Raw genomic sequence first — 111,110 nt, forward strand, 5'->3', positions numbered from 1 at the left:
ACTCGATAAAGTCGGATTACGTGAAAAAGCGGATAATTATCCAGGTGAATTATCTGGGGGGCAAAAACAGCGGGTCGCGATTGCCCGCGCGCTTGCAATGAATCCGAAAATCATGTTATTTGATGAGCCAACGTCAGCGCTTGACCCGGAAATGGTCGGTGACGTGCTTGCCGTCATGAAACAGCTTGCCCTTGAAGGCATGACGATGGTCGTCGTGACCCATGAGATGGGATTTGCTCGAGAGGTCGGAGATCGCGTCTTATTCATGGATGGTGGCTATATCGTCGAAGAGAACGTGCCACAAGCATTGTTTGATTCTCCACAACACGAACGGACGCAATCGTTCCTTAGTAAAGTCTTATGATGGAACCGGCGTATCTAAATGCGGATACGCCGGTTTTTTGACGAATCATAAATAACTGTCTAAGCGCTCATAAGAAAAACTTATACATTTAAGCGTGAGAATTTGGGAATTCGAAATGCACACACAGGAAAAGAGTAGTAATATAGTAACGAAGGCACTTTCATGGAAGAATGACACGATCATTCCTTCTCATGACGTTCAGCGTTTTATTCATGCAATTCCTTTTGAAAGCGCTAACAGGTAGAGGGCTGGAAACACATCGAGTATCCACTGGATGTGTGGGGAGAAATATAGAAACGGGGGGAACCGTACATGGCAGGCCACGAGCAAGATCAACAAGCATTCTATGGACCAAACCTTGGCTACATCATTGAATTGTACGAGCGTTTTTTAGAAGACAAGACATCCGTTGATGAGGAGACACGTGCTTATTTCGAAGAGCATGGTGCACCCGTGACGGAACCAGTCGTACCGATGCAAGTCGAGACAGGAGATTTCGAAAAATATCTTGCGGCGAATCGTTTAGCGGAACAAATTCGTGCAAAAGGACATCTTGCGGCGGATATCTATCCGCTGAAGGACCATCCGCGAGAAACAGGATTATTCGAATTGAGTCAGTACGGATTGACAGAGGCAGATCTTCGAAAAATGCCAGTCTCACTCGTCTGTCCTGAACCACCAACTGGTGTACAGGACGCGTTTGAAGGCATCGAACATTTAAAAGCGCAGTACACGGGAGCAGCCGCAGTTGAGTTCCAGCATGTCGACGATCTCGATGAAAAGAAATGGCTCCGACAGAAAATCGAGCAAGGTGCTTTGACGGCGACGCTAGACGCTGAACAAAAGAAACAGTTGTTCAAACGCTTAGCTGAAACGGACCTCTTCGAAAAATACTTGCACAAAACATATGTCGGTCAAAAACGCTTCTCGATTGAAGGACTTGACGCGATGGTGCCATTGCTCGACACGATCGTCGGACACCTCATCTCGAACGGGTCGGAGACGATTAATATCGGAATGGCACACCGTGGACGGTTGAACGTTTTGGCGCACGTACTTGGGAAGCCATATGAAATGATCTTTGCTGAGTTCCAGCATGCACCGAACCACGACCTCGTACCATCTGAAGGATCGATCGGGATCACGTACGGTTGGACGGGCGACGTGAAGTATCACCTCGGTTTAAACCGAAAACTCGAGCAAGAGACACGTAACGTGCGGATGACGCTTGCGAACAATCCGTCGCACCTTGAGTTCGTCGACCCAGTCGTCGAAGGCTTCACACGTGCGGCTCAAGATGATCGCTCACAAAAAGGGGCACCACGTCAAGAGCAAGCAGCAGCAGCTGCGATCCTCATTCATGGGGATGCAGCGTTCCCAGGTCAAGGAATTGTGGCTGAAACATTGAATTTAGCGAATCTCAAAGGATATAACACCGGCGGAACGATTCATATCATCGCGAACAACACGATCGGCTTCACGACGGAGCCGACGGACTCCCGTTCGACGCGTTACTCGAGTGATCTTGCCAAAGGATACGAGATCCCAGTCTTCCACGTCAACGCGGATGAGCCGGAAAGCTGTCTCGCAGTCGCTTTGCTTGCGAGCGAGTACCGGGCAACGTTTAAGAAGGATGTCATGATTGATTTAATAGGATATCGTCGTTTTGGTCATAACGAAATGGATGAACCGATGAATACGAACCCGGTCTTATACGATTTGATTCATAAACATGATCCAATTCGTGTCTTGTACGGGAAAACGCTTGTCGCGAACGGGGATGCGACAGCTGACGAAATTCAATCGATTGAAACGTCGATCAATGATCAAATGAAAGCGGCTCGTGAAAAAGTACCGAACGCGGAGAAAGAGTATGGTGGGGTCATGCCGGACGTCGTCTTTAAAGGCGTTCCGACGATTGAGACAGGGGTCTCGATTGAAACATTGACGGCGTACAACGAAGAATTGTTACAGTGGCCGGATGGCTTCCAAGTATTCCATAAACTTGAGAAGGTCCTGAAGCGCCGGACGGATGCGTTCTCGACAAAGAACGGAATTGACTGGGGACATGCCGAAACATTGGCGTTTGCTTCGATTCTCTCAGATGGAACACCAATCCGCTTGAGCGGTCAAGATTCTGAACGAGGAACGTTCGCACAACGGAACATTAATCTTCATGATGTGAAAACAGGAGAAGGCTTCTCGCCACTCCATGCCTTATCAACGGCAACTGCATCATTCTCGGTCTACAACAGTCCGTTGTCTGAAGCAGGTGTACTTGGTTTTGAATACGGTTATAACGTCTTCGCTCCGGAAACGCTCGTATTATGGGAAGCGCAATATGGGGACTTTGCGAACTCAGGTCAAGTCATCTTCGACCAGTTCATCTCAGCTAGCCGAGCGAAATGGGGACAAACATCAGGTCTCGTCATGTTGCTTCCGCATGGTTATGAAGGGCAAGGACCAGAACACTCGAGTGGTCGTTTAGAACGCTTCTTGACGTTATCGGGTGAGAAAAACTGGACGGTCGCGAACGTATCGAGTGCTGCCCAGTACTTCCACTTATTGCGCCGACAAGCAGCGATTCTCGGAAAAGAGGAAGTCCGACCGCTCGTCGTCATGACGCCGAAGAGTCTCTTGCGTCATCCGCTTGCAACATCGGATGTCTCTGAGTTGACGGAAGGTAGTTTCCAGCGTGTCATCGAACAATCAGGGCTCGGAGAAGCACCAGATCGAGTTAAACGTCTTGTGTTCTGTTCTGGTAAGATGGCAATCGATCTAGCGGAAGCCGTTTCAAAATCAGATGAGAATCTCGATTGGCTACAAATCGTCCGGGTCGAGGAGTTGTATCCATTCCCGGCAAAAGCCTTAAAAGAAGTCATCGCGCGCTATGAATCCGTCGAAGAGATGGTCTGGGTGCAAGAAGAACCGAAAAACATGGGGGCGTGGTCCTTCATGGAACCTCGACTTGAGACAGTCGCACCGAATGGTATCCAAACCGTCCGTTACATCGGTCGTCGTCGTCGTTCCAGTACAGCAGAAGGTGACCCATCAGGTCATAAAGTAGAGCAGGCACGTATCATTAATGATGCACTCACAGCGACTGCTTCTACTCCAACAGCACCATCACACGTATCAAATCACACATCATAACTTAAGATAGAATCGAGTCATAGGGGGAGAATACGATGGAAATCAAAGTACCAGAACTTGCCGAATCAATTACAGAAGGAACGGTGGCGTCTTGGTTAAAACAACCAGGTGATCACGTGGAAAAAGGGGAAGCCATCGTTGAGCTCGAGACAGATAAGGTCAACATCGAAGTACCGTCAGATGAAGCTGGTACGTTGACGGAGGTGATGGCTGCTGAAGGAGATACAGTCCGCGTCGGGGAAACGATTGCTGTCATCTCTGCTGGTGGCGAGGCTCCAAAACCGGCTGCGGCAGAAACAGTACAAGAAACGCCAAAAGAGACACCAAAAGCAGAAGAAAAAACGGAACAACCGGTGGCTGCAGCAGCGACTGAAAGTACATCTGTTGCGGATCGTCCGATTGCTTCACCTGCTGCCCGTAAACTGGCTCGTGAAAAAGGAATTGATTTAGCACAAGTGGCAACGCAAGATCCGCTCGGTCGGATTCGTGTGCAAGACGTCGCGACGTTTGAAGTAGCACCACGTGAGCAAGCAAAACCGGCTCCTACGAAACCTGCTACACCGGCACCAGCACCTGCAGCCACTCCTGGGAAACCGGAAGAGCGAATCAAGATGTCACGCCGTCGTAAGACAATCGCGAACCGACTCGTTGAAGTTCAACAAACGGCAGCGATGTTGACGACATTCAATGAGATCGATATGTCAGCGGTCATGGCACTGCGTAAACGTCGCCAAGAGAAATTCGTGAAGGAAAACGAAGTCAAGCTTGGCTTCATGTCATTCTTTACGAAAGCAGCAGTCGCAGCACTTAAAAAGATGCCATACTTGAATGCTGAGATTCAAGGCGATGAAATCGTCCTCAAAAAATTCTATGATATCGGTATTGCCGTTTCAGCACCAGACGGTCTCGTCGTTCCGGTCGTTCGTGATGCGGATAAGAAGAACTTCGCTGAGATTGAAAAAGACATCATTCAACTAGCGGTCAAGGCGCGTGATAATAAACTCGGTCTATCTGATTTGACGGGTGGTACGTTCACGATCACGAATGGTGGTACGTTCGGTTCACTCATGTCGACACCGATTTTAAACGGTCCACAAGTCGCGATTCTCGGAATGCACGCAATCAACTTACGTCCTGTAGCGATTGATGCTGAACGCATGGAAAACCGTCCGATGATGTATGTCGCACTCTCTTATGATCACCGAATCGTTGATGGAAAAGAAGCCGTTACGTTCTTGAAGCACATTAAAGATCTCCTTGAAGATCCAGAGTCATTGATTTTCGAAGCGTAATCATAAAAAGACCCGTTTTAGATGCGGGTCTTTTTTTTGTTGATATCACTTTGTCATCAAATCACGAAACGACATTTACGTCTTCTCTATATCAGCTTCATACATACGATTTAGGATAAGTGTTGTAAGAATATTTCAAGGGGGAATTGATTATGTTGAAACAATTTGGAATGACGATGGTAGCAGGAGCCGTATTAAGCACAGGGCTTCCGACAGAAGATGTCAGCGCACAATCAAAAGGCAAATCGTTACTCGATCCAAATCGAATCATCAATGTTGCTCACCGTGGAGCTTCTGGGTACGCGCCAGAGCATACGATGCCAGCTTATGCAATGGGACATAAGACATTCAAAGCAGATTACATCGAAATTGATTTACAGATGACGAAAGACGGTCAATTGATTGCGATGCACGATGAAACGGTTGATCGGACGACGAACGGAACAGGTGCCGTCAAAGATAAAACGCTTGCTGAAATCAAGAAACTTGATGCTGGTAGCTGGTTTAATGAAGCGAACCCGACGCTTGCGAAAAAGTCATATGTCGGTCTGAAAGTACCGACGCTTCAAGAAGTCTTGAGTAAGTATGGGAAGCATGCGAATTACTATATCGAGACGAAATCACCGGAAGTGTATCCCGGAATGGAACAGAAATTGCTCGACGTACTAAAGCAGAACGGATTGTCGAGTAACAAGGTCAAACCAGGACAAGTCTTGATTCAGTCGTTTAGTGAAGCGAGTCTTCAAAAAGTCAGAGCCATCGACCCGAACGTCCCACTGGTTCAGTTGATGGAAGCAAATGAAGTCAAGGCTTTGACGGATGATCGATTAACCACAATCCGTCAGTATGCAGTCGGTGTTGGTCCTTCCTACAAAGCATTGACACGTGAAAACGTCTCAGCGATTCGGACTCATGATTTGTTACTTCACCCGTATACTGTGAATGAAAAAGCGGATATGGTTCGTATGCTCGACTATGGTGTCACAGGAGTCTTCACGAACTATGCCGACCGTTTTAATGATGTCGTGAAAGGACTATACAAAAAATAAGGTAAAAAGGAAATAGCACTATTTCTTCTTTCGAACAGGAAAGAAGAAATAGTTTTTTTGTTTTTAAAACTCGTATCTTAAATCCAATATTTCATTCCATACGTAAACCAAATAGAGGTTTATCAGAATTTCGAATCATGAGACAAAACAATGTAGTCAGTTTCGTATTTCATGGTACGATAACAGTGCAGTTTTGGGAAGAAATGGAGTGAGGATCGTGAGAATTACACAGTATACGGATTATGGACTACGTGTGTTGATGTATCTCGGGGTGCACCGGGATGTCATCACACCAATGCCGCAGATTGCAAATCATTATGGCATCTCATCCAACCATTTAATGAAGGTGACACAACAATTAGCGAAACTTGGCTATGTCGAATCAACAAGAGGTCGGTCAGGCGGACTCCGTTTGATTCGTGATCCAAAAGACATCAACATCGGGAAAGTCGTTCGGGAAATGGAACCGATGGATATCGTCGAGTGTTTTGGAAGCAACGGTCATTGTGTCATCGAACCAGGATGCCGTCTAAAAGGTGTGCTCGGACGAGCGCTTCGAGCTTTTATCCGGGAATTGGAACAGCATACATTAGAAGAATTGTTAGATAATCGTGATGAGTTGGCACTCTTGTTTGCTGCCTCACCTTTACAGCGTTCTTAATCAAAAAACCCTCGCTTCCATTCACGGAAACGAGGGTTTTGTCATAGCGATACTTATAGATCATCTTGGCGTTTCTTTGGTTCCACATGTTCTTTGTTCTGAGACAAGTCGTCACGAACAGACGATTTCCATAACGGCACATTGCTGTAATATGCAGCACGAGCGATCAGATGTCCTCCAATCGGCGCTGTGATGAGCACGAACAGGATGCCGAGAACGACACGAGAGGAGAAGAATCCATCTTCAGTGACGAAATAGATGATGACGCCGATTAAAATCGACATGACACCTAATGTCGCGCTTTTAGATGCAGCGTGAGCACGCGTATAGACATCCGGTAAGCGGATCAGACCAAGCGCGGTGACGAGACTAAATCCCATACCGAGCAAGGCGAAGACCGCGACGATCAATTCATTGATTGCGATCACGTTCGATGATCTCTCCTTTCTCGATATATTTTGAAAAGGCAACCGTACCGATAAAGGCGAGTATACCAATCAACAGGATGACTTCGAGGTAGTCGCTCGTCCGTAAGATGATCGAGACAAGACCAACGATTGAAATCAAGCTGATACCAATCGAATCAAGAGCAATGACACGATCCGCCACACTTGGTCCTTTGATGACCCGGTAAAATAGACCGAGCATCGAGAGAAAGACACCCCCGAGTGCGATATAGATTAAAATATCGAACATTACCGACTCACCTCCAGAATGGCTTTCTCAAAACTATCACGAATCGAAGCGACTGCTTCATCGACCTCTGGCATGTGGAGTGCATGAATGTAGAGTGTCTTATTATCATCCGAGATATCAACGACAAGCGTTCCAGGTGTCAATGTGATCAGCATCGACAGCAACGTGATTTGCCACGGTTGATCGAGTTCGGTCTCATAAGCGAAGATACCAGGCTGAATATCTAACTTCGGCTTTAAGATGATTTTCAAGACATCGATGTTTGCGACGACTAGCTCGTAGAGAAAGCGGAAAAACAATAGGACGAGTGCAACGACAGGTCCGAGGTAAAAGCGACCTTTGAAGCCGCGACGGAAAGCGAACATCGCAATCAGCCCTAGCGCGTAACCAATGACGAAACCGGAGGCCGAGAAATTGTTTGAGAGAAACATCCACAAGAATGCAAGGAATAAGTTGAGCAAGACTTGAAATGCCATGAATTAACGACCTCCTTTTAATACGGCATCGATATAGAGCGTTGGATTCGTCAACGGTTCGACGGCCTGTTGAATCAGTGGACGCATCGCCTCAGCACCTACTCCATAGAGAACGCTGAGCGCAACTAAGGCAATCGTAGGAACTAGCAGCTTGGGAACAAGCGCTTGTTTATCACCAGAGTAGGTCTTCGGTGTTCCCCAAAAGGCACGCATGAACAATTGAACGACCGAATACAAGACGAGTAGACTGGATAGTAGAACGATGATTGGTCCAATCAACTCACCGGCTTCAATACCACCACGAACAATCAGGAATTTCCCAATGAATCCGCTGAGCGGTGGAATCCCGGCAAGTGATAACGCCGCGATGAAGAACGTCCAACCTAATACAGGATAGGCTTTGATCATCCCGCCCATATCTTTCAGCTTACTCGAGCCGGCAATTCCGACCATGATTCCTACGAGTAGGAATAAAGCGGCTTTAATCAACATATCATGAAGAAGGTAGAAAATCGCACCTTCTAGCGCTTGCGGTGTCATGAGGGAAACCCCGTACAAGATGACTCCGACTGCGACGATGATGTTGTAGATGATGATTTGCTTCGCATCTCGTGTCGCGAGCGCACCGATCACCCCGATGACGATCGTACTGAGCGCAAGGATACTCAAGATTTGATGGATCGTTCCAATCTCATTTGAGAAGAACAAACTATACGTCCGTAAAATCCCGTAGACCCCGACCTTCGTCAACAAGGCACCGAACAAAGCAAGAACAGGTGTCGGTGGTACTTGATAAGAACCAGGCAACCAGAAGTAGAGCGGGAAGATCGCACCTTTTAATCCGAAGACGATCAGGAATAATAAGGCGATGACGTTGAGGATTGCCGGCTGTCCGACCTCTGAAATTTTTTGACTGATATCCGCCATGCTGAGCGATCCGATGATTCCGTACAAGAAGGCGACGGTCATGACGAATAATGCAGACGAGATGACATTAATCAAAAGATACTTCAGCGATTCTCGTAATTGTGCCGGTTTCCCGCCGAGAACGATCAAAACATAAGACGAAATCAAGAAGACTTCGAAGAAGACGAACATGTTAAAGATATCACCTGTCGTAAAGGCACCATTGACACCAACGAGCAGGAATTGGACGGCGATGAAATAGTAGTACCGTTGATAGGAAACGCTCAAGTAGACAATGGCATACCAGATGATACAAAGAACAAGAATGCTTGTCGTCGTGACGAGTAAAGCGGATAGCATGTCAGAGACAAGCGTGATACCAAAAGGTGCTGGCCAGCTACCGAGTGTGACTGTTAAGATGCCGTTCGACCGGACAGTCAGCACGAGATAGATGGAGGCACAGACAGTCAAAATCGTCGAAAAGAGGGAAACGATTCGTTGTCCTTTGAGGTGTCGCGGGAAAAACATCAAGAGGACACCCGTCAACAAAGGGATGATGATTGGTAGTAGCGGTAAGTTAATCATTCGAATCGGTTCCTTTCATCTCTTCGATATTATCGGTTCCGAGTTCTTGATAGGCACGATAAGCAAGTACCAAGAAAAAGGCAGTGACACCAAAGCTGATGACGATGGCGGTCAAGACGAGTGCTTGCGGTAGCGGATCCGTATAGGAAGTCACGCCGTCCTTTAAGACCGGAGCCGCGCCTCGTTTTAATCCCCCCATCGTCATGACGAGCAGATGGGCAGCGTGGCTGAGCAACCCTGTTCCGATGATAATGCGAAGAATACTTTTCGAAAGAATGAGATAAATGGCACACATCGTCAGGATGCCTGCGGCGATCGCCATGATGATTTCCATATTAATCACTCTCCCCAATCGTTTGAATAATCGTCATCGTCACACCGACGACGACAAGATAAACACCAAGATCAAACAACATCGCTGTATGAAGTGATGTCTTACCGAATAACGGTAGGTTGAAATAGTCATGTGCATGTGTGAAGAACGGTACGTTAAAGACAAGTGCTCCTGAAGCCGTCAGTACGGCAATCAACATGCCAAGAGCCGTGATCCATTTGTAGTCGAATGGCAAAATCCGGCGTAACGTCTTGATGTCATAAGCAAGTAAGATCAAGACAAGAGCAGACGCCGTCACAAGACCACCAATGAAACCACCACCCGGTGTATAGTGTCCAGCAAAGAACAAGTAGACAGCAAACAGGAAGATGACGAACGTGATAAAGGAAGTCGCGGACTCTAAGATGACGTCATTCGTATGCTTTTTCGCCTGCTTTTTCATTTATCGATCCCTCCTGTTCGTCTGAATTTAATCATCGTGTAAATACCGATTCCGGCAAGTGCGAGAACGGCAATCTCAAACAACGTATCGAAGCCACGGAAGTCGACGAGAATAACGTTGACCATATTACCGCCAGCGGCAAGATCAGCGACATTATCGATGTAATACTTGGCGATTGAAGTAAACGATCGTTGGCTGAGAGAAGCAAGGGCGACGAGTGTCACCGTCAATCCGACGAGTGCTGAAATCAAGGCGTTGCCGAGCTTGAACGGAATGCGTTCTTCTTTCCGACTGATTTCCGGTAAACGATAGAAAACGAGCAGGAATAGAGCGACCGATACTGTCTCGATGACGAGTTGTGTCAAGGCGAGATCTGGCGCTCGGAACAAGACGAAGAACAGAGCGACCGTATAACCGGTCACACCGAGCAAGATGATCGATGTCAGTCGTGAACGCGCAAAGGTGATCGAAAGGGCACTCGAAACGAGAACGAGTGCAAGGATGATCTCATACGCGTCAATCGAGCTGATTGGATCAACTGCGAAGCGGAAGGCATCAAACCCGTATAATGCCGTCAAGATCAAGATGACGATGAATCCGAAGATGTAGACGAGATATGACCGCATGTATCCGGTCATGACCGTATCGTGAATCTTTGTCGAGGTCTGTTCACCACGACGTAATAAAGCGTCATATTGATGATTCAAGGAGACGGCACGAGGCATCCGGTTATAGAGCGATTGCCAGCGTGGCAGTGTTTTATACAAGATGACGCCAGCACTGATGATCACGAGTGTCAGGAATAATTCAGTATTGAATCCATGCCACATTGAAATATGCACATCAATCTTCCCACCCGCATCAACGACTTGCGGTAAGATCGCTTCGACTGCCGGTCGAATCAACGTATCCGATAATAGATTCGGGAAGAGTCCGATGATGACGACGAGCGAGACGAGGACGAGAGGTGGAATCAACATTCCAATCGGTGCCTCGTGTGGTGTTTTCGGTAACTTATCGTCTTGACGCTTACCGAAGAATGTTTTGCGGACGATCAAGATGCTATAGACGAATGTAAAGATACTTCCGACGACGGCGAGTACAGGAATGATCCAACCGTAAGATGGTAAGTGGAACAAGTCAGATCCTGAAACTTGAAGTACACCTGTCAAGAACATCTCTTTACTCAAGAACCCGTTGAATGGTGGAATCCCCGCCATTGAAAGCGTCCCAATCATCGCAATCGTCATCGAAATCGGCATGAGTTGCGCAAGACCACCGAGCTTCCGAATATCGCGAGTACCAGTCTCGTGATCGACGATTCCCGCCATCATGAAGAGACTGCCTTTAAACGTCGCGTGGTTGATCAGATGGAAGATCGCAGCAACTGTCGCGATTGTATATAATCCGTCATCTAAGGCATCGACGTGTAAGGCGGCAGCTCCAAGTCCAAGTAAGGACATGATCAATCCAAGCTGAGAAATCGTCGAGTAAGCAAGTATTCCTTTCAAATCATGTTGTTTCACCGCATTGAGTGAACCCCAGAATAAGGTGAATATTCCGACAGATGAGACGAGATAGAACCAAAGCGACTCATCCGCAAAAATCGGACTAAAACGAGCGACAAGATACAACCCTGCCTTGACCATCGTTGCCGAGTGCAAGTAGGCACTGACAGGAGTCGGTGCTTCCATCGCATCTGGTAACCAGATGTGGAACGGAAACTGAGCCGATTTCGTGAAGGCAGCTAGCAAGAATAAAACAAGGGCGACCGTAAAGAAGGGTTCACCTTGAATCGATTCAAGTGACGCATACGTCTCACGAATACTTAACGATCCACTAAGTGTAGAGAGAATCGCAATTCCCCCAAGCATCGCTAGTCCACCGAAGACGGTGATCAACATCGATTTTTGAGCGCCGTAACGAGAACGTTCCCGCTCGTACCAGTAGGCAATCAATAAGAATGACGAAATCGACGTTAATTCCCAGAACAGATAGAGGACGACCATGTTATCTGACAACACGACCCCAAGCATGGCGGTCATGAACATCAACAGATAGACATAAAATGTTCCGAGTGATTCTTTTTTCGCATCTAGATAAAAAATCGAATAAAGAACGACGAGTGAGCCGATTCCTGTGATCAATAGTGCGAACAATAAGCCGAGTCCGTCAAGATACGTGACGAAATCGATACCGAGCGATGGTATCCACGGCATGCGTGCCGTAAAGGTCTCACCTGACATCGTACCAGGGAGAAAGCGGCTGAAATACGATACGAGCAGTACAGGTACGACAAGTACAAACCAACCGGTATGAATGTTCGGAAGGCGTTTCGCTAGAAGCGGAATGAAAAGACTGATCAATATGGGCAGTAAAATAGCCCCGTGCATCACGGACACGAAATTCCCTCCTTTGTGACATCGACGACCAAAAATGAAAAAGGGACGCGAACGCAAGCTGTTGAAGCTCGGAACTGTCCAGTAGAAGACACGATTCATTTTGTTCGTCGAAGATGTTTCTGAATCAAGTATAGCGTACTTTTTTCCTTCTTGCATGACGTGAAGCGTTGAAGCATAAGGGATAGAGCCATTTTTTCTCTTGATTATTAAATATGTAGGAACACGGCAGAAATAGGCTGAAAATTTTTTTGATTTTTTTCAAAAAACACGTGGATCCATGAGAAGAATGATTCAAACTCAAGGAACGCGGGTACATCTATCTAGAGCACAACTAATGACCATAGAGGGGGAACTTTCATGCGAGCAACATTCAAGACAGGTGTTATTTTAGGTGGTCTAGCAGCGATTGCGACAATCGCCTATCAACAATACCAACAACGAAAATCGACTTCAGAAGATATTGACCATCGTCCAAGTGTCGACGCGAAACGCGATCCGGCTGAAGTCGGACTGACACAACTGGATTCCATTCATCGGGCAGATTGGCAAGCGAATGGATTCCCACAAACACACGCAGAACTCGAACGCCTCGAGCGAGAAGAAAATTAAAAAAACACGTCTCTCGAATGAGAGGCGTGTTTTATGGTCATTAAGCACTTGTTGTGACTAGGGCACGTGTCCGTTCACTGTGTGCAGTATAAGAAGAGAGATGTTCGAATTGATAAAGCGTTAAGGTCGCTGTGCGACGTTGACCGGTACTCGATTCGAGCATTAAATAAGCTTCATTGAAGTCTGTTCCACCACCATCATAGCGGATGTGTGCCGTAATCGTTCGTCCATCTGTTGTCTGCATATAAATATCGTAACCTCCGAAATCAACGCGCTTAAAGCTAGTTGCCTCGCTTACGATGTGTTTGAATGTTTCAATTAAAGAATATGTCATCGTTCGTTCCTCCTTTTATTTCTTCAAAGCAAAATAAGTTATAATCAACTCCGAATATTACTATTCCCATTAAATACAAGAAATAAACATCAAAAATGAATCTTTTTTTTGTTCTTGTTATGAAACGCGTTTCATACTTTATGATACATACAGACGGTGCGTGACCGATTACGGGCGTTAACCGATACAGAAACTGTAATTAAAAAGACAAGGGGATGGTCACGACCATCCCCTTGTCTTTTTAATTATAGTTCTACGTTATGGTAGACCTGTTGCACATCCTCAAGGTCTTCTAGTGCATCGATCATTTTCTCGAATTGGGCGACGTCGTCTTCAGACAACGCGACTTCGTTTTGGGCGAGCATGACCAGTTCGGCAAGTGAGAACTCAGTAATGCCTGCAGCTTTCAACGCTTCTTGTACAGCATGGAATTGTTCCGGCTCAGCGTAGATGATGACAGATTCGTCTTCTTCGAGGATATCGCGCACATCAATATCCGCTTCCATCATCAATTCAAGAACGTCATCCGCAGTTTTACCTTCAAACGCAAAGATTGCCGTCGCATCGAACATATAAGCGACGGATCCGCTCACGCCCATGTTTCCGCCATTTTTTCCGAATGCAGCACGAACGTCAGAAGCCGTCCGGTTAACGTTGTTCGTCAACGTTTCGACGATGACCATTGAACCGCTTGGACCGAATCCTTCATAACGCAAGACGTCGTAGTTTTCTTCCGCTCCACCTTTTGCTTTTTCAATCGCCCGATCGACGATGGCACGTGGCACGTTGTATGTTTTCGCTCGTTCGAGAACGACCTTTAATGCTTGGTTTGATTCTGGATCGGGTTCACCTTGTTTAGCCGCTACATAAATCTCACGACCGAACTTTGCGTAAATCCGACTCGTATTTTTGTCTTTTGATGCTTTTTTTTCCTTAATGTTATTCCATTTACGACCCATTTCGTATCCACTCTCTTTCCGTAATGTCAGAAATCCGTGATTTCCTATGCGTTATCAGTATACCTTAAACTACCTGACAGACTGAACTAAAATGTCGGTGGAACCGTTGAATTTCTATTAAATACGTTTAAGCGATGTGGAAGAAAGGAACTTTACCGATAGAGAAATATCAATTTAAGGGAGAGTGGCAGAATTTGAACCAGGCTGGGGTAGTTCATCGCGCATTATCACCGTTCGTTTATGCTTACGATCAAGAGACGGTCCATGTCCGACTCATGACGGCTAAAGACGATATTGAAAAAGTTGAATTGATATATGGTGATCCGTACGAATGGGAAGCGGAAAAAGAAGAAGACCGAGATTGGAATTTTGATCCGGAGAAAGAAAAATCATGGAAAGTAGAGCGGACGCCGATGCAACACAATGGAAGTGATGCGACGTATGACTATTGGTTCGTTGCAATCCGTCCAGAACGGAAGCGGGTACGATATGGGTTTGAGGTTCATGGCGATACGACAGCCGTTTTAACCGAGCGTGGCTGGTATGACGAAGCGCCACTCGATCATCCGGGCTATTATTTTTCTGTGCCATATGTTCATGCGACGGATGTCTTTGATACACCGGAGTGGGTGAAGGATACGGTCTGGTATCAAATTTTCCCGGAACGATTCGCGAATGGTGACCGGACGAATGACCCAGCGGGAACGAAGGAGTGGGGAAGTGAAGCACCAGCTTTTCAGAATTTCTTCGGTGGAGATTTTCAAGGGGTCATCGATCACGTCGATCATTTACAACGTCTCGGCGTCACGGGTGTCTACTTCTGTCCAGTCTTTGAGGCACCATCCAATCATAAATACGATACGCTTGATTACTTGAAGCTTGATCCTGCATTTGGTGACGAGAAAACGTTCCGCAAGATGATCGATGTGCTACATGAGAATGGTATCCGTGTATTACTCGATGCCGTCTTCAACCATATTAGTGAAGAGCACCCCGCCTTTCAGGATGTCTTAGAAAAGGGGAAAGATTCAAAATACGCCAACTGGTTTACGATTGGTTCCTTCCCAGTCGATCCATCGATTCCGAACTATGAAGTGTTTGCCTTTGAACGGAACATGCCGAAATTGAATACTGCCCATCCGGACGTCAAAGACTATTTGCTTCACGTCGGACGTTACTGGGTCGAGGAATTCGGAATCGACGGCTGGCGTCTGGATGTCGCAAGTGAAGTCGATCATGCATTTTGGCGTGAGTTTCGCAAGGAAGTCCGGGCTGCGAACGGAACATGTTATATCGTCGGTGAGTGCTGGACGGATTCGCAACCATGGCTCCTCGGCGATCAATTTGATGCCGTCATGAATTATGGTTTGACCGAGAGCTTTTTGACTTGTTTTGCGACGGGCGAGACGCGCGTTCGTGATTTCTCACATGCAGTCAGCCGGAATTTGAACTGGCATTCTCAAAATGTCAACGAGGTCATGTTCAATTTGATTGACTCGCATGATACGCCGCGTGCTCTAACGCGTGCGAAAGGGAATATCGATCGAATGAAGTTACTCTTCACTACACTGTTGACGTTTCCGGGTTCACCCGTCATCTATTATGGCGATGAGATTGGAATGACTGGGGGGCAAGACCCGGCAAACCGTGCGTGTATGGAATGGGATGAGACGAAGCAGAACCGTGAGTTGTTCGATCACGTTGCACAGTTGATTGCTCTTCGAAAACAGCATCCGGTTTTAGCAAATGCCGGAACGTATCATTTCCAAAGGATCGATGATACAAAACAGACATTTGTCGTTGAGCGACGTCAAGGCGAACAGGTTTACTTGCTCGTGGTCAACGTAAGTGAAGAGGCACAATCTCTTTCGCTTGAGGGAACGTATGAAAGTCTGTTAGACGCAACGACGTTTTCGGGAACTATTCAAGTAGAAGCTGTGTCAGCTCTTCTTTTGCGACACGTATAAGAAAAAGCAAGTCGTGGATATCGAATCCGCGACTTGCTTTTTTAGTGCGTGTGCATTATGAATCAAACGGATGGATCAGTAAACCGCTCCGAAGCTTCGGTTCGAACCAAGTCGACTTCGGCGGCATCACTTCTCCCGCATCAGCCACAGCCATTAAATCTTCGATCGAAGTCGGATGCAAGTGAAAAGCGACAGCGGCATGTCCAGAGTCCACGATTTGCTCAAGGCCGGCATACCCCTTATGACCACCGACGAACTGGATCCGTGCGTCCGTCCGTGGATCTTCGATACCGAGTAACGGTGTCAACAACTCTTCTTGTAAAATCGAGACGTCGAGATTCGCTTTCGTTCCTGTTCGTTCAGAATCGTACGAAAGGGTATACCATTGCCGGTTGAGATACATCTCGATTTGGTGAGGCTTCGTTTGTTCGGCACGTCCTTTTGTGATCGTAAAGCGATGGGCTAATCGCTCAAGGAAATCAACGACGGATTGACCGTACAAATCTTCAACGACCCGATGGTAACCGAGAATCCGTAATTGATCCTGCGGGAAGGAGACGCCAAGAAAACGTTGGGCTTCCTCCTGGTCCGTCCGAATGGCAGCGATGGCTGCTGCTGCAGCGCGATGGTGACCATCAGCGATATAGAGAGCATCGTGACGGGCGAACTGGCTCCCGATCGTCAACAGATGATTGCGATCGGTGATTTTAAAAATTCGATGCGTCACTCCATCGACGGTGAAATCATATAGGGGATCGCCAGCAGTAATCGTCGTGACGATTGCTTCGAGTTGTGCATCCGTCTGATGCGCAAGTAAAATCGGACCCGTATGTGCTTGTAACTGTTCGACGTGTCGGACACGGTCGCGCTCTTTATCAGGACGTGTGAACTCATGTTTACGAATTTGATTCGTCTCATAATCACTGACGGCAACACATCCGACGAAACCGGATTGTGTATGTGTTCCATCTGACAACTGATAAATGTAATACGTTTCGTCCGTATCGAGCTGTAAGATGCCGTTTGTTTGACTCTCTTCGAAGGCAAGCGCCGCTTGCTGATAAACGCGTGGGTCATCTTCAGCGATCAATGACGGAAGGGTAGCTTCTGCTTTATCGATCCGTAAAAAAGACAGCGGATGACGTCGGATTTCGGAACGTGCTTCTTCGCGCGAATAAACATCATACGGTAAGGCGGCAAATTCTGCCGCATATTTTGAGTCCGGTCGTAACGCCGCAAAAGGTTCGAAAGTTGGCATGGGGTTCACTCCTTTAGAGTAGGCGTGTTTTCAAGACGCCAGGAATCTGATTCAGTCGGTCTAGCGAAATCATCTCGTCCGCATGGTTATCGATATCGATGATCGTATAGGCAATCGCATCTTTACTACCATTGATCATATTCGCGATATTGATCGACTCTTGCGCTAACACCGAGGCGATTTGACCGACCATGTTCGGAATGTTGTGGTGAGCAATCGTAATTCGTCGTTTTCCAGTGAACGGTAGCTCGACGGCTGGGAAATTGACAGCATTGCGGATATTTCCTGTCTCAAGGAACAGACGCAGTTGATCGACCGCCATGATAGCACAGTTTTCCTCCGCTTCACTTGTTGATGCCCCGATATGTGGTAAAGCAATGACCCGGGGGAGGGACAAGATGAAGGCGTTCGGGAAATCCGTCACATAATTCGCCAGGCGACCGGACCTGAGCACTTCTGCTAACGCTTGTTCATCGACGAGTTCACCACGCGAGAAGTTGAGTAGGGTCGCGCCGTGTTTCATCTTCGAGAAGAGTGACCCATCGAGTAAACCCGTCGTCGCTTCAACGAGCGGCAGATGCAACGTGATGTAGTCGCTTGTCGCGAGGAGATCCTCGAGCTGTGTTGCCCGCTGAATCTGATTCGAGACGCGCCAGGCAGACTCAACGGACATATGTGGATCATAGCCTGTGACGGTCATGCCAAGCTCGTGAAGGGTGTTGGCTAAGTTTGCCCCGATTGCCCCAAGTCCGACGATCCCGATTCGTTTCCCGAGCAACTCCGTTCCGACGAATTGTTTTTTGTTCGCTTCGATCCTCTCCGGAATATCTGGTCCGCGTAAGTTGTTCGTCCAAAGCAGACTCGGGACGAGTTTTCGCGCCGTCAGGAATAAACTACCGATGACAAGTTCCTTGACGGCATTCGCATTGGCACCTGGTGTCGAAAAGACGGGAATCCCGCGGTTCGCGAGTTGATCGAGTGGAATCGTATTGACACCGACGCCAGCTCGGGCGACGGCTTTGAGACTATCTGGAAAGCGCATGTCATGTAAATCCTTGCTGCGGACGAGAAAGGCGTCTGGTTGCTCCGTTTCCCGCTGGACGTGATAGTCGTCTGTAAATCGTTTTAATCCTTTGTCTGATAGATCATTCCATAGTTGGACTTGATACATTTAACGTTCCCCCTGTTCAAAACGGTGCATGATATGAATCAGTGCCGTAACCCCTTCGGTCGGCATCGCATTGTAAAGACTCGCGCGCATTCCACCAATCGAGCGATGACCGGCAAGATTGATTAAATCGTTACGCGCAGCGAAGTTCAAGAAAGCAGCGTCTTCCGATTCGCTTCCGGTCGAGAATGGAATGTTCATCCGGCTTCGATCCTTGACGGCTACATGGTTATGAAATAGATCGGATTGATCAATTGCTTCATATAACATGCGCGCTTGTGAGACGTTTCGTGCCGCGATCGTCTCGAGTCCCGTCTCTTCAATCCAATCGAGCACTAATTTCGTCATATAAAGACTAAACGTCGGTGGCGTGTTATAAAGAGACCGCTGTTTTGCATGGATGTCATACCGTAAGTAGGCACCGATCGTGTCAGGAACACGATCAAGCAACTCGTTCTTCACGATGACGACCGTTAAACCAGCGACACCAAGGTTTTTTTGAGCACCAGCATACAACACATCGAATGACTCGATTGGCAATGGTTCAGACAAAATCGATGACGAGACATCAGCGACGAGTGGCACATCGACGAGAGGCGGTGTCTGATACGTCGTCCCTTCGAGGGTATTGTTCCAAGTGATGTGCAAATAGTCGGCTGTTGACGTGAACGGACCTTTTGGAATGAAGCGATACCCGTGATCAGCGGAAGAGGCGAGCACGTTGACCGTGGCGTACCGTTTTGCATCTGCAATCGCCTTCGTCGACCAGCCGCCGGTATCGATGAAATCAATTCGTCCGGTCTTCGTCGCCAGATTTTGCGGTAACATCGCGAACTGAAGTGTAGCTCCTCCTTGAAGAAACAATACGGAGTACGTATCGGGAATCGACATCAGTCGCCGTAAGGATTGTTCAGCCGCATCTCGAATCGATTCAAAGATTGGCGAACGATGACTCATTTCAAGAACGGATTGTCCTGAATTTTCATAATCGAGTAGCTCGGATTGAGCCTTCAATAGGACCGGGGCAGGAAGGACTGCTGGACCGGCAGAGAAGTTATAAACCGTCATGAGGAACACTCCTTCTTGAATTTTCAGAAAATATGTACCCCTCAAGTGTAACGGAATGAAAAATGAGAAGCAATTCCAACTGACGATGAATGGAAAATGAAAACAAAAACATCCCTTGAATCCGTTACGACGGATCAAGAGATGTTAATTGACCAAAGTGCCATTTCCAACCATCTGACGTAGCACGATAGATGGACACGATCCGGAAACGACCAACGTATTGAGTTGTCCCGTATTCAAATCGGTCTTCTGTCAAACTATACTGGATTGCCGTATCTTCGAAATGATCAATGTATGAAAAATCATCGGTCCGGGATAACCAGCGGATGTTTGCAGGATCCACGTAATGATCGAGGTAGGTCTCGGCATCAAATGACCGCCCTAATGCATCGATGAACGTAAATTCGGGAGATAATAGATGCGAGACTTGTGTTAGGTCGCCTTTTAGCATAGCATCTTGAAGGTGTTGCATCGTTTGTTCAAGTGTCATAATACATCTCCTTTCTTCCTGAATCGCTAGTGTAGCATATATAAACACAAAAAAAGACCCTGCGTGAGCAGGGTCTAAAAGAAATTAAAGTTTTACAACGTTAGTTGCTTGTGGTCCACGTTGACCTTCTTCAACTTCGAAAGAAACCTCTTGACCTTCGTCAAGTGATTTGAAACCTTCAGATTGGATTGCTGAGAAGTGTACGAATACGTCGTCTCCGCTTTCGCGCTCGATGAAGCCGAATCCTTTTTCTGCGTTAAACCATTTTACTTTACCTTGTTCCATGTGTATTGCCTCCTGCGTGTGACTGGCACACTGATTATTACTACCGTGATCAATTTCATCGAATATAAAGTGAAACACTTCGTATCTCCACCGAACAACAATAATTACTTAATAATATAGCATGCCTGAATTGAAAAAGAAAGGACAAAACAAAAAAAGAACAAACGAAGCTGTTCTTCTTTGAATAAATCATGCAATTAAAGGGTTCATTCTACCCGTGTCGAAAGAGTATAACTGATTCTTTCAACGAGTCGGAATATGTTCTCTTTTACTACTGAGCTGTCGTAATGTATGCAAAATGAATCCTTGGAAGTTCGGATAACGTGTCGGTTGTTCCCAAACAGTTCGGAATAGTTGTGTCATCGCGGAATGAATGAGTGCATCCTCGACTTGTGTGCGACGGAATAGAAGAAAGAGTGTTTTTTCGTAACGATCGTATAATCGTTCTAACGCGACAGAATCGCGTTGTTTGATTTGATTAAGCAAATCAGTGTCTGAATACATAGGTCACTCCTTCTTCGACAGTTTTCTCTATAGTATGCTGTCACTGTAATGTAATGAAACTATAATGTAGATTCCCGCTATATGAATTATGAAACACCCAAACTTCTTGAACTGAAGATAATAATGGAAATGGAGGAACGTTATATGCTTCCTGTATACATTCGCCCGTACATCTTGGAGGATGCAGCGGAGATCCTTGAGGTGAATTTGCGAAACCGTGATCACTTTGAATACTGGATGCCAATCAAGCCGTCACCAGAACAATACACGATAAAAGGGCAACGTGAACGGATTCATCGTCATCAAGAGTTAATGCGTCAAGATGCTTATTATGCGTATGGTGTTTTTTTATCCGAGACGGACCAGTTGATTGGGGATGTTTCAGCGATGTTCGTTCAACGTGGACCAGCGGAGACATGTATGATTGGCTACCAGTTGGATGCCGCCTTTTCAGGACGAGGATATATGGCACAAGCGGTCGGATTGTTCGTGGATCATTTATTTGATGTCCACCAGTTCCACCGGATCCGTGCTGAAGTCATGCCGGAGAATATCGGCTCGATCCGTGTCCTTGAAAAAGTCGGATTTCGTAAAGAGGGAATCGCGAAACAAAATCTCTTCATCAACGATGCCTGGGAAGACTTTGTTTTGTTTGCCCTATTAAAAGAAGACCGAAAGGAGTCACGTCATGCCAATCTCTAATTATTATGCCAATCTGCGCCAACTTGTCGGAACGCAGCGTCTTTTTACACCATGCGTCGCAGCGATCATTCGAAACGAAGCAGGTCACATCCTCTTTCAGGATCCAGGAGGTCCGTTTTGGAGTTTGCCTGCTGGAGCGATCGAACTGGGGGAATCGCCGGCACAGGCAGTCATTCGCGAAGTCTATGAAGAGACGGGTCTATTCGTCCGACCGGTCCGTCTGATTGCGACCTTCGGTGGAGAGTCGTTTCGTTTGACGTACCCAGACGGAAACGAAGTTGAATACGTAGCGACAGTATTCGAGTGTAAAGTAGTCGGGGGAACGCTCGAAGCGATTGATGGGGAATCGAAGCAACTAGCATATTTCCCAAAACAGGATCGTCCACCTCTAGCACTGCCTTATCCTGATCATGTGTTCGAAGTATCCGAAGCAACAAGCTATTTTGACTGGGAAGAACACTGGTTGACAGATTTACAACGTCAAAATCGGTAAAAATCCGAACGTTTAACTGGTGATATCTGAATAAAGTTCTTGAAAAACCTTAAAAACGCGAAAATTTCTTTGACACTATGAGGACAGTTCGTTATAGTAGTCAAGGGGCGAATGATTATCGCCAATATATTAAAAAATATTCGTAATTAGAGGTGTTATTCATGGATGTAGTATTCGATTATGAAGATATTCAATTAATTCCAGCAAAATCAATCGTTGGTAGTCGTTCGGAATGTGATACGTCAGTCGAGTTCGGTGGTCGTCGTTTCAAGCTTCCGGTCGTACCGGCGAACATGCAAACGATCATTGATGAATCGATCGCTTTGTTCTTAGCGGAAGGCGATTATTTCTATATCATGCATCGATTCGAACCGGCTCGTCGTTTGGCTTTCGTTCGCATGATGCAAGAACGCCAACTGTTCGCTTCAATTAGCGTCGGTGTCAAGGAAGAGGAATATCAGCTGATCGAACAGCTCGCAGCAGAAGGGCTGACTCCGGAATACATCACGATCGATATCGCGCACGGTCATTCGGAAGCCGTCATTCAAATGATTCGCCACATCAAGTCGCTTCTACCTGCAAGTTTCGTCATCGCTGGTAACGTCGGGACACCGGAAGCGGTGCGTGAACTTGAGAATGCGGGAGCCGATGCAACAAAAGTCGGAATTGGACCAGGTAAAGTGTGTATCACGAAGATTAAAACAGGATTCGGTACAGGCGGTTGGCAACTCGCGGCACTTCGTTGGTGTGCAAAAGCAGCAAGTAAACCGATCATCGCGGATGGTGGGATTCGGACGCATGGCGATATCGCGAAGTCGGTCCGGTTCGGTGCGTCGATGGTCATGATCGGTTCACTCTTCGCGGGGCATGAAGAATCGCCTGGTGAGACGCATGAAGTGGACGGAGTGCTCGTCAAGGAATACTTCGGTTCTGCTTCTGAGTTCCAAAAAGGGGAACGCAAGAACGTCGAAGGAAAGAAGATGTTCGTCGAGCATAAAGGAAGTCTAGCGGATACGTTGATCGAGATGGAGCAAGATTTGCAATCGGCAATTTCGTACGCTGGCGGGAACAAATTGCAAGCGATTCGGACGGTCGACTACGTCGTCGTCAAGAACTCGATCTTCAACGGCGATAAAGTATATTAAAGTGATCAGTTCGCTCTTAACGGAGCGGACTTTTTTTTGTTTCTTTAGCATAACTCTTCCATAGGAGGGGTATACATCAAATGGACCAAAAGATTCGGAATATTTTGGATAGGGAGTGATTGACATGCTATTTGAAACGACATCGTACTTAATCGAAAAATTTGCCACTGTTCGTAACCAAACAATTGCCTTGATTGAACCGCTCGAAGCAGAAGACTTCATCATTCAAGCGAGTTCGGACGTGAGTCCGCCGAAATGGCACATCGCCCATACGACCTGGTTTTTTGAACGGATGATTTTACAAGAATATAGTAAAGGCTATCGAGTCTTCCATCCGAAGTACAATTATCTATTCAATTCTTACTATAATTCAATCGGTCCTTACCAGCCTCGTCAACAACGGGGGATGTTGTCACGTCCGACCGTCGAAGACATCATTGCTTACCGGTCATATGTCGATGGACAAATGGTCGAGTTCTTGAAAGAAGAACGGACTCCAGAAGACCAATGGAAAATCGAATCGTTAGTCGAGATGGGACTGCAACACGAGCAACAACACCAGGAATTGATCTTGATGGACGTGAAGTATAACTTTTTCACGAATCCACTGTTACCTGCTTATCAGTCAAAGTCGCTGGCAACAGATGTGCCTGAAAATGCAGTCAAGGAAACATCGTTTATCCAATTCGAGGAAGGACTCGTCGAGATCGGTCATACAGGAGACGGTTTTGCGTTTGACAACGAGAGTCCACGTCATAAAACGTGGTTACATCCGTTTAAACTCGCAACGCGTCCTGTCACGAACGGTGAGTATTTGGCGTTCATTGAAGCAGGGGGCTATGAAAAATCAGAGTATTGGCTATCCGATGGGTACGCGACGGTTCAAAAAGAAGGCTGGAAAGCACCGTTATATTGGATGAAGGATGACGCGGGAGAATGGACGATCTTTACGATGAATGGCGTCGAACCACTCCGTCTCGATGAACCGGTCTGTCATGTCAGCTTTTACGAGGCGGATGCCTATAGCCGTTATCAAGGGAAACGCTTACCGACGGAAGCGGAGTGGGAGTGGGCTTCTCGTCAAGTCGATTCCGTTACGAAGCGTAATATGATGGGAAGCGGAACATTCCATCCGGTAGCCGTCGAAGAGTCAGAGACAACGCTTGCGAGCATGTTCGGAAACGTTTGGGAGTGGACGTCGAGTGCTTATAGTTCATATCCAGGCAGTAAACCACTCGAGGGAGCGCTCGGGGAATACAACGCGAAGTTCATGTGTAATCAAATGGTACTGCGTGGAGGAGCGTGCGTGACGCCTGACGATCATATTCGCGAGACATACCGCAACTTCTTCCCGCCTGATAAACGTTGGTTATTTGGCGGCTTCCGATTGGCAGGTGACATGTGATGCGAGAGACAGTCATTGGGTACGATTTATATACGCCGCAACAAAACATGCGTTTAGAAGTCATTGAAGGTCTGATGCGAGAACAAAAGGTCTTACCGGCAAAATATTTTTATGATCATATCGGATCCCAGTTGTTCGAACAGATTACGCAACAACCGGAATATTATCCGACACGGACAGAACTCGCCATCTTGGAGCAGCATCGAGCAGAGATCGCACGAAGTATCGGCGATGTGCATACACTGATTGAATATGGAAGTGGCAGCAGTCGTAAAATCCAGATGTTACTGGAGACATTTACACATCTAGACACGTACATGCCCATTGATATCTCAAAAGACTTCCTGATGGAATCTGCACGCCAATTGTCGGAACGGTATCCTGCGCTGCATATTAAAGCGGTCTGTGGGGATTACTCACAATCGATTTCTTTACCGGTCGAGGAGTCTCAAAAACGAGTCATCTTTTTCCCGGGATCGACGATCGGAAACTTTGAACCGGAGGAAGCGATGCGCTTCTTACGTCATTCCTCACGAATTCTTGAAACTGGTGATGGATTTTTGATCGGCGTCGACCTGAAAAAGTCTGTTGATGTGCTTGAACGGGCTTATAACGATGTAGCCGGCGTCACAGCGGCATTCAATTTGAACATGTTGACGCATTTGAATCAGATGCTCGAGGGAACGTTTGATGTGACGCGATTCGAACATCATGCTTTTTATAATGAGGAAAAAGGACGAATCGAAATGCATCTTCGGAGTCAACTCGATCAACTCGTACAAGTCGGAGATGTGACGGTTCCGTTTAAACAAGGAGAAACGATTCATACGGAAAACTCCTATAAATACAGTAAAGAAGAGTTTGAGGCACTTGCCCGTCAAAGTGGTTTTCATTCAGTCAATTGTTGGATCGATGACGATGAACGATTCAGTGTGCATTATTTAGAAAAAATGTAACGGCACATCTAAAAACACTCCCACATGTAAGCTTCCGTTACGAAGCGACACAGGGGAGTGTTTTTCTAAATGATATGCCTTATTCGACACGTGCTCCTTCCGGAATCGGATGTTCCGGTACGACGAGAATCGGCATCCATTGTTCCGAGCGACCGATCTCAAGCACCCGACCGGACTCTTCAGGCGTACGACCAGGTATATTGAGTACGGCAATCGCTTGTTTTCCAAGCAATTCATGAACATCGGGTCGCAGTGATTCCCAGTCGAGTGAGAATAAACGCGTAAATCCGTCGAATTGTAGTTCAAGCTGAATTGAGCCATCGGTAAGATCCGAAAGCGACTGGATTGTACCAACACGTATATCTAAAGCATCGAATAATTCAAGAGGAACGATTGGTTTCATGGACAATGGTGTACTTCCTTTCAAAGTGAAGCATAGAGTTGGTCAGGAGTCGAGAGAGACATAGGTCGGCTCATAAGTCGTCCATTCGATATCAGGCGCTTGATGACGTGCAAGCTTCGCTAATTGGCTACCGAGATAGGGTCCGATCGTCAAACCGGATGCACCAAGTCCGTTCGCTAGGAACACGTTCGGATGATTTTGAAGCGGTCCGATCACCGGCAGGGAGTTTTTCGTATACGGGCGTAAGCCGATACGCAGTTCATCAATCGTCGTTTCTTCGAGACGCGGTAAGACAGGTAAAGCCCGATTCAATAAGGCATACATCCCCTTAACGGTTGGTTTCAAGTCGTAGTCGGTCTGTTTTTCGTGTGTTGAACCGACGATCAGTTTCCCTTCGTGGATGGAGACGAGATATAATCCGCGTTGTCCCATGACGACGGGCCAAGTCGTTGATGTAGAATCCGTCAAATCGAGTTGCAGAATCTGTCCCTTCTCCGGATGCAAATCGATTTTAAGCTCAAGTGGACGGAGCAGTTCATTTAACCAAACACCCGCCGTTAAAATGAACTGTTCTGCCGAGTACTGTTCATTTTCCATGGTTATACCAGTGACGACTCCCTTGTCTACGATAAGAGAAGCATCTCCTTCTAGGACGGTCGCACCGTGTTCGACAGCGCCACGAATCAGTGCAGCACACAAGGCACGTCCGTCAACGCGGGCACCACCGGAAACGAATAAGGCATCTTCGATCTGTTCGACGAGTGGAAAGAGCGTTTTGACACGATCTTGGTCCAGTCGTTCGATACGTTCGATGGCAGGTGCTTCCGGAAAACGGTTTTGCGCAATCGTCTCCATCTTTTCGATTTTTGATGTTTCGTGTAAGGCGATCGTTCCAACTTGCTGATAACCCGTACTCGTCTCACCGAGTGCTTCCAGTTCAGGAATCAATGTCTTGTAAAAATGAGCCCCGTTATTCGCTAATTTGTACCATGCCTTATTTCGCCGTTGTGTCATCCATGGACAGATGATGCCGGCTGCCGCATGAGAAGCGCGACCTGGTTCCTTCCGATCGACGAGTAAGACGCGTTCACCAGCCTTCGATAAATGATAGGCAGTCGAGGCACCGAGAATTCCGGCGCCAATGATGATATGGGTGTACATGAAAGATTCAACTCGATTCTGTTCAATTGGAATATCTTTTATTGTAGCAGTAGAAGATCCGGACGACTAGCAAGAGCGGGTTTCCAATCTGTAGCACATCGAATGATGGGAAATGATGGGGAAAGTGAACCATTTGGTGAATGATGACGTATACTAAATATACAGTTTCTAAAAACTGTGAATTAGACGATTAGAAACAGCTGAATTCGGAAACATACCCTTATAGGCATCATGTCCTGTCATCATCGACTTTGAAACGGTCCATCATGAAGGAGGGGAAGGCAATGAATATGAGTCAAGCCATCGTACGCAGACGCTACACGGATCATACTTTATTTTATTCCGCCATCCTAATCTGGAAATTGCTATTCTTCCTGCCACTGCTCATGTTCGTCAACAGCGGCACGGACCATGTGTTTCAAATGTACTTTGTACCGTACCTCACGGTCATCTTCCTATTTCGTGTGATGACCTACTTTGCGACCTATAAAGCATCTTTCATGGAGATGACGGAAATGGGTCTCTCGTTATCCTTGCTGATCGCAGATGTATATTTGATTGCGTTGTTCGATATTCCACTTCCGTTTGCTTTAATTATCCTTGCACTTGCCTTACTCCACTTCAGTGCGGCATTCAGTCGTTTTCGTTGGTTCCGCCGTCGTCTTTGGTTGAATCGGCATCTTGAGATCCTCAATTATTTGACGGATCACGGTGAAGTACCCATTAAAATTGCCGTCATGGCAGAAGATGAGATGCTTGTGACGACGAAGAGTGGAAAAGAGTTTACGTATCGTCAGGTTTATTGGAGCGGATTTTATATTGAACATGGTTGATTGCTATTTGAAACGGATTTCTCTTTGGGGAAATCTTTTGAGACTGAAGACAAGTGCAATTGTTCTCTAACGAGAAGGATTGCGCTTTTTTTGTTCGACTCGCATCGTTTTCCTGGGACAAGCTTCGCTTCGCTGCAGGGTCGCTCTGGCTTGTGTCTCGCCTGAGGAAAGGGTGTGAAAAGGTGTGTCATTTTTTGAGTCAGTTCATTTGTCTACAATCTGAAAGGATTTCTCTTCGAGGAAATCCTTTTTTTGTTGCATACGAAAAAATATAGTACGCTTACATAGGAAAAGGGGGAGAAAAAGTTGATTCGTTGTATACTGATCGATGCGAATGACACAATCATTTTGACCGATGATGTAAGTCGGACACAGGAGTCGGGCATGAAACGTTATTTCGTTGATTTCGATCAACCGACAGACGTAGAGAAGCAAAAATTGATTGAGGTTTTTGATTTTCATCCACTGGCGATTGAAGATTGTTTTCATTACTTGCAACGCCCAAAGCTTGAATATTATACAGAACATAGCTTTTTTGTCCTTCATGCGCTCGATGAAGGAACATTGACGAGTCGTGAAATCAATTTGTTCGCAAGTGATCGGCATCTCGTTAGCTACCATGAGCAATCTTCACCAGAAATTGATATCGTGTTTGAACAGTGTAGCCAACGCCTCGACAAACAAGAAACAGTCGACCTCGTACATAAAATCATGGATAAGATCGTCGACGGGTATTTTCCGATCGTTCATGCAACGGAAGATGAATTGTTTGCGCTTGAGGAACGCTACCGAACGCGTGGCAATGATCGTCGGTTGATGGAGGAGATTTTCGAACTACGCGCGCGGTTACTTCGAATCTCGCGGACGGTCATGCCGATGCGGGACTTACTGTATCGTGTCGTCGAATCAAAGCGGTTATCGATTCATCCAAAGAAACAGGCATTCTTTCGCGATTTGTATGATCACTTACTGAAGTTATCGGAAATGATCGAATACAATCGATTGATGACATCTGAGTTTCGGGATAATTTCATTTCCCTCAACTCGTACCGGATGAATAGCATCATGAAGACGTTGACAATCTTCACGACGATTTTCATGCCGTTGACGTTCATCGCCGGTATATACGGCATGAACTTCGAACATATGCCAGAACTGACCACTCGGTACGGTTATTTCGTGACATTAGGGGCAATGGGACTCCTCGCTTTAGGAATGATTCTGTTTTTCAAAAAAAATCGCTGGTTTGATGAATAAGGGGAGATGTAAGTGGATATTCGACAATTGCTCTTTTTTACGACAATCGTTGAGCAAGGCTATAACTTAACGCGTGCTTCGAAGCACTTGTCAATCTCGCAACCGGCGCTTAGTCAGATGATCCGCGACTTCGAGCAGCTGGAGCAAGTGGAGCTGTTCATTCGAAAGCACGGACGGTTGACAGGGTTATCGGAAACAGGACGTCAATTGTATGAGGATGCGAAGATCGTTCTGACACGTCATCAAGCATTGATGGGGCATCTGCGTGAACGCTCGAACGTCGTCCGAGGAAAAGTCCGTCTCGGCATCCCACCCGTCATCCTCCCTGTCTTATTTTCGCAGTTGATTCCAAAGTTCATGGCGGAACACCCTGGCATCGAACTCGAAATCATCGAGGAGGGGGCGTTCGAACTCAAACGTCGACTGTTACTTGAAGAACTCGACTTGGCCATCTTGATCGAACCGGGTGAATCCTATGGTATCGAACGTTTTCGATTGATCGAAGATGAGGTCGTCGTCGCCGTGCGTCCGAATCACCCGTTTCAAGCTAAAGAAGCGCTATCCTATCGTGATATCGGAAATGAACCACTCGTCATCTTGAACGACCGATTCATGTTGCATCATCAAATACTATCGGAGTTTCGTAAAGTGCAGCAAGAGCCGAATATCTTCTTCATGTCAGGGGCATGGGACTTGTTGATTGGGATGGTCCAAGAACTTGACGTCATCTCGATCCTACCGGAGCCGATACTACGGTTTCATCATGCGGATGACATTAAAATCATCCCGTTCGACCCACCGATGTTATGGGATGTCTCATTGAACCGACTCGTTGGGACGGAATTACGTCCTGTCGTCCGGCACGTCCACCAATACATCGTCCACTATTTTCAGTCGTACTGGCCAACGCCATCGCGTTGACGAGAAGGCAATCAAAAAGGGGACTGACTCAAAAAAAGAATGACTCGTCTATTCACGCCCTTTCCTCAGGCGAGACACAAGCCTGTTTTCCTGCTTCATTCCAGCATGAAAACGGGTCTTGTTTGTCTCTGACAGCGCAAAAATGCGCTTTTCCTGTAGGAGTGGCGTATGACGGGTCATTCTATTTTTACGGGATAAGGGTGGCAGAATTATGATCTGCCACCCTTATCTTTGTAGAGACTGACTGTTGGGTCAGCCTCTTTTACGTTGGAGCGATCGTGTTTCAAGAAGTGACGTGTGGCGTCAGACTACGAATCTGCTTTGCTGCTTGTTTATAAGGAGTCAGCGTCTCTTGTGCCTGTAACGTCGCGCGTTCACTCTCAAGTTGCTCGAGTGTTTGGCGTAACAGGTGCTCTGAAACGGCTGTCAAAGAAACGTCCAGATGTGCCGCAGCGACTGCCAGCAAGCGTTCTTCTTGAGTGGCAGTATACGCGAGTGCTTCTTGCTTAGTTAATGTCGCAAGTTCCTCCTTCAACTGCTCCTTCTCATTTTTTTCAAAGAAGGCTTTCGCATTCCGGAAGTGGCGTTTGACGCCGACATAAGGCGTTGCATCTTCGAATGGACCATCGAACGTCATTTCATTTAATCGAGAGACCGTGACAGGCGCGAGCTGGAAGGATTCGTTCCATTGCTCTAGCAACTGTTGCTCCTCTTGTTGACGCCGGATCAAGGCCGCTTCGAGCCATTGGTCGACACGGAAATGCGTGACCCGGAGCTCTTGCTCAAAATCGAACCGAAGGAACGTCAACAGTTCCGTTAACGCATCCTGTAATGCCACTCCTTTGCCAGTTTGAGCAAAACGAACAGGATTATAGGCTTCCTTGAAAAAGTCAGGGAAACGGTAATAAATGCGTTGTACGACATGATGCAACAGCTCATGGATCTCTGCTTTGAGTGCAGGTTCGATCAAAGCGGCGCGATTGTCTTCGAAACGATCCGTGACCTGCTGTTCTAGAGTAGATAACTCAGCCAACCGTTCTTCTTTTCGCAACAGATTCGCTTCAGTCGCAGCGATAAATCGTTCGAGTCGCTGGACGGTCTTTTCCGTCTGCTCAGACAACGATACTTTGGCGAGACCGGTCAGATCCTCCGCTAGGAAGTGATGGAATGCCTCCTCGAATTCAGGTAAACCGGAAGTTGAATCTGATCGCTCTTGTTGCTTTTCCGTGAGTCCTTGTAAGCTCGAGACTCCATACAGTCGAGGCGATCGAATCCCGAAGCGTTGCAATTCCGTCGCGACATAGTTCAAGACATCTTGACGTTCGCTATCTGACGCAGCGAGATCAATCGCGTTGACGAGGAAGAACATCTTATCGAGTTCGAATGCGTCTTTGACACGACCGAGTTGAATCAAGAATTCACGGTCAGCGCGGGCGAAGGCATGATTGAAGTACGTGACGAATAAGATCGCATCCGCGTTCTTGATGTAATCAAAAGCGACATCAGTATGACGGGCATTGATTGAATCTGCTCCCGGTGTATCGACGAGCGTCACGCCGAGACGTGTTAACGGACTATCGTAATAGAAATCGATGACATCTACGAAACAGCTTCGTTCTTCCTGCGCGACATACTGTTTAAAAGCGTCTTGATCGACCGTCTGAATGGTACCGATGAAGGGTTTTACGGCAGGGAATCCTTTCAAGAAAGCACGCAAGAACGGGTCTGTCAGTGACGCGTTACGTGGTAAGAGCGTATCGTATGCCTGTTTCGTTGACTCGAACGTCATTGTTTCGACCATTGCTTCATTTAAGTCCTCAAGCATCGCTGCTTCCGACTTGAACGTGACTTCTGCCACGCCGTGCGGGTGTGCAGCGTCAACAGGGTGAATCCGGTTGATTGATGCTGTCGTCGGATTCGGAGAGACCGGGAGGACCTTATCTCCGAGTAAGGCATTGCAAAACGATGATTTTCCGGCACTGAAGGCACCGAATAAGGCAATCGTGAAGGATTGGTGTGTCAGTCGGTCCAATTTGTCATTCAAATAAGCGACGGCATCTTCAAAACCTTGAAGACCATTCAGATGCTGACGGATTCGAGCGACGTCTTCAGGTGCATAACGGACGGCTTGTTGCTCACTGATCGTCGTCGCAACTTCAAACGCAGTAGTTTCTATCACCGATTCGTACCCGGTAAAGGAGACGATCGCCGCTTCTTGCTGAATCAATTGCTCCTCCCAGATTGAAACTTGCGTCCGAGCCTGTTCGAGTTGTTGGTCGGATGGACTAGCAACGCCATGCTCATATCGTTCGAGTGCTACGGTAGCCTGTTGCCATGCTTGAACGCTAGTCCATTTATGCTGTAGTAACGTCTGTTGCTGCAATAGCTCAGCTTGTTCTTTCGGGAAAGTTGCCGTCAACTCTTGACGAATAAGCTCACGCCATGCGTTCGTTTCCTTGACGAACCACGCTTGTGTCTGTTCGGCGACACGATTCGTGAACTGGAGCACTGATTCACCTGTGATCGTAATACCGGTTGGCAAGGCACTCTCGAGTACGGAAAGTGGTGGGTCAAGTGAGAGCTGATCGATTGCGACGATATGCGTATCCTGCAGGAGACCAAGGTCACGTAACGATTGTTTCATCAAGTTACGTAAATGAAGCGAAATTTCGGAAGCAGTCACTGTCTGATAGGCACGGAGCACGTCTTGTGCGATCTCTGCTTGAGCCGCTTCCGTTTTTTTCGCGCTACGGAATAATCCAACCTTGAAATCACGCTGACGTGACTCGAGGAAACGGCGCATCTTCTCGCGTAATTCGAACGGCATCAATGTCGCATTTTTCAAAAGTTGATCCCGATGAAGCGAAAACGTCTGTACCCAGCGGTCCGGTTGACGTGCTTCTAACTGTTGCGAGACACGTGCTAATTCGGTTTCGATTTTCGCCGGATTCCGTCGTTCAGCGTCATTCAATTGCTCAGCCATCGTCTCGTTTGTTTCTGAGACGAGACGTGTGAGATAACGTGTATGTTCCTGGTGAAGACTTTCGAGTGTCAAAGCGGCAGAAGTCAACAACTTCGGTTGAGCGTCGCGAATGCTTTGTTTGACGAGCTGTTCGACTTCCGTGAAATCGTTATGCGGATGGGCTGGGTCCCGTAGGCTCGTAAAGAAGATTCCTTTCGGTACGACACCGTGTTCAGCGAAGGACGCATGAACCGAGCGGCGGAAGGCGTCGAATGATAGTTCATCGTTACGATGTTTATCGATTTGATTGACGATTAAATATAATTCCGGTACGGCAGCTTGTAATTCATCCGTCACCATGAAGTTCAATTCGGATTGAACATGATTGTAGTCCATGACGTAAAACAAGATGTCAGCCAAGTGAAGGGCAGACTCCGTTGATACACGGTGGGCATCATCGACCGAGTCGACGCCTGGCGTATCCATTAAGACGAGACCAGGAGGCAGCGCGGACGCGGCATGCGTCAAATCGATTTGTTGGACATCACCACTTTTCCCAAGCGATTGAAGATGCTTCTCTTGCTCTTTTGCAGTCAGACGAACAGACGGCTGTTCATGAAAGTGAACGATTGCTGAATCCATCTCACCTTGCTGAAGTGTCACGATGTTTGCACTCGTCGGAATCGGACTCGTCGGTAAGACCGATTCACCCGTCAAGGCGTTGATCATGCTCGACTTTCCAGCTGAAAAGTGACCAGCAAACGCAATCGTGAACTCTCGTTTTAATAGTTTGCTAGCAAATTTATCTAGTTTATCTAAACGGAGTTGATCCGTTGAAGGTTGAATCAATGTGGCGAGTGAAGCCGTCGCCTCGAGTTGGTTCGATAATCGTTCCTCAAATGAGCGCATGCAATGAAACCCCTTTCTTTCAGTCATCGTCCAGTGTATCACGATTTTTTCCGTTTCGTCATCCTTCCGCAAACGACAAAAACAATCCGCCCAGTAAGAGGCAGATTGTTTTAATTAGGTTCAAGACGACGGAACGATTTCGTCCGCACGTGTCGATTCTTGTTCCGTCGAATGAATCCGGCGCAACAAGTGTAATTTGAAGAGATACATGACGAGCAGGTGAACATTCGCCTGTGTTGCCTTGTAGAGTATCCACGGTAGCGCAGGGACGAATTCATGGATGGCGATGATACATTCTTGCGTACCGGGAATTTGCCGGAATTCAATCCGACCACGGCTATCTTGCTCGACTTTTGCGAACAATCCGCCGGTAATCCGGTATGTCGCCATTTGTCGATCGTGAACCGGTTCCTTCGTCAATTCAAGCAGCGGTTGTTCGTAAAACGGAATGTGGATTCCAACGACTTGATCTTTCACAGTTGACGATAGGAAAGGGCGGGCAAATGATGACAACCAGTTCATATAATCGTCAGCTGCCCAGTCGGCATCGCGATCCTTTGGCAAAAGAACACGTTGTACCGATCGGACGTCAAGGACGTCTGGTGTCGAAGACGACGAGGAAGAAGATCCTTTTTGTTCCTCCTCCTCTTTTAATGCATCTCGGACTGATTGTTCGAATGTGATTTTGCCGTCACTGATGCCGGGAACCATTTTTTCTGGATCCGCAACCATCTCATGGACCATGCTTTCAACGAGTGGATAGACGGTTTCTTTTGGTTCTCCGGACACGAGCGTCACCCAAAGGCGCGATAATTTAACGGTCAATAAAGGAATATCGATCGTCGGTTGTCGTTTACCCATGATGTCGGCTGTTTTAAGGATCATCTCCTTATAGGTCATCGCTTCCGGTCCACCGATATCGATGGCCCGGTCTTTGACGTCATCGCGATCGACACTTTCACCAAGGGCATGAATGACGTCGGGTAAGGCGACAGGATGGGTCTTGTTACGTGTCCATCGTGGGAGTGCCATGACGGGTAAGCGTTTGACGAGTTTCGATAAGATTGGGAACGATGAACCTTTAGGACCAACGATTAACGCAGCACGGATCGTCGTCACCGGTGTTCCGTACGCACCGAGAACGCGTTCGACTTCAAGTCGACTCTTTAAGTGACGCGATAGATTTTCTGTTTCCTCGGGGATGATACCACTTAAGTAGATGATTTGCCGGATGCCGTTTTCTTTTGCGGCACGGGCGAAGTTATCGGCTAACAATAAGTCCATATTCTCAAACGATCCTTGTGTCAATTTAGCAGATGGCATCATCGAATGGACGAGATAGACAGCGATGTCTGCTCCTTTCATACCAGCGATCGTATCGTCTAGAGAAAAGAGGTCGCACGATCGCCATTCGACGCGTTCCTCATTGTCCTTGTCGTCACCATTTCGTGAAAGGGCGATGACGTCATATTTTTTCTTTAGTTCGTTCAGTAAATTGTGACCAATGTATCCGGTGGCTCCGGCTAAAGCTAGGCGCGTTGGCATGGATGTAAACTCCTCTCTTATATCTGTTGTAATGTACCCCCAATCGAGTCGGTTCAATCGCAAGAGGATATGCTGAGACGATTCAGTTGAATGGAATAGGGAATAGTAACATATGGAAAAGAACCAACAGGAAGTATGAAAACAAAGGGGGCTTCAACCATGCAGACGATACAATTCATGCAAGAGGGACATGAACGACGATTCGATCTGTTGTGGAGACGATTAAAGCCGAAACAACGAGAAGATGCAGCGATGGTCTCGATGCTGTACCTTGCGACAGGACAGCCAGAAGTGCTCGAACGGTTCTCGGATTACTTCTTTCCGGATAGTGGTGAGTTTTTTGATCGTGAATTTCTGGCTGAACCCTATCCGAGTCCAGCGTTAGAAGCAATCATCCACTTGATCGTCCAATTGTATAATGGACGAACGACGATCACGATCATCGAGCTGATTGAACGATTGGATGAGCAACAGATGTCGCTCGTACTCGAAGCGATTAAATTGCGGGCATACGGATGTCAGATGCTACAAAAAGGTGCGAAATCGTAATGCCACTCGTATGAATCCGATTGATGAAGAAACTCCTCTTCATCAATCGGATTTTTTGTGAGGGAAGAAAAGTTGTAAGTTCAAGAATCGGTAAGAAGATGTTCGTGAATCAGAGTTCATTAAAATAAATCGCCATGAAAATAAAAGCTAAGTTTATTCACGAAGAACTAATTGAGATGGGCGGCGACTGGAAATAAGATGAAAGTATCAGTAAAAGGTGGTCTAACTATGGAAGGAGTGACATCATGCAGCTCAAAGAATCGATCTACTTTCACTCACCGATTTTCATCCAAAACTTGTTGACGACTTTACAAGGACGTCGCCTGTTCCATGAACGATACGGTCCCGCCTATCAGCAACGTTTACAAAAACTGAAACAGAAGTTAGGACGACCGCATGACGTTCGAGCAGAACAATTGCATCGATTAAACGACTTCCTTTCTTTTTGCCAAACACATAGTCCATACTATCAGGAATTGTTTTCTACCATTGCACTAGAGCTCCCGCTAAAATCGATTGACGAACTAAAACAGATTCCCCCTTTGACGAAAGAAATCTTACGCCAACAAAATGAGGACGTCCATGCGCACGTCCATGCCCCGATTCTCGGAAAAACGGGCGGTACGACCGGTAAATCGATTCAAGTGCATTATACAAAGGAAGACATGCAAATCCGGATGGCACATCTTGACTTCTTCAAGTGGACCCATGGAGTCGATCAAGGGATGCGCCGTGCAAGTTTTACCGGTCAAACGCTTGCTTCCCCGCAACAAAAGGCACCGGTTTATTGGCGGACGAATAAAGTCATCAATCAGATGTTGTTCTCGATCAAAAACATCAATCCGAAAACCGCCGCTGCATACATCGAACAACTGAATCGGTTTCAGCCGGAATCGATTGATGGTTTGCCTTCAGGAATGATCGAAGTCGCACGATATGCTAAAAAATATGGGATGACCTGTACGTTTCGTCCCAAAGCAATCTTCCCGACGGCTGAGATGATGACGGCAGAAGAACGAACGCTCGTCGAAGAAGTCTTCCATGCGCCAATCTATGATCAGTATGCGTCGTCAGAAGGGGCGCCGATCGTCGCCGAATGTCCGTATGGGAAAAAACATTTACATTATGAGATGGGAATCATTGAACGTGATGAGGACGGTGAAATCCTTGTGACGAGCTTCGATACGCATGGTACACCACTTGTCCGTTACCGCGTTGGCGATCGGATGACGCTTAGTCAGGAAACGTGTCCCTGTGGTCATCAAGGTCCGATCATCGCTTCGATCGACGGACGGGGGAGAAGCTTCATTCAACTCAGAAACGGGCACCGTGTCTTTGAAGGCGAACTTGCGGGAATCGTTCGAGCGTTCCCGAACTGTATCGAACGCGTGCAATACATTCAAGAGACGCGGGATGAGATTGTTTTATTATATGTTCCGGATGAACGATGCTTCGAGAAAGAACATGAGAAGAAACTCTTTTTCGTTCTTGACCGACTGTTTGACGGACAATTGAATGTCGTCATGCGCGCGGTACCCGAAATTCCGAAAGAAATCAGTGGAAAAACGTTACTGATTAAACAACAGTATGCATGACACATGAAAAGGCGAGGTCACCGATGATCTCGCTTTTTCGTATGTCCTGAAACTGTCAGTCGCGTGGCCGCACCGGAATCCAGATGGCAGATTGATAATCGGCGGCAGACGGGTCGCCTGCCGAATAAACTTCGAGTTCAGCGTGAGGTAGAGGATCATATCCATGCGATGGGATCCACTCTTGATAGATACGCTGCCACATCTCTTGAATGGCATGCGGCATCGGACCAACGACCGGAAACGTCGCCCAAAGACTCGCCGGAATCGTCATCGTTTCCTGACCGGGCAGAACTTCCGTTGTCGTCGTCGCGATCCAATAATCCATCGATGCTTCGGAGAAATTGGAGCAGACACCAATCACACCTTCAATCTGACCGTCATTTTGTTTAAACAAGGTAGCATCTTGACCAGAATGATTCACATCATTCCAAAACAACGGAATCAGTTGTTGTTGGGCACCATCTTGCGTCGGGAAATGTTTTCGCCATCCTGAAATTTGTAAAGCCGGTCGTTCGATGAGTTGGTAATCCATTTGCTCCAGTCCCTTCAAGGTCACCTGAATGCTCAGGCGGTTATAGGCGTGAATCGGACGTCGCTCGCTTCGCATCAACGTTGGCGAACAACCATGCTGACGTTTGAAAGCTTTTGTGAAAGCTTCCGGCGTCTCATAACCAAAACGTAAGGCGAGATCGATGATTTTTTCGTCCGTCTGTGTCAATTGTTGGGCAGCGAGCGTCAGACGTCGCCCCCGAATGTATTCCGGTAAGGTCATCATCGCAAGTAACGAAAACGTCCGTTGTAAAGGATACGTTTGCATCTGCGCCACCCTTGTCAAAACGTTGAGATCGAGCGAATCTTCTAAATGATCTTCGATATAGTCAATGACGCGTTGAATTGATTCGAGCCACATCTTGTCACCTCCTTGTTTTTAGTATAATAGAGCGATGATCGTCGGACCTGTCCAAGGCGATAGTAATTTGTCAGGATGCATGTTCCCTTATTTTTGTCATATTCTTGTCAGGTACATCGGCTATCGTAGAGACATCGAAACCGTTACTTCCCTTGCGAAAGGACGTGATGACATGGGTATCAAAGAGCAGATCTACAATCGCTCTCCTCTATTTCTCCAGCACCTCTTCACAACCCTCTATGGGTATCAATTGCATCGCGAACGTTATGGACCGGTCTATCAAGAACGGTTCCGGATGCTCCTCGAACGAGAACATACGACGATCGACGTCAAAGCGGAACAACTTGATCGTTTAAATGACTTCCTTCGCTTCTGTACTGAACACAGTCCCTATTACCGTCAGCTCTTCACTTCACATGACATTTGCCTACCGTTAACGGACTTATCCGAACTAAAACATATTCCTGTACTATCAAAAGAAATATTACGAACGCACATGGAGGACATTCAAACAGATGTCGCTGCGCCAATCATAGGGAAAACGGGTGGAACGACAGGCACGTCACTGCAAGTACGATATACGATACCGGATATGCAAATTCGCATGGCCCATCTGGATTATTTCAAGGCGACCCACGGTGTCTACCGTGGCATGCGACGAATCAGCTTTACGGCACAGGATCTCGTACCCGAGCGTCAACAGGTGGACGTCTACTGGCGGATAAATCGAGCGGCGAATCAACTCTTGTTCACGGTGAAACGGTTATCCCCACGGACGATGGCAGCGTATCTTGAAGCCATCGAACGTTTTCAACCAGAAACGATTGATGGTCTTCCGTCAGCGATGATTGAGCTCGCGCGGTTCGCGAAGCGAGAAGGGATCCGCTTGACGTGTCAACCGGTTGCGATTTTCCCGACGGCAGAACGGATCGACGCGGAAGAGCGCCAAGTCATCGAAGAAGTGTTTCACGGACCAGTCTTTGATCAATATGCATCGTCTGAAGGGGCACCTATCGTTTCTGAATGCCGGTTTGGTCAAAAACATCTGCACCATGAGATGGGGATCATCGAACTCGATACAGACGGGGAGATTCTTGTGACGAGTTTTGATACACACGGAACCCCCCTCATTCGCTACCGGGTCGGAGATCGGATGACGCTCAGTCAGCGCACCTGTTCCTGTGGTCACCCGGGACCAATCATCGAATCGATTGACGGCAGGGGGCGGGCATTCATTCAAAAACCGGATGGACAAAAGATTTTTGAAGCGCAACTGGCGAGTCTCGTCAAACATTTGCCAAACAGTATCGAGCGTATTCAATATGTTCAAATGACGACAGATAGCGTATCGATCTACTACGTTCCGGACGCAGAGCGGTTCAGTCAATCAGACGAACGACTTCTGATGGAACGGTTGTACCGTTTATTCGGTCGTGATATCCATCTCGATGTACAAGCCGTATCTTATATCGATGCAGAGGAAAGTGGGAAAATTTTACTCGTTAAATCAAGCTTAACAGGATAAAAAAAGTGGACAGATGGCGCCATCTGTCCACTTTTTATTACTTTTCACCATACCTCGTGTAAAAGTACAAAACATCTCTGCTGTTGGTACTTCTAAAGAGGTACCACGTTAAAAGTGTTAAAGTGCCTCATTGATTCAAATTGTTTTTGATATCTCTTACCTTTTTTAAAAGCCATTTTTTATTTTCTTTGTCTTTTACGATGATAAAATCTTCTGTTCCTTTAACAGAATAGATGGTGGAGCCGACTGAAAAAAGATTCGATTGACTGTTCGCTTGGGGCATTTCATAGGCTTTTGTTTTCTTTAGTATCGTGCTCATTTTTTCTCCTTGTTGCATAGATGCATCCAATTCAACTTCTGTTCCGTTATACTCTTTGTTATTCACAATGACGATCATGGCATGACTAACTTCGTCCTCTGTACCGGTTTGACTGCATCCGAATAAAAATCCAATGAACACAATGACGAATATCTTTTTCATCGGAACCTCCTTATATGAGTATTCGTTGAATAGTAACGTAAATTCATGATAGGTAATAGTCGATTCTTTTACCAAGTATAAGGTAAAATCAGGAAAAGGAGGGAGATAGATGAAACCTCAGATTTTACTGTTAGGCATGTTCCATCTCGATCGCCCGGCAAATGGTGACATGATTCGTCCAGCAATTTTTGATATCGCGTCAGAGAGAAGGCAACGAGAAATCCAAGAAGTCGTCGCTCGATTGAACGCATTTCGACCGACATGCGTTGCCCTTGAGACGGCACCTGAACGCATGAGTGACCTGCAACATACATATGAAACCTATCAACACGAAAGTGATTTAACCGAAAATGAACGGCAACAAATCGGCTTTCGCTTAGCCCGGATGGCAGGAGTAGCAGATCTCCATGGGGGCGATTGGAACGAAATCGTACCCGGCGTACCGGATTTAGGAATCGTCCGTTCACATCATCCGGAAGCCTTTGAGACGATCGTCGCGGCTGAGATGAAACGGACCCAACAGTTAGAGCACGCGATGGAGCAGTTATCCTTCTCCGAATGGCTCGATCGATTGCACGCTGAAGAAACGATTGCAGCGTCGGCTAGAATCTATGATCAAATCGAACGACTGGAGAGCGGGCGGATTTGGGTTGAACGCTACTGGCGAGTCCGTAATCAAAAGATCGCAAATCGTTTACTGCACCTCGCACAGACGAACGAACGAATCGTCTGTTTATACGGTGCTGCGCACCTCCCGTTATTACGACAATATTTGAATGAATCGAACCAAGTCGAAGTGATGACGTGGAACGATTGGAACAACGAAAAGGAGTGTATGTAAATGCTATTTCACTACCATATCTGGACACCACATTTGGAAGAAACAGAAGCTTGGTACACGGCACGCGGATTTCACGTTTCCCAGCGGATCGGGAAGAAAGACGGAGAATTTTCGTCGTTCAATCCACCTCTATCATGGGATGATTTTCGAGCAGATCAAATTTTATTCCGAATCATTGAAATGAAACGGGGAGCGGTCAATGTGACGATCGGATTCGGAAAAACGGTTCGCTTCGATCACATCGGATTTTTGATTCAGCCTGGTGACGTGCAAACGATTCTTGATCGCGCAGAAACGTTATCGTTCACGGTCCAAGCGAACGAGCGGCGGACGTTCTTGCAGACACCATACGGATTACGGATTGAATTGCAAGTCCATGAAGATGCAATTGCGGATACTGATGGAACGACACTTGAGCGTTTAATTCTAACGACACCGCGCGAAGGATTAGAGGCGGATTTAACGAAACTGTTCGATCGACCGATTTCACAAATCCAAACCGTCCGCGGAGAGAAGACCGTCTTACAAGAAGCAGTCTTTTCCGACGTATCGCTCGTAGGTACGGATCCGAACGGTGTTCAGCTCGTCTGCTCATAATCAACGAATACTTTGATTGGGAGATCTGATGTTTCCATTAAGCTAGCGAAGCAACTGGCAAGCTTCGAAAACGAAGTCTCGTGTTCGAACAAAGCGGGCAATGTCGCGTGACGCTCGTCTGAAAAGAGCCAGTCTGCATGCTTGCGGTAGTCCCAGCCGTCACTCGATGCAACGATCTGAAGTTCTTTTGCGTGAAACGCGGGCGTCAACGTCAAGGCTTCCCGGTTGCCGTCCGATAAGACGCAGATTGCACCATGAGGACGGACAGCGGACTGAAGCTCGGCAAAGGCCGCTTGGCGTCCGGAACATTCGATGGCGGCGTCATACATACTTGAACCCGGTGTGACAACACGTGCACCTAATTGACGCGCTAACTCCGCTCGGGACGTAAGCGGCTCGAGGATATCAATCTGACGAACGTTGACGTAATGCCGTAAGTAATGTACCGTCAGCAAACCGATCGTACCCATTCCAGAAACTAAGACGCTTGTGTCGGGTGTCAATGTTAGCTTTCGGACGCCTTTTGCCGCGTCACAGGACAGAATCAACAGTAGGGCTTCGCGCGGTGAGATATGAGCAGGAACCGGGATGACCTTCGATACAGGAACGATCGCCTGATCTTGATGACCATAGAAGCTGACGACCCGATCTCCGGGCTTGACGATTTGGACGGCGTCACCAACTGCAAGCACTTCGCCATAACTTTCATATCCTGTCTCGAGCGGATAGTCATAGCTGGTTTCGGTCATGTCTTGTTCCAGCCATTGGGGAAGTTCGGCACCGATACTGATGGCACCGGCTAGAGTGCGGACGTGGACGTCATAGATGCCAAGCGGCGGCAGTTCCCGAACAAAATAACCAGGCGTCTTCGACTCCACAAGACAGCAAATTGTTGTAGTGTTCAACATGTAAACCTCATTTCATTGTTGGATTGATTATATATGGATCAAGCATATACCACTTTATTTGTAAAATATAACAATTCGAAACCAGAAATGATGTAGAATAAAAAAGAAGAGGGGGGAATCAAATGGCACCATTATTAATTTTGGCATTGCTCGTGTTCGCATTTTTGACGTTTCGGTATAGTAAGATCCTCGCCCGAAAGGATATTTCTGCCGCAAACAAACGACTCGCAATCGTCTTTTATTTGATTGCCGTCAGTGGACTTGGCGCTGTCGTTTATTTCAACGTATAAGGAGGACCATCCATGCATTCAACGACAAAACGACGAATCGGTGCGTATATCATCAACCAAGCTGTTTATTTCGGACTTTCTGTCGTCATCGAAAAAACGGTGTTACGACGTGTGAAGTCAGAAGTCGTTCACGCTGTCGTGACACAACCGACGATCAGTTTTCTAGGAGAAGTCGCGCAATTAAAACTGTTGAACGGAAAAACAATCGGTGGTCAGATTTGCGGCATCCAGGTTGAAAGCGAGAACGGATTGCCGTTGACGACAAAACAAATCGTCCGCCGAACAGTCTATCGTGATACGGTCTCGTTATTTAAGATTCGACCGTACTGGAAACCGTTTCTTGAGAACGGACAACGATTACCGGAAGATGACTTCGCGAGAACGATCGTCCGCTTGAACCAGGAAAAGCTAAAAAATGAAGCTTGATTTTCATGTCCATAGTGTCCGTGCCTCTCAACCTATAGGAGCCATTCTGCTCTATCATGGTTGGGGCGGAACAGCTGTCTCTTATCTAGAGTTTGCGCGACAATTATCTGAAGAAGGGTATGATGTCTTCATCCCGGAACTTCTTCGGCATGATCAACGTGATCCGCTTGATCATCCATTTGATTCAGAAGTAACGACGACCTATTTTTGGACGGTCGTCGAACAATCGATTACGGAAGCGACAGCTATCATCGAACAATCAGGCTGGCATGTTTCAGACGTGATAGCGATCGGCGTCTCGATGGGTGGGTTCATTGCCCACGGGATCATGTCGCGTCAGCCGATTAAAGCACTCGTTGCGATCAATGGGAGCGGTGCCTATCTTGAAGCAGAACGTCAATTCTGCGTTCGTGACGGGCGACCTGCTATCAAAAAGGAGGATGTACCATGGAAGCTCGATCCAATCAGTGTGATGGATGAGCGTCCGCGGTTGCTCCTGCACGGCGATGCCGATGACATCATTCCACTATCGATCCAGCAGTTCTATCATGCAACCGCTGTTCAAGCAGGTATGGCGAAAACGACCGTATTAGACGTTTTTCCGGGTGTCAATCATATCGTGACCGATGCCATGATCAAGCAACTGATTGCATGGCTGAAGCACGTCAAACTTCAAGGGGCGACAGATGGACTACATACGTTTTCTTCGCACTAAGGTCGGTCAAGAAAAAGTGATGTTGAACTTTGCCGGTGGGATTGTCTTTGACAAGAAGGGGCGCATTCTTCTTCAAAAACGGCGGGAGCAACAAGCATGGGGCTTTCCCGGCGGCGCACTGGAACTGGGAGAGTCGCTCGTTGAAGCCGCACAGCGTGAGATTTTTGAAGAGACCGGTTTTCATGTCAGGATCGAACGTTTGAGTGGTGTCTATTCGAAGTACGAAGAGATGTATCCGAACGGGGATGTCGCTCAGCCGATCGTCCATTTTTTCGTTTGCCGAATCAATGGGGGGCAATTGACGATTGATTCCGATGAATCACTCGACGTTGCTTTTTTTGAAAGAGACCAAATGCCAGAACTCTATAGCGAACTGCATCAAACAGCCTGGAACGATTTTTTGACGGAAACGGGTCCGGTCTTTCGATAATGCAAAACATCCTTCTGATTTTCACGTCAGAGGGATGTTTTTACATGCGACATATTCAGCGTTCAAAGCCACCTTCGGAATGGATGACTTGCCCGGTCACCCAGCCACCGTCAGGACTGACGAGGAATTGGATCAATCGTGCGACGTCTTCCGGCGCACCGATTCGCCCGAACGGAAAACTAGGTTTAAGCGCCGTCCGGGTTGCTTCATCCATCCAAGTCGAGTCTGTCGGACCCGGATTGACCGCATTGACGGTGATGCCAAGCGGTGCCACGGCTGCCGCGTAAGTCTTCGTAAACGTCGACAAGGCACCTTTTGTCGTAGCGTAAGCAATCTCGTCAGGCATCGGACCGAGATCTTGTCCGGACGTCAGTTGAATGATACGACCGGACGTTAGATGTGCTTCAGCGAATCGTTTCGTGAAACGTGTCGCGAGCAACAACGGTGCCCGGAGATTGACGGCATAGTGTTGATCAAGACTGGCTGCATCAAGTGTTTTCCAATCCGTCATCGTCGAATGGGCAGCGTTGTTGATCAGGATGCTTGGTGTTCCAAAGTCTTCTACCTGATTGAATAAATCGTCAGCAGCATCTGCTTGACCTAAATCTAGCTCGATCGCAAGGACGCGGGCACCTTGATTTTCGAGTTCGGTCGTAAAACTAGCCGCCCAATCCGCTGTTGCTTTAAAATAAGTAAAGACCAGGTCATGTCCGGACGAGGCAAGCTGGCGGCAAATCGCAGCTCCGATGTCGCGTGTCTGACTGGCACCGGTCACGATGGCAATCGGTCGTTTCGTCATATGTACGCTCCTTTACATAGATACATTCAAATAAATGAATGGTTCCAAATGTTTACAAAAACAGTATAGCGTAAGAAAGACAATGAACGGAAGCGTTATCATGATTTAACATACTGATTAAATGCATGTTTTGACTTGAAATGTGGTAAAGAAAAAGTGTACGAAATTATTCGTTAAACAGGTGGGGAAGGATGAATCGATCATGAAAGCAATCGTCTTATTCGACGGAGAATGTAATCTCTGTGACGCGAGTGTCCAGTTCATTTTGAAACGAGACAAAGGATATCATGATTTTGCTTCGTTGCAAGGGGAAACAGGACAAGAAATCGTCCGTCGTCATCATCTTCCGGAAACGATCGACAGTGTCGTTGTGATTGACCGGGGTGTACCCTATATCAAATCAGATGCAGCGTTACGGATTGCCCGTCATTTAAAAGGTGGATGGCGTCTGTTGAGTGTGTTTCAGATTGTTCCACGTTCACTTCGAGATCGCGTCTATGATTTCGTTGCAAACAACCGTCATCGCTGGTTTGGACAAAAGCAGCAGTGCGCGTTACCGTCTCCGGAGACGCGAGCTCGATTTCACGACTAAAGATGAAAAACCGCGACGAATCGGTCGCGGTTTTCTTTCTGTTCATTGGTTGGTCACATGCAACCAGTGACAACTTGGCAATGGATCGCCGAGGAAACTTAATCCTAAATCATGGGCTTGGTGGATTGTTTCAAAACAATCGTCTCCCTCATCCAGATACACTTCATGATGCGGTGATTGGAGGTGTGTTCCTGCGATACGCCAAAGATTTGAACGGTGTGTCACCGTTATTTCGTAGTCGATGTTTGGTGAGACGACGAGCGGATTACCAACAGAATGATGAAGCGTATATCGAGTTGGTGATTGATGTGATAAATAGACTTGCTGTGTCGAAGCGACATCTTCTCGATATAACTGATGACGAGCATCAAAAGAGCGAGTAGGATTTGCTTGTTTTGATAGTTGATGAGTGGTTTCACCATTACATGTCAGGACCTCTGTAAAGGTACGATACTCTTTAGAAAAAGGCGAATATTGTCGCGCATCGCCTTCGAAATAACGATGCGGAGAAAACGGATTCGGGTTCATGAGAATCGGAGGAGCAATGAACGTTAGTACACGCAATCGGTATGAAGAAACCTTCGTATGTGAAGCGGATAGCGGGTACAAAGAAAAATAGAGCACGAATTGTTCAAATTCCCGTTCTCGGTCTTGTTCTTGTTTTATCTGATTCGTAACGCGGGCGAACGTCTCGATAATACGTGCGAACGGCATCGATTTTCTAGAAATGGGACGTAACATCCGGATTTCGAAACGTGTAAACTGTTCAGGGTCAATCGTTCCTTTCCATTCGGGTGTTGTAGTTTGACCTAATCGATGCTTATCTTGAAATATCGAATAATGCGATACCTCTGGAATTTCACCCCATAATAGTCGGACAGCATGATTTTGTTGAATCAGGACAGTCACTTTTCGGTTCCAGAACAAATCATCCGTACTTGAAACAAGAGCCGTGACGATACGTGTCTTCGAATCTGAATCAATCAGTTCGAACGACAAAGGCTCATATAAAGGGAGTACATCCGTTTGATAGGTATTCGAGTTCTGAATGAAACAAGGTATACCGTTTAAGAAGAGTCGGACGTTACTTGTTCCTTTCCAGGTGAGACAAACGGTTTCTCCGCTTTGTTTGATTTGAATGTGATTGATGTCAATCATGGGACTGATCGCTCCTTACACGAATTATGAAAGAAAACCCCTTCCGCTTCAGGATCAGAAGGGAAGGGGAAACGTCATAGTAATCCTTTTGCGACCTCTAGCTTTTCTTGATCGTGTTTTAATTGTTTTTTCAAGTCATGCGCGTGATACATATCGTGATCAATCATGTATCCGGCGATCGCAGCGTGAGTCTGAATGGCTTTATTCAGTTGTTCGGTCAAGACTTTCCGCACATCAGGAGAAGCCGTTTCCGTAATTGCGACAGCATAAGCACGGACAAGTGATTTGCTGCTGATCAAGAAGTCTGTCGCAATCAACTCGTCGCGTTTTTTACTAGGACGGTTGATGGATTGGAGAGCTTCATTCATGAGAACCGCCTCCTTCATGATCTGCCAATAGCTTTTGTAAATCGTTTAATGCTTGTTCGCTATCTTTGATGTCTTGAGCAATCAATTTTTCAAGCGTCTCATCTTTAACAAAAGAACGAACAGCAACAGCTTTAACGAGACAGGCTTGTTTCATCGTCATGATTTCATGGATTTCGAGTGTTTCATGGATTGCAAGTGGTGATTTAGCCATCGGTCTCACTCCTTATCATGTAACATCCGTTTGACAGTATCTTTAACGTTTTGCATTCCTGTTTTTTCTGCTAGGTCGTGGTGAAGTTTGTGTGCTGGTACCTTCATATTCGGAATATTTCCTTGTGGTGCAGGGTTTTCTAGATGAACGAATTCACCGGTGCCATCTTGTGCTTCCCCTTGAGCCCAGCGACCTTCTTTTGAAGCTGTTCCTTCCGATAGGTCCCAGAACTCATAAGCATGCGGTTGCGCTTCCATCTCATCTTCCGGTGCGAAAGTAGCAGGCACGACGACGCCGTTTTTCGTTTCCAGCTCTTCGATCGCAGCCATCCATTGATACTGGTGATAACGATCGCGAGCAAGCATCTTACGGAATGTAGCACGCACGCCTTCATCCGTCGTCATATGATAGAGACGGGCGACTTGAAGTCGACCTTGTGATTCAGCATGTAGGTTCGAGCGCATATCTGCCAATAAGTTACCGCTCGCGACGATATAGGATCCGTTCCACGGAATGCCGTTTGCGTTTGATGGCAGTCCACCGAGACCGCTAACTAAAAGATGCTGTGGATTCATACCCCCGAGAATTGCTGCCGTCGCTGGATCTTTGGCAGCTTCTGCCTGATCATCCGGTGACGCCCCGTCGAGCAATTGAGAAATGAGGGAACATAGCATTTCAACGTGCCCGATTTCTTCCGTCCCGATATCCATCAGCATATCCTTGTACTTTTCTTCACCTCGACAATTGAAGCCTTGGAAAAGATATTGCATCATGACCGTCATCTCACCGAATTGTCCACCGAGTACCTCTTGCACGGCCCGAGCGAGTTTTGGATCGGGTCGATCAACCTTGACTTCGAATTGTAATTCTTTTTGATGGCGAAACATGAAAAGAACCCCCTTTTAAGTTTTAAACATATATGACTTACACATGTTATATACCTTAATCGGTTCCTTTCAAACCTGTTTACCTTATTTTTCGATATGCTGAGGTGAACGTTCAATCAAAGAATGATTTATGAACAAGTTTGGGATAGTGCCAAGGCAGTATTTCGTATGCAGTTTTAAACGTTTCAAAAAAATAATGCAATATCGTCATTCCCCCTCCATCAAGCTTAAACTTGAGGAGCAATCAAGAGCTAATGTCGAACTGAGAATTTCTAAAGCATGATCTTTTGCAACGGCGGTTTCTGCTGCCGTACAGTCTGCAGGAACATGAATGGCATATTCTCGCATGTAGGCATCGTTTGCAGTAAATAAGATACACATATCCGTCGTTAGACCGGTGATGATAAGACGTGAGACATCCAAATGCTTTAATAAAATATCAAGTTGGGTCCCGAAAAAACCTGAATGTTTTGGCTTGATGATGAAGTAATCGTTCTCTTCTGGGTGCATTGTCTCGATGAGTACATCTCCAAGACCACCGCGGCACTCATCTATGATTTGATTGACATTTTCCTGCCAAAGACCAAAATTGTCATTGACGTAAATCACCGGGATGTTTTGACGTTTACAATGTTGTTTTAATTTTGAGAGTGGTTCAAGGACAGGGAGCGTTTGTTGCAATAACTGCTCAGCTCCTTCAAAATCCATCTTATTGATGACATCGATGATCAACAATGCTGTATTTTCTTGAACAGTCATGGCGGACTCCTCTCATAAAAAAGTGATTAAATAATGATAAGGTGAATAGAGCTGGGCTTTAGAGATAAAAATCTCAGAAGGGGAGGCTGATTCACGGGCTCCCCGGACATCAATTAAACAACGATAGATGAGGGATTCCAACTCTGCGATGAAATCTGGGTATTGATATAAAGCGTCATTCAGCAGTCTTTTGCGGTGATCTTCCATCAAGACGATGCAGGGGTTGGTCTCTTTCAATGCCATTGCACTGAAGACAGTTTTTTGCTGTTTAAAATCTTGATTCAAACAGCGAACGATTTGATTTAAATCAGCTTCCACGTTCTTCACTTCCTAGTTGTAGATTATTCATACTGTTCTTATACATGTTATTGGTTGTGTTCCACTCTTCATCACGAGGTAAACGGATAAAAAAGTCGGATCCCTTTCCGATTTCTGAATGAACGGTGATACGTCCGCCATGTGCCTCAATGATTTCCTTACAAATCGGTAAACCGAGACCTGTTCCTTGAACTTGAAGGTGGTCTGCCTGTTCGACGCGGTAATAGGGATCAAACAGATAGGGAAGATCTTGAGTTGGGATACCATATCCCTCATCGCTAATGGTGATGACGATTTCAGATTCACAGCACGCTAGCGAGACTTGGATATTTGAATCAACGGGAGAATATTTTATCGCATTATTCAAGATGTTTAATAAGACTCTCCGGATTTTTTCTTGGTCAGCCGTGATCAGACAAGGTCCGTCGGTTTGGATTTGTAAATGATGCGTCGATGTCGAAACGTTCAACCACTCGGTTAACTCAATGAGCATACGTTCAATACAAAATGATACCAAATGATAGGATTCTTTTTGATGACTAAGTCGCTGATAATCTAGGAATTCGGTTAATAATTGGCTGAGTCGCTGCGTCTCACTTCGCACGGTCTCTAAGTATTTGCGCTGCTTTGAAGGAGACAATGTCCGGTGTAACATCAGTTCGCTAAACCCTTCAATGGAGGCAAGCGGCGTTCGTAGCTCATGAGATAAAACCGAAATGAAGTTTTGCTCTTTTTTAGCATGGTTGACTTCAATTGTGCGTTCACGAAAAACAAATAAAATACCTTGACGATCGGGCAAAAATTCTGTGTAAAGTCGTACATGACGATCATCTGGCATTGAGAAATCCTGAGCCGGAACGATTGATGCATGCTCGAAGCCTGCTTTGATTTGTTCGACATATACATGCAACGCATCTGTTTCGAGAATCAACGGTTCGAAGGCTTCGATAACGAATGCTAAGTTTTCAGATTGTTTTTCAGATGGTGACCAGTTCGGGAACAATTGATGGAACATGTGATTCGTAAAGATATTTGTGTTCGTCACATCGACGAACAATATAGCTTCTCGAAGACCATTTAAAATGCGTTGAATTAATTGATGGTGATCTTTTATACGGATGTCATCAAGCAACCGCATCAACCCGATATTCAATAAATGTGTCGTTTTCTGAAGTGCGATAGTCTCGGTGAAACGATGATGAAATTGTAACGTCAATGTACCGATGAATTTTGACGGACTGTGTAATGGGAGAGCACACAACGTCAATTGTTCTTCCTCAATTAGATGGATCGATGTATCTAGCTCGGTCTTGGCTTCTAACTCTAGCCGTTCTTGGTCATAAGTCGGTTCGTCTGATAGTGCGATATGGACAGCTTCAAAACTTTCCGACTGTGGTGAAAAAAAGATATGCGTCGCCCGAAAATGACTACCGATTGCTTGTAGCCACGTGTGAAGACCTGTCATTGATTGATGACGTAAAATTTGAGTAGCTAACTGGTTTTGAAATTGAAGTTGTCGCTCAATTATTTTTTGTTGATAGAAAGACTCTTGGAGTTGTGAATTGACAGCTTGCGTTTGCTGGTGTTCAAAGGCGAGCAACGTTGTCATTTGTTGCATCGATCGCCCAAGTGTACCAATCTCATCGTGACGGTTCTGAAAATCGTTCTGCTCCAATCGGTCAGGGTGTTTCGTTTGATCGACGAGGTCAAGTAAGTCCGTTCGAAAAGACCGCACAAGTCTTAAAATCAAGTAACTGAGAAGGCAAAAAGCAATGATCATCACACCAAAGGCGTAGCGTAAAACTTCAACGGTTCTTTGTTGTAGTGATTGTTGTGCTTTTCGCTCTTCATTATGAATCAATCGAAAGTAGTCATTGATAGCGGAGTCAGATTGTTGAACCAGCTTTTGATTATCCGTGAGTACTTGTAAGGTGAGTTCCAGTTCTAAAAATCTTGAAAATTGAACAAGTTGACGCGTAAAGCGTTCGTCTGATGGATCTGAATAACGTTGATTAAATGATTGAACGTGTTGTTGTAAGCGTTCCAACCGCTGATTGACCTGCTTAAGATCGGTTTGATCATTAAAGTCGATTTGTTGGACTTGAAGATTGACTTGTTGTGCTTCATTCCATAGTGTGCGAGCTTGCGTTTTTTGTGATGTGATCTTCTGTGATGAAGTTCGGTGTTGCTCCAGCTCTTTTTGAGCAAAGTAGAATGTTAAGACGCCGATGCTTGCAAAAATCAAGAAATTCGAAAACAATAGGATATAAAATCGATGGAACAGACTTGATGAAAGCCACTTCATGACTAGACCTCTTTCTAAAAAGATATATAAACAAACAATAAAAATACATGTTTAAAGAAATCTTATCATAGACATTAAACATTCTGCATGAATTGCTTCATCGATTAAAATATCATTTTGCCTTTTTCCGAAAAAATCCCTAGATTTTGACACTTCATATCCTTTAAGATAAACGATATACATATGTGCAAAATCACTCGACATGACACTTCAAGCCATACTATTGATTGTGAAAATGAGTAAGCTTCTGTACTATGTTTATATAAAGGAAAGAAAAAGAAGGTGAAATGGATGAAGATGACTCGCTCTACGGACTATGCCATTCGTGTGCTTATTTTCGCAGCGTCGCATCCGAATCGGCTCGTACAAATTCAAGAAGTGGCAACCCATTATGATATTTCTAAAAATCATTTGATGAAGATTGTCCATTCATTGAGCAAGTTTGGTCTCATCATTTCCGTACAAGGTCGTAATGGTGGATTCAAATTAGCGAAATCGCCAGAGACGATTACGTTAGGAGAAATCGTTCATTTATTTGAAGAAGTATCCTATCTTGAAAATGTGACCGTTCCCAATAAAAATGGTAGTTTGCAAAACACACGTCAAGCGTTCGATCAAGCATTCATGTCCTTTACGGACGCGTTGCAGGCATACACGTTACAAGATTTAATCGCGCCGACGATGAACGACTGAAGAAAGAGTCAGAGAGGGATAGATGATCTCTGACTCTTTATCCGTGTACATATTCAAGTCATGCAGATTTTTTATCAGATCATCATGTTAATTATGATTAAAACTAGTATCTTTTATGTTACTATAAACAAGATTCGGACGCTATTCGAATCTTAATTTTGAAACAAAAACATGTACACTTTGTACTTGTTTTTGTGGTATAACTTTACAGGAAGGAGGGGATATTTCCAATTCACCTGCTTGATTTTTATACAGGACTCTTACTGTCCATTCAGATAAAGGATTAAAGGCATTCGTCCATTGATCCACGTAAAAGGGAGGGTTTCGGTATGTCCGAAATGACCATCGAAATGTTCGTTCACTTCATTCAACACTTAGTGCATTCTCCACGATTCATCGTCCAGCGTCATCATGAATATGAGGACGCCTACATTTTTGAAATTCGTGAGTTGAATTTATCGCGTGTCTCAAAAGCCGTATTGCTTCATAAAACAGTTGATCTTCTTCATGAAAAAACGTCAGAAGATACACGCGAAACGTTGACAAATGAACTGGTCACTCTATCACAAAAGACATTATTGAAGTCAGATACGATTGCTACACTTAATGTGGAGTCTACAATAGAAGGGTCATTGCATCTTATATTTTCGGAAGACAAAAAGATCTGGTTTTCTGGCATTCTTGATACTGAAGAGGCGATCAATCGGTTCACAGAACGTTTTCAAAGCGTCATAAATGATGATCGAACGTCTTATTAAACAAAGCAGGTCGAGCCACATCAGTGGTTCGGCCTGCTTTTGTCTTACCCTGTACAGAGCATCAAGACGTTGCCGTCGGGATCTGCAAACGTAAAGTAAGCAAAATTATCGAAACGTTCGATGTCACGAATGATGGGTGCTTGTAGTGATAAGACGAACTGATAGGAGGCATCGATGTCCGTCGTATAAAAATTAAATAAGGCATGAGGGGAGGGATGATGTTGGTACGTTGCGTCATTCGAATGATCATCAAGCGTCAAACTCGTTGGACCTTCGAGTGGGAGATTATAAACAGGTGACGAGACGCGCGATGCATCAAACGGGAGCTGTAGTAACTGATGATACCAAGCGGCGGCACATTTCACATCCTGAACATGCAAAAAGACAGCGTTCAAGCGGGGCGCAATAAGGTGGGTCGAAATTGACATGAGCATCTCCTCCTTTGTTTTCATACATGTTCCTTTCGATAACCACCTCTTAATTCCTTCAATCCCTATAAATGGAATATGGTATGATATATCAGGAAAATCATTTACGAATGGGAAAGGAATGATAATATGGAAACCATCATCTGTACGACGTGTGGTGTCGAACAAATTAATCCGCAACGTGAAACGTGTCCGATTTGCTTAGAGGAACGACAGTATGTCAATCCAACTGGTCAAACGTGGACGACGCTCGCTGCCATGCAAACGTCAGGAACATATCAAAACGTCATTAGTGACGACGGAGCAGGCGTCTATGCGATTCAGACGACACCGGCGTTCGGTATCGGTCAGACGGCGTATCTTGTCCAAGGAAAATCGTTCAACCTGTTATGGGACTGCATTACATATCTTGATTCAACAACGAAAGAGCAACTTGAGAAATTAGGCGGAATTCAGGCGATTGCTTTATCACATCCGCATTATTACGCGACACAAGTCGAATGGGCGGAGACTTTTGACGTGCCGATCTATATTCATGAAGATGATGCATCGTTCGTGACGCGACCAAGCGAACGCATCGTCTTCTGGAGTGGTGAACGCTTGGAATTGGCGGAAGATGTGATGTTACATCGCGTCGGTGGTCACTTCAAAGGAGCAGTCATCTGTGAACGAAAAGACGCATCGGCGGGGCTATTGTTGACAGGGGACATCATTCGGATCGTTGCCGATCGGGCATGGGTCAGTTTTATGTACAGCTATCCGAATGTGATTCCGCTTCCGGCAAAGACGGTCGCGCGAATAGCAGAAACGTTACGTCCGCTTCACTTTGAAAAATTATATGACGCCTTTCATCGGAAAATCGAAACCGGCGCGTCTGAGGCAGTAGCACTCTCTGCAGAGCGGTACATTGCTGCCTTGAACGGGGACTGGTTCACGACATGAAGTCGCGCTTGATCGTCATTCGCGGGAATTCTGGTAGTGGAAAAACGACGCTTGCCAAAGCGTTACGATCGGTTTTACCGGATAGCATCCTGTTGTCACAAGATGTCATCCGCAGGGAGATGTTGAACGTAAAAGATGGACCAGGAAATCCGGCGATTCGCTGGATCGAGGAGTTGGTCGGACTTGCTGACGGACGCCACGCGACGATTCTGCTGGAAGGCATTCTTGCACAGGACTGGTACGGTGAGATGATTGACCGGTTGGAACGTCGCTTTACGTCACGTTACGCGGCGTATTATTTTGACGTCTCATTCGAAGAAACTATTCGTCGCCATGCGATGCGCCAGCCGACGGAGTTTTCTGAGACGGATATGAAACGCTGGTGGATTGATCGGGATCACCGCCCAACGGATCGTCTGATTGCTGAGGATACATCGATAGAAGCCATGATTCAGAAAATAAAACAAGAGCAAAAAGGGGAGAGCGAATGACACACTACATTTTTGACATGGATGGAACGTTGTTTCAAACGAATGCCGTGCTGGCGCATGCGCTAGAAGATGTCTTTCATGAGTTGCGTCAGACGGGGAGCTGGGAGGGAGAGACGCCAGTCGCCCTCTATCAGCAGATCATGGGCGTCTCGTTACCGGAAGTCTGGCAGACGTTACTACCGGACTTTTCAGCCACAGACCAACAGGCTGCGGATCAAAAGTTTCGACGTAGCATAGAGCAGGCAGTCAAGGCGGGGCATGGTTGCCTATATCCGGGAACGGTCGAGTTGCTAAGTCGTTTGAAACAAGCGCGTCACTCCGTTTATATCGCCAGTAATGGGTGGCCGTCCTACTTGTCAGCGATCGTGACGACATATGGACTCGAATCCTATATCGATCATGTCTATAGTATCGAAGACATCCGTTCCGGTGATAAATCAGCACTCGTACGGGAGATTTGTAAGACGCACGACATCTCGTCAGGCTACGTTGTCGGTGACCGCTTATCTGATTTCAAAGCGGCGCATGCGAACGGACTGGTAGCAATCGGTTGTCAGTTCGATTTTGCGCAAGAGCAGGAACTCGCAGTCGCGGACCGCGTCGTAAAAGAGTTGAGTGCTGTTTATTAAAAAGAGCCGTCTTCTGTGGAAGACGGCTCTTACTTATAGCGATTATTCTGCCCACCAGAGAGCATCGTCTGGTTTCTTCGCGATCGACGCGACTTCTTTTTCACTCGATACAGTCGGATGCGACCCTTTCAGTGCCTTACCAGCTGTATTCTTAAAGAAGAAGAAGAACGTGACGAAGCCGATGACGCTGACTGCTGTTAAATAGAAAGCAGGAGCGAGCGGGTTTTGTGTCGTATGGACGAGCCACGTCGAAACGAGTGGCGTCGTTCCACCGAAGATCGAGACAGAGACGTTAAACGTCACGGATAGCGTCCGGTAACGGACATCCGTATAGAAGATACTCGGTAGAAGACTTGGCATCGTTCCTTCAAAGATCGCCAAGAAGAAGCCAAGGATGAAGATTCCGATCCCGACGAACAAGAGTGGTTTAAGACCAATCAAGAAGAACGACAGGATTGAAAGCAACGATAGTCCGGCTAACGCGAAAAGAACGATATTGCGATTGCCTTTTTTGTCACTAAGCTTCCCGAAGAAGTAAGCGAGCGGAATCATGATCACCATGACACCGGTGATGAGAATCGTGCTTGTCGAACTTGACATGCCGATGACTTCATCGAGGTACGATGGCATGTAGGACAAGAGCATGTAGTTCGTAATGTTGAAGAAGGCGACAGCGATGAAACAAACGATGATATCACGTTTGTGGTCACGCAGGATTTCGCGGAATGTCGCGGGTTCTTCTGTATTTTCATTGATCTCATTTTCGAAGATCGGTGATTCATCCAAGTGACGACGTAAATAGAGACCAAATAAACCGAGTGGTGCCCCTAGAATGAAGGGAATTCGCCATCCCCAAGATGCCATTTGATCATCCGATAAGGTGACAAAAAGTGTTGTAGCAAGTAATGAAGCGAGAATATATCCACCGAGTGTACCGATTTCAAGTCCACTTCCGAGAGCACTTCGTTTGTTATCTGGTGATGACTCAGCGATGTAGACCATTGCACCGGCGTATTCACCGCCAGTCGAGAATCCTTGTAAAATACGTGCTAACAATAACAGAATCGGTGCCCAAATTCCGATTTGATCATAGGTCGGTAATAGTCCAATGATGAGCGTCGAACCAGCCATCATAACGATTGTCGTCGTTAAGACGACCTTCCGCCCGAGTCGATCTCCAATTCGCCCAAAGACGATTCCGCCGATTGGTCGCATTAAAAAAGCGATCGCAAAGGTCGCAAACGTAAAGACGAGCTTCAGTTCATCATTTTCGACAGCGCTAAAGAAGTTTTGACTGATGATGATTGCGAGATAGGAATAAAGACCAAAATCGAACCATTCCATCGCATTCCCAATTCCGGTCGCGTAGACACTTTTTTTGGTTTGCTTCATGTCAACGACATTGACTTTTTCTTTTCTGAATTTCATAAGTTCTGTTCACTCCCTTTAATAAGTTCGTATCGTACCATAGCAGGAAATGAAGTCAAGTTGCTAATGTGCTTAACCACTTGAAAATGATTGAAAATGGCTCTGTGCCTGGAGTTGTCAAACCGTTGCGACTCTAAGGACAAACAAAGGTGTGCATTTTTTATGAAAAAAATTGAAAATTTTTTGGGTGTTTTCATAAATTCGAAATAATTTTCATGTGTTTTCACAACGAAAAAATCAGTAATCCGTCTTTAGGATGAGGGTAAGAAAACTATATTTTGGTAATTTTAAAATGAGGGTGGAAAGTAAAGGAGAATGCTTATGAAAAATAAATGGATCGCCATTATATGTCTTGGGCTCATTGTAGTCGTCGGTGGTTGGTATGCTGGATTTCAAGAATCGAAGGTATCCAGTTTTCCAGTGCCACGATTTGCTACGGCAGTTGAAAAACAAGGTGAGTGGAAAATCAAAACGCGTCTTGTCTCGGAAACCGATGGACCGGGTCTACTCTATGGAACTCGGATTCGCCAAGCCGGTTGGAAAGAACTCGATCGTGAAGGAGCGACAGCATGGTATGAAAAAGACAGGAAAGTGATTGCCTTGACGACGTTTGATGGGGAACTGTATCTCGAGAAATCGAGTAAAGAAGAGATCGTTATTTAAAGCATGCGATTATTTGTAAAATGGAACGGATGGAGTCTGTTTTTCGCCTTGATGCTCTTTCTTCCTGTTGAGATGACATTAAACATTGAACGTATTATCCGCATAACGGGAACATCATATCAGTTTTTTTACCTAATGGATTTTCTATTGATCACGGTGTGTATGATCCTATTCTTTACACCTATTCGTCTGATGCAGGGGATAATAGTTCGAAGTCGACTTACTTGGTCGTTTTCCTTTAGTTGGATACCGTATTTTGTCTTCATGTCGTATGCATTGAGTCAGTGGTTCCCAGTCATGTATCCTACTGATTTTCCGAGCCCAGTTCTTGGCTTATTATTGATTGTCGTTTTAGCGATTTATCCGTTTTGTATATTAATTTTAGTTAGTTTCTTAAAAGAAAAAGCGAAATCCGATGCAACGTCTTCAGTAAAATGAAGACGATCATCAGACTTCGCTTTTTTACTTTTTTCGTTTGTTAAAGATATAGTCCGTTTGCCTGAACGACGAATTGTGAATGTTCATAGTGGTATGTGATGACGGAATAGTCGAACGGACGACCGTTCGTCAAATGAAACACCGTCTCGATCGTCATGGCAGGATCGCTCTCGGTGAGATCCAGATGACGAGCCGACTCAGCGCTTAACTTCCCGACGTGCATGTACATATCCGAGAACCCGATATTCAATTGGAGTGCCGTCTCTAAGTATTCGAAGATTGACTGCTCGACGATTTCACGATTTAAGTAAGGAACGATTGATTGGCGATAGTAAGACTCTTCGAGACAGAGGATCTTGCCGTCGATGTAGCGGATTCGCTTAACGTAATAAACCGTCTCACCTGCCTCGATCCCGAGATTCTTCGCGATGTTATTCGTTGCAGACATTGATTCGAGTGCAAGAACGGTCGACTCAATCGTATGACCGACGAGATTCTGCTTGAATCCTTGGGTCGAGAACAGACGAATGTAGCCGGTGCGATTCGTCTTCCGGACAAAAATCCCGCTTCCGCGGACTTGAAAGATGATTCCTTTTCGTTCGAGTAACTCAAGTGATTTTGTCATCGTCGTCTTACTGACGGCGAACTGCCGGATCAACTCTTCAAGAATCGGTAGTTTGTCCCCTTGTTTCAACTCATGTTGTTCTATGTACCGTTCGATTTCATCAGCCGTCTGTTGGTATTTCAGCATAGGACACCTTCTTTTCTTGCGAACTTTTTCTTTCTTTAGTATAGCATAAGCCTTCTGTTGATTAATAACATGTTAAATTTAATTATTTATGTATTGATTAATTGTGCATGTACAATTAAAATGAAAGGGTATTCAAGCGTCATATTCAGGGGAGGGACACGATATGGGCAAGGTTCGCGATTATCAACAATTGGCGCATTCGATATTAGAAGCTGTCGGTGGCGAAGACAACGTCATCAGCGCCGTCCGATGTGCAACTCGACTTCGTCTTGTCTTGAAACGATCGGATTCGTCAGCTAAGGAAACAGTCAGTGCACTACCTGGCGTCATTACGGTCGTTGAGTCTGGCGGGCAGTTTCAGGTCGTCATTGGTCAACACGTCGGAGAAGTCCATCAAGAATTTTTGAAGCTCGTCGATTTGGAGCAACCAGAAACGGAAGAGGCGCCGAAAGGGACGGTCCTCAACCGAATCATTGCGACGATGTCAGCCGTCTTTGCACCGTTCGTCTACATCTTAGCTGCAGCGGGGATTCTGCAGGGAACTTTGATTTTGACGACGCTCGCTTTTCCGGCATTTGCGAAGACAGGTACTTATGAAGTCTTCAGCTTCATCTCATGGGCACCATTTACGTTCTTGCCGATTTTCATTGCCATCACGGCAGCGAATCATTTTAAGGTCAACGCCTTCATCGCGGTCGCCTGTAGTGCGGCACTGGTCAGTCCAACATGGGCAGATATCGCAGCACGCATCACTGCCGGTGAATCCATCACGTTCCTAGGAATCGCTTTATCCGGTACGACGTATACGTCATCGGTCTTACCGCCATTATTCCTCGTCTGGATTTTGTCCTATGTTGAGCGATTCCTGAACAAGACGATTCATGAAGTCATTCGTCCGTTGTTCGTTCCATTCTTCAGCATGGTGTTGATGGTGCCGCTTACGATTCTCTTGATCGGACCGATCACGACACTTGGTGCAGAAGGGATCGCAAACGGGTATAACTACTTAGCGGAGAATGCTCCTGCGGTAGCTGGTCTCATCATCGGTGGCTTCTGGCAAGTCATCGTTATCTTCGGTGTCCACTGGGGTGTCACGCCGATGGTGCTCGCAAACTTTGAGCAATATGGTCGCGACTCGTTCCAAGCCTACCAAACGATTGCTGTCATCGCCCAAATCGGTGCTGTCATCGGGGTCATCTTGAAAGCACGTAACAAAGAAACGAAAAAAGTCGGGGTTTCAGCCGGACTGACAGGTATCTTCGGTATCACGGAACCGGCTATCTATGGGGTGACGCTCCGTTTTAAAAAACCGTTCATCTATGGCTGTATCTCGGGAGCAATCGGCGCTGTCACGGCAAGTTTCTTTAAACCGTATTACTTTGCCTACGCCGGATTACCGGGACCATTGACGCTCGTCAACGGCATCGATTCCGACTATCCATCGTCGATCATCGGCTTATTGATCGGAACGGCGATTGCCTTGATTCTACCGATCGTCTTGATTCAAGTGTTCGGTTTCGGGGAGCAGGCTGCTCCAGTCGTAGCACCTGAAAGTACAGCGACACCAGTTGCAAAACAGGAAGTCAGCGCAACTCTGACAAACGAAGAGACGCTTCGCGCACCACTTGAAGGAAAAATCGTTGCTTTATCAGATGTACCGGATCCTGTCTTTGCTTCCGGTGCGATGGGACAAGGGGTAGCGATTCGTCCGACGAACAACCGGGTCACGGCTCCGTTTGACGGTACCGTCGTCATGGTCGCCCCGTCAGGTCACGCGATCGGATTACGCTCGACGAGTGGTGTCGAAGTCTTGATCCATGTCGGTCTTGAGACCGTGACGCTCGACGGTAAACCGTTTACGCTTCACGTCAAAGAAGGCGAATCCGTGACGACAGGCGATCTACTCGTAACGTTTGATGCGACAGCGATTGAAGCGCATGGACTTGAGACAATCACGCCAATCATTATCACGAACACGCAGAGTTATGCGCAAATCCTACCGACGGACGAGACGGTCACGACGGCAAACACAGAAATCTTGACGATCATCAAGTAAGAGAAATAGAAGGAGGACATGAAGATGAAGACATTACCAAACGATTTCTTATGGGGCGGTGCGTTAGCAGCGCATCAATTCGAAGGCGGCTGGAACGCTGGTGGAAAAAGACCGAGCGTCGTCGATGTATTGACGGCAGGGGCGCACGGTGTCGCTCGTCGCATCACGGATCAAGTAGAAGAGGATGAATTTTATCCGAACCATGAAGCGATTGATTTCTATCATCGTTATAAAGAGGACATCGCGCTGTTCGCTGAGATGGGACTGAAGTGTCTCCGGACATCGATCGGTTGGAGTCGGATTTTCCCGAACGGGGACGAGACAGAACCGAACGAAGAAGGACTGAAGTTCTATGATGACGTCTTCGACGAATTACTGAAATACGGCATCGAACCGATCATCACATTGTCGCACTTTGAGATGCCACTCCACCTCGCACGTGAATACGGTGGATTCCGAAACCGAAAAGTAGCGCTGTTCTTCGAAAAATTCGCGGAAGTCTGTTTCACACGTTACAAAGACAAGGTTAAGTACTGGATGACGTTCAATGAGATCAACAACAAGATGGACGTCAGCAATCCATTATTCCTCTGGACGAATTCCGGTGTCCTCCTCGACCCGGAAGAGAACGCGATGGAAGTCATGTATCAAACGGGACACCACGAGTTACTCGCAAGTGCACTTGCCGTCGCGAAAGGGAAAGCGATCAACCCGGACTTCGAAATCGGAGCAATGGTCTCACACGTACCGATCTATCCGTACTCATCGCACCCGGAAGACATCCTGCTCGCTGAGACATCGATGCGTCAGCGCTATTTCTTCCCAGACGTCCAAGTCCGCGGCTACTATCCGTCTTATGCGTTGAATGAGTTCAAACGGGAAGGGTATGATATTCCGATCCTAGACGGTGACGCAGAAATCTTACGAAACGGAACGGTCGATTATCTTGGATTCAGTTACTACATGTCGACGACCGTCAAACATGATGCTGTCGTCAATAACACGGGCAACATCGTCAACGGTGGTCTCGCGAATGGTGTCGAGAACCCATATATCCAGTCGAGCGACTGGGGCTGGGCGATTGATCCGGTTGGTCTGCGCTATGCGATGAATCGTCTGTACGACCGCTATCAGATTCCGTTGTTCATCGTCGAGAACGGTTTCGGTGCGATTGATACGATCGAGGATGGTCAGATTCATGATACAGCGCGGATCGATTACTTGCGTGCGCACATCGAAGCGTTCAAAGCAGCCGTGCTCGAAGATGGCGTCGAATTGATTGGCTACACGCCGTGGGGCGTCATCGACATCGTCTCCTTTACGACAGGTGAGATGAAAAAACGCTACGGCATGATCTATGTCGATCGGGATAACGAAGGCAACGGATCAATGGAACGGATGAAAAAAGACTCGTTCGATTGGTACCGTCACGTCATCGAGACGAATGGTGCTGCGTTATACGGTTCAGAGACGGCAAAATGATGAAGTAAGGGGCAACGGAAAAAATCCGTTGCCCCTTTTTTTAAAGAATTAGAATAAGAAAGAAGTGGGGTATGGCACACTAAGGAAAAAACGGGGGACCGGTAAATGATCAAAAAACGCTATGCCGATCGACGTGACTGGCGTCGCATCACACAACGACACTATGTTCATGAACAGGTAGAAAACGAGGTGTTCAACGGACATGTGACACTCCTTCAACTGATTGAAGTCACTTCACCGTTAGATGTCCGTTATGGTGACGAAATAGTTCGAATCGCTGACGCTGGTTACGTCTGGGTACGTCTGGGTACAACAATTCCCAATCGATGCCCATCATGCCGTGACCTCGATGTATGACGCCACGGGTCAGTTAGTACAAACCTATATCGATATCTGTCTACGTACCGGATTAGAGGACGGACGAGTCTACTGGGAGGATCTGTTTCTCGATCTCATCGCCTTGCCATCGGGACAAGTCTTGTTAGTCGATGTGGATGAACTGGAAGCAGCACGGGAGCAAGGGATTGTCTCAGAAGCGGAATATGCGCTCGCTTGGGTGGAAGCCAAACAACTGCAGAAACAATTACAAGATGGATCTTTTCCGCTCGTCGCACACGCAGAAGTGATGAAACAGCAACTCAAACAGGGAACACCGCGTTGACGGGGTTCCCTGTTTTTTAGGCATGTTGTTCTTCGTTGATCTCGTTCGTTGCGAAATACTGTTGCTTGCGCGGGAGGAGAACCCATCCAAGGAAACAGATCGTCACGATCACGAGGAGACCGGCAAATAGAATCGTACTGAAACGAATCGACCAGATGTCACCGAGCAGACCGATTGCGACGATCGCTAGAATCTGTAGCAGACTGACACCGACACCGTATAGACTCGTAAAGCGTCCCATTAAGTGGAGTGGAATATTCGTCTGTTGGAACGTCAGGAAACCGGTTCCCGCAAATGCGTGGAAACAACCGAGCAACAAGAAACCAGTACAGACGATTGAAAACGAATTCGCACTCGCATACAGCATGTAACCGACGGCGACGAACACATAGCCAATCGTCAGCATCATCCGAACGGAGAGTGTTTTGGCGTAGCGGGCGACGACCCAGCTGCCGGCGACGGAACCGATCCCAGTCAGACTCATCAGTAAACCATAATCGGTTTCCGATAAGCCGATGCTTCGCTGTAAAAAGACGACTTCTTGCGTATCAAGTGCAAGTGTCGCAATCATCATCAGCATCGCGAGGATGTATAATCCGATCACGTAGCGTGCGCTTTTGCTGAACTGATAGACAAGCCGCCAATCGGATATAATGTCTTGCAGCCGCATCCCTCGTTCGACCGAAGCGGTAAAACGCGGCAAGCGCATCAGCAGGACAGCTGATCCGAGAAACGAGACAGCGTTGAGCCAAATGGCAACATCAGCAGAAGTAACATAGAGCAGTCCTCCAGCGAGAGCCGGACCAATCAAAAAGGCACCTGACGTGATCAGACTACGATAGGCATTAAACGACGTCCGATCGTTTTGTGGAACAAGCGTCGTGATGTAGGTCAACGTTGCCGGTTCAACGACCGCTTTGATGATGGCTAAGGCGATCAAGTCGATGTAAAGCAACGATAATGGTAGAAATGGCATGATACCGATTAAGAAAGCACGCAACACATCAGTCTGAATCAACAGTCGACGTAAGTCGGATCGGTCGACCCAACCTCCTGCGAACGACTTGATGACGAGAGATACGACTGGACTGATGATCCACAGGGCAGCAACGGCTGACGCTGAGCCGGTCAATCGATAGATATATACGTTGATCGCAACGAGATAAATGAAGTCACCAAACTGTGAAATACCGAGCGCACTTAAGAGCGTTCGTTCCCTAGAAGACATGACAACACCCTTTCTTACATCATTTTCCAATAGTATACCAGAAAATTCTGATAACGTTTTCGTATATCTCTATACTTTTTATAGAAGAGTGGGTATACTTGGAAAAAATCAAAGGAAGAAGGGTTCAATCATGTTAACGACCATCGATTTATATCAAGCTTTGCCTGTACTTGAAACGGAGCGACTCCGTTTGCGACCGGTTCGCACAGAAGATGCAGCAGATATCTATGCCTACACGAAAGATGAAGAGACGGCGCGATATGTCAGCTGGCATGCGCATAAAAGCCTCACGGATTCTGAGCAATTCGTCGATCACATCCTTCGCCAATACGAACTAGGGAATCCGGCACCTTGGGCGATTGAAGACAAAACGAACGGACGAGTCATCGGAACGATTGATTTCATCAAAGTCTCGTTTGAGCAACAGCAAGCAGAACTCGGTTATGCGCTGTCGCGCGATTACTGGGGGAAGGGTTTGATGCCGGAAGCAGCAGCGCGTCTCGTACAGTACGGTTTTGAGACACTCGGACTCGAGCGCATTCAAGCCCGTTGTTTTGTTGCAAATGATGGATCTGCTCGTGTCATGGAAAAGATCGGTATGACGTTCGAAGGAGTCTCGCGGAGTGCTTTATTCGTTAAAGAGCGTTTCTGGGACTTAAAGATTTATGCGATCACGCGCAGTGATTATGAAGGAAGGTAAGCGATGGGTTCACGACTGATGCATGCCTACATCGGACAACGATTGATTACGTTACTTCCGGAACTAGACCCTGCTCGATTCCTTATAGGTACGATCGCTCCTGATGCACGCCATGACGAGAAGGAGCAAGCCCACTATTATACGGGTGAATTAGCGAACGGGACACGAACAATTGACTACGAAGCATTTTGGAGAGACTCGACGTCTTGGGATCCATCTTTTCGAATTGGCTATTACGTCCATCTGATAGCAGACGATATTTGGTTACGCGGATTTTATATGACCTGGTTGCGGCAAGCGATCATAGCCGACGCCTCGATCGGTTCAAGATATCATGATGATTTTAGGCGGTACAATACACGCATCGCTCCGTTCGTGAACTGGAATGAACAAGCGATCAACGGAGCGCTTCACGAAGTGAGTGTACAGTCGAGGTGGAAAGCACTTCCACAATTTGTTAGCGAGGTAGAAGAGGACCGACGAACCGTTCTGCCACAAGAATATGATATCTTGTTGCCGCATCAATTGGACGGATACATCGAAACAGCGATTGAACGTTCCTTCCATCACTTAGGTGAAAAAGGGCTAAAGATAGTTCTGGTCAAAGAATCATCTCCGAATCATTGAAATGACCCATTTGACGATCCCGAATAATATGTAGCAGCATCCGTTCAACAGACCAATCCACATCAGGTTAATCAGACTTTCTAAACCTTCAAACCAATCCATGACTGGTGTGACGAATAAAGCGAATACAAAAAGTACCATGACGGTCCAACTGACGGTTGGAATCAGGAAGAGAATTGTTAAGCCAGCGACTATAGCTGGTACGATTCGTTTATGGACAAGATAGATCGCTGCCATGATCAACGATAAAATATAGATTACAAACGCAATTGAAAATAATTGCGACATAAAATCACCTCCGAATAACAATAAGACGAAGAACGCATCCATTTAGATTAGGATGCGTTTTTCTATGTTTATTGTAAGATGTCTTGAAAATAATCGTATGAATACGGTTGAACAAAAAGAAAATCGATTTTTAAATTTTAATTCAAAGCAAAACACTCGGAATAAGTTTAGAACTATGTTATATTGGAAATAAGAAAAGTAAGGAAGTAAGGAATACAAGAAAAAACACAGAAAGAAGGAAGTTCGTGATGGAGCTATCAAAGTTAACGTCAAAAGGACAGATCACCATCCCCAAAAAAATTCGGCAGGCCTTGCAAGTGGAGGAAGGAGATCGCGTGGCATTCATTGAGGAGGACGGGTTTGTCATCATGGCGAAAGCGGATTTGAAACAGCTGCATGACCTTCAAGATATATTGAGCGATGAGACGTTCAAGACGCTCATCCACAAAGCGAATCATCATTTGTAAAAAATAAAAAGGAGGAAATAACAGATGGATATGCGAGAAGTAGATTTACCAGGAATCGGACGGAAGTTCGAAGGCATCACGACACGAGGAGATAAGGTGGTCGTCATCGTCCATGACGACGGACGACGCGAAATGCATCATTATGATGACGATGATTTTGATGAGAGCATCTCGAGCGTGACGTTCAATGATGCAGAAGCTCGTCAGATGGCAGGGATTCTCGGAGGATTATCTTATAAGCCAAAGGATCTTGAAAAAATTGAACTCGCGTTTGATGATCTCGTCATCGAGTGGTTCAAAGTCGGTCAGGATTCAAAGGTCAACAATCGAACGATTGGGGAACTCGATGTCCGTAACCAATATGACATCTCGATCATTGCAGTGCTTAAACATGACCGTTCGAAATCGTTAAATCCTGGACCAGAAACGCGCCTTGAAGCGGGAGATACGATTGTCCTGTCAGGAGAACGTCAAAACGTCCGTCACATCACGAAAGCATTATTCTCAATCGAAGGAGGCGGATAATATATGGATCATCTCATATTTGAAGTCGGTACCGCGCTTATCTTAGTGGCGATCGCGGCAGTGCTCGCGAACAGACTCAATTTCTCAATCATCCCGTTTCTGATTATTCTCGGGATGATTGTTGGACCGCACGCTCCGACAATCGGGATACTAGACTTCAAGTTCATTGAAAGTGCTGAGTTCATCAGTTTCCTCGGACGAATCGGCGTCCTATTCCTCTTGTTCTATCTCGGACTCGAGTTCTCGATCGGTAAGTTGATCCGGTCTGGAAAATCGATCGTCACGAGCGGAACGATCTATTTATCGATTAACTTTACAGGTGGTTTACTCTATGGATTCATCGCCGGATTCCCACTCTATGAAGTACTCGTCATCGCCGGAATCATTACGATCTCCTCGAGTGCGATCGTGGCGAAAGTCCTCGTTGATCTCCGCCGGACTGGTAACACGGAGACGGAATTGATTCTTGGAATCATCATGTTCGAGGACATTTTCCTCGCTGTCTACTTGTCGGTCTTATCGGGACTGCTTCTCGGTGGTGGGACGACATTACTCGCATCCCTCACATCGATCTTGATCGCCCTCGGCTATATGTTGTTGTTCTTCATCGTCGCTCGGAAGGCAACACCGCTTTTGAATAAGATGCTGAAGATCGCCTCGGATGAAGTCTTCATCATCGTCGTCTTTGCTGCCTTGTTCTTCATCGCCGGATTCTCGGAAACGATTCATGTTGCAGAAGCAATCGGGGCGTTGTTACTCGGCCTCGTCTTCTCAGAAACCGACCAAGGTGAGCGGATCGAACATCTCGTCGTACCATTCCGTGATTTCTTCGGTGCGATCTTCTTCTTCAGTTTCGGATTGAGCATCGATCCGACGATGTTACTTGACGCCGTCTGGCTCGCACTCGGTGCCGTCGTCATCACGATCATCGGGAACTACGTGGCGGGTATGATTGCGGGACGTAAAGCAGGCTTGTCACACAAAGCATCCTCAAACATCGGCTTGACGATCGTCTCGCGCGGGGAGTTCTCGATCATCGTCGCGAATCTCGGAATCGCCGGTGGATTGATGGATATCTTGTCACCATTCTCTGCTTTATATGTCTTGATTCTCGCCATTCTCGGACCGTTGATGACGAAGGAATCAAAACGGATTTACAACGTCATGAATAAAATCTTCAAGTGGACGGAACCAAAAGCGAAAAAGACGAAGAAAAATGCCTGACTGATATAAACGAACAACCGGTTCGCTTTCCCGAACCGGTTGTTGTTGTTTAAGTCAAGACTTTATACGTCGCCATCAGGAATTGTCCCGAATGGCGACTCGCTGTCAAACGAAGATTGGTTTCATTCGTTCCTTCCGGAAACAGCGGGATACCTGTTCCAAGGATGACAGGGGCGATCGCCAGTTCAATCGAGCGGATGCGCTTTAAGCGCAACGCTTCTTGAATCAACTCGCCACCACCGATCAGCCAAACGTTACCTTCGATCGTTGGCGAAATCCGGTCGAGCAGTTGATCGAGCGGTTCATCCGTATAGGTGACCGTCTCAGACGTTCGTTGCGTCCGGCTATAGATATAACTCGGAATATCTGCGTAAGGGTATGTCTCGCTGAGTTGTAGGACTTCATCATATGTTTTTCGTCCCATGATGACGGCACCGACTTGATCATAGAACGCTTGATAACCATTATCCCCGTCTCCGGCAACGGCAAATAACCAATCAAGTGAACCATCGAGTCTGGCAATTTTCCCGTCAAGACTACAAGCGATATAAAGAACGGTCGTAGGTTGTGACATCCATAATTCCTCCTTTTGCATCGTGTGACTTCATCTTAGCGTATAATGACGACAAAAGATGTCGTTATTTGAGGAGGAAATGTATGAATACGAGACAATGGCGTTTAGTCCGCTTGTTAAACCGGGGGGAACACTTCTCTGCACGGATGCTTGCGGAAGAATGTCAGGTGTCGATCCGGACGATTCAACGGGACATGACGGTACTTGAAGCAAATGGTTATCCGATCTACAGCGAACCAGGCGTAGCGGGGGGTTACCGGATGCTGCCGCACCGGAACATGCCGCCACTCGTCTTGACGGATGAAGAGACGATTGTCTTATTCATCCTTCTGGAATGGGTCGGACAGATTCCCGATTTTCCATTCGGTACGATTCGACAGGAAGTCGCTGAACGCTATGCGAACGAGTTACCGAAAATGACGGAGCAACAGATTGTAAAATGGAAAGACCGCTTTCGCTTTCAAACGGTCGACACACCACCGTCGCCGCAAAATCCAGCGTTACTCGACTTGTTAGAGAGCGGACGGATGGGGAATATTCTGTATGAGACGACAAAAGGACAACGCATGATCGTCGTAGATCCGATTGGTTTATCGTTCGAACAGAATCGCTGGTACTTCTATGGACAGACGAATCGAGGGTATCGCCAGTTCCGTGTTGATCGGATCAAAGACGTGACGCTTCATGAGTTGCCAGCAACCGAGTTAACCTTTTCAGATTTGGAACAAGACATGACACGTGTACCGATGACGACGGTGAAACTGGAAGTATCACCATTAGGCGAACGGTTGCTAGAGGGGATTTTACCGATTCAGTCGGAACGAACATGGTTGGTTCCGGAAACCGAACTGCCGTATCTCGGACGCCAATTGATGCGGCTCGGTCCGGAAGTGCGAGTCCTTGAACCACTCGAACTCCGGGAGCAGTTGATTCGTCAAGCAGAAGAAATGATTGCTGTGCAACGGTCCGATAAGGCGTTCGGACAGGATTGATTAAAAAACTATGTTAGGATATAGGTAGAAAGAAACAATAGAGGAAGGGGTCTTCCATGGAAACACTATCATTGATTTTATTGATGCTTGCGCTTATTTTATTGACGCAAGTCATCGGACATTACATCCGTTTCATCCCAACGGCGTTGATTCAAATCATTGCCGGAACCGTCGCCGCTCTCCTGATGAGTGGCTTGACAATCGAGGTCGAATCCGAGTGGTTCCTCCTCTTATTCATCGCACCGTTACTTTACAACGATAGTTCTCACTTCCCACGAGAAGATTTATGGCGGATGCGGACAGCGATCTTCGGGAACGCGATCATTCTCGTCTTGTTGACGACGATCGTCGGAGGGTACTTCATCAACTGGTTGATTCCAGTTATTCCAGTCGCTGCTGCCTTTGCTTTAGCTGCGATTTTATCGCCGACCGATCCGATTGCCGTCAACGGGATTGCGAAACGTGTCCAGATTCCAGAACAGATTCTGACGCTCGTCCGTGGAGAATCGCTGATCAATGACGCATCGGGACTCGTTGCGTTCAGTTATGCGGTCGCTGCTGTCGTCACGGGGTATTTCTCGCTTCAAAGCGCAACGACTGAGTTCTTCTACATGTTCATCGTCGGAGCATTGATCGGATTGACGATTTCACTCGCGATGAACTTTCTCAAGGTTCGCTTGCGTCGCGCCGGCATTGAAGATGTCGTCTTTTATGCCTTATTGCAAATTTTAACGCCATTCATCATCTTCTTCATCGCCGAAGAAGGGTTTCACGCGTCAGGCGTCATCGCCGTCGTGACAGGTGGTATCTTGCATGCCTTGATCAAAGAACGGACGGAAACGTTCTTTGCACAAGAGCAGACGTTGACGGATAACATCTGGACGATGATTGCGTATACGTTAAACGGGATTATCTTCTTATTGCTCGGTTTGACGTTGCCGGAAGCGACACGCGAGATTTTTGCAGATGATGCGATCAACAACTGGCGTCTCATGCTATATGTCATCGAAATCGGTTCATTCATTCTCGCGATCCGTCTCGTCTGGACGATGTTCTTCAATTGGTTCGATCATCGGTTCTTTAAAAAAGAGGACCGCGATCATCGTCGACCGTCCTTCAAACAAGATTTAATCACGACACTGGTCGGGGTTCGCGGAACGATCACGATGGTAGGGGTCTTGTCATTACCGTTCTTGACGGAGTCCGGCGAAGCCTTCCCGGAACGCTCATTGATCATCTTCCTTGCAGCGGGTGTCATCATCTATACACTCGTTCTCGCAACGATTCTCTTACCGGTCTTGAACCGGGGAGAAGCGTCAACACCGATTGCACTCGACTTGAACGCTCAAAAACAACGAATGATTCGCCGTGCAATCTCAGAAATCAAACAAGTGACGGACGAAGATAATGCGGTCGTTGCGTTTGATCTCCTTAATGAGTATCATGTCATGCTTCGGTTACTTCGGGCACAGGAAAAAAGTCAGGAAGAGCTCGATCAATTCAATGATCAATTGAAAGCATTGCGACTGGAAGCCGTCCAGTGGGAAAAGGAAGAATCAAAACGTTTCGTCGCTGAGCACAAGGTGCCGGATCTGTTGAAGAAGGATGTCTTCCGCTCGATCGAAAACCGTCGTAAGGCGATCGGCAAGGATTCGCGTTTCCAAATCGTCCAACCGATTCGTAAATTGTGGTGGAAACGGAAACGATCGAACATGTCGTCTGATGCGTTGATTCAAATGACACAAGTCGAGCATGAACTGTATGAAAAGGTAATGGGCACAGTGATCGAACGTCTCGAGAATTGCCGCTCATCGTACCCACCAGACGTCGTTCAAAGTGTGCTGGAATTCTATAAACGACTTCGCTTCAAACATACGCGTTGGTCGTCACCAATCGGTGGCAAGGACGTCGATCAGCAAAAAGAAGAACTTTGCTTGAAAGCGATCGAAGTTCAGCGTCTTGAAATCGCGAATATGTCGAAAGAAGGGGATCTCTCGAACGAAGAGGAGAAGGAATTACGTCGCTTCATTCACTACATCGAGAGTGTCGTTCTCTACGAATACGTCGAATAACAACGAGACTGTTCGTTTGTCACATATTTAAAAGGAGCACGTTTTCTCTGAAAAAGAGAATCGTGCTCCTTTTGTGCGTCTTGATTTAAATCATGTATAGCGTCTTTTGGACTGCGTAGCGTTGATGGTCGTGAAATAGATGTTCGATTGCTTCAACCGGGTCGATCCATCGTAAGGCATGATCATCCTCGATTGGACTTTGAATTTTCTGCCCAGCATCGCAACGATAGAACTGCCCTTCATTCAAATAATATGTCGTTTCATTTTTTGAATAGAAATATTGATTGGCTCGTCCGATGAAATCACCGATTTCGACGTCCATCCCCGTTTCTTCTAGTACCTCTCTTGTAAGACAGTCTTTATACGTCTCATAGGTCTCGATACCGCCACCTGGAAGAAACAACATACCGTCCTTTTTTTGAATGACGGCGATTTTACCTGTTTGAGGGTCGCGCATGACCGCATAAACAGCAGGTCTCGTGATGTAGTGTTGGTTCTGTTGTCTCTGCCCGAATGTGATGACATCCATTGTTTAATCACTCCTTTTCGTATAATCATTTGAATTCAATCATACCTTACAAAATAGTATGTAAGCATCAGCCGTACAAAAACCCCTCATTTCGATTTAGAAATGAGGGGTTACCTATGAATAAAGATGGTTCGTTTCAAACGAAATGTCTGATGGATTAACCGAGCGACAAGTATTTGACTTCGAGATAATCTTCGATGCCGTAGACGCCACCTTCACGGCCAAGACCACTCTCTTTATAGCCACCAAATGGGGCTTGTGCAGCTGATGGCGCACCATCGTTCAGACCGACGATCCCGTATTCGAGTCGTTTTCCGAGCATCAATGCTTCATCGATGCGTTCAGAGAACGCGTAAGCCGCAAGTCCGTATGGTGTGTTGTTCGCCCGTTCGATGACTTCATCAAGCGTCTCAAAGACAGAGATCGGTGCGAGCGGACCAAACGTTTCTTCCTGCATGCAAAGCATATCTTCAGTGACATTGGCAAGCACGGTCGGTGTGACGAAGTAGCCGACAGATTCGTCAATCGTACCACCAGTCAGGATCGTTGCTCCTTTTGCGACAGCGTCATCGATGTGTGCTTTGACTTTTGCGACGGCTTTCGCATTGATTAATGGACCAACTGTCGAGTCAGCGTCCATCCCATTACCGACTTGCAGTTGTTTGACGGCTGCTGTGAATTTTTCCGTGAATGCATCAAGTACAGATGCTTGCACATAGAAGCGGTTCGTCGCGACACACGCTTGTCCACCATTTCGGAATTTCGAGCGCATCGCGCCTTCGACGGCTTTATCGAGATCCGCATTTTCCGTGACGATGAAGGGTGCGTGACCACCGAGTTCAAGTGATAGTTTTTTCATCGTATCGGCTGCTTGACGCATGATCAATTTCCCGACGGCTGTTGAACCTGTGAACGTGATCTTCCGGACACGGGAATCGGCTTGCCAGACACCACTGATTGTTGCCGCGTCACCTGTTAGGACATTGATGACACCTTTAGGGATACCTGCTTCTTCTGCTAATTCAAAGAGGCGAAGTGCTGTAAACGGTGTTTCTTCCGATGGTTTAAGGACAATCGTACAACCCGCTGCAAGAGCCGGTGCAAGTTTACGTGTGATCATCGCTGCCGGGAAGTTCCATGGTGTGATCGCTGCGACGACACCGACTGGTTCTTTTTCGACGAAGAGTCGTTTTCCTGGAACAGAAGCCGGAATCGTTTCACCGTAAATCCGGCGTGCTTCTTCAGCGTACCAACGGACGTATTGATTGCCGTAATCGACTTCACCGAGTGCTTCGACGTACGGTTTCCCTTGTTCTGTCGTCATGATCCGGGCGAGTTCCTCACGGTGTTCGTTGATCAAGCGATACCAGGCATCGACTAAATTCGCACGTGTGTCTGCAGTTTCGTTTGACCACTTGACGAATGCTTCGCTCGCTGCATCAACGGAACGTTGTGCGTCTTCCGCTGAACTTGCCGGAACATGTCCGAGCAGTTCTTTCGTTGCTGGGTCGTAGACCGGAATCGTTTCTGTTGTGTCGTACCATTCACCATTAATTAAGTTCTTTTCTATCATCTTGTTGCACCTCCGTGAATTTCATTACGTCCTCCATTAAACACCTCAAGATGAAGGAGCGGAAGTTCCGCTTTGGATGGACAGTCATAACGAAACGGAATGACTCAAAAAAGTAGTTAATCGACTGAACAATCGGGAACAGTTAGAATAGAGGGGAATGAAAACGTCAAAATTGATGAAGGGGTCGAAAAACATGAGACGAAACTGGATCATTGGCGGTGTGGCGCTGAGTCTGCTACTAAGTGGATGTGGGGAAAGCGAAGTCAGCGAGAAAAAGTCGGAAAAACCACGAGAGACACAGCAAAAAAGACAAGCTTCGCAACAGGCATACATAGAAAAGACGATACAGCGTGCTGATCGTTACGCTGCCCAGTACGATTATGACCGGGCGATCAAAGTGTTGAAACCCGTCCGCACAAAAGAGACGAAACAGAGGGAAGAGGAATACGAACAGAAAAAGCAGGCGCTCCTGCCTGTGACGAAACCTGTGCCACATCTCTTTTTCCATTCATTGATTGCTGATCCAAACCAAGCATTTGACGGTGACCGGAAGGAAGCGGGATACGATGATTACATGGTGACACAACAGGAGTTCGAACGGATCTTGGATGCGTTGTACAAAAACAACTACGTACTCGTCCGACCAACAGATTTAGCAAAAGAGGTGAACGGGAAGATCGTCGAGACACCCGTCCGTTTACCAAAAGGAAAACACCCGCTCGTGCTCTCGCAGGACGACGTCAATTATTACGAATACATGAAAGGCGATGGATTTGCGAAGAATTTAAAAGTGAAGGATGGCAAAATCGTCAACGCGATGGTTGGAAAGCCGGATGATGCCTATGATCTCGTACCAATCGTCGATGCGTTCGTCCAGTCGCATCCTGACTTTTCCTATAAAGGAGCAAAAGGGTTGCTTGGTATCACAGGTTATAACGGGGTGCTCGGGTATCGTTCCTCCTACAATCAATATGGACACAATAAACAGGTCGAGACGGCACGAAAACAAGCGAAACAGACCGCCATCGCATTAAAAGAGGACGGCTGGCAGTTCGCGAGTCATACGTACGGACATATTTGGGTCGGAAAAGAATCAGTCGCGACGATTCGTGCGGATCTTAAACGCTACAAACAGGACGTTGCTCCGCTGATCGGAAAAACGACGCAACTGATTTATCCATATGGCAGTGATGTCGGGGATTGGCATGAGTATTCGGGTGAGAAATATCGTTTACTCATCGATAGCGGTTTCCGTTATTTCTTCAATGTTGATGCGAGTCAACATGCGTGGAAACAAGTTGGACCCGACTACTTCCGCCAAGCTCGAATCAACGTTGATGGGATTCGTTTACGTCAAGCCGTTGCTGGAAAGACGAGCGTCCTCGATCCATTCTTTGATGCGAAAGAGGTCTTTGATCCAGCACGACCGGAACGGAAGTGACATGGTCCTTCGATTGATCAACTAGCTAGTAGTGAGAGGAGAGCTTTTCCTCTTTGACGGTAACGTTCTAGGTGATTGCTCAATTCCTCGTTTGAAACGATAGAATCAGATAAAAGATTAAATGTTTGTCGAACGAAATGAAAATTGAAACAACCCGAAAGCCAGAGTAACGATTTAAGTCGAACAAAATCATCGTGATCAAAAATATTCATGTCATAGTTTTCTAAAATCGTTTGCGCTAGTTCAGGGGACACGCTAAAAGAATGAATCCCTTCATTACGTGCGTACCATTTAAGGATCCATGCGAGGTCTTGTATACGATCAGAGTAACCGATATGCTCATGATCAACGATTCCGACGATATGATTGTTCTTCCATAATATATTTAGTGTATTGAGGTCTGTTGATAATACAGGTAGCACATCGTTCTTCAATCTGCGTTGTGCCTGATAGATATGGAACTGGACGAGATCGAGATAGTTACCTAACCTTTGTTGGTCTATTGAGGTGATGACAGTACCCAACTTTGATAGATCATGATGCCATTTTTGGTAGGCGACGGTATGGTCAACGACCGGAAAAGAAAATTGTGAATCGACCGGTATATCATGTAGCTGACTGAGCAACGCACCCATTTTTGACGCAGATGATTTAGTTTGTGCAGTAATATGTGTGCCGTCTATCCAATCAAAGAGGACACAGCGCCATGCTTGACCAGCATCATCCCGAATCAATGAAAATGTATTTGAGTCAGTTGTCGGTTGGACGCGTTTCATGAAGGGGAGTCCGTGTGCACGTATCCTATCAGTTGCGTATAATTGCTGATTCAAATCAGATGCAGAGGCAAGTTCTGTCTCAGAACTATATCGATCATCCGCAAGAAGGCGTAAAGAATAAGCGTTACTATTACAGATTATTCGATAATGTTTGTCACCATGAATTCCGAAAGTCGATAAAGAGATTGAATGATCTAGAGCAGAATCATATGAAATCCCAAATCGTGATAGAGCGATCGAAATCAATTGATTATCTTCAGGACACATAGTTCACGCTCCTCAAACGGTATAGCTCAAAACGGTAGTGGCTGCGTCCCGTCCTGATCCGTAAAGTGATAGGTCTTCGCGAGATCGGCAACGAAGACGGCTTGTCCAGAATAACGGCTAACATCGTCATCCGCCATCAGCGCTGTAACGGCTCGTCCGATATAGGTCGTCGATTCAGTCGCGGCACTCGCGAAACCGGCATCGACAACCCGTTCCGTCCGCATGAAACCGGGGCAGAGCGCGATAACGGAGATGGTCGTCTGAGCTAACTCCTGCGCCATGACGTGCGTCATCCGATTAATCGTTTGCATCGCCAAATCATAATAGAGGTTTCCCGCCATCTGATTTGGAGTGAATGACGTCAAATTGATGACGAGCGCAGCTGGACTTTGTTGTAGCAATGGCATCGCAGCCCGAATCGTCCACAAATACGCTTTTGGTCCGGCAGACATCATCGCGTCCCAATGTTCCGGTGGTCGCTCCCAAAACCGTCGTCCGGTTCCAGACGGCAAGTGGCTTTCCGAACCACCGAACACGCAGTTGACGAGGAGATCGATTCGACCATGTTGGTGCTGAATCTGCTGAATCAGACGATCGATGTCCATTTGATTCGTATGGTCACAAACGACGGGAATGCCAAGTCCGCCGCGTGCTGTGACACCAGCAGCTGTCTCTTCGATCGTCTCTCTACGGTTGTCCGTTGTCTGTTCATTCGTACTCCGTCCCGTGATGTAGACAATCGTTCCAGCGTCACCCAAGGCATATGCGATGCCACGTCCGGCACCACGGGAGGCGCCAGCGACGAGTGCAATCCGTTTTGACATGATGAAACTCCTTTCAGATACGAGAAGACGGATGGGCAGATGCGCATCCGTCTTCTTCTGTCTTTAAAAACCTTTAATCGTCATCCCACCATCGACATAAAGCGTTTGTCCGGTCACGTAACGGGCTGCAGCAGACGATAAGAAGACAGCTGGTCCAACCAGTTCTTCTAATTCACCGACTCGACCGAGCGGTGTCACGTCAACGATCTCTTGCAGGTATGTAGGATCTTCCAGCAATGGTTCTGTTAATGGTGTCTTAAAATACCACGGTCCGATTGCATTGACGCGAATATTTTGTGGTCCCCATTCAAGCGCCAGTACTTTCGTCATCTGAATCATTGCCGCTTTTGTCGTCGCATACACGACACCGGTCCGTAAGGCGACGTGACCAGCAACCGAGGCGATGTTCAGAATGCTTCCACCTGTCTCCTGCATCCGTTTACCAACTTCTTGAGCAAAGAAGAAGGCGGATTTCAGATTAGTCTGTTGGATCGTTTCCCACTCGTCTTCCGTCACATCGAGTGCCTTCGAGCGAATGTTCATTCCAGCGTTGTTGACGAGCCCATCAATCTGCGTTACTTGTTCGTAGACACGAGCTACCGTCTCGACGACTTGTTTCCGGTCAGTGATGTCGCACGGGAAGATGTAAGCCGTTCGACCGAGTCGTTCGATTTCTTGTGCCGTCTCCTTCAAATCCCGTTCCGTCCGGGCGACGAGAATGATGTTAGCACCGGCTTCTGCCATCCCGATGGCGAGCGCGCGTCCGATGCCTCGTCCAGCTCCAGTGATAAGAAATGTCTGATCGGTTAACGAAAAACTTGGAAGATACATGATGTCACGTCCTTTTATTGAGAGTCACCACTTACTCTAATGAAAAATTGACTGAAAAGAAAGAAAAATCACTCCATAGCAAAGTGGAGATGGTAAAATATTGAAAAGGAGGGATGAGATGAAGCGTGGTTTAGTTGTGACATTATGTATAGCACTCGTGAGCCTTGCTGCGATTCAACTAGTCGGTACAGAAGTCTATCGTTATTTCTTTTATGATCCGGCAACCTATCAAGCCCGATTTATGGTTGATGGAGGCGGAAAGGAAGAAGGAAAACCGACCAAGCAAAAAATGGACATCCAAAGCGGGGGATTTGCGGATAAGGATGCATTAGGAGTTGTTACCTTTTACGGTGTCGTCGGTCTTGTCATACTACTGACTGTCCTCTTCAGTGTACGTTACTTCTTGAAGCGTTTGCGAAAACGACGCAGACGAGAGACTGTAATCGACGATTTAATGGAGCCGCCGACGGTGTTTTCCCCAAATCGTTCGATACGACAAACACTTGTTGGTGAAGAATCAGAGTCAGAGATTCGCCGTCTGTTACAAACGTTCGATCGAAAACTGACACGACAAAAACGCCGCCGCTCCGAAGAGACGGTCGGCGAATGGTTACAACGAATTGATGTCACGCTCGATCCATCGATCTATCATCTCGTCCGGTACGGTGAGACACCGGACTCGGCGATTTCACAAGATCAGGTCGATGTTCTGAGACATGAACTACAAGTGCACCTTCAGCGCGATTGACCGAGCAAATCAAGCAGGATCGCATGATGGGAGGCGTCTCGTGAGATGAGTGACAATTCGCGGACGACATCAAATCCGTCGACCGGTAACGTCTTGATTTCAGGTGACAGTCCATCTTGAAAAATCTCCGGCAATAGAGCGATACCCAGTCCTGCACGGATGAAACCGAGGACGCTCGATCCAAATTCCATCTCGTTTTCTGCTTGATAGACAGCACCTCTATCGATGAACGCGTCCTTTAGGATGTTCGTCGAATCGCAATCGATCGGAAGCGATAAGAAAGAGGCGTCACGAATTTGCTCAAACGCCACAGACGTACAGCCTATAAATCGTTCATCGTCTTGATGCACATAAAGCAAAAAGTTCTCCGTATACAAATGCGTCGTATGATACGGATGGACATGGTGACGATCGTCGAGTAAGACAGCATCGTATCGCCGTTCTTCAAGACCTTGCATCAAATCGATCGTCGTATGCGCCGTCTTTAATTTGAGATCCGGGGCCGCCGCTTGACGCGAGACGTGACGCGGGAGATACGTCATCGCGACGCTTGGCCATGATCCGAGTGTCAACGTCGTCCGTTCGTCAATCGTACCGATCCGTCGTTTCATCTGATCGATCCGGTCAAGCAGTTCACGACTCTCTTCAAAGACGATTTCGCCAGCTGTCGTCAACGTAACACCATGTGCTGAACGGTGTAACAACGAGGCTTCAAGTGCACTCTCAAGACTTTTGATTTGTTTACTTAACGCCGGTTGCGTCATATGCAGTACTTCGCTTGCTTTCGTCAGGCTACCGGTCTCCGCGGTGACGAGGAATGCTTCCATCCATTCAGTCTTCATTGGTTCACGCTCTTTTCATACAAGTTGTTTAGAACTTACGCCATTTGAACGCATCTGACAATCATTTTGCATTTTTTATATTCTTGGTTTGGAATATTCTGAATTGGGAATATATAAAATAAAGAGGTGAACGGATATGAATGATCGGATACCAATACGATTCTCAGCTCTCGGAGACGCGACACGGATTCAACTCATCGAAGCGTTACGAAATGGTCCTCGCTCCGTCAATGAGTTAGCTGAACAACTACACTTACGCCAACCGCAAACCTCGAAGCATTTAAAGCTGTTGCTTGACGCGGAACTAATCACTGTCGAACGGCAGGCGAATCGTCGCTTGTATAGCCTTCGCCCAGAAACGTTTCGAGAGCTCGTCATGTGGAGCAACTCGCTTGCACAAATGGAAGCCCGCATGCATCGTCTAGACGCACATTTGAAGCAGATTCAGTCGAACGTGAAGGGAGACGGGACGAATGAAAAAGGAATTGAAGACCTCGATTGAGGGGAAGACTTTACGAATGGAATGGACATGTGAGGCTCCTCGAGATAGTGTCTTTGCTGCATTCACAGAAAAAGAGCAACTCGAAGCGTGGTGGGGACCGGAAGGCTGGGAGACGATGATCAAGACGTTTGAGTTTCAACCAGGTGGTGTATGGCATTATTGCATGCGCTGTGTTGATCCGGCGCAAGGTGACTTTTACGGCATGGAGTCGTGGGGAAAAGCGATTTTCAGACACATCGATGCTCCGAACACGTATAGTCATGCCGATTATTTCTCGGACGCGTCAGGAGCGATCTCTGAACATTTGCCAGGAAGCGAGAATGTTACGACATTCCTCGACCACGGGGAGACGACGTTGATCGTCTTCGAGTCGACCTATGAGACAGAAGCAGCCGTGCAAGAAGTACTCGGTATGGGGATGAAGGAAGGCTTTACGTCGCAACTGTATCGCCTTGAACGATTATTAACAAAACGTTGAGAAGGAGTCGGTGAGGGATGCGGAAGCTCAGTCTTATAGTATGTCTGCTTTGTTTAGCCGGTTGCGGAAAATATACGATGGAAGAGGCGAAGGAGAATGGCGACATCATCGTCCAGAAGGATGTTACGAACAGCGACCGATTCGAGTCCTTTTTGAAGAAGTCGAAGCAAGGGGAATCGGATCAGATTCGCATCACGGCGTTTACGACTGAAGGCGACCCGGTGTTGTATGACGTCAAGTATGATGGCAAGTCGTATCACTATACGTCCGATTCATCGCGTGATCAGTTCGGTACGACAGACGATGATCGTAAAAACGAAGTCTGTCGACAACTCGACAAGACGATCGTGAAGCAGAAGGCAACCTATACGTTACGTAAATGCGCTGAAGGAGCGGATCATGAGCTCTTACGATTGCCAAAACAATAATCAAAAAGGATCGTGTCCCGTCGAATCAATCAGCGGGCACGATCCTTTTTATTCGCTGTCGAGCCGACGTAAGGCTTCGCGCCAACTGGAGAAGCGTTCAATCAACAATGTCAGTGAAGGTGCTTGGTGCGCACGCGCCCACTTGGCATATTGCTGACTCGTCAGAAGCGGTCCATGTGTGGCAGCAGCTTGTTGAAGAGCGTCTAAGCAGTCTTGATCGGTGAAGAAGCCGTTCGAGGTGAGATCGAAGTGTGCCAAGGCATTTTTCCAGGTGCCGAACCGACGAATGATCGTATTCGCACTCAGCATTTCTGGGTGTAGATCCCGCAATTCCGTGTAGGAGCGAATCGTCATGTTCGTTCCTTTTTGTGCGACATAAAAAGCGACGCTATCTTCGATCGACCACCGCTTCGTTCGCTTGACCGCGGCGGGACGGTTCAACGTCATGCGTTCTTTCGTCGATAAATGGGAAGTCTTGACGATTCCAGCTCGTTCTAACAAGTGTGCCCACGAACCGAATCGGGCATTGATTTCTTCAAGCGAAGGGTAAGGAAGTTGAGCTGCTAACTTTTGATAATGGGTAGCTTTCATAGGTGAATGGTGCATTTGATGAAGACCTTGAATCAAGCGGATGATCTTCTCATCCGTTGCTAAGGTGGAAGTGGAAGTCGGATGTTGACGCATGCAAGATATCTCCCTTTTGAATGGTTGTTTCAATTAAAGGCTAGTGTAGCATGGGCGATTGCGAGAACATACTAACAATATCGTAAGGTAAGAAAAATAGCGCATTTTCATCCGAGAAATACAGGAAAATAAGAGGTTTAACACGAATACAATATTATAGAAGAAAAGAGGGGGAACTGATCAATGACAGAAACACAGACGATTGATACGATGGAGGATATTTTAAAGATGCTCGACGCACGATTGCGTGAACCAGAACCGTTTTGGAACAAGTTCTATGAAGATCGGACGAAACCGGTCCCGTTTTTTAAGAACATTCCGGACGAGAACTTAGTTCGCTACGTCGAAGAGGGCTGGCTCTCGCCAGGTGACGCGTTAGATCTCGGAACAGGACCGGGTCGAAATGCGATTTATCTCGCAACACACGGTTTCTCGGTGACGGGACTGGATCTCTCAGCAACCGCGTTAGAATGGGCAACGGAACAAGCACAACAGACTGGAGCACACGTTGCGTTTCGAAAGCAAGATTTTCTAGAGACGACCGAACAGAATACATATGATTTCATTTACGATTCCGGCTGTTTTCATCATATGGCGCCACATCGACGTGTGACTTATGTGACGCGACTGAAGGAGATGTTGCGCCCAGGAGGATACTTCGGATTGACGTGTTTTGTTGCGGGCGGTCCGCTTGGCGGGGCGACGTTGACGGACTGGGAGGTCTATCAAGAAAACAGTCTCCAGGGCGGACTCGGCTATGCGAAAGAGCGGTTACTCGCCATATTCGATGCATTCGACGTCATCGAACTAACGGAAATGAAACCCGTCGACAATCCAGAGGCATTATTTGGTCATGCTGGACTGTGGACTGGTCTGTTTCAATTAAAGGATTGATTCGTCCGACATCCGAGACGCGAACCAGTCTACAAAGTAGTGGACATCCTCTAGCGAAATGATTTGGTCTGTATCGTAAGCGGTGAACAGTGACAAAAAGCGCGGTTCGTCAGGGAAATAATGAAGCAGGATCGGACGGAGTGTCTCTAGGTCATGCACGAAGCTTTGATCGTCTTCTAGAATAAGGTGATAGGCGCTCCGAACAATTCGTTTCACGATCGAATCCGAATGAAGCAAAGCGACTTGACCTGTTTCTAGGAGAAATAAATCATTGTTCAACTGCTCGCGTAACCCGCTATTTAACGCGAAGCCAAGAGCGCGTGTCGGACGAAGGGATGGAAATCGACTTTGGAGATTTTCGCCTGCCAAAAACAAGTTGACGGATGTCAACCAGACGCCCCAACGAAGTGCTTCGTCATCCCGTATGACGTCGCGAAGCAGACCGATGTCATAATCGATTTTGGTGACGAATGGATAGTCCTTCAACCAGTCTTCCGTCCGTTCAACTAACTGCATGTTTTCTTCTTCCGTCAACGGCTCTGTCAAAATCAGTGTAAAATCGAGGTCGGATTCAAAGGGACGCGCCGTTCCTTTGGCGACGCTGCCATACAAGTACACGCCATGAAACGCGGATAAGGTTTGTACATAGGCGACGACGTCCTGAATCACGGCACGATAACGGACAGGAATCGCTTCAGCGGAAGTTGGATTGTGGATGTAGCCATTTTTCGTGCCCAATGTCGTTGGATACTGCATCTGTCTTCCTCCTCATCCTTCAGGAATGGATTGATAGCGATACCACTTCTTGTTTCGCTGCACATATATAAACATCGTATCATCTTTTTCTTGATAGATGACCGTACCGCTCTTAAGGTGAGTTGCCATGCCGTCCTCGAGCGTCTTTTCGGATGCTATTTTTTGGATACGTAGTCCAGGAGTCAAAGAAAGACTCGAGACGGTTACGACCTGATCTAGTCGGTACACGCGATCGTTCAAGCGGATGACGTCTTGATCTTGTTCAATGGCTTCCGCTGCGATGAGGTCCGTCGTTGTAATCGTCGTCTCGGTCTGACATCCACTGAGACAAAGAATGACCAATACGATAGAAGCTACCGTTTTTTTCATGAAACACACCTCTTTCTCTGTTAATATATCGTGTTTTACGATATATTCGGATTATACGATATAAGGAGGAGTAATATGATTTCATCTGATTTTGCAAAAATTTATTATCAACTACATCCTCGGTTCGAGGAAAACCTGTCTCACCAAAGTGTGCGCATTTTGCAACACATTCAATTTGCGACGAATCCGACGATCAAACAGATTGCCGAGGCATTTCGCCTCTCACATAATACGACGTCTGAGCACGTCAAAAAGTTGGACAGATTAGGCTATATCGAAAAAAAACGAAATCCAGAAGACCAACGCCAAGTGACGATTGGTTTGACAGACTTGGGGGATACAATCGTTCGTCGTCATACGGAACTCGATCCTGAACGGTTGAATCAAGTCTTTGCTACGATGTCAAAAACAGACCAACAGGCGATTGAACAGGCGTTTCGATTGTTGCGGGAGGCGGCAGATGACTGCTTTTCTCGTTAAGGTGCTGTCGAGCGCACTGGTCATCGGTCTCGTCACGGAAGTCGCCCGGCGTTCACCGTCACTGGGTGGTGTGTTGTCCGCGTTGCCCGTCGTCAGTCTGATCAGCTTTGCCTGGCTCGTTAAACAGGGAAGTGAACGGGCAGAACTGAGTACATTTTTAAAGAGTGTGTTACTCGGATTACCAGCGACGTTCTTATTGCTTGCCGTCTTATATGGGTTAATTCGCTTAGGGATTCCTGTTTTTTACAGTATACTCGGTGCAACAAGTCTTTTTATCGTTTGTTGGTATATCCAACGTTACCTACAACAGTGGTGGCAAACCTAAAAAAGGAGACAAAGTAATGATAACCCTTCAAACAAAGCGATTGACGCTTCATCCATGTACAGCGAATGACGTGACACGTTTACAACAACAGCACTACGATAACGGACCGGAAGTTCAGCATCATTTGATGTCAGTAGCGTCAGATCCCTCGCTATTATACTGGGGCAGCTGGCTCGTCATGACAAAGGATGGTTAAGTAATCGGGGATATCGGATTCAAGGGGAAGCCGGACATACGACAAGCGGTCGAAATCGGTTATGATCTGTTACCAGCGTATCTCAATCAAGGGTTTGCGACGGAAGCAGTTCAAGCATTGATTGAATGGGCGTTTGAACAAACGGAAGTGACAGGGGTACTTGCGAAGACGGAGTCGACGAATCAAGCATCAATCCGAGTACTCGAAAAAGCGGGATTGATTCAGGTCGGGAGAGACGATCGGTATATCATGTGGGAGCGTATGAAGAGGGTGTAAAGGAAACTTGACAAGTAGTGTGTTATTTACATATAGTGGAAGCTTGAGGTGGGATCATGAAAAATAAGGTCAAGGAGATGCGCGAAGAACGAGGTTGGTCGCAAGGCGAACTGGCAAAACGATTGAACGTGTCGCGTCAGACGGTCATTTCCATCGAAAAAGAGCGGTATAATCCGTCACTCGACCTCGTGTTTTCACTAGCTGATCTGTTTGAACGGCGAATCGAAGACATCTTTACACCGAATCGAACGAACGAGGAGGGAATAGAATGAAGCGATTAAATATATTGTTGGATCTTGCGTTAATTGGAATAGGGATATACATGACGATGGAGATCCCAGAAATGAAAATGCTTGGTATCGTCCTGATTTTAGCAGGTATTGCCTCACGCATCACAGCGGTGAGTTTCTCACCTGACGAACCGTATGATGAGCGGCAAAACGAGGTCAAAATACGTAGTGGACATATCGCCTATTTAATTAGTATCGGTTATCTTTACTTGATTTTGGTACTCGTTAATCTGTCGGTCATTCAAGACATTCAATTTGCTTTATTACTTGCATTAGGAGGACAAATCTTGTTCTTTCCAATCGCATTATGGTTTGTCAATCGACGGATTTGATGAATAAAAAAAGGGATGTGGCGGATACATCCCTTTACTTTTTGCATCTTCATGAATTCTGACGAATGGTTTCATTCAATTTATGACGGTACGATGTTTGCCAAGACTGCTCGTCCTTCACTAACTCATCACAAAACGCAGCAACATCCTCTCCAGTGAAATCTGTCACTGGTTTTTGCTCGAAGGCGGCTTGTTCCATCAACTCGAGGACGACGGTCAGTACACGATGACTACTTTGCCAACTCGTTAGTCCACCCGTGACATTTAAATAGCGTTGAATCGCTTGATAAGCCTCATAGTAGCGAGGAGGAAGAGATTTAGCCCGCTTCTCCATCGACCGCCATTCTCTTTTAGCTTCCATACTACCGGTGATCCGCTCGAATATTCTCATCATCTCGTACTCCCTTCTTGTTTTAACTGCTGCAGTTCTTGCATTTTGTCAGATACGAACGCCCATTTTTCCCAAAAGATACGTAAACGATCGTGTCCTGCTTCGTTTAGCGTATAAAATTTTCGAGGAGGTCCCATTGTTGATGCTTTTTTTTCGATATGAACGAGCTGCTGCTTTTCTAAGCGCATCGTGATTGTATAGACTGTACCTTCCACGACATCTGAGAATCCGAGTTGACGTAACTGTTGAGTGATTTCATAACCATAAGTTTCACCGCGGCTAATGATCTCAAGTACACATCCTTCAAGTATACCTTTGAGCAATTCTGTGATATTTTCCAAATTATTCACCTCGATACTTAATAAATCAGCTACTTAGTATTAACGACTACCACTATATAGTAACACAAAGTACTGATTTGGACAATATAAAAACCGCCTTATTATGGGCGGTTGAATCGAAATTAAGAGATCGCAAACGTATCCCGTAATTCGATGATTGTTCCTTCGGGTGCTTTTAATTTGCTGAGATGACCATCGACGACGAAGTAGATGTTTCCGCCGTGTTTCGGTAGGAAAGGCATCCCGAGTCGTTCGAGGCGTGCTACTTCTTCTTGCAAGTCGTCAACGTAAAGTGCGAAATGGACGGGACCCGCTGCTTGTTTTGTATAATCAGTGAACGGCTGACCCGATTTGGGTGTTTGCAATTCGATATAGAAGTCACCGAGACGTAACCAACTGTTAAAGGCGCGGTCGTGAAAACCAGGTGACTCTTGAACGAGGGAGAACCCAAGCTGTTCATAAAAATGTTTAGACGCAGCGTAGTCCGTCGTCTGAATACAGATGTGATGAATTTGTTTCATACTAAAACCTTCCTTCGAGTTCAATGAAATCATGTAAAACTAGTGTAGCATTTCACGGATCGGTTGGAACGAACGAAATGGAGAATATGATGCAACAAACGATGAATTTGATTTGTGAACGTTTTACAATAGGGCAAATGATTAGCGAACCTGTAAGATTGACTGGCGGACTCATGCATGAGACATGGCGATTACAGACGACGACTGGATCTTACGTCTTAAAACGATTGAATCCCGACATCATGCAACGGACTGAAGCGCGAAAAAATTTTAAAATGTCAGAAGATGTCGCCATGCAAGCGTCATTTCGCTTAGCAGCATTACCAGCACGTCGCATCAACGATCAAGCGGTACAGACGATTGACGGCTCGGATTACCTTTTGTTTGACTGGATCGATGGCAAGACGTTATCAACCGACCAGCTTCGATCGGCACATGCACGACAAATCGGAGTTCAATTAGGACGATTGCACGGTCTTTCTATAGCGACGACTGGCTTTATAAAGCCGGATACCTCAAGTACTTCAATCGATTGGAACGGTCATTTAGAAGAAGGAAAACGGCAGCAAGGAAAGTGGCTGCAGCTATTCATGGAAGAGCAGGAACATTTGCAACGAATTGAAAGATTAGCACAGAAAGCACAGAAACAACTGCCAGTAGACTGGATCGTCAGTCATCGTGATCTCGATCCAAAGAACGTCCTCTGGACACCAACGGGTCCAGTCCTGATTGACTGGGAGTCTGCGGGTCTGATCCATCGAGCCGTCGACGTGTTCGAGACAGCCTGTTATTGGTCGAAGCAGGAAAACAATACGTTTGACCGCGTTCGATTTAACGCATTTCTTGACGGTTACGCGACAAAACAACGTTTGCCTGATGTCGACTGGACGCACGTCATCGATAGCAGTGTTCAAGGAAAGCTGGACTGGCTGAATTTTAATCTGGAGCGCTCACTCGAGAAAAGTGGGATCCCCGAGGCGGAACGAGTACTTGGAACAGAACAAGTCGTTTTAACAATAAAAGAATTACGAGCGCACGACCGGAATCTCTGGATCAAGTGGATGTCGGTAAGATAAGCATAAAAAGAGGCACCGAATCACTCGATTCGATGCCTCTTCGTTATTAAAACGATTTGACCAACTGTTCAATAGTTGATTCAGGAGTACGAATCGGAACATATCCGAGTCGTTTGATTCGCTCGTTTGAGAAAGTAGCGCATTCCGCTGCACGCTTCGGTGTTTGGTACGGCTTGTCACTTGCTGTGATCAACTTCATCCGGAATTCCGTCTCAGGTAGATTCGAATCGATCGCATTGAAAATATCCCCATTATGCGCATTTGTTGCGGCAAGGACGATCATTTCGACTAGATTATCCGTATGGACCCACGGGACGACATCATCCGGATGCACCCAGGTAATCACATCCGCCTCCTTCATCCGCTCGACTTGACGATCCCCCCAATAGGACTGCTCCTCGGCACAAATTGATCCTGGGCGTAAGATGATTAAATCGGAATCGGGTGTGTTTTCCTGTAACAGGCGTTCGGATTCCTGCTTTGTATGGATGTAGACGTGCTCGGACGGTAGGATCGGTGACGTTTCCGTAAAATGTCCACTCACGACTTCGCCGTACACGGAAGTCGTCGAGATGTGAATGATGCGCTTGACACGAGCTTTTGTCGCAGCATCCGAGAGATGTTGTACACCTGTGACATTGGCTTCCTGTGCTAAATCGGGATCATCTCCGAGATAGGCAGCACAGTGAATCAACAGATTGACGCCTTTAAGTGCTGTTAGAAGCGAATCCGGATCACCGAGCTCACCGATGACTGCATGGACATCTTTGAAAGCGTATTGATCCGCTTGTTCCTTAGAGCGATACAAACCGCGCACTTCACGCGCTTCTTCTAGAAAACGTCGCGCAACACGAGAGCCAAGCGTTCCGGTCATTCCTGTAACTAAAATCGTACTCTCTTTCAGATTCATGGATGCTTACCCCTTTGACTCTGTCTTTTCTGCGAAACACTGCTCACAAATGAAACGTCCTTCGCTTTTTAGGTATGCTTTGACTTCGGTCATCCCGCGATGTTTCGGATAGCGCATCTGGATGTAGACTTTTTCGTTTCCTTCAACCGTTTTGCCGCAATGCATACATGTCGGTTCTTTGCCGAACATCCTAACGCCCCCTATAAATTAATATCTTCTATCTTATCGTAAAGGAAAAACTAGGGATTTGGAAGAATAAAGTAAAAAAGGAATCTAAAGGAGGTTGTCTATGATCTTTATTGCTATTTTTCTCGCCGTTGGTGGAGTCGTTTGGTTCATTTCAGCGCGGAGTCAATCGAAACATCGATCGCTCGACGATCAGGAATATACATTGAATCAACATGATGTCCATCAGCAACAAAATCATCGTGATTTTTGAAGGCATAAAAAGGAGCACCCGGTCGACGGACCGGATGCTCCTTTTTAGCGATTGCGTACATGGAGAAAATATTTTGCGTTGCTCAAGATCAAGGCGATAATCAATAAGCTGATTGCAAAGATCTGAGATTGACCGGTCTCATACGAATACACGACCAATACGACGATAATCCCCATCAATAGGAGTTGCAAAGAAGACTGTGAACGGATGAGTCCCTCTAACATGACGTGACGTTCGCCGTCATCTGAAGCAGCGAACAGCTTTTTGATATAGTTTGTTTCCGAGTACTTCGGGAACTGACGGTCCGGATATATATGATGCATGAGATTAAGATAAAAAACAGAGGCAAGACTACTGATGATAAAAAAGAGTCCGCTCAGTATCAAATGAAGTCCGAACTGGTTTTCAATGATGCTAAATGATGCGAGCCCGATGCTGAGAAGAGTAGAAACCTGAACCATCATCATGCCGTCCGCATAGTAGCGATTCACTTGATCGTCAATCGCGTCCTCTTCGTCGGAAGAAACGGATCGTAGAGTCAATTGACGAATTTGCAAATAGCGTACGATGTAACTGAGAGTCAAGATCGTCAAGATAACGAAAAGACCAGTGAATATGTAATCAAGATAGAGCGATCGTTCAAACTGTGACAAATTGGTATTTTTGAGGACAAACATGACGAAATAACTGCTAATGAAACCGAGTAAAGCTGAGATGATGACCTTGCCTGCTTCCTTGTTCATGTTAATTCCTCCTCATCGAAATAAAAGATGTCTTCTAACGGTGTATCAAACACACGAGAAATTTTGACAGCGATCAATAGCGACGGCATGAATTCTTCTCGCTCGATTAAGCTGATCGTCTGGCGCGAAATGTTTGCACGTCGTGCCAGTTCAGACTGATTCCACCCGTGACGGGCACGTAATTCTTTTAACCTGGATTTCATATAGGGATTCACCTCCTATATAATGTAACTTATCATAGTCTTTTTGACAACGATAATAGTCAAAAAGGACAATATAGTGGTCATTTATTCGTAAACCCATCATATGAATGGCATAAACTGTATACTGGAATAAGTTGAAAGGAGATGTGAAATCCGTCGATGAAATCTCAGTCATGTATAAACAATGTTATTAATAATGATGAGAATGTTACGCACCAGATTGCTTCGATTCTCCAAATGGAAGAGACATTGCTCAAACAAAAAATCACGTACCTCCAGGACGTTACAGACTCCGGTAGTACTTCTGAATACGAACAAGTGCGTCAGCAGCTATCGGGTAAGCTCGATACGTTGAGACGTTCCGTAAAAATGGATCTCGTCTCGCGCGATGACGTCACACCTCGAACGAGAGTACGCTTTGAACAATCACTCAGAGCAACAAGTGCGACAGTGGAGGAAGCTTGTCTTATTCAAGACTATCTCCGAATTGAGGCGACGATGCTGACAGAATCGGGAGAGCCGGTTTCCGATCTTCATGCTGCTTTATTTGACGCGGATGAATCAACTCGAAAACAAGCGCTCTTATCGATTGAGGAAGCGTTCCGCATGAAAGAATCCGTCATTCAACCGTTGTTTTCACGACTCGTTGATTTACGACAAGCGCGTGCCTCTGCAAGTGGTAAGATCGGATACGAGGAACTAGCTTTTGCAGAACTCGGACGCGTCGATTATACGAGTCAAGATGTCGATCATTACGCCACCATCATTCAATCCGACTTTCTACCGGTCAAACGGCGATTTCAGCGCGAACAACAAACGTTTCTCGGTAAACAGATGCTCCATCCATGGGACGTCCGACAATCGGCATATACACAGATTGATCATCACGTGACCGGTTCTGACACTTCATTCTTAGACAAGGCACAAGCAATTCTCGAGAGTGTGCATCCATATTTTGCGGACGTATTAAAAGAAATGCGACATAGGAATCATCTCGATATCGGTGCCCGGTCGAACAAAGCCGGCGGAGGGTTTTGTGAGTATTTACCGGTCGAACAACAATCGTTCTTATTCATGAATCGCATCGATACGTTTGATGATCTTGTCATCTTCATGCATGAGATCGGCCATGCCGTCCATCATGATGCGATGAAAGAAACATACGACGGACTGCAACCGATTCCGCTCGAAGTAGGGGAATTTGCTGCCATGTCGCTCGAGTTGTTGACGATGAACGAATGGCATCAGGTGATTCCAGATAAAAAAGACGTTGCCCGGGCGAAACTCGAACAGATTCGTTCCATTGTTGAGTTCTTACCCGAGACGATCATCGTCGATCGTTTTCAATCATGGCTCTATGCTCACCCCGATCATGATCCAAAAGAACGACATGCCTATTATGCCTATCTCCGAGAATCATACGATACGGACGTCATTGATTGGTCGGAAACATCCGATTGGAAAGGCCACGAATGGATGAGTGTCATCCATCTCTTTGAGACGCCGTTTTATTACATCGAGTACGCGATTGCTCAGATTGCCGCTCTTCAGTTGTATCATCGTTTCACGAAAGACCCTGACCAAACGCTGAAAGACTTCATCGCAGCCGTGGCGCTTAGTCAAACCCATCCGGTTCAAGACGTCTATGCGAGAGCGGGTGTATCTTTCTTGCCGACTGAAGGAGAGATGAGCGAATTAGTGAGCTTTTTGACATCAGAAGTGGAGACTTGGAAGATAATTTTACAGGAAGGTACATCGATATAATGAAGGACGACAAGAAAATTCATATACCAGAAGAGTTAGAAAGCCTCTATTTTTTCGGAGTAGAGCCGATTCTTGAGTTTCCGGAGGAAGAAGCATTCTATCAGCGGTCTAAATACATGTTACACAACTCCTCAAAAGAGCGTATTCAGTTTATCCTGTATCCGGCATTTACTGAAATGGAACTCCATGTCCTCCGACCGACTGGGGAGACGCTGTCACGATTACGAATTGAAACAATCCAATCCTTAAAATATGTTGAAGAAAACGGAAAACGTCTGTTACTTGATCATAGTGATGATGAATATTACCGCATCAGTGAGATTCAACTGGATCCGTTATTTTGTATCATTCAGACGGAAAGAAGAAAATAGGGGGACGAACATGAATATCCGTAAAAACATCGTCTATGCGACATTATTCAATGCTGCAGGCGATCAATTATTGATGGTCGAGAATCGTGGCGATCACGGTGACTACTATACATTGCCCGGTGGGACGGTCGAACGTGACGAAACGCTACATATAGCAATCACGCGCGAAGTACTGGAGGAGACAGGATATCATCTAACGCCGGGAAACATCGTCCATGTGGCAGAAGCATTCTTCCCGCAAGCGGGGGAACATTGTCTCTTTTTCTTCTTCGCGGGAGAAATCACTTCCGGTCAATTAAAGACGAATGTTCCAGAAGAAATTTCCGGACTCGTCTGGATGGACCGTGAAGAAGCGTTCAAACACCTCAATTTACCGGAAGCATCAAAAGAATCGCTCTTTGCTGGTCGAACGGTACCGTATGATTTTGCTGGAGAGATCATCCATACGTAAGGAAGTGTTGCTTGACGTACTAAGGTGACGGATTTTCGGGTACAACATTACAGGAGCATTACCCGAAATTTGTAGAAAGTTAGGTGAACACACAGTATGTCGATTCTTACGTTTCACGAAGTCAGCTATCAACACATCTTACACGAAATAACGGGTGAGTTCCGAGAAGGTGTCATTACGACGCTCGTCGGACCGAGTGGTGCCGGAAAATCCACGACATTGAAACACATCAACGGACTTATTTCTCCCGATCGCGGCGAAATTTGCTTTCGAGGCGAACCACTTGAGCAGATGAATCTACTCGATGTCCGCAAACGAATCGGAATGGCGTTCCAAAGCGCGCCGATGGTTCCAGGAACCGTCTACGATAATATCAATTTGCCGAAATCGATCTTCGGTGAATCGTTGCCACGCGAAGAAGCGGAACGCTTGCTACAGCAAGTCGAACTATCCGTCGAACTTGAGCGACCGGTCAAAGATTTGTCCGGTGGCGAACGAAGCCGACTTGGAATCGCACGGACACTCGTCAATCGTCCAGACGTCCTGTTGCTCGATGAAATCACGGCAAGTCTCGATTACCGGATGGTACAAGAGATTGAGAAGCTAATCCTTGATCTACAGCAGGAGTTACAGACGACAATCATTTGGATTACGCATGACTTAGAGCAAGCAAAGCGGGTCAGCGACGACATCTGGTTTTTAAAGGATGGACGATTGATTGAGTCTGGTGCATTCAAGGAACTCGCTTCAAATGGTCAAGCAGAGACGCAAGCATTCTTGAAGGGGGAATCGGTATGAGTTACCTCCAACTGGCAACTTCGCTCATCTTCATTCTGATTCCCCTCGTCTTAGCACGGACGTTACGGCTTGGTCTAGAGAAGGACATCCTCATTGCAACCGTTCGATCAATCGTTCAACTCTTGATCATCGGTTACATTCTGACGTTCGTCTTTGAAAGCGGCAGTCCAATTTTCATGTTACTGATGATTCTGTTGATGATCGGTGCAGCGACACTGAACGTCATCCGTAAAGGGGACGGGATTCCCGGGATCCAGTGGATCATCTTGTTCACACTGATTGCGGTCGAAGCATTGACGATGGGCATTTTGCTCGGGTTACGAATCATTCCGTTCGAAGCCCAGCAAGTCATTCCAATCAGCGGGATGGTCATCGGAAACTGTATGATCTTGTCCTTATTGTTTCTCAATAAGTTCAAGGACGAGGTCGAACGAAGCGACGAGGTCATCGAACTGATTCTTTCACTCGGTGGAGATGCGAAGACAGCGATTGATACGAGCTTAAAAGGCGCAATCCGGACAAGTATGATTCCAACAATCGAAGCGCAAAAAACGATGGGGCTCGTCCAACTGCCAGGGATGATGAGTGGGTTGATCATCGGTGGCGCGGATCCAATGGAAGCTGTCCTTTATCAACTATTGATTCTATTCCTGATCTTGACGACGGCGGCGATGGCATCGGTCCTCGTTGGTTTTCTATCCTACCGTCGACTATTCAATGAAAAAGCACAATTCATCGGTTTGACCTATAAGAAAAAAGACATGTAAGGAGTACGATATGCAGACTTATCCGATTACAGAACTTCATAGCGGGAAAGCCCACTCCTTTAGGGGTGGGGTGAAAGCTATGTCGGATACGGAGTATCAGTAATAAACTACCGGTTTTGACACTTCATGTATCCGAAAGTTTTTCGTTTCAACTAATCATATGAACTGACACAATCATGTTATGGAAAACAACTACAGAAGAACTCACACGACCGTTTCTTTGATTAAATATCATTTTGTATTCTGCCCTCGATACAGAAGAAAGATATTTCTTCGTAAGGATGTCGAAGCACGTAACAATTGGTACGGGAGGTATGTGAAGAGTTGGAGATCACGGTGATTGCTTTGGAATGCGATAAAGATCATTCGCATATGTTTCTCAATACTCTACCAACACTTAGTCCTGCTGATATCATGGCAAAATTTAAAGGAGTGACCTCTAAAAAGCTTAGAGAAGAATTTCCTCATCTTCAACATTTGCCAAGTCTTTGGACGCGTTCCTACTTCGTCTCTACTGCTGGAAATGTATCGAGTGAGACAATCAGACGTTATGTCGAACAACAAAAAACAAGGGGGTGAAACCGTGTCTCAGACATTGACGGTAAATATCAAGCTTCTTCCTACTAGAGAACAGCAGCCTATTTTGGAAAGTATGATGGGGGCTTATATTCACGCGGTCAACCAGCTTGTTTCAGACATGGTAGAGGCAGAAACAATGATAAAAATGACAAGCAAGAATGTTCACGTTCGTTTGCCTAGCGCCGTCAAGAACCAAGCTATCAAGGACGCCCAAAGTGTTTTCAAGAAAGCGAAAAAATCACAGTTTGGAATCATCCCTATTCTCAAGAAACCGTACTGCACATGGAACAACCAGAACTATTCGTTCGATTTCGAGTCGATTTCTCTACCCATCATGATAAACGGTAAAGCGAAGAAAACGGCAATCCGCGCCGAGATGGTCGATCAAGACAATCGTATTTTTTCACTATTGAACAACAAACTCGGAGCACTCCGGATTATCAAAAAATCGAACAAATGGATGGCACAAATTGCTGTCACGATTTTGACAACAGAGAAAACAGGAATAAAAACAATAGGAGTTGATCTGGGATTAAAGATTCCAGCAGTCGCTACTACAGATTGTGATCGAGTTAGGTTCTTTGGTAACGGTCGAGAAAATAAGTATACGAAACGAAAGTTTCGTGCAAAACGAAAAGATCTCGGTCAAAAGAAAAAGTTAAAGGCTATCAAGAAGTTAGATAATAAAGAGCAACGTTGGGTGCAAGATAAGGATCACAAAGTCAGTCGTGAAATCGTTGAGTTTGCAAAAGAAAACAACATTTCTGTCATCCGCCTCGAAAGACTGGCGAACATCCGACAGACGGCAAGAACAAGCCGTAAAAACAATAAGAATCTACACACGTGGTCATTCTATCGCTTAGCAACATTTATTGAGTACAAAGCAAAATTAGAAGGGATTAAAGTTGAATATGTCAATCCGGCATATACATCTCAGACATGCCCTTTCTGCGGCAAAAGAAACAAAGCGAAAGATCGAACATATTCTTGTTCATGTGGATTCAAGAAACACAGAGACATCGTCGGTGCGATGAACATTCGATACGCACCTGTGGTTGATGGTAATAGTCAATCAGCCTGAGAACCTATATGGTCTGTCTTAGGAGGGGTGATGGCACACCCTCATCTGAAGGCTTGAGCAAAACAGAAATGGACTGCGCTCGCACAAGCACTTCAGAATCCCACGGATTTAATCGTGGGAGTGTCAAGCTGACGATAAACATCACGTCGCAGCTGCGTTGCGGACAAAAGATGGCGAGACGAAAACGGGTGTTCATGTCGAAGCCTATATCGGACGGGTGACGGTGTGTGCGGAAGCCATCACGATCGGTTCCGCCATCACGGATGGATTGACGGATTTTGAGACGATCGTCGCTGTCCGACACCCCTATTCGGATGAGACGGACCGAACGATTCGTGTCGTCAGTCCGTGCGGCATGTGTCGCGAATTGATTTCCGACTATGCACCGGACGCATTTGTCCTCTTAACGATCGACGATCAGTTGACGAAAGTCCGGATTGCAGATTTGATTCCATTAAAATATGTTCGACAATAACCAGTAACTCCTCGTCGTTTAGATGAGGAGTTTTTTGCATTTACTTCTAAATAATCCTTATTATGGTTATGATAAAGACGGAATAACTAAGGAGGGATATGCGTGTCAGCTTTATTAGAAGTCGAACGGTTATCAAAAACCTACATACGTGGAACGGAGACAATCCATGCATTAAAACAAGTCAGCTTTACGTTAGAGGAAGGAGGATTCATCGCCATCATGGGCACGAGTGGCTCCGGGAAAAGTACACTGTTGAATATCCTGGGAGCGCTTGACGCGCCAACCGGCGGAACGTTGACATTAAAGGAAAAACGGCAACGCGACATCTTCACTGAGCCTGCTGCGACGTTATACCGACAACAGCACATCGGGTTCATCTTTCAATCGTTTCATCTGCTCGATGATTTGACGGTCCAGGAGAACATCGCCTTACCATTGATGTTGAAGGGGATGGATGATAAAACGATCAATCAGGAGGTAGAAATTTGGCTCAAAAGAGTCGGACTGACGAAGTGGAACAATCATCGACCGCAAGAGCTGTCGGGTGGTCAACAACAACGTGTCGCGATCGCACGTGCCTTGATTAGTCGACCACCGATTATCTTAGCGGATGAGCCGACGGGGAACCTCGATTTCAAGACATCTGCTGAAATCATGCAATTGCTTCAAGAACTCAATCGCGAACAACAGACAAGCATCCTGCTCGTGACCCATGATGCGACCGTAGCCGCTCATGCGAAACGTGTGCTGTATTTCCATGACGGACAGATCGTTGCCGATCAGTTGTCAACTGGAGACGTGGCGCCGATCTTAGAGACATACGAGCAGTTCGTGGGGGCTGTATGAAACGACAACATCTCTTCCGTCTTTCCCACCGACTGTACCGTAAAAGTCCGATGATTTTAGTGACCTCAATCGGAAGCGTCATGATTTCGATTGGTCTTGTCTTAACGATGGTCATTTTTTTACTACATAATCAAGCCGCTATCGATACAGATCGTGTACAAAGATATGGTCAAGTCGATCTGACGGTCAAATATATACCTGAAGACGAGCGGACGGATCAGTCCGTGTTGGAGCAACTTAAAAAGGATCACGATGTCTTGGGCGCAGAGTCGATCTTACAGACGACAGCGCGCGTCGCTGGTCAAGCGATGGCAGACGTGGAGACGATGGGAGTTCATTCGGATGCTCTGACGAAAAGTCGGTATCATTTCACGAACGATTTGAAACAGGGAGAAGCGATCGTGTCAGCTCGACTCGCGACGTCGCTGGATCGTAGTGTCGGACAAACGCTTCGCGTTGGAGAAGCGACGTATCGAATCCGTGAGATTTTACCAAATACAAAAACATCTGAAGCTTCGCACGATCAAGTCTTGCTTTCGTATGCTGATCTGAAAAAGAACCATCCAATCGAAACGAAAGCCGTCATGCTCAATCTAAAAAAAGAAGTGGATCTCGTCCACTATGCCGATACGCTCGTCAAAGCGAATCCGAAGCTCCGGGTTGAACTTGCGGAGGGGCAAACGCTCTCACCGGCGCTGAACGGCTACATCGGAATCTTGTCAGTATTGATCCTTATCGTGTCCGGCTTCATTTTGATGGCGAACTTCGACTTGTATTTACGCAAACATGCTGTTCAATTTGCGATCATGCGGACGCTTGGGGCGACGACACGGCAATTGTTTCAGCTGTTCTTCGTTCAATCTGGATTGATTGTCTTAGCGGGAATGATGCTTACGATTCTAGGCAGTATTTTCTTCCCGTTACTCGGTCAACTCGTATGGCCGACAGAGGGTAAAATGATTGTCTCCCTCATGATTGATCAGGGAGCGTTCTTGATGCTTGTAACGTTCGGTAGTGCTTTGTTGATTCTACTGTTGCTTGCGAGTACGGCTTATCGAAAACGGGATGTGTTACCACTCCACGTCTTGCGAGAAAATCTGAAAACGGCGTCACGACCGACTCGACGAAAACGTCTCGTCCTGTTCAGTGGTGGATTGACTGTCAGTTTGGTTTTATTCGCTGAAGTGATTGCTAGTACGGATGGGTCACGGGCAATCGCCTGGCTCGGTGCGACCGTCGCCTTTTTACTGACGATGTATCTTGCGACGCCACTCCTCTTGAAGGGAGTGCTCCAGCGAGCGGAACCGATTGTTCGTCGGTTAGCGGGACCGACGAGTTTCGTTGCCTTCCGGGGCGTGTTACCGCAACTACGGAAAAATGCCTGGTTGATGCTGATCGTTCAAGTATTAATGATCATCGTCGTCATCGGATCGACGTTCCTTGAGACGGTGCAACAAAACGAGCGGAAGTACATCATCAGCCAATATCCGACAGACGTCGTCCTAAAGAGTCGTTTAGATGAAGGATCGCAAGGAGACCCGTTGCAATTGATTCGACAAATTGAAACGGAACTACCTGGCGCAAAAGCGACCTTCCTGTCGTCTCGAAATTCACTCGAATATCAATTGCCTCAAGAAGATGTCTCGATCGAATACGAAGTGACGGACTATCGTCGTCTTGAAGTTTTAAAGGGAGAACAAACGAGTGACACAGAAGGAATCATCGTCTCACGTACCTTCGCTAAAAAACACAGTCTCGAAAAAGGCGATAAGTTGCCGCTCGGGCGATGGGACGGGGAACAAGAACGAAGCGTTTCGGTCGGTCAATTCCGAATCGTTGGAATCGAAAAGAAGATGGCATCAGACGTCCTCGTGGATTGGCGGAACGAGCAGTTGCGGCAACCAAGCGATCAAATCTTAAATGTCTTTATCGATGTTCCGTCCGAGTTAAACAAGGCGCAAGTGACCAAAACATTATCAGAGATCACGCAACGTTATCCGACCTTGCAAGTGAATCGACTATCTGACGCGCTTCGCGATGCGGAGCAACAAACGACGGAACGCTGGTTTATCTTCTTGATTGCGCTTGTCGTCATGAGTGGATCCGTCTGGTTCGGTCTTGCGAACGCCTTACTCAGTTTCGTGAGTGGAAAACGAGGCGAGTATGCCTTGCTCCGAACGATTGCGTTGACACAGAACAAGCTCCGTCAGCTGACACTCATTCAAATGCTCTTATTCATTGGGAGTGGCATCACCTTTGGACTGATCAGTGGTCTTGGTGCGACCTTCTTCATGACACGGATCGATGATACGGGATCATTTTACTTCAATGTACCGACGATTGCCGGAACCAGTGCCGGTTTGATAGTGCTTGTCATAGGCATCGCTTGGTTCGTCACCCGACGAAAGCAGGAAAACCTCGTTCACGAATTGAAACAGTAAGTAAGGGCAAGTGAACCGGGGGGATCGAAATGCGAAAAACGATCGGGGCGATTCTATTACTCGTAGTAATTAGCGGTGTCGGTTGGTGGATGATCGCAGGTGAACGGGATGCGACCTATTAGCAGATTGTTGAAGTGCAAGTCGTTCGACACGTGACGAAGCAGTTCGGACGTGATGATATCGCATCGGTCAAACCGTACTTCGTCGCGTCGGAATCATCGAAATCACGACGTCATCAGATTGCCGTTCAGCTGAAGTCGGCACCGACGGGAGAATACCGGATGTATCGTGTACTTCAAAATAAAGTCGAGTACATCGGTCGATCACGGACGGTTCGATCAGATTAAAAAGATACGTCACATCAGTTGGGGGATTTAAATGAAAACAAAAGCAGAACGCATCGCGTTCATTCAAGAAGAAAAGCGTCAACTCGTCAAACCACGTTTGTACAGCTCTTTGCTGTACGGCGTCAGTATTTTATTAGTCGTCGCCAATCGGGACGTGTACTGGCCATTGTTCTTTTTACTTGTAGCATTGGTCTGGATTGCGCGGATTCACTCGCAAGAAGTCGAACGTGATATGGCATTAACGGTAAAACCACAGATGAAAAAAATCATTCAATGGCAGTATGTGACTGATTTTTTGTTCGTGATCTTAATGGGATTATTTTTCCCACTGATCATCGTATTCGACTTGCCATTCTTCCTCAGTTTTGCCGTCTATGTCGTCCTTGCGATTGTTTTGCTCGTGTCCGATATGCTACTTGAACGAAACGGAAAACGTCTCGATGCCGAGCATCCGACGAAGAAGGAGTTAAGGACGTATCCGAAGTCGTGGAAAAAGATCTAATTCGTGGAGCCGGTCGATGAACCGGCTCCTTTTTGAGCATTCCTGTCGCTTCCGCGTGCGAGACTGCCGTATGATGGAAAGGCACATGAAGAAGGAGGTCCTCGTATGCTTGCGATCATCATTGGATTCATCATCGGTCTGCTCGTACCGGTTCAAACGAGTGTCAATACACGATTACGGGGTGTCGTCGGTTCGCCGTTCCTCGCTTCGCTGATTTCCTTTTCGATCGGCTCACTCTTCTTACTGCTCCTCGTCTTGCTCGTCGATGGGGATTTTACAGGTCTCTCAGCTACCGCCGATGAACCGTTCTGGATTTGGGGTGGAGGGTTGCTCGGCGTCATCTATTTGACCGGAAACATCTTGCTGTTTCCGCGACTCGGTGGTGTCCAAACGGTCATCATGCCGATTTTCGGTCAAGTCATCATGGGACTGTTGATCGATCATTTTGGATTGTTTAAAGCGAACGTCACGACACTTTCGTTGACACGGGTCATCGGTGCAGTGCTAGTGTTACTCGGTGTCGTTGGGACGGTCGCCCTCGGTGATTATTTCGCACGCCGTCGTAAACAGCAGGTGGCATCAACAGAAAACTCGTTGTTTGTCTGGCGTCTGCTCGGAATTCTAACCGGAATGATGAGTGCTGCCCAGACGGCGATCAATGGTCATCTCGGAAGTGTTCTCGGGTCAGCCGTCAAAGGCGCCTTGATTTCGTTCGTCATCGGTACGATCACCTTGTTATTGCTGAATCTGATCCTCCGAACGAAGTGGCACATCGATCGGTCGCAATCCTTACCTGCCTGGATTTGGATCGGTGGATTGATCGGTGCGTTGTTCGTTGCCGGGAATGCCTTCATCGTTCCGCTCGTCGGTACAGGACTCGCTGTCGTCATTGTGACGATCGGTCTTCTGACTGGCAGCCTATTGATTGATCGTTTCGGTTGGTTCGGTGCAAAAAAACAACCAGTCACAGGTGTGCAAATCGTCAGCTTGCTCATCATGCTTGGTGGTATCGTATTGATTCGCCTGTAAATCAAAGACATCTGCAATCCATCGGTTGCAGATGTCTATTTTTTGCTGTTAAATGGAAATATGAGGTAAAATGAAAGGGTGATAAGGAGGAATAAGATGAAACGTATCATACAACATACATACGGAGAGGCTAACGTGCTTCAACAAGATGAATGTTTGGATCCAGTACTTAACCCTGGAGAGGTCTTGATTCGAGTTGCTTGGGCGGGTGTGAATTTTGCTGATATAAAACAACGCCGAGGAGGAAAAGCAACGGGTACGTTTCCGTTCGTACTTGGTTTAGACGTAACCGGCATTGTAATAGCTTCTAATCCAAATTCGGCATTTCAAATAGGCGATCGTGTCATGGCATTTGCAAAAACCGGATCATATGCCGAAATCGTTCGAGCGGACGAGCGACTCGTATATCGAGTCCCACTATCGATCTCGTTGCGGGAAGCAATCTTATTTACTACAGTAGGAATTCTGAGCGAGATGTTACTGACTGAAATTGGTCAAGTGAAGCCGACCGACACAATCATTATACATAGTGCAGCAGGTGGAGTAGGCACTGCATTGATTCAGCTTGCGTTACATAGAGGTGTGAAGCAACTCATCGCAACAGTAGGAAATCGTGAGAAAATAAAATACGTACAATCGTTTGGTGTGGAACATGTATTCACATATGATGATTTTGCCGAAAACGTCCTTTTGTTGACGAATGGGAAGGGAGCAGATGTCATTTTTGATTCTGTCGCGGGTCACGTAACGCGAAAAAGTCTTGATTGTCTCGCTAATTACGGGACACTCGTACAATTTGGTAACAGTAGCGGATCAGCAGGTGAACTCTCGACGACAGATGTCCATGCCAGTTGCCGGACGATTCGTGGATTTAGCCTTGGAACGACGCGTCAATTGGATCCAAATCGGATTAAACGGGCTGCATCCCATATCCTGTTTCTACTCGAAAATAAGAAATTGAAGATGCCGATGATTCACGAGTTTCAACTATCAGAAGTGCAAGAGGCACATCAGTTGATGGAATCCCGACAGTATGAAGGGAAAATAGTTCTACGAATCGGAGGAGATGAGTGTGGATCATAAGGAAATTGAACAGCGATTACGAAACGATCATGAGTTAAAAGAGATGCTAGCGTTGGTAGCGACACTACACTTGCCTGATTGGTGGATCTGTGCCGGTGTCTTACGTTCGAAGATTTGGAACGTCGAACGACAGGCGACATCGGACATCGATATCGTCTATTTCGATCCTACTGATCTTTCGGAAGCCACGGAAAAACGTCATGAAGAACAGTTACGAAAATTATTGGATTTGCCGTGGTCTGTTAAAAATCAAACACGAATGCATCTCGTCAATGGATTACCACCTTATCAGTCCGCAACGGATGCGATTTCACAGTTTCCTGAGACCGTCACAGCAATTGGCGTGACGAGACGACCAGATTTTGAACTTTACCTTCCATATGGAGCAAAAGACTTTATGGATCGAATCATTCGACCGACGCCACCTTTTCAAGTCGGTACCGTGCGTCATTCGATTTTTCAGCGACGTGTGATCGAAAAAGGATGGCAAGACGACCCGGGTCTACAAATATGTACATGAAACAAGAAGGAGCGTATGTGATGAAACGAATCAGTTATAAAAAAACGATACCGCTTCTACTAGTAGGACTCCTCTGTATCAGCGGATGCGCACCGGAAAAGAATGTCGAGGTGAAGGAAAAGATTCACGTTGATGGTACGAGTTTGTTCGACAGTGGCTCCTATCCGACTGCTGTAGAGACGGCCGAGCATCAGTTTAAATATGACTTGAGTGACAAGTCCACCTATACGTTAAAGCAAGACGATTTCCGAGTGGACGCGCGATTCGATGACTATAATTTACTGCTAGCAAGCGTCATCGAGGGACGATATGATTCGCTAATGATTTATGAAAAGAAGTCGAACTGGATATTAAGCAGTTCGATGGATATCATTCGGGACCAATCCACGAAAGGTGAGGCGATCGAAGGGAGTCTAGCGTGGGAAGGAAACAAGAAAAAAATGACGACGAAAATTGTCACGAATCGTCATTACACGGTGATTGAGACACGACTGAAAAGTGAGCAGATTCCGGCACGATTTGGAAAACGGATACGTACCGTTAACGGATTGAAGGTACACGTTCAAAAGCAAGGGAAACAGCTCAATCTTGCCTACCAAAACGGAACGGACGTGATGTGGATCGTCAGTGATCGACCGGAACAAGTCCTGCTTCGGCTCATAACGGCATCTCCTGACAGTCCGATTTCGGAACTATCCGATGACTTTTAGATCCGCCTCGGTGGGTCTTTTTTTATTTTCCGTAACCCTACGAGAAATTGTATATGGTTGAGGTCAAGAAGCGTTTATCGGTCATGCATAGGGGGAATCTTATTCATGCAATCATATGTTGAAAATAATGAAAGCGATCGATGATCAAAAAGGTGAGGTGAGATGTTAACCGTAACGCATTCATAGTAAAGGAAGTGAGAATTTCATGAGATTCAAAAGGGAACGCGTCAACGTCGTCGATCCGGCGCAAACGAAAAAGAGTGTCTATGCGACCGGAATCGGCAATGCGATGGAGTGGTTTGACTTTGGACTGTACTCCTACCTCGCCGTCATCATCAGTCAGAACTTCTTTAGTGGTGTGGAAAATGATGAACTGAAACTCGTCTTTACGTTCGCGACGTTTGCGATCGCCTTTTTGATGCGACCACTCGGGGGAGTAATTTTTGGGCGTATGGGTGACCGTCTGGGACGAAAAGTCGTTTTGACGACAACGATCGTCATGATGGCATTTTCGACCTTATTGATTGGATTGCTGCCGACGTATGATCAAATCGGTGTCTGGGCACCAATTCTTTTACTCTTAGCACGAGTCTTGCAAGGTTTTTCAACCGGTGGTGAATATGCTGGGGCGATGGTCTATATCGCCGAATCTTCACCCGATAAACACCGGAGTGCGTATGGCAGTGGTCTTGAAATCGGAACATTAGCCGGGTACATTCTGGCTTCCGTGCTAGCGACGATTTTGTTCGTCTCTTTGTCAGATGATCAAATGTCATCTTGGGGATGGCGGATTCCCTTCATCTTAGGCGCACCGCTCGGATTATTTGGTCTGTATCTTCGGCGTCACCTGGATGAGTCACCGATTTTCGAGAATGAGATCAATGAAAGTGAGCAGGAACAGGCGACGTTTCGAACGATCGTTCAAGAACACCGGAAAGATATCATCGTCTGCTTCATCGCCGTTGCCTTTTATAACATCACGAACTATATGTTGTTATCCTATATGCCGTCTTATCTGGACGAAATCATTGGTCTGCCGAGTGCGACGAGTACGATGTTGATCACAGGTGTCATGATCGTCATGATTCCGCTCGCTTTCTCGTTTGGTCGCCTGAGCGATCGGCGCGGCAATCGCCGACTAGTCTTGCTAGGATTGACGGGATTATCCTTCACATCAATCCTGTCATTTTTCCTGATCGGTCAAGACTGGTTGCTATACGTCGGTATCGGAATCTTCATCCTTGGTTTCTTCTTGTCAATCTTTGAGGGAACGATGCCAAGTTTGTTGCCAAGTATTTTTTATTCCGATGTGCGGTACCGGACGCTTTCCGTCACATTTAACATTGCAGTGTCGATCTTCGGAGGGACGACCCCACTCGTCTCGACCTGGCTCGTGCATACGACGCAGGACCCTCTTGCGCCTGCGTACTACCTGACAGCCGTCAGCGTCATCGGCTTCATCACGTTCTTCTTTTTCTTTGAGAACACGGCAGGGAAGGCGCTAAAAGGATCACATCCGACCGTTGCTTCGGAACAGGAAGTCCATGAAGTCGCAAAAAATCCAGAAGATGCCCTGTGGTGGAAAGAAGATAACAAAAACGAATAACGGCAAACCGAACAGTCCCTTACTCGATGGAGTGAGGGACTGTTGTACTTCATAATGCGACATTACGAACGTTCAGTAGCTTGAAAGGCATGCCGAAGAAAATCAGCAATCCGTTGCCACGCCTGAAGCGCCGCATCGATGTCACCGTGGTGTGTAAAGGCATGAGCTTGACCGGCGAATTCCTGGTGCTCAACAGCGACACCTGCCGCTTGAAGACGTTTCGCATACTGCCGCGCTTCCTGCGCCAGCGAGTCGAGCTCCGCCGTCAGGACGAGCGTCTGCGGTAATGCTTCGAGTTGAGCCGCATAAAGTGGTGAAGCGAGATGATGGTACGCGTCTTCCGGTCGTGCGATGTACATCGCATTGAACTGACGTGCCTGTTCAGCTGGTATCGCTTCTTCGAAGAACGGTTTGTCCGCGGGATCCGTCGCGAGATCGAGCGGAGGATAATCAAGGATTTGAGCGATGAGCGGAACCGGATGCGTCTGCTCGACGTTCCATAACGATATGGCAGTCGCAAGATTCCCGCCGGCACTATGCCCTCCGATCGCAATGCGCGCCGCATCGAGATGTAGCGTCTCAGCATGTTGGAAAATCCATTGAACGACTTCGAAGGTGACGTGGACCGGAACAGGAAACGGATGCTCCGGCGCTAATGGATACTCGACATTGAGAACATGACAGTTGGCGGTCTCGGCGAGAAACAGATTCCATGGTTCATCCATCTCTGGCGTTCCGGTGATGAAGCCGCCACCATGGAAACTGATGAATCCAGGTAGCGGTTCTGCTGCATCAATCGGTGAGTGGCACAACACTCGGACATCTCCGACTGAAGTCGGCACGTGTAGCGTAGTCGTGATCGCTTGCGGTGGATGAGGAGGTGTGACTTGAGGACGTTCCTCATCTGAGCGGATTTGTTTGGCAAGGTCAATCATCTCTTGGCGATTCATCGAATTCCTCCTTTAGGTCTATCTTCATCATACCGAACGGATTGGTGAATTTCTCTTCTGGATTCGTTTTATCTAGTTGCAGGAAAAAGTAGTCAGAGTTTGATACACTTTTGAAAGAAACTAGAAATCGAAAGGATGGAATAGATGCCAACACTTTACATTACGCGTCATGGCGAGACGGAATGGAACTTAGAAAAACGAATGCAAGGCTGGGAAGACTCTCCTCTGACAGCAAAGGGCAGACAGAATGCGCGGGACCTTGGTCACCGCTTACGTGAAATTCATCTGGATCATCTCTATATCAGTCCGATTGGTCGCGTCCGAGAAACAGTTCGAATGATGGATCTCGATCCATCGATTCCGGTCACCATAGACGATCGATTGCGTGAAATGCACATGGGAACCTGGGAAGGGCGGACGGCGGCGGAAATTGAAGTCGCACACCCGCTTGCTCATGCTGCATTTTGGCAAACGCCGCATACGTACATACCGGAGAGTGGAGAATCCTTTGACGCGGTCCGGGAGCGCATTCTATCGTTTTTGGAACGACTGGCAGACCATGAAGAAGACGAAAACATCTTAATCGTCACCCACGGCATCTTCCTTAACATCTTGCTGACATATCTTCAACGAAAGCCGTTCGCGACATTATGGGATCCGCCGTTCATTCATGGAACGAGTTTGACGATCGTTGAATACAGGGATGGGGAAGCCGTGATTCGATTAGAAGCTGACATGTCGCATGTCATAGCGGACTAAAAAACGGCGGACTTTTCTCGGTCCGCCGTTCTCCTTATCGTGATTTCGTCAAATAGATCAAAATTGCGCCTTCTTGTTTTCTGACCTTTAGGTGAGGGGAGGATAACGTGTCGATTGAGCGACCGATGATCGATTCTCCTGTCGTATAGCGTTTGAGGAGTAAAGGATAGAATGAAGCATTCGTCTGTTTTTGATCATTGAATTGACCGCTGTCAGTCTGGACGTTTTGAGGTAAGGTATAGACCGTTTTCGTCTCAGGAATACCATTCTTCGCATCAAGCGAATAGGTGAAGGCATGCGAATCGTTGAGTAGGTTCAAATCATACGTCAACTGGAACGGCGTGCGATCATATGTACCGGCAGGAATCGATTTGTCGATCAGCACCTCTGGTGGTTCTGTATCGTCAAATTGGACTGCCTTGAGCTGGAGCGGGCGATCGAGTGTACCAGTTAAGAAAAATGTCCGCTGTTGCTGCGACTCGTCCTTCGCGGTAGAAGGTGTGATCGAAAAGGAAGACTTCTTGATCTTGACGGTTTCTTTTGGAAGGACGGTTGCTTCCGTTGTGCAACCAGCAAGCAAGAAAAGGAGGATGAAAAATAGAGCATATTTCATGACGTGTTCCTCTTTTCCATAGTCGTAGTGAATCGAGATGAAATCGAAATATTCAAAAAATTAGAAATGATACCTAGATTATACCAACAATGTTCTTGATAAATAAAGGAGGAAATCATGAAAGGCAAATGGTTATTAGCAACCGTCCTGCTCGTCGGTTGTGCTTCGACAAGTGAAGAAGTCGAATCGACGGCAAAATCGTTATATGTCTCACCGAACGGCAGTGATAAAAATACCGGCACGTTGAAGCATCCGTTTAAAACGATTCGACAAGCGACGCAAAAAGCGACTGCGGGTACGACGGTCTACTTGCGAAAGGGAACGTATCACGAGGCACTGAACGTTAGACAGAGCGGAACGAGAGAACGCCCGATCTCCTTCCGAAACTATCAAGACGAGCAGGTCACGTTAAGCGGGAAAAACATCAAAGATCGGGACGCCACCTTACCAATCATCCAGATCAAGGATCGGAAATACGTAACAATTCAAGGTCTGACGATCGAAGCCGTTCAGTCGAAACGAACGGACGCGACACCGATCGGTATTTTGATTACAGGATCAGGATCACACATCACGTTGAAGAACAATACGGTCCGCCACATCAAGACGCTCGCGAAAGATGGGAATGCACACGGCATCGCCGTCTACGGAACGGGAGCGATTCGTCACCTGACGATCACCGGTAACCGAGTCGAGCAGAATCGTCTCGGTTTCAGTGAAGCCCTCGTCTTAAACGGAAACGTCAAACATTTCCGGGTGACGAAGAACGTTTTACGGGATAACGACAACATCGGCATTGATTTGATCGGACACGAAGGAATCGCTCAGTCGAAGAAAGACGACTACGTCCGTGAGGGCGTCGTGTCGGAAAATCGTGTTTACCGGACGTCGAGCTACGGCAATCCTGCTTACGGGAAGGAATACAATGCAGCCGGTATCTATGTCGATGGTGGGAAAAACCTAACAATTGAGAAGAATCTCGTCGAAGCGAGTGACATCGGGATTGAAGTGACGAGTGAACATGCCGGACGATACGCAGAAGATGTCATTGTGCGCCAGAATGATGTACGGCAAAACGTCTACACCGGAATTGCGATCGGTGGGTATGACACGAAGCGAGGCGGTACAAAACGTGTCCGGATCGAGCAAAATCAGCTGATCGGCAATGATACGAAAGGGCTCGAGGGTGGTCAATTGCTCGTCCAGCATGATGTCCATGATAACACGATCATTAGAAACACATTCGATGGTTCGTTAAGTGTCGCCCATTACTTCAAGACGAGTTCGGGAAATCAGTTTGAAAAAAATACGTTCCAGCATACAAAACGTTTCATGTGGCGCGACGCCTCCTATAAAACGGAACAAAGCTTTCTGAAAGCGGTCCGAAAGGTGGAAGGAAGATGAAGTTATCGGAGCGACTCCTCGCTTATTGGATCCGGATTCCGAGACGCTGGCGGCTTGCAGCATTGACCGCCTGTATGTTAACGATTTGGACGGTGGAAGGCGTTCGGTTTTTAACAAGTCCCGCGTTACGACTGCCGACCGTTACCGATGCAATCATCTGTCTCGTTCCAGCGATTTTATTGTTCATGTTATGGAAAACAAAGCGTCCGAAATCACCTCTGAATTAATCGATAATAACAAGGAATTCATTTAGTCGTCCTCGAAATAGGGAGGGAACTTCAATTAGTAAGGAGGAAGAAAGATGACGAAACTAACGATTCAAGCCGTGATTGACCGTCCGGTCGAGACCGTGTGGGAGATTTGGAATGCACCGGAAGACATCAAACGCTGGAACGCAGCGTCTGACGATTGGCATACGACGGCGTCAACGAATGATTTGACGGTCGGCGGACAATTCACGAATCGAATGGAAGCAAAAGATGGTAGCATGGGGTTTGATTTCACGGGTACATACGAGACAATCGTTCCTTACGAACGCATTGCGTATGTCCTCGAAGATGGTCGCCAGGTGACAATCGACTTCTCCCGGAACGGGCAACAGACCGAAGTCGTCGAATCGTTTGATGCCGAAACAAGCAACCCGCCTGAAATGCAACAAGCGGGCTGGCAGGCGATCCTTGATCGGTTCAAAGCGTATGCTGAGTCGAAGTAAGTCGTTCGCTTCGTAACTTCCGGCCACGGCGATCCGTCAGGGCAGGAATACCGCCGCTCTCATAGCGCCGGACCCAGTTATACAATTGTTGATACGACACATCATGCCGTCCGGCGATGCGTTTGTAGTCCTTTGCGGCCGCCAAACAATCGAGGACGGCATTCATGCGTTGTTCAAGAGTGTTGGTGGACATGAACGTTTTCCTCCTCATTGAATCTCCCTTGATTCGCCCACGGCATTATACTAGTGCACATACAATCGATGGAAGCCATTGAATCAAAGAAAAATTGACGCGTCTCCTGTTGATTCGTTTTGACGATCAGTCGTTTTTCTAGCGTTGGTAAATGCACGAGAAACGAAAT

General features: G+C 46.7%; 131 protein-coding genes and 2 pseudogenes (2 of these 133 running past the window's edge). 77 read left to right on the forward strand and 56 right to left on the reverse strand.

Annotation, left to right across the window (positions count from 1 at the left end):
* From KNQ18_RS05430 to KNQ18_RS05450, 5 genes are all read left to right on the forward strand, one after another.
* Positions 1–364, forward strand: the end of a protein-coding gene (locus tag KNQ18_RS05430; protein WP_023468549.1) for an amino acid ABC transporter ATP-binding protein. It extends 365 nt beyond the left edge of the window; only the last 364 of its 729 coding nucleotides appear in the window; its start codon lies beyond the left edge, outside the window; the stop codon is at positions 362–364.
* Positions 365–676: 312 nt separating this feature from the next.
* Positions 677–3,517 carry a 2-oxoglutarate dehydrogenase E1 component gene (locus KNQ18_RS05435; RefSeq protein WP_064299712.1) on the forward strand — a complete coding sequence of 947 codons (2,841 nt, stop codon included), beginning with the start codon at positions 677–679 and terminating at the stop codon, positions 3,515–3,517.
* Positions 3,518–3,552: 35 nt separating this feature from the next.
* Positions 3,553–4,809 (forward strand): 2-oxoglutarate dehydrogenase complex dihydrolipoyllysine-residue succinyltransferase, encoded by a 1,257-nt coding sequence (odhB, locus tag KNQ18_RS05440; protein WP_214805106.1) that lies wholly within the window; start codon positions 3,553–3,555, stop codon positions 4,807–4,809.
* A gap of 152 nt (positions 4,810–4,961) precedes the next feature.
* The gene (locus tag KNQ18_RS05445) at positions 4,962–5,858 is read left to right on the forward strand and encodes a glycerophosphodiester phosphodiesterase (RefSeq protein WP_215084001.1); all 897 of its coding nucleotides are present in this window, start codon (positions 4,962–4,964) and stop codon (positions 5,856–5,858) included.
* Positions 5,859–6,075: 217 nt separating this feature from the next.
* A complete protein-coding gene (locus tag KNQ18_RS05450) occupies positions 6,076–6,519 on the forward strand; it encodes an Rrf2 family transcriptional regulator (RefSeq protein WP_050678277.1) in 444 nt (147 codons plus the stop codon).
* A gap of 53 nt (positions 6,520–6,572) precedes the next feature.
* Here the strand turns inward: KNQ18_RS05450 and mnhG are convergent, their stop codons facing one another.
* Genes mnhG through KNQ18_RS05485 form a run of 7 tightly spaced genes read right to left on the reverse strand, consistent with a single transcriptional unit; the run spans position 6,573 to position 12,360 of the window.
* The gene (gene mnhG, locus KNQ18_RS05455; protein ID WP_214805102.1) at positions 6,573–6,947 is read right to left on the reverse strand and encodes a monovalent cation/H(+) antiporter subunit G; all 375 of its coding nucleotides are present in this window, start codon (positions 6,945–6,947) and stop codon (positions 6,573–6,575) included.
* Complete coding sequence (locus KNQ18_RS05460; RefSeq protein ID WP_369792030.1) at positions 6,931–7,167, reverse strand: Na(+)/H(+) antiporter subunit F1; 237 nt, start codon at positions 7,165–7,167, stop codon at positions 6,931–6,933. The genes mnhG and KNQ18_RS05460 overlap by 17 nt, the downstream gene beginning before the upstream one ends.
* Before the next feature lie 47 nt (positions 7,168–7,214).
* Positions 7,215–7,691, reverse strand: a complete 477-nt coding sequence (locus tag KNQ18_RS05465; protein WP_023468542.1) for a Na+/H+ antiporter subunit E — start codon at positions 7,689–7,691, stop codon at positions 7,215–7,217.
* Between the two features lie 3 nt (positions 7,692–7,694).
* Entirely contained in the window at positions 7,695–9,182 is a 1,488-nt protein-coding gene (locus tag KNQ18_RS05470; RefSeq protein ID WP_149427543.1) for a Na+/H+ antiporter subunit D, read from the reverse strand.
* Positions 9,175–9,516: a Na(+)/H(+) antiporter subunit C gene (locus KNQ18_RS05475; protein WP_023468540.1), complete on the reverse strand. Its 342-nt coding sequence runs from the start codon at positions 9,514–9,516 to the stop codon at positions 9,175–9,177. The genes KNQ18_RS05470 and KNQ18_RS05475 overlap by 8 nt, the downstream gene beginning before the upstream one ends.
* Before the next feature lies 1 nt (position 9,517).
* Complete coding sequence (locus tag KNQ18_RS05480; RefSeq protein ID WP_029341921.1) at positions 9,518–9,958, reverse strand: Na(+)/H(+) antiporter subunit B; 441 nt, start codon at positions 9,956–9,958, stop codon at positions 9,518–9,520.
* Entirely contained in the window at positions 9,955–12,360 is a 2,406-nt protein-coding gene (locus KNQ18_RS05485; RefSeq protein ID WP_215084003.1) for a Na+/H+ antiporter subunit A, read from the reverse strand. Before KNQ18_RS05485 ends, KNQ18_RS05480 begins: the two co-directional genes overlap by 4 nt.
* Before the next feature lie 357 nt (positions 12,361–12,717).
* Here KNQ18_RS05485 and KNQ18_RS05490 point away from each other — a divergent pair, with 357 nt between their 5' ends.
* On the forward strand, positions 12,718–12,969 hold the full coding sequence (locus KNQ18_RS05490; RefSeq protein WP_149427541.1) for a hypothetical protein: 252 nt from the start codon (positions 12,718–12,720) through the stop codon (positions 12,967–12,969).
* 40 nt (positions 12,970–13,009) lie between these two features.
* Here the strand turns inward: KNQ18_RS05490 and KNQ18_RS05495 are convergent, their stop codons facing one another.
* Together KNQ18_RS05495 and KNQ18_RS05500 are read right to left on the reverse strand one after the other, a co-directional pair.
* Complete coding sequence (locus tag KNQ18_RS05495; RefSeq protein WP_023468536.1) at positions 13,010–13,303, reverse strand: hypothetical protein; 294 nt, start codon at positions 13,301–13,303, stop codon at positions 13,010–13,012.
* 245 nt (positions 13,304–13,548) lie between these two features.
* Positions 13,549–14,262, reverse strand: a complete 714-nt coding sequence (locus tag KNQ18_RS05500) for a YebC/PmpR family DNA-binding transcriptional regulator (RefSeq protein WP_023468535.1) — start codon at positions 14,260–14,262, stop codon at positions 13,549–13,551.
* 194 nt (positions 14,263–14,456) lie between these two features.
* On the opposite strand from KNQ18_RS05500, the gene KNQ18_RS05505 reads away from it, so the two are divergent.
* Entirely contained in the window at positions 14,457–16,229 is a 1,773-nt protein-coding gene (locus KNQ18_RS05505) for a glycoside hydrolase family 13 protein (protein ID WP_215084005.1), read from the forward strand.
* Positions 16,230–16,284: 55 nt separating this feature from the next.
* Here KNQ18_RS05505 and KNQ18_RS05510 read toward each other — a convergent pair whose 3' ends face one another.
* From KNQ18_RS05510 to KNQ18_RS05535, 6 genes are all read right to left on the reverse strand, one after another.
* A complete protein-coding gene (locus KNQ18_RS05510) occupies positions 16,285–17,487 on the reverse strand; it encodes a DUF1015 domain-containing protein (protein ID WP_214723478.1) in 1,203 nt (400 codons plus the stop codon).
* Between the two features lie 13 nt (positions 17,488–17,500).
* Positions 17,501–18,658 (reverse strand): phosphoglycerate dehydrogenase, encoded by a 1,158-nt coding sequence (locus tag KNQ18_RS05515; protein WP_214723476.1) that lies wholly within the window; start codon positions 18,656–18,658, stop codon positions 17,501–17,503.
* Positions 18,659–19,723 carry a 3-phosphoserine/phosphohydroxythreonine transaminase gene (serC, locus tag KNQ18_RS05520; RefSeq protein ID WP_215084007.1) on the reverse strand — a complete coding sequence of 355 codons (1,065 nt, stop codon included), beginning with the start codon at positions 19,721–19,723 and terminating at the stop codon, positions 18,659–18,661.
* 124 nt (positions 19,724–19,847) lie between these two features.
* Positions 19,848–20,213 carry a nuclear transport factor 2 family protein gene (locus KNQ18_RS05525; protein WP_047394207.1) on the reverse strand — a complete coding sequence of 122 codons (366 nt, stop codon included), beginning with the start codon at positions 20,211–20,213 and terminating at the stop codon, positions 19,848–19,850.
* A gap of 84 nt (positions 20,214–20,297) precedes the next feature.
* Positions 20,298–20,498: a cold-shock protein gene (locus tag KNQ18_RS05530; RefSeq protein WP_023468529.1), complete on the reverse strand. Its 201-nt coding sequence runs from the start codon at positions 20,496–20,498 to the stop codon at positions 20,298–20,300.
* Positions 20,499–20,741: 243 nt separating this feature from the next.
* A complete protein-coding gene (locus KNQ18_RS05535) occupies positions 20,742–21,002 on the reverse strand; it encodes an RNA polymerase sigma factor (RefSeq protein ID WP_058704024.1) in 261 nt (86 codons plus the stop codon).
* A gap of 144 nt (positions 21,003–21,146) precedes the next feature.
* Between KNQ18_RS05535 and KNQ18_RS05540 the strand changes: the two genes are divergently transcribed.
* The 5 genes from KNQ18_RS05540 (at position 21,147) to egtD (ending at position 25,703) form a co-directional block, all read left to right on the forward strand.
* Entirely contained in the window at positions 21,147–21,704 is a 558-nt protein-coding gene (locus tag KNQ18_RS05540; RefSeq protein ID WP_149427536.1) for a GNAT family N-acetyltransferase, read from the forward strand.
* Positions 21,691–22,197, forward strand: coding sequence for an NUDIX domain-containing protein (locus tag KNQ18_RS05545; RefSeq protein ID WP_215084010.1), 507 nt, complete (start codon positions 21,691–21,693; stop codon positions 22,195–22,197). The genes KNQ18_RS05540 and KNQ18_RS05545 overlap by 14 nt, the downstream gene beginning before the upstream one ends.
* Before the next feature lie 161 nt (positions 22,198–22,358).
* A complete protein-coding gene (guaC, locus tag KNQ18_RS05550) occupies positions 22,359–23,342 on the forward strand; it encodes a GMP reductase (protein ID WP_023468525.1) in 984 nt (327 codons plus the stop codon).
* 124 nt (positions 23,343–23,466) lie between these two features.
* The gene (gene egtB / locus KNQ18_RS05555; RefSeq protein ID WP_149427535.1) at positions 23,467–24,747 is read left to right on the forward strand and encodes an ergothioneine biosynthesis protein EgtB; all 1,281 of its coding nucleotides are present in this window, start codon (positions 23,467–23,469) and stop codon (positions 24,745–24,747) included.
* Positions 24,747–25,703, forward strand: a complete 957-nt coding sequence (gene egtD / locus KNQ18_RS05560; RefSeq protein ID WP_215084012.1) for an L-histidine N(alpha)-methyltransferase — start codon at positions 24,747–24,749, stop codon at positions 25,701–25,703. The genes egtB and egtD overlap by 1 nt, the downstream gene beginning before the upstream one ends.
* Positions 25,704–25,782: 79 nt before the next feature.
* Here egtD and KNQ18_RS05565 read toward each other — a convergent pair whose 3' ends face one another.
* Positions 25,783–26,106, reverse strand: a complete 324-nt coding sequence (locus tag KNQ18_RS05565) for a hypothetical protein (protein WP_133207443.1) — start codon at positions 26,104–26,106, stop codon at positions 25,783–25,785.
* Positions 26,107–26,148: 42 nt separating this feature from the next.
* The gene (locus KNQ18_RS05570) at positions 26,149–27,267 is read right to left on the reverse strand and encodes an NAD(P)/FAD-dependent oxidoreductase (protein WP_149427533.1); all 1,119 of its coding nucleotides are present in this window, start codon (positions 27,265–27,267) and stop codon (positions 26,149–26,151) included.
* A 284-nt stretch (positions 27,268–27,551) separates the two neighbouring features.
* Here KNQ18_RS05570 and KNQ18_RS05575 point away from each other — a divergent pair, with 284 nt between their 5' ends.
* The 3 genes from KNQ18_RS05575 to KNQ18_RS05585 all read left to right on the forward strand — a co-directional run bounded on the left by KNQ18_RS05575 (position 27,552) and on the right by KNQ18_RS05585 (position 30,278).
* Positions 27,552–28,100, forward strand: coding sequence for a hypothetical protein (locus KNQ18_RS05575; RefSeq protein ID WP_023468520.1), 549 nt, complete (start codon positions 27,552–27,554; stop codon positions 28,098–28,100).
* Positions 28,101–28,406: 306 nt separating this feature from the next.
* Entirely contained in the window at positions 28,407–29,357 is a 951-nt protein-coding gene (gene corA / locus KNQ18_RS05580; RefSeq protein WP_149427532.1) for a magnesium/cobalt transporter CorA, read from the forward strand.
* 12 nt (positions 29,358–29,369) lie between these two features.
* Positions 29,370–30,278 (forward strand): LysR family transcriptional regulator, encoded by a 909-nt coding sequence (locus KNQ18_RS05585; protein WP_050677213.1) that lies wholly within the window; start codon positions 29,370–29,372, stop codon positions 30,276–30,278.
* Positions 30,279–30,561: 283 nt separating this feature from the next.
* On the opposite strand, the gene KNQ18_RS05590 is transcribed toward KNQ18_RS05585, so the two are convergent.
* Positions 30,562–34,149: a dynamin family protein gene (locus KNQ18_RS05590; RefSeq protein ID WP_215084014.1), complete on the reverse strand. Its 3,588-nt coding sequence runs from the start codon at positions 34,147–34,149 to the stop codon at positions 30,562–30,564.
* Between the two features lie 120 nt (positions 34,150–34,269).
* A complete protein-coding gene (locus tag KNQ18_RS05595) occupies positions 34,270–35,694 on the reverse strand; it encodes an NAD(P)H-binding protein (protein ID WP_064299730.1) in 1,425 nt (474 codons plus the stop codon).
* 159 nt (positions 35,695–35,853) lie between these two features.
* Between KNQ18_RS05595 and KNQ18_RS05600 the strand changes: the two genes are divergently transcribed.
* On the forward strand, positions 35,854–36,243 hold the full coding sequence (locus tag KNQ18_RS05600; protein ID WP_035397030.1) for a hypothetical protein: 390 nt from the start codon (positions 35,854–35,856) through the stop codon (positions 36,241–36,243).
* 245 nt (positions 36,244–36,488) lie between these two features.
* Positions 36,489–37,838: a phenylacetate--CoA ligase family protein gene (locus tag KNQ18_RS05605; RefSeq protein ID WP_214805092.1), complete on the forward strand. Its 1,350-nt coding sequence runs from the start codon at positions 36,489–36,491 to the stop codon at positions 37,836–37,838.
* A gap of 55 nt (positions 37,839–37,893) precedes the next feature.
* On the opposite strand, the gene KNQ18_RS05610 is transcribed toward KNQ18_RS05605, so the two are convergent.
* Positions 37,894–38,748 (reverse strand): AraC family transcriptional regulator, encoded by an 855-nt coding sequence (locus KNQ18_RS05610; protein WP_214805091.1) that lies wholly within the window; start codon positions 38,746–38,748, stop codon positions 37,894–37,896.
* 172 nt (positions 38,749–38,920) lie between these two features.
* Between KNQ18_RS05610 and KNQ18_RS05615 the strand changes: the two genes are divergently transcribed.
* On the forward strand, positions 38,921–40,273 hold the full coding sequence (locus tag KNQ18_RS05615) for a phenylacetate--CoA ligase family protein (RefSeq protein ID WP_215084016.1): 1,353 nt from the start codon (positions 38,921–38,923) through the stop codon (positions 40,271–40,273).
* Between the two features lie 127 nt (positions 40,274–40,400).
* Here KNQ18_RS05615 and KNQ18_RS05620 read toward each other — a convergent pair whose 3' ends face one another.
* Positions 40,401–40,754: a hypothetical protein gene (locus KNQ18_RS05620; protein WP_214746073.1), complete on the reverse strand. Its 354-nt coding sequence runs from the start codon at positions 40,752–40,754 to the stop codon at positions 40,401–40,403.
* Positions 40,755–40,863: 109 nt separating this feature from the next.
* Between KNQ18_RS05620 and KNQ18_RS05625 the strand changes: the two genes are divergently transcribed.
* On the forward strand, positions 40,864–41,595 hold the full coding sequence (locus tag KNQ18_RS05625) for a DUF5694 domain-containing protein (RefSeq protein ID WP_215084018.1): 732 nt from the start codon (positions 40,864–40,866) through the stop codon (positions 41,593–41,595).
* Complete coding sequence (locus tag KNQ18_RS05630; RefSeq protein WP_214805088.1) at positions 41,596–42,192, forward strand: hypothetical protein; 597 nt, start codon at positions 41,596–41,598, stop codon at positions 42,190–42,192.
* Here the strand turns inward: KNQ18_RS05630 and KNQ18_RS05635 are convergent.
* Entirely contained in the window at positions 42,174–43,097 is a 924-nt protein-coding gene (locus KNQ18_RS05635; protein ID WP_215084020.1) for a zinc-dependent alcohol dehydrogenase, read from the reverse strand. The two genes, KNQ18_RS05630 and KNQ18_RS05635, sit on opposite strands and share 19 nt — an antisense overlap.
* Positions 43,098–43,222: 125 nt before the next feature.
* Between KNQ18_RS05635 and KNQ18_RS05640 the strand changes: the two genes are divergently transcribed.
* Genes KNQ18_RS05640 through KNQ18_RS05655 form a run of 4 tightly spaced genes read left to right on the forward strand, consistent with a single transcriptional unit; the run spans position 43,223 to position 44,961 of the window.
* Positions 43,223–43,390 (forward strand): hypothetical protein, encoded by a 168-nt coding sequence (locus KNQ18_RS05640; protein WP_214805086.1) that lies wholly within the window; start codon positions 43,223–43,225, stop codon positions 43,388–43,390.
* 12 nt (positions 43,391–43,402) lie between these two features.
* Positions 43,403–43,816, forward strand: coding sequence for an RDD family protein (locus tag KNQ18_RS05645; RefSeq protein ID WP_214805085.1), 414 nt, complete (start codon positions 43,403–43,405; stop codon positions 43,814–43,816).
* On the forward strand, positions 43,806–44,531 hold the full coding sequence (locus tag KNQ18_RS05650; protein WP_214805084.1) for an alpha/beta fold hydrolase: 726 nt from the start codon (positions 43,806–43,808) through the stop codon (positions 44,529–44,531). The genes KNQ18_RS05645 and KNQ18_RS05650 overlap by 11 nt, the downstream gene beginning before the upstream one ends.
* On the forward strand, positions 44,503–44,961 hold the full coding sequence (locus tag KNQ18_RS05655; protein WP_214770486.1) for an NUDIX hydrolase: 459 nt from the start codon (positions 44,503–44,505) through the stop codon (positions 44,959–44,961). Before KNQ18_RS05650 ends, KNQ18_RS05655 begins: the two co-directional genes overlap by 29 nt.
* Positions 44,962–45,016: 55 nt before the next feature.
* On the opposite strand, the gene KNQ18_RS05660 is transcribed toward KNQ18_RS05655, so the two are convergent.
* The gene (locus tag KNQ18_RS05660; RefSeq protein ID WP_055968397.1) at positions 45,017–45,760 is read right to left on the reverse strand and encodes an SDR family oxidoreductase; all 744 of its coding nucleotides are present in this window, start codon (positions 45,758–45,760) and stop codon (positions 45,017–45,019) included.
* Positions 45,761–45,962: 202 nt separating this feature from the next.
* Between KNQ18_RS05660 and KNQ18_RS05665 the strand changes: the two genes are divergently transcribed.
* The gene (locus KNQ18_RS05665) at positions 45,963–46,352 is read left to right on the forward strand and encodes a thiol-disulfide oxidoreductase DCC family protein (protein WP_055968395.1); all 390 of its coding nucleotides are present in this window, start codon (positions 45,963–45,965) and stop codon (positions 46,350–46,352) included.
* 42 nt (positions 46,353–46,394) lie between these two features.
* Here KNQ18_RS05665 and KNQ18_RS05670 read toward each other — a convergent pair whose 3' ends face one another.
* From KNQ18_RS05670 to KNQ18_RS05700, 7 genes are all read right to left on the reverse strand, one after another.
* Positions 46,395–47,510, reverse strand: a complete 1,116-nt coding sequence (locus tag KNQ18_RS05670) for a hypothetical protein (RefSeq protein WP_055968393.1) — start codon at positions 47,508–47,510, stop codon at positions 46,395–46,397.
* A gap of 74 nt (positions 47,511–47,584) precedes the next feature.
* Positions 47,585–47,878 (reverse strand): spore coat protein, encoded by a 294-nt coding sequence (locus KNQ18_RS05675; protein WP_029341888.1) that lies wholly within the window; start codon positions 47,876–47,878, stop codon positions 47,585–47,587.
* Positions 47,871–48,089: a hypothetical protein gene (locus KNQ18_RS05680; RefSeq protein ID WP_055968392.1), complete on the reverse strand. Its 219-nt coding sequence runs from the start codon at positions 48,087–48,089 to the stop codon at positions 47,871–47,873. The genes KNQ18_RS05675 and KNQ18_RS05680 overlap by 8 nt, the downstream gene beginning before the upstream one ends.
* Positions 48,090–48,094: 5 nt before the next feature.
* Positions 48,095–48,976, reverse strand: coding sequence for a manganese catalase (locus KNQ18_RS05685; RefSeq protein ID WP_058264888.1), 882 nt, complete (start codon positions 48,974–48,976; stop codon positions 48,095–48,097).
* A gap of 207 nt (positions 48,977–49,183) precedes the next feature.
* Positions 49,184–49,735, reverse strand: coding sequence for a cysteine hydrolase family protein (locus KNQ18_RS05690; protein WP_149427520.1), 552 nt, complete (start codon positions 49,733–49,735; stop codon positions 49,184–49,186).
* 12 nt (positions 49,736–49,747) lie between these two features.
* Positions 49,748–50,053, reverse strand: coding sequence for a hypothetical protein (locus KNQ18_RS05695; RefSeq protein WP_133207422.1), 306 nt, complete (start codon positions 50,051–50,053; stop codon positions 49,748–49,750).
* A complete protein-coding gene (locus KNQ18_RS05700; RefSeq protein ID WP_149427519.1) occupies positions 50,043–52,358 on the reverse strand; it encodes a HAMP domain-containing sensor histidine kinase in 2,316 nt (771 codons plus the stop codon). Before KNQ18_RS05700 ends, KNQ18_RS05695 begins: the two co-directional genes overlap by 11 nt.
* A gap of 291 nt (positions 52,359–52,649) precedes the next feature.
* Here KNQ18_RS05700 and KNQ18_RS05705 point away from each other — a divergent pair, with 291 nt between their 5' ends.
* Positions 52,650–53,051 (forward strand): RrF2 family transcriptional regulator, encoded by a 402-nt coding sequence (locus KNQ18_RS05705; RefSeq protein WP_047394819.1) that lies wholly within the window; start codon positions 52,650–52,652, stop codon positions 53,049–53,051.
* Between the two features lie 329 nt (positions 53,052–53,380).
* Entirely contained in the window at positions 53,381–53,809 is a 429-nt protein-coding gene (locus KNQ18_RS05710; protein WP_058703992.1) for a hypothetical protein, read from the forward strand.
* Between the two features lie 44 nt (positions 53,810–53,853).
* On the opposite strand, the gene KNQ18_RS05715 is transcribed toward KNQ18_RS05710, so the two are convergent.
* Complete coding sequence (locus KNQ18_RS05715; RefSeq protein ID WP_244290037.1) at positions 53,854–54,237, reverse strand: VOC family protein; 384 nt, start codon at positions 54,235–54,237, stop codon at positions 53,854–53,856.
* 129 nt (positions 54,238–54,366) lie between these two features.
* Between KNQ18_RS05715 and KNQ18_RS05720 the strand changes: the two genes are divergently transcribed.
* The 3 genes from KNQ18_RS05720 to KNQ18_RS05730 are packed head-to-tail and all read left to right on the forward strand — an operon-like array spanning position 54,367 to position 56,299.
* Positions 54,367–55,179, forward strand: a complete 813-nt coding sequence (locus tag KNQ18_RS05720) for an MBL fold metallo-hydrolase (RefSeq protein WP_214805082.1) — start codon at positions 54,367–54,369, stop codon at positions 55,177–55,179.
* On the forward strand, positions 55,176–55,670 hold the full coding sequence (locus tag KNQ18_RS05725) for an AAA family ATPase (protein ID WP_214805081.1): 495 nt from the start codon (positions 55,176–55,178) through the stop codon (positions 55,668–55,670). Before KNQ18_RS05720 ends, KNQ18_RS05725 begins: the two co-directional genes overlap by 4 nt.
* Entirely contained in the window at positions 55,667–56,299 is a 633-nt protein-coding gene (locus tag KNQ18_RS05730; RefSeq protein ID WP_214805080.1) for an HAD hydrolase-like protein, read from the forward strand. Before KNQ18_RS05725 ends, KNQ18_RS05730 begins: the two co-directional genes overlap by 4 nt.
* Before the next feature lie 42 nt (positions 56,300–56,341).
* On the opposite strand, the gene KNQ18_RS05735 is transcribed toward KNQ18_RS05730, so the two are convergent.
* On the reverse strand, positions 56,342–57,727 hold the full coding sequence (locus KNQ18_RS05735; RefSeq protein WP_058713244.1) for an MFS transporter: 1,386 nt from the start codon (positions 57,725–57,727) through the stop codon (positions 56,342–56,344).
* A 321-nt stretch (positions 57,728–58,048) separates the two neighbouring features.
* Here KNQ18_RS05735 and KNQ18_RS05740 point away from each other — a divergent pair, with 321 nt between their 5' ends.
* Complete coding sequence (locus KNQ18_RS05740) at positions 58,049–58,390, forward strand: hypothetical protein (RefSeq protein ID WP_214805079.1); 342 nt, start codon at positions 58,049–58,051, stop codon at positions 58,388–58,390.
* A 478-nt stretch (positions 58,391–58,868) separates the two neighbouring features.
* Here the strand turns inward: KNQ18_RS05740 and KNQ18_RS05745 are convergent, their stop codons facing one another.
* A complete protein-coding gene (locus KNQ18_RS05745; RefSeq protein ID WP_214805077.1) occupies positions 58,869–59,579 on the reverse strand; it encodes a GntR family transcriptional regulator in 711 nt (236 codons plus the stop codon).
* 163 nt (positions 59,580–59,742) lie between these two features.
* Between KNQ18_RS05745 and KNQ18_RS05750 the strand changes: the two genes are divergently transcribed.
* The 4 genes from KNQ18_RS05750 (at position 59,743) to KNQ18_RS05765 (ending at position 63,778) form a co-directional block, all read left to right on the forward strand.
* Positions 59,743–61,635: a beta-glucoside-specific PTS transporter subunit IIABC gene (locus tag KNQ18_RS05750; protein ID WP_214805074.1), complete on the forward strand. Its 1,893-nt coding sequence runs from the start codon at positions 59,743–59,745 to the stop codon at positions 61,633–61,635.
* A gap of 24 nt (positions 61,636–61,659) precedes the next feature.
* A complete protein-coding gene (gene bglA / locus KNQ18_RS05755; RefSeq protein WP_215084022.1) occupies positions 61,660–63,117 on the forward strand; it encodes a 6-phospho-beta-glucosidase BglA in 1,458 nt (485 codons plus the stop codon).
* A gap of 105 nt (positions 63,118–63,222) precedes the next feature.
* A complete protein-coding gene (locus tag KNQ18_RS05760) occupies positions 63,223–63,474 on the forward strand; it encodes a hypothetical protein (protein ID WP_215084024.1) in 252 nt (83 codons plus the stop codon).
* Positions 63,467–63,778, forward strand: coding sequence for a DUF402 domain-containing protein (locus KNQ18_RS05765; protein ID WP_251133300.1), 312 nt, complete (start codon positions 63,467–63,469; stop codon positions 63,776–63,778). Before KNQ18_RS05760 ends, KNQ18_RS05765 begins: the two co-directional genes overlap by 8 nt.
* A gap of 16 nt (positions 63,779–63,794) precedes the next feature.
* Here the strand turns inward: KNQ18_RS05765 and KNQ18_RS05770 are convergent, their stop codons facing one another.
* Positions 63,795–65,006, reverse strand: coding sequence for an MFS transporter (locus KNQ18_RS05770; RefSeq protein WP_214805070.1), 1,212 nt, complete (start codon positions 65,004–65,006; stop codon positions 63,795–63,797).
* 130 nt (positions 65,007–65,136) lie between these two features.
* Here KNQ18_RS05770 and KNQ18_RS05775 point away from each other — a divergent pair, with 130 nt between their 5' ends.
* A complete protein-coding gene (locus KNQ18_RS05775; RefSeq protein WP_214723420.1) occupies positions 65,137–65,706 on the forward strand; it encodes a GNAT family N-acetyltransferase in 570 nt (189 codons plus the stop codon).
* Positions 65,707–65,709: 3 nt separating this feature from the next.
* Positions 65,710–66,333 (forward strand): zinc dependent phospholipase C family protein, encoded by a 624-nt coding sequence (locus KNQ18_RS05780; RefSeq protein WP_215084027.1) that lies wholly within the window; start codon positions 65,710–65,712, stop codon positions 66,331–66,333.
* Here KNQ18_RS05780 and KNQ18_RS05785 read toward each other — a convergent pair.
* Positions 66,316–66,621, reverse strand: coding sequence for a hypothetical protein (locus tag KNQ18_RS05785; RefSeq protein ID WP_215084029.1), 306 nt, complete (start codon positions 66,619–66,621; stop codon positions 66,316–66,318). The genes KNQ18_RS05780 and KNQ18_RS05785 overlap by 18 nt on opposite strands.
* Before the next feature lie 248 nt (positions 66,622–66,869).
* Between KNQ18_RS05785 and KNQ18_RS05790 the strand changes: the two genes are divergently transcribed.
* From KNQ18_RS05790 to KNQ18_RS05800, 3 genes are read left to right on the forward strand one after another with little or no spacing between them, the layout of a single operon-like run.
* Positions 66,870–67,088 carry an AbrB/MazE/SpoVT family DNA-binding domain-containing protein gene (locus KNQ18_RS05790; RefSeq protein WP_023468485.1) on the forward strand — a complete coding sequence of 73 codons (219 nt, stop codon included), beginning with the start codon at positions 66,870–66,872 and terminating at the stop codon, positions 67,086–67,088.
* Between the two features lie 24 nt (positions 67,089–67,112).
* On the forward strand, positions 67,113–67,613 hold the full coding sequence (locus tag KNQ18_RS05795) for a cation:proton antiporter regulatory subunit (protein ID WP_023468484.1): 501 nt from the start codon (positions 67,113–67,115) through the stop codon (positions 67,611–67,613).
* A 3-nt stretch (positions 67,614–67,616) separates the two neighbouring features.
* Positions 67,617–68,837, forward strand: a complete 1,221-nt coding sequence (locus KNQ18_RS05800; protein ID WP_023468483.1) for a cation:proton antiporter — start codon at positions 67,617–67,619, stop codon at positions 68,835–68,837.
* 49 nt (positions 68,838–68,886) lie between these two features.
* Here KNQ18_RS05800 and KNQ18_RS05805 read toward each other — a convergent pair whose 3' ends face one another.
* Positions 68,887–69,411: a dihydrofolate reductase family protein gene (locus tag KNQ18_RS05805; RefSeq protein ID WP_215084031.1), complete on the reverse strand. Its 525-nt coding sequence runs from the start codon at positions 69,409–69,411 to the stop codon at positions 68,887–68,889.
* Between the two features lie 83 nt (positions 69,412–69,494).
* Between KNQ18_RS05805 and KNQ18_RS05810 the strand changes: the two genes are divergently transcribed.
* Positions 69,495–70,403, forward strand: coding sequence for a helix-turn-helix transcriptional regulator (locus tag KNQ18_RS05810; RefSeq protein WP_215084033.1), 909 nt, complete (start codon positions 69,495–69,497; stop codon positions 70,401–70,403).
* Positions 70,404–70,459: 56 nt separating this feature from the next.
* A complete protein-coding gene (locus KNQ18_RS05815) occupies positions 70,460–72,475 on the forward strand; it encodes a Na+/H+ antiporter (protein WP_215084035.1) in 2,016 nt (671 codons plus the stop codon).
* Between the two features lie 85 nt (positions 72,476–72,560).
* Here the strand turns inward: KNQ18_RS05815 and KNQ18_RS05820 are convergent, their stop codons facing one another.
* Together KNQ18_RS05820 and KNQ18_RS05825 are read right to left on the reverse strand one after the other, a co-directional pair.
* Positions 72,561–73,004 (reverse strand): NUDIX hydrolase, encoded by a 444-nt coding sequence (locus KNQ18_RS05820; RefSeq protein ID WP_215084037.1) that lies wholly within the window; start codon positions 73,002–73,004, stop codon positions 72,561–72,563.
* A gap of 157 nt (positions 73,005–73,161) precedes the next feature.
* Complete coding sequence (locus KNQ18_RS05825; RefSeq protein ID WP_215084039.1) at positions 73,162–74,577, reverse strand: NAD-dependent succinate-semialdehyde dehydrogenase; 1,416 nt, start codon at positions 74,575–74,577, stop codon at positions 73,162–73,164.
* A gap of 193 nt (positions 74,578–74,770) precedes the next feature.
* Between KNQ18_RS05825 and KNQ18_RS05830 the strand changes: the two genes are divergently transcribed.
* Positions 74,771–76,018 carry a polysaccharide deacetylase family protein gene (locus KNQ18_RS05830; RefSeq protein ID WP_251133301.1) on the forward strand — a complete coding sequence of 416 codons (1,248 nt, stop codon included), beginning with the start codon at positions 74,771–74,773 and terminating at the stop codon, positions 76,016–76,018.
* 17 nt (positions 76,019–76,035) lie between these two features.
* Here the strand turns inward: KNQ18_RS05830 and KNQ18_RS05835 are convergent, their stop codons facing one another.
* The 3 genes from KNQ18_RS05835 to KNQ18_RS05845 all read right to left on the reverse strand — a co-directional run bounded on the left by KNQ18_RS05835 (position 76,036) and on the right by KNQ18_RS05845 (position 78,716).
* Positions 76,036–77,061 (reverse strand): phosphotransferase, encoded by a 1,026-nt coding sequence (locus KNQ18_RS05835; RefSeq protein ID WP_215084041.1) that lies wholly within the window; start codon positions 77,059–77,061, stop codon positions 76,036–76,038.
* Positions 77,062–77,087: 26 nt separating this feature from the next.
* Positions 77,088–77,885 (reverse strand): SDR family NAD(P)-dependent oxidoreductase, encoded by a 798-nt coding sequence (locus KNQ18_RS05840; protein WP_215084043.1) that lies wholly within the window; start codon positions 77,883–77,885, stop codon positions 77,088–77,090.
* Positions 77,886–77,948: 63 nt separating this feature from the next.
* Positions 77,949–78,716, reverse strand: coding sequence for an SDR family NAD(P)-dependent oxidoreductase (locus KNQ18_RS05845; protein ID WP_215084045.1), 768 nt, complete (start codon positions 78,714–78,716; stop codon positions 77,949–77,951).
* A gap of 118 nt (positions 78,717–78,834) precedes the next feature.
* Here KNQ18_RS05845 and KNQ18_RS05850 point away from each other — a divergent pair, with 118 nt between their 5' ends.
* On the forward strand, positions 78,835–79,464 hold the full coding sequence (locus tag KNQ18_RS05850; protein WP_215084047.1) for a hypothetical protein: 630 nt from the start codon (positions 78,835–78,837) through the stop codon (positions 79,462–79,464).
* Here KNQ18_RS05850 and KNQ18_RS05855 read toward each other — a convergent pair.
* Positions 79,452–80,306: a LysR family transcriptional regulator gene (locus KNQ18_RS05855; RefSeq protein WP_215084049.1), complete on the reverse strand. Its 855-nt coding sequence runs from the start codon at positions 80,304–80,306 to the stop codon at positions 79,452–79,454. The two genes, KNQ18_RS05850 and KNQ18_RS05855, sit on opposite strands and share 13 nt — an antisense overlap.
* 136 nt (positions 80,307–80,442) lie before the next feature.
* Between KNQ18_RS05855 and KNQ18_RS05860 the strand changes: the two genes are divergently transcribed.
* The 3 genes from KNQ18_RS05860 to KNQ18_RS05870 are packed head-to-tail and all read left to right on the forward strand — an operon-like array spanning position 80,443 to position 81,714.
* Positions 80,443–80,808, forward strand: coding sequence for an ArsR/SmtB family transcription factor (locus tag KNQ18_RS05860; protein WP_055968349.1), 366 nt, complete (start codon positions 80,443–80,445; stop codon positions 80,806–80,808).
* Positions 80,780–81,286: an SRPBCC family protein gene (locus KNQ18_RS05865; protein WP_215084051.1), complete on the forward strand. Its 507-nt coding sequence runs from the start codon at positions 80,780–80,782 to the stop codon at positions 81,284–81,286. Before KNQ18_RS05860 ends, KNQ18_RS05865 begins: the two co-directional genes overlap by 29 nt.
* 17 nt (positions 81,287–81,303) lie before the next feature.
* Positions 81,304–81,714 (forward strand): DUF4362 domain-containing protein, encoded by a 411-nt coding sequence (locus KNQ18_RS05870; RefSeq protein ID WP_215084053.1) that lies wholly within the window; start codon positions 81,304–81,306, stop codon positions 81,712–81,714.
* A 48-nt stretch (positions 81,715–81,762) separates the two neighbouring features.
* Here the strand turns inward: KNQ18_RS05870 and KNQ18_RS05875 are convergent, their stop codons facing one another.
* Positions 81,763–82,398 carry a homing endonuclease associated repeat-containing protein gene (locus KNQ18_RS05875; protein WP_214770343.1) on the reverse strand — a complete coding sequence of 212 codons (636 nt, stop codon included), beginning with the start codon at positions 82,396–82,398 and terminating at the stop codon, positions 81,763–81,765.
* Between the two features lie 183 nt (positions 82,399–82,581).
* On the opposite strand from KNQ18_RS05875, the gene KNQ18_RS05880 reads away from it, so the two are divergent.
* A complete protein-coding gene (locus tag KNQ18_RS05880) occupies positions 82,582–83,292 on the forward strand; it encodes a class I SAM-dependent methyltransferase (RefSeq protein WP_215084055.1) in 711 nt (236 codons plus the stop codon).
* Here the strand turns inward: KNQ18_RS05880 and KNQ18_RS05885 are convergent.
* Both KNQ18_RS05885 and KNQ18_RS05890 read right to left on the reverse strand, forming a co-directional pair.
* Positions 83,281–84,048, reverse strand: coding sequence for a nucleotidyltransferase domain-containing protein (locus KNQ18_RS05885; RefSeq protein WP_215084057.1), 768 nt, complete (start codon positions 84,046–84,048; stop codon positions 83,281–83,283). The genes KNQ18_RS05880 and KNQ18_RS05885 overlap by 12 nt on opposite strands.
* Positions 84,049–84,060: 12 nt before the next feature.
* The gene (locus tag KNQ18_RS05890) at positions 84,061–84,417 is read right to left on the reverse strand and encodes a hypothetical protein (protein ID WP_215084059.1); all 357 of its coding nucleotides are present in this window, start codon (positions 84,415–84,417) and stop codon (positions 84,061–84,063) included.
* A gap of 75 nt (positions 84,418–84,492) precedes the next feature.
* Here KNQ18_RS05890 and KNQ18_RS05895 point away from each other — a divergent pair, with 75 nt between their 5' ends.
* The 6 genes from KNQ18_RS05895 to KNQ18_RS05915 all read left to right on the forward strand — a co-directional run bounded on the left by KNQ18_RS05895 (position 84,493) and on the right by KNQ18_RS05915 (position 86,316).
* A complete protein-coding gene (locus KNQ18_RS05895) occupies positions 84,493–84,897 on the forward strand; it encodes a MarR family winged helix-turn-helix transcriptional regulator (protein ID WP_215084061.1) in 405 nt (134 codons plus the stop codon).
* Positions 84,878–85,222, forward strand: a complete 345-nt coding sequence (locus KNQ18_RS05900; RefSeq protein WP_251133302.1) for a DUF3147 family protein — start codon at positions 84,878–84,880, stop codon at positions 85,220–85,222. Before KNQ18_RS05895 ends, KNQ18_RS05900 begins: the two co-directional genes overlap by 20 nt.
* A 16-nt stretch (positions 85,223–85,238) precedes the next feature.
* Positions 85,239–85,418: a hypothetical protein gene (locus KNQ18_RS17245; protein WP_251133303.1), complete on the forward strand. Its 180-nt coding sequence runs from the start codon at positions 85,239–85,241 to the stop codon at positions 85,416–85,418.
* 12 nt (positions 85,419–85,430) lie between these two features.
* Entirely contained in the window at positions 85,431–85,694 is a 264-nt protein-coding gene (locus tag KNQ18_RS17250) for a GNAT family N-acetyltransferase (protein ID WP_353049773.1), read from the forward strand.
* Between the two features lie 56 nt (positions 85,695–85,750).
* On the forward strand, positions 85,751–85,966 hold the full coding sequence (locus KNQ18_RS05910; protein WP_214723385.1) for a helix-turn-helix transcriptional regulator: 216 nt from the start codon (positions 85,751–85,753) through the stop codon (positions 85,964–85,966).
* A gap of 71 nt (positions 85,967–86,037) precedes the next feature.
* Entirely contained in the window at positions 86,038–86,316 is a 279-nt protein-coding gene (locus tag KNQ18_RS05915) for a hypothetical protein (protein WP_215084063.1), read from the forward strand.
* Between the two features lie 49 nt (positions 86,317–86,365).
* Here KNQ18_RS05915 and KNQ18_RS05920 read toward each other — a convergent pair whose 3' ends face one another.
* The 3 genes from KNQ18_RS05920 to KNQ18_RS05930 form a co-directional block, all read right to left on the reverse strand.
* Positions 86,366–86,710: a DUF1048 domain-containing protein gene (locus KNQ18_RS05920; protein ID WP_326933877.1), complete on the reverse strand. Its 345-nt coding sequence runs from the start codon at positions 86,708–86,710 to the stop codon at positions 86,366–86,368.
* Complete coding sequence (locus KNQ18_RS05925; protein WP_023468462.1) at positions 86,707–87,048, reverse strand: PadR family transcriptional regulator; 342 nt, start codon at positions 87,046–87,048, stop codon at positions 86,707–86,709. Before KNQ18_RS05925 ends, KNQ18_RS05920 begins: the two co-directional genes overlap by 4 nt.
* Before the next feature lie 122 nt (positions 87,049–87,170).
* A complete protein-coding gene (locus KNQ18_RS05930; protein WP_023468461.1) occupies positions 87,171–87,569 on the reverse strand; it encodes a VOC family protein in 399 nt (132 codons plus the stop codon).
* Between the two features lie 77 nt (positions 87,570–87,646).
* Here KNQ18_RS05930 and KNQ18_RS05935 point away from each other — a divergent pair, with 77 nt between their 5' ends.
* Positions 87,647–88,645: a phosphotransferase gene (locus tag KNQ18_RS05935; protein WP_215084065.1), complete on the forward strand. Its 999-nt coding sequence runs from the start codon at positions 87,647–87,649 to the stop codon at positions 88,643–88,645.
* A 46-nt stretch (positions 88,646–88,691) separates the two neighbouring features.
* On the opposite strand, the gene KNQ18_RS05940 is transcribed toward KNQ18_RS05935, so the two are convergent.
* Together KNQ18_RS05940 and KNQ18_RS05945 are read right to left on the reverse strand one after the other, a co-directional pair.
* Positions 88,692–89,555, reverse strand: a complete 864-nt coding sequence (locus tag KNQ18_RS05940; protein ID WP_215084066.1) for an NAD-dependent epimerase/dehydratase family protein — start codon at positions 89,553–89,555, stop codon at positions 88,692–88,694.
* A 6-nt stretch (positions 89,556–89,561) separates the two neighbouring features.
* Positions 89,562–89,744, reverse strand: coding sequence for a Fe3+ hydroxamate ABC transporter substrate-binding protein (locus KNQ18_RS05945; RefSeq protein WP_215084068.1), 183 nt, complete (start codon positions 89,742–89,744; stop codon positions 89,562–89,564).
* A gap of 100 nt (positions 89,745–89,844) precedes the next feature.
* On the opposite strand from KNQ18_RS05945, the gene KNQ18_RS05950 reads away from it, so the two are divergent.
* On the forward strand, positions 89,845–89,994 hold the full coding sequence (locus tag KNQ18_RS05950; RefSeq protein ID WP_023468457.1) for a hypothetical protein: 150 nt from the start codon (positions 89,845–89,847) through the stop codon (positions 89,992–89,994).
* Positions 89,995–90,038: 44 nt separating this feature from the next.
* On the opposite strand, the gene KNQ18_RS05955 is transcribed toward KNQ18_RS05950, so the two are convergent.
* Both KNQ18_RS05955 and KNQ18_RS05960 read right to left on the reverse strand, forming a co-directional pair.
* Positions 90,039–90,737 carry a DUF3169 family protein gene (locus tag KNQ18_RS05955; RefSeq protein ID WP_215084070.1) on the reverse strand — a complete coding sequence of 233 codons (699 nt, stop codon included), beginning with the start codon at positions 90,735–90,737 and terminating at the stop codon, positions 90,039–90,041.
* The gene (locus tag KNQ18_RS05960) at positions 90,734–90,940 is read right to left on the reverse strand and encodes a helix-turn-helix transcriptional regulator (protein WP_023468455.1); all 207 of its coding nucleotides are present in this window, start codon (positions 90,938–90,940) and stop codon (positions 90,734–90,736) included. The genes KNQ18_RS05955 and KNQ18_RS05960 overlap by 4 nt, the downstream gene beginning before the upstream one ends.
* A 159-nt stretch (positions 90,941–91,099) precedes the next feature.
* On the opposite strand from KNQ18_RS05960, the gene KNQ18_RS05965 reads away from it, so the two are divergent.
* The 17 genes and pseudogenes from KNQ18_RS05965 to KNQ18_RS06045 all read left to right on the forward strand — a co-directional run bounded on the left by KNQ18_RS05965 (position 91,100) and on the right by KNQ18_RS06045 (position 106,310).
* On the forward strand, positions 91,100–92,704 hold the full coding sequence (locus KNQ18_RS05965) for a M3 family metallopeptidase (RefSeq protein ID WP_215084072.1): 1,605 nt from the start codon (positions 91,100–91,102) through the stop codon (positions 92,702–92,704).
* Complete coding sequence (locus KNQ18_RS05970) at positions 92,704–93,075, forward strand: hypothetical protein (RefSeq protein ID WP_214723371.1); 372 nt, start codon at positions 92,704–92,706, stop codon at positions 93,073–93,075. Before KNQ18_RS05965 ends, KNQ18_RS05970 begins: the two co-directional genes overlap by 1 nt.
* A 10-nt stretch (positions 93,076–93,085) precedes the next feature.
* Positions 93,086–93,526, forward strand: coding sequence for an NUDIX domain-containing protein (locus KNQ18_RS05975; protein ID WP_215084074.1), 441 nt, complete (start codon positions 93,086–93,088; stop codon positions 93,524–93,526).
* 96 nt (positions 93,527–93,622) lie between these two features.
* Positions 93,623–94,324 (forward strand): ABC transporter ATP-binding protein, encoded by a 702-nt coding sequence (locus tag KNQ18_RS05980; RefSeq protein WP_215084076.1) that lies wholly within the window; start codon positions 93,623–93,625, stop codon positions 94,322–94,324.
* Positions 94,321–95,091, forward strand: coding sequence for an ABC transporter permease (locus KNQ18_RS05985; RefSeq protein ID WP_058264934.1), 771 nt, complete (start codon positions 94,321–94,323; stop codon positions 95,089–95,091). The genes KNQ18_RS05980 and KNQ18_RS05985 overlap by 4 nt, the downstream gene beginning before the upstream one ends.
* 181 nt (positions 95,092–95,272) lie before the next feature.
* A pseudogene (gene tnpA / locus KNQ18_RS05990) lies at positions 95,273–95,670 on the forward strand (IS200/IS605 family transposase).
* A 4-nt stretch (positions 95,671–95,674) separates the two neighbouring features.
* Entirely contained in the window at positions 95,675–96,751 is a 1,077-nt protein-coding gene (locus KNQ18_RS05995) for an RNA-guided endonuclease TnpB family protein (protein WP_215084078.1), read from the forward strand.
* Between the two features lie 130 nt (positions 96,752–96,881).
* Positions 96,882–97,226, forward strand: a pseudogene (locus tag KNQ18_RS06000) (cytidine deaminase); the annotation flags it as partial.
* Positions 97,227–97,322: 96 nt separating this feature from the next.
* Entirely contained in the window at positions 97,323–98,072 is a 750-nt protein-coding gene (locus KNQ18_RS06005) for an ABC transporter ATP-binding protein (RefSeq protein WP_082665911.1), read from the forward strand.
* Complete coding sequence (locus tag KNQ18_RS06010; RefSeq protein ID WP_215084082.1) at positions 98,069–100,513, forward strand: ABC transporter permease; 2,445 nt, start codon at positions 98,069–98,071, stop codon at positions 100,511–100,513. The genes KNQ18_RS06005 and KNQ18_RS06010 overlap by 4 nt, the downstream gene beginning before the upstream one ends.
* Before the next feature lie 134 nt (positions 100,514–100,647).
* Positions 100,648–100,860 (forward strand): hypothetical protein, encoded by a 213-nt coding sequence (locus KNQ18_RS06015; RefSeq protein WP_215084084.1) that lies wholly within the window; start codon positions 100,648–100,650, stop codon positions 100,858–100,860.
* Between the two features lie 31 nt (positions 100,861–100,891).
* Positions 100,892–101,362, forward strand: a complete 471-nt coding sequence (locus KNQ18_RS06020; RefSeq protein WP_023468446.1) for a hypothetical protein — start codon at positions 100,892–100,894, stop codon at positions 101,360–101,362.
* Between the two features lie 105 nt (positions 101,363–101,467).
* Positions 101,468–102,391: a DMT family transporter gene (locus KNQ18_RS06025; protein WP_215084086.1), complete on the forward strand. Its 924-nt coding sequence runs from the start codon at positions 101,468–101,470 to the stop codon at positions 102,389–102,391.
* A gap of 96 nt (positions 102,392–102,487) precedes the next feature.
* A complete protein-coding gene (locus KNQ18_RS06030) occupies positions 102,488–103,474 on the forward strand; it encodes a quinone oxidoreductase family protein (protein ID WP_215084088.1) in 987 nt (328 codons plus the stop codon).
* Complete coding sequence (locus tag KNQ18_RS06035) at positions 103,464–103,994, forward strand: nucleotidyltransferase family protein (protein ID WP_353049768.1); 531 nt, start codon at positions 103,464–103,466, stop codon at positions 103,992–103,994. Before KNQ18_RS06030 ends, KNQ18_RS06035 begins: the two co-directional genes overlap by 11 nt.
* Positions 103,995–104,014: 20 nt before the next feature.
* Complete coding sequence (locus KNQ18_RS06040; protein WP_215084092.1) at positions 104,015–104,704, forward strand: hypothetical protein; 690 nt, start codon at positions 104,015–104,017, stop codon at positions 104,702–104,704.
* Positions 104,705–104,909: 205 nt separating this feature from the next.
* A complete protein-coding gene (locus tag KNQ18_RS06045; protein WP_215084094.1) occupies positions 104,910–106,310 on the forward strand; it encodes an MFS transporter in 1,401 nt (466 codons plus the stop codon).
* 62 nt (positions 106,311–106,372) lie between these two features.
* Here KNQ18_RS06045 and KNQ18_RS06050 read toward each other — a convergent pair whose 3' ends face one another.
* Positions 106,373–107,260 (reverse strand): alpha/beta hydrolase, encoded by an 888-nt coding sequence (locus tag KNQ18_RS06050; RefSeq protein WP_215084095.1) that lies wholly within the window; start codon positions 107,258–107,260, stop codon positions 106,373–106,375.
* Between the two features lie 144 nt (positions 107,261–107,404).
* Here KNQ18_RS06050 and KNQ18_RS06055 point away from each other — a divergent pair, with 144 nt between their 5' ends.
* Complete coding sequence (locus tag KNQ18_RS06055) at positions 107,405–108,019, forward strand: histidine phosphatase family protein (protein ID WP_215084097.1); 615 nt, start codon at positions 107,405–107,407, stop codon at positions 108,017–108,019.
* 34 nt (positions 108,020–108,053) lie between these two features.
* On the opposite strand, the gene KNQ18_RS06060 is transcribed toward KNQ18_RS06055, so the two are convergent.
* Positions 108,054–108,632, reverse strand: a complete 579-nt coding sequence (locus tag KNQ18_RS06060; protein ID WP_215084099.1) for a hypothetical protein — start codon at positions 108,630–108,632, stop codon at positions 108,054–108,056.
* Between the two features lie 117 nt (positions 108,633–108,749).
* Here KNQ18_RS06060 and KNQ18_RS06065 point away from each other — a divergent pair, with 117 nt between their 5' ends.
* From KNQ18_RS06065 to KNQ18_RS06075, 3 genes are all read left to right on the forward strand, one after another.
* Entirely contained in the window at positions 108,750–110,036 is a 1,287-nt protein-coding gene (locus KNQ18_RS06065) for a right-handed parallel beta-helix repeat-containing protein (protein ID WP_215084101.1), read from the forward strand.
* A complete protein-coding gene (locus KNQ18_RS06070) occupies positions 110,033–110,263 on the forward strand; it encodes a hypothetical protein (protein ID WP_215084103.1) in 231 nt (76 codons plus the stop codon). The genes KNQ18_RS06065 and KNQ18_RS06070 overlap by 4 nt, the downstream gene beginning before the upstream one ends.
* Before the next feature lie 74 nt (positions 110,264–110,337).
* Positions 110,338–110,748, forward strand: coding sequence for an SRPBCC family protein (locus KNQ18_RS06075; RefSeq protein WP_214805017.1), 411 nt, complete (start codon positions 110,338–110,340; stop codon positions 110,746–110,748).
* Here the strand turns inward: KNQ18_RS06075 and KNQ18_RS06080 are convergent.
* Both KNQ18_RS06080 and KNQ18_RS06085 read right to left on the reverse strand, forming a co-directional pair.
* Positions 110,723–110,941 (reverse strand): helix-turn-helix domain-containing protein, encoded by a 219-nt coding sequence (locus KNQ18_RS06080; protein ID WP_215084105.1) that lies wholly within the window; start codon positions 110,939–110,941, stop codon positions 110,723–110,725. The genes KNQ18_RS06075 and KNQ18_RS06080 overlap by 26 nt on opposite strands.
* On the reverse strand, positions 110,922–111,110 hold the 3' portion of the coding sequence (locus tag KNQ18_RS06085; RefSeq protein ID WP_215084107.1) for a hypothetical protein. 159 nt of this gene lie beyond the right edge of the window; 189 of the gene's 348 nt are visible here — the last part of the coding sequence; its start codon lies off the right edge, out of view — the gene reads right to left on this strand; it ends in the stop codon at positions 110,922–110,924. The genes KNQ18_RS06080 and KNQ18_RS06085 overlap by 20 nt, the downstream gene beginning before the upstream one ends.

The sequence above is a fragment of the Exiguobacterium sp. s78 genome, from assembly GCF_018618985.1.
GTDB classification, from domain to species: Bacteria; Bacillota; Bacilli; order Exiguobacteriales; family Exiguobacteriaceae; genus Exiguobacterium_A; species Exiguobacterium_A abrahamii.

Bases quoted from the DNA above. Each gene is read 5' to 3' on its own strand.
- KNQ18_RS05500 (WP_023468535.1), bottom strand. From the start codon at position 14,262: ATGGGTCGTAAATGGAATAACATTAAGGAAAAAAAAGCATCAAAAGAC.
- KNQ18_RS06070 (WP_215084103.1), top strand. From the start codon at position 110,033: ATGAAGTTATCGGAGCGACTCCTCGCTTATTGGATCCGGATTCCGAGA.
- KNQ18_RS05770 (WP_214805070.1), bottom strand. From the start codon at position 65,006: ATGTCTTCTAGGGAACGAACGCTCTTAAGTGCGCTCGGTATTTCACAG.
- guaC (WP_023468525.1), top strand. From the start codon at position 22,359: ATGGATGTAGTATTCGATTATGAAGATATTCAATTAATTCCAGCAAAA.
- KNQ18_RS05910 (WP_214723385.1), top strand. From the start codon at position 85,751: ATGAAAAATAAGGTCAAGGAGATGCGCGAAGAACGAGGTTGGTCGCAA.
- KNQ18_RS05675 (WP_029341888.1), bottom strand. From the start codon at position 47,878: ATGAATGAAGCTCTCCAATCCATCAACCGTCCTAGTAAAAAACGCGAC.
- KNQ18_RS05765 (WP_251133300.1), top strand. From the start codon at position 63,467: ATGTATGACGCCACGGGTCAGTTAGTACAAACCTATATCGATATCTGT.
- KNQ18_RS05810 (WP_215084033.1), top strand. From the start codon at position 69,495: ATGAATACGAGACAATGGCGTTTAGTCCGCTTGTTAAACCGGGGGGAA.
- KNQ18_RS05690 (WP_149427520.1), bottom strand. From the start codon at position 49,735: ATGACTGTTCAAGAAAATACAGCATTGTTGATCATCGATGTCATCAAT.
- KNQ18_RS05845 (WP_215084045.1), bottom strand. From the start codon at position 78,716: ATGTATCTTCCAAGTTTTTCGTTAACCGATCAGACATTTCTTATCACT.
- KNQ18_RS05575 (WP_023468520.1), top strand. From the start codon at position 27,552: ATGAATATGAGTCAAGCCATCGTACGCAGACGCTACACGGATCATACT.
- KNQ18_RS05895 (WP_215084061.1), top strand. From the start codon at position 84,493: ATGATTTCATCTGATTTTGCAAAAATTTATTATCAACTACATCCTCGG.
- KNQ18_RS05840 (WP_215084043.1), bottom strand. From the start codon at position 77,885: ATGTCAAAACGGATTGCACTCGTCGCTGGCGCCTCCCGTGGTGCCGGA.
- KNQ18_RS05535 (WP_058704024.1), bottom strand. From the start codon at position 21,002: ATGTATTCAGACACTGATTTGCTTAATCAAATCAAACAACGCGATTCT.
- KNQ18_RS05660 (WP_055968397.1), bottom strand. From the start codon at position 45,760: ATGACGAAACGACCGATTGCCATCGTGACCGGTGCCAGTCAGACACGC.
- KNQ18_RS05685 (WP_058264888.1), bottom strand. From the start codon at position 48,976: ATGTTTCGCCATCAAAAAGAATTACAATTCGAAGTCAAGGTTGATCGA.
- KNQ18_RS05955 (WP_215084070.1), bottom strand. From the start codon at position 90,737: ATGAACAAGGAAGCAGGCAAGGTCATCATCTCAGCTTTACTCGGTTTC.
- KNQ18_RS05850 (WP_215084047.1), top strand. From the start codon at position 78,835: ATGAAGCGTGGTTTAGTTGTGACATTATGTATAGCACTCGTGAGCCTT.
- KNQ18_RS05865 (WP_215084051.1), top strand. From the start codon at position 80,780: ATGAAAAAGGAATTGAAGACCTCGATTGAGGGGAAGACTTTACGAATG.
- KNQ18_RS05495 (WP_023468536.1), bottom strand. From the start codon at position 13,303: ATGACATATTCTTTAATTGAAACATTCAAACACATCGTAAGCGAGGCA.
- KNQ18_RS06075 (WP_214805017.1), top strand. From the start codon at position 110,338: ATGACGAAACTAACGATTCAAGCCGTGATTGACCGTCCGGTCGAGACC.
- KNQ18_RS05960 (WP_023468455.1), bottom strand. From the start codon at position 90,940: ATGAAATCCAGGTTAAAAGAATTACGTGCCCGTCACGGGTGGAATCAG.
- KNQ18_RS05475 (WP_023468540.1), bottom strand. From the start codon at position 9,516: ATGGAAATCATCATGGCGATCGCCGCAGGCATCCTGACGATGTGTGCC.
- KNQ18_RS06060 (WP_215084099.1), bottom strand. From the start codon at position 108,632: ATGAAATATGCTCTATTTTTCATCCTCCTTTTCTTGCTTGCTGGTTGC.
- KNQ18_RS05915 (WP_215084063.1), top strand. From the start codon at position 86,038: ATGAAAATGCTTGGTATCGTCCTGATTTTAGCAGGTATTGCCTCACGC.
- KNQ18_RS05710 (WP_058703992.1), top strand. From the start codon at position 53,381: ATGTCCGAAATGACCATCGAAATGTTCGTTCACTTCATTCAACACTTA.
- KNQ18_RS05490 (WP_149427541.1), top strand. From the start codon at position 12,718: ATGCGAGCAACATTCAAGACAGGTGTTATTTTAGGTGGTCTAGCAGCG.
- KNQ18_RS05540 (WP_149427536.1), top strand. From the start codon at position 21,147: ATGCTTCCTGTATACATTCGCCCGTACATCTTGGAGGATGCAGCGGAG.
- KNQ18_RS05625 (WP_215084018.1), top strand. From the start codon at position 40,864: ATGAAACCTCAGATTTTACTGTTAGGCATGTTCCATCTCGATCGCCCG.
- serC (WP_215084007.1), bottom strand. From the start codon at position 19,723: ATGACGGTTTATAACTTCTCTGCCGGTCCAGCAGTCCTTCCTGCCCCG.
- KNQ18_RS05715 (WP_244290037.1), bottom strand. From the start codon at position 54,237: ATGTCAATTTCGACCCACCTTATTGCGCCCCGCTTGAACGCTGTCTTT.
- KNQ18_RS05445 (WP_215084001.1), top strand. From the start codon at position 4,962: ATGTTGAAACAATTTGGAATGACGATGGTAGCAGGAGCCGTATTAAGC.
- KNQ18_RS05890 (WP_215084059.1), bottom strand. From the start codon at position 84,417: ATGAAAAAAACGGTAGCTTCTATCGTATTGGTCATTCTTTGTCTCAGT.
- KNQ18_RS05750 (WP_214805074.1), top strand. From the start codon at position 59,743: ATGGGCAAGGTTCGCGATTATCAACAATTGGCGCATTCGATATTAGAA.
- KNQ18_RS05935 (WP_215084065.1), top strand. From the start codon at position 87,647: ATGGAGAATATGATGCAACAAACGATGAATTTGATTTGTGAACGTTTT.
- KNQ18_RS05965 (WP_215084072.1), top strand. From the start codon at position 91,100: ATGAAATCTCAGTCATGTATAAACAATGTTATTAATAATGATGAGAAT.
- KNQ18_RS05565 (WP_133207443.1), bottom strand. From the start codon at position 26,106: ATGAAACCAATCGTTCCTCTTGAATTATTCGATGCTTTAGATATACGT.
- KNQ18_RS05980 (WP_215084076.1), top strand. From the start codon at position 93,623: ATGTCGATTCTTACGTTTCACGAAGTCAGCTATCAACACATCTTACAC.
- KNQ18_RS05805 (WP_215084031.1), bottom strand. From the start codon at position 69,411: ATGTCACAACCTACGACCGTTCTTTATATCGCTTGTAGTCTTGACGGG.
- KNQ18_RS05815 (WP_215084035.1), top strand. From the start codon at position 70,460: ATGGAAACACTATCATTGATTTTATTGATGCTTGCGCTTATTTTATTG.
- KNQ18_RS05790 (WP_023468485.1), top strand. From the start codon at position 66,870: ATGGAGCTATCAAAGTTAACGTCAAAAGGACAGATCACCATCCCCAAA.
- egtB (WP_149427535.1), top strand. From the start codon at position 23,467: ATGCTATTTGAAACGACATCGTACTTAATCGAAAAATTTGCCACTGTT.
- KNQ18_RS05870 (WP_215084053.1), top strand. From the start codon at position 81,304: ATGCGGAAGCTCAGTCTTATAGTATGTCTGCTTTGTTTAGCCGGTTGC.
- KNQ18_RS05745 (WP_214805077.1), bottom strand. From the start codon at position 59,579: ATGCTGAAATACCAACAGACGGCTGATGAAATCGAACGGTACATAGAA.
- KNQ18_RS05880 (WP_215084055.1), top strand. From the start codon at position 82,582: ATGACAGAAACACAGACGATTGATACGATGGAGGATATTTTAAAGATG.
- KNQ18_RS05860 (WP_055968349.1), top strand. From the start codon at position 80,443: ATGAATGATCGGATACCAATACGATTCTCAGCTCTCGGAGACGCGACA.
- KNQ18_RS05930 (WP_023468461.1), bottom strand. From the start codon at position 87,569: ATGAAACAAATTCATCACATCTGTATTCAGACGACGGACTACGCTGCG.
- KNQ18_RS05920 (WP_326933877.1), bottom strand. From the start codon at position 86,710: ATGATGAGAATATTCGAGCGGATCACCGGTAGTATGGAAGCTAAAAGA.
- KNQ18_RS05940 (WP_215084066.1), bottom strand. From the start codon at position 89,555: ATGAATCTGAAAGAGAGTACGATTTTAGTTACAGGAATGACCGGAACG.
- KNQ18_RS05655 (WP_214770486.1), top strand. From the start codon at position 44,503: ATGGACTACATACGTTTTCTTCGCACTAAGGTCGGTCAAGAAAAAGTG.
- KNQ18_RS05680 (WP_055968392.1), bottom strand. From the start codon at position 48,089: ATGGCTAAATCACCACTTGCAATCCATGAAACACTCGAAATCCATGAA.
- KNQ18_RS06045 (WP_215084094.1), top strand. From the start codon at position 104,910: ATGAGATTCAAAAGGGAACGCGTCAACGTCGTCGATCCGGCGCAAACG.
- KNQ18_RS05515 (WP_214723476.1), bottom strand. From the start codon at position 18,658: ATGTATCAAGTCCAACTATGGAATGATCTATCAGACAAAGGATTAAAA.
- KNQ18_RS05950 (WP_023468457.1), top strand. From the start codon at position 89,845: ATGATCTTTATTGCTATTTTTCTCGCCGTTGGTGGAGTCGTTTGGTTC.
- KNQ18_RS05780 (WP_215084027.1), top strand. From the start codon at position 65,710: ATGGGTTCACGACTGATGCATGCCTACATCGGACAACGATTGATTACG.
- KNQ18_RS05620 (WP_214746073.1), bottom strand. From the start codon at position 40,754: ATGAAAAAGATATTCGTCATTGTGTTCATTGGATTTTTATTCGGATGC.
- KNQ18_RS05610 (WP_214805091.1), bottom strand. From the start codon at position 38,748: ATGTGGCTCGAATCAATTCAACGCGTCATTGACTATATCGAAGATCAT.
- odhB (WP_214805106.1), top strand. From the start codon at position 3,553: ATGGAAATCAAAGTACCAGAACTTGCCGAATCAATTACAGAAGGAACG.
- KNQ18_RS06020 (WP_023468446.1), top strand. From the start codon at position 100,892: ATGAAAACAAAAGCAGAACGCATCGCGTTCATTCAAGAAGAAAAGCGT.
- KNQ18_RS05460 (WP_369792030.1), bottom strand. From the start codon at position 7,167: ATGCTCGGTCTATTTTACCGGGTCATCAAAGGACCAAGTGTGGCGGAT.
- KNQ18_RS05705 (WP_047394819.1), top strand. From the start codon at position 52,650: ATGAAGATGACTCGCTCTACGGACTATGCCATTCGTGTGCTTATTTTC.
- KNQ18_RS05470 (WP_149427543.1), bottom strand. From the start codon at position 9,182: ATGATTAACTTACCGCTACTACCAATCATCATCCCTTTGTTGACGGGT.
- KNQ18_RS05740 (WP_214805079.1), top strand. From the start codon at position 58,049: ATGAAAAATAAATGGATCGCCATTATATGTCTTGGGCTCATTGTAGTC.
- KNQ18_RS05545 (WP_215084010.1), top strand. From the start codon at position 21,691: ATGCCAATCTCTAATTATTATGCCAATCTGCGCCAACTTGTCGGAACG.
- KNQ18_RS05600 (WP_035397030.1), top strand. From the start codon at position 35,854: ATGCAGACGATACAATTCATGCAAGAGGGACATGAACGACGATTCGAT.
- KNQ18_RS05830 (WP_251133301.1), top strand. From the start codon at position 74,771: ATGAGACGAAACTGGATCATTGGCGGTGTGGCGCTGAGTCTGCTACTA.
- KNQ18_RS05465 (WP_023468542.1), bottom strand. From the start codon at position 7,691: ATGGCATTTCAAGTCTTGCTCAACTTATTCCTTGCATTCTTGTGGATG.
- KNQ18_RS05985 (WP_058264934.1), top strand. From the start codon at position 94,321: ATGAGTTACCTCCAACTGGCAACTTCGCTCATCTTCATTCTGATTCCC.
- KNQ18_RS05570 (WP_149427533.1), bottom strand. From the start codon at position 27,267: ATGTACACCCATATCATCATTGGCGCCGGAATTCTCGGTGCCTCGACT.
- KNQ18_RS05435 (WP_064299712.1), top strand. From the start codon at position 677: ATGGCAGGCCACGAGCAAGATCAACAAGCATTCTATGGACCAAACCTT.
- KNQ18_RS06050 (WP_215084095.1), bottom strand. From the start codon at position 107,260: ATGAATCGCCAAGAGATGATTGACCTTGCCAAACAAATCCGCTCAGAT.
- KNQ18_RS05900 (WP_251133302.1), top strand. From the start codon at position 84,878: ATGACTGCTTTTCTCGTTAAGGTGCTGTCGAGCGCACTGGTCATCGGT.
- KNQ18_RS06080 (WP_215084105.1), bottom strand. From the start codon at position 110,941: ATGTCCACCAACACTCTTGAACAACGCATGAATGCCGTCCTCGATTGT.
- KNQ18_RS05885 (WP_215084057.1), bottom strand. From the start codon at position 84,048: ATGCAGTATCCAACGACATTGGGCACGAAAAATGGCTACATCCACAAT.
- KNQ18_RS05720 (WP_214805082.1), top strand. From the start codon at position 54,367: ATGGAAACCATCATCTGTACGACGTGTGGTGTCGAACAAATTAATCCG.
- KNQ18_RS05825 (WP_215084039.1), bottom strand. From the start codon at position 74,577: ATGATAGAAAAGAACTTAATTAATGGTGAATGGTACGACACAACAGAA.
- KNQ18_RS05855 (WP_215084049.1), bottom strand. From the start codon at position 80,306: ATGAAGACTGAATGGATGGAAGCATTCCTCGTCACCGCGGAGACCGGT.
- egtD (WP_215084012.1), top strand. From the start codon at position 24,747: ATGCGAGAGACAGTCATTGGGTACGATTTATATACGCCGCAACAAAAC.
- KNQ18_RS05735 (WP_058713244.1), bottom strand. From the start codon at position 57,727: ATGAAATTCAGAAAAGAAAAAGTCAATGTCGTTGACATGAAGCAAACC.
- KNQ18_RS06040 (WP_215084092.1), top strand. From the start codon at position 104,015: ATGAAACGAATCAGTTATAAAAAAACGATACCGCTTCTACTAGTAGGA.
- KNQ18_RS05595 (WP_064299730.1), bottom strand. From the start codon at position 35,694: ATGCCAACGCGCCTAGCTTTAGCCGGAGCCACCGGATACATTGGTCAC.
- KNQ18_RS05730 (WP_214805080.1), top strand. From the start codon at position 55,667: ATGACACACTACATTTTTGACATGGATGGAACGTTGTTTCAAACGAAT.
- KNQ18_RS05875 (WP_214770343.1), bottom strand. From the start codon at position 82,398: ATGCGTCAACATCCGACTTCCACTTCCACCTTAGCAACGGATGAGAAG.
- KNQ18_RS05785 (WP_215084029.1), bottom strand. From the start codon at position 66,621: ATGTCGCAATTATTTTCAATTGCGTTTGTAATCTATATTTTATCGTTG.
- KNQ18_RS05530 (WP_023468529.1), bottom strand. From the start codon at position 20,498: ATGGAACAAGGTAAAGTAAAATGGTTTAACGCAGAAAAAGGATTCGGC.
- KNQ18_RS05590 (WP_215084014.1), bottom strand. From the start codon at position 34,149: ATGCGCTCATTTGAGGAACGATTATCGAACCAACTCGAGGCGACGGCT.
- KNQ18_RS17245 (WP_251133303.1), top strand. From the start codon at position 85,239: ATGATAACCCTTCAAACAAAGCGATTGACGCTTCATCCATGTACAGCG.
- KNQ18_RS05630 (WP_214805088.1), top strand. From the start codon at position 41,596: ATGCTATTTCACTACCATATCTGGACACCACATTTGGAAGAAACAGAA.
- KNQ18_RS05945 (WP_215084068.1), bottom strand. From the start codon at position 89,744: ATGTTCGGCAAAGAACCGACATGTATGCATTGCGGCAAAACGGTTGAA.
- KNQ18_RS05525 (WP_047394207.1), bottom strand. From the start codon at position 20,213: ATGACACTTGAACAAACGATGCAACACCTTCAAGATGCTATGCTAAAA.
- KNQ18_RS05835 (WP_215084041.1), bottom strand. From the start codon at position 77,061: ATGTGTCCTGAAGATAATCAATTGATTTCGATCGCTCTATCACGATTT.
- KNQ18_RS05665 (WP_055968395.1), top strand. From the start codon at position 45,963: ATGAAAGCAATCGTCTTATTCGACGGAGAATGTAATCTCTGTGACGCG.
- KNQ18_RS05975 (WP_215084074.1), top strand. From the start codon at position 93,086: ATGAATATCCGTAAAAACATCGTCTATGCGACATTATTCAATGCTGCA.
- KNQ18_RS06030 (WP_215084088.1), top strand. From the start codon at position 102,488: ATGAAACGTATCATACAACATACATACGGAGAGGCTAACGTGCTTCAA.
- KNQ18_RS05970 (WP_214723371.1), top strand. From the start codon at position 92,704: ATGAAGGACGACAAGAAAATTCATATACCAGAAGAGTTAGAAAGCCTC.
- KNQ18_RS05480 (WP_029341921.1), bottom strand. From the start codon at position 9,958: ATGAAAAAGCAGGCGAAAAAGCATACGAATGACGTCATCTTAGAGTCC.
- KNQ18_RS05510 (WP_214723478.1), bottom strand. From the start codon at position 17,487: ATGCCAACTTTCGAACCTTTTGCGGCGTTACGACCGGACTCAAAATAT.
- KNQ18_RS05760 (WP_215084024.1), top strand. From the start codon at position 63,223: ATGATCAAAAAACGCTATGCCGATCGACGTGACTGGCGTCGCATCACA.
- KNQ18_RS05700 (WP_149427519.1), bottom strand. From the start codon at position 52,358: ATGAAGTGGCTTTCATCAAGTCTGTTCCATCGATTTTATATCCTATTG.
- KNQ18_RS05775 (WP_214723420.1), top strand. From the start codon at position 65,137: ATGTTAACGACCATCGATTTATATCAAGCTTTGCCTGTACTTGAAACG.
- KNQ18_RS05645 (WP_214805085.1), top strand. From the start codon at position 43,403: ATGCATTCAACGACAAAACGACGAATCGGTGCGTATATCATCAACCAA.
- KNQ18_RS05650 (WP_214805084.1), top strand. From the start codon at position 43,806: ATGAAGCTTGATTTTCATGTCCATAGTGTCCGTGCCTCTCAACCTATA.
- KNQ18_RS06010 (WP_215084082.1), top strand. From the start codon at position 98,069: ATGAAACGACAACATCTCTTCCGTCTTTCCCACCGACTGTACCGTAAA.
- KNQ18_RS05615 (WP_215084016.1), top strand. From the start codon at position 38,921: ATGGGTATCAAAGAGCAGATCTACAATCGCTCTCCTCTATTTCTCCAG.
- KNQ18_RS05605 (WP_214805092.1), top strand. From the start codon at position 36,489: ATGCAGCTCAAAGAATCGATCTACTTTCACTCACCGATTTTCATCCAA.
- KNQ18_RS06025 (WP_215084086.1), top strand. From the start codon at position 101,468: ATGCTTGCGATCATCATTGGATTCATCATCGGTCTGCTCGTACCGGTT.
- KNQ18_RS06065 (WP_215084101.1), top strand. From the start codon at position 108,750: ATGAAAGGCAAATGGTTATTAGCAACCGTCCTGCTCGTCGGTTGTGCT.
- KNQ18_RS06055 (WP_215084097.1), top strand. From the start codon at position 107,405: ATGCCAACACTTTACATTACGCGTCATGGCGAGACGGAATGGAACTTA.
- KNQ18_RS05820 (WP_215084037.1), bottom strand. From the start codon at position 73,004: ATGGATGTCATCACATTCGGGCAGAGACAACAGAACCAACACTACATC.
- bglA (WP_215084022.1), top strand. From the start codon at position 61,660: ATGAAGACATTACCAAACGATTTCTTATGGGGCGGTGCGTTAGCAGCG.
- KNQ18_RS05795 (WP_023468484.1), top strand. From the start codon at position 67,113: ATGGATATGCGAGAAGTAGATTTACCAGGAATCGGACGGAAGTTCGAA.
- KNQ18_RS05725 (WP_214805081.1), top strand. From the start codon at position 55,176: ATGAAGTCGCGCTTGATCGTCATTCGCGGGAATTCTGGTAGTGGAAAA.
- KNQ18_RS05640 (WP_214805086.1), top strand. From the start codon at position 43,223: ATGGCACCATTATTAATTTTGGCATTGCTCGTGTTCGCATTTTTGACG.
- KNQ18_RS05670 (WP_055968393.1), bottom strand. From the start codon at position 47,510: ATGATTGACATCAATCACATTCAAATCAAACAAAGCGGAGAAACCGTT.
- KNQ18_RS05800 (WP_023468483.1), top strand. From the start codon at position 67,617: ATGGATCATCTCATATTTGAAGTCGGTACCGCGCTTATCTTAGTGGCG.